Genomic DNA, 115,343 nt, shown 5'->3' on the forward strand with positions numbered 1-115,343 from the left:
TCGGCGAAATCCGCGACCAGCAAACCGCAGATATGGCGATCCAGGCGGCACTGACCGGACACCTGGTACTGTCAACCTTACACACTAATGACGCACCGTCTGCCATTACACGTCTCCTTGACTTGGGGGTGCCTGCTTACCTGATCCACTCCAGCGTGCTCGGCATCATGGCACAACGCCTGGTGCGCACATTGTGTCCGCATTGCAAAACCGAAGGTGAGATTTCTAATGCCGAATGGGCCAGCATCACGCGCCCGTTTAAAGCAGCCAAGCCAAATAAAATCATGAAAGCGGTCGGTTGCCAGGAATGTCGTCACACTGGCTATCGCGGGCGCACCGGGATTTATGAAATGCTCACGCTCACGCCAGCCATCCGCAAACTGATTACGCCAGAGACTGATTTATTACAACTGCGCCAGGCAGCGACACAGGCCGGGTTGCAGCCATTAATGTTGAACGGCGCTGAAAAGGTTGCCGCTGGCATGACCACGGTAGCTGAGGTTTTAAAAGTCGCACCGCCGATTGAAATGGATTAGGTGCTAATTGCCTTTACGCAATTTTCAACAAGGTTACTGGAAACGCAAAGCTTCTATAGAATTCTTAATTTTCTGCTTTTGTTTGATTTAAATGAGCATAACGGCCATGTATCATTTGTGACAATAAATGTTGACCTGATAATTTTGAAATGCAGAAAACAGCCAGTACATGCAAAGAAACCAGCGCCAACAGGCTGTAACTTAAGACAGTGTGTACTTGCACGGGCCAATCCTCCCCCCATAATGCATCCGTACGACTTAGCCATCCGGTGATTGCAAGTGCTGCAATCAAAAACCACATTAGATAGACTGCCCATTGCCCAAGCGGATTATGGCCTTTATGTGATTGCATCTGCCTCCACCGTATCTCTGTGAGATGCAAGCGGATAGCATCAATGCCTGGCCAATAAAACCTTGCCGGCTCAAATTGAGTGATGTTGCCTAGCAATATCCGCCCGAAAATAGCAACCACAATCGAATAGCCAAGTGAACGATGTATGAAGTCCGTTTCATACCAGAGGTAACTCATAAGCCATAAGGCAATAACACCGCTGGCCACCAGCCAATGACTAAGTCTTACCCACCACGGCCATATAATACTTGAGTCCATAGATGACCGGTTAGTCTTTCAAGCCGATTGCTTTGACGATCGCAAGCGTTTTCATATCGAAGTAGATTTCAACTTTCTTACCCTCTTTATTGCGCCCGTAAATTTCGTAACAATTGCCATCAACCTTGAATTTCTTGATGGTATACCCCTCTGCCTCCAGCGCTTCTTTCAAGCTATCTTCGGAAGCCCACTCTTCTTTTGAGTAGACTTTACAATCAGCGGCTGCAAATGCAGAAGTGGCAGTGAATAAACAGGCCACCATCGCCACATACAAGCTAAATTTTTTCATCGTTTTTTCCTATTTATTACTGATACAAATCAACCTGACGAATGTCGCTTAAATTGGATACACCAGTCAGCGCCATCGTCATTTCCAATTCATCTCTGATCCAGCGAATCACTTTTGCAACACCCATTGCGCCTTCAGTCGCAAGTCCCCACACATAAGGTCGGCCAATACATACTGCATCTGCGCCCATCGCCAGCGCTTTGAATACATCCTGACCACTGCGGATACCACTATCCACCAGAATTTTGCATTGCCCGCCAACTTCGCTCACAACCTCTGGCAACATTGCCGCGACAGTAGGCGTGTTGTCGAGCACACGCCCTCCGTGATTAGACACAACAATGCCGTCACAGCCCAAATCAACAGCGCGTCTTGCGTCGTCTACATGCATGAATCCTTTTACTAATAGAGGTACCGTCAGCTGTTTTCGTAACCACTCCACATCTTCCCAGGTAGGTGCCTGGGACATCCAGCCATCAAATACATTGCTTTGTCCGGCAGCGATTGGCCTTGGAGCTAATGCTTGCACGAGGTTGACTGCCGAAATCCCTTCAGGCAGATCCATCAATGACTGTTTTACCGGGGCATCTACCGTGAAGACTATTGCGCTTGCGCCACTGGCGATTACTTTTTGCAATAGCAGCAAGGTACGGTCGCGATCCCCTTGCCAGTAAAGCTGGAACCAGAGTGGTTGTTGTGCTTGTTGGATTATCTCTTCAACGGGCTGGCTGGCAAGGCTGCTTACCATCATTTGCCCTTGCTGGGCATTACAGGCGATTGCGGCGCCTATTTCCCCATCCGAATGAAATAGCTTTTGATAGGCCACGGGTGCCAGCAATAGCGGGTGTGCCCAACGCTCACCAAACATCTCGCAGACCGTATTGGCGTTTTGCAGTGCGCGCAAAGGCCGTGGTACTAGCTTGCGTGTCTGCCAAGCAACTTCGTTCGTATTCAGCTGATATCCATTGCCAGCATCAGATTGCAGATAATGCCAGATTGCCGCCGGCAGTTTGGCCTGCGCTTGTTGTGCATAATGGGATAAAAGTGGCAGTGATTGCATACAGGGCCGATAGGGATTGCTTTAAGAGATCATGTGAATTTTATCAGCAGGCTTTGTATTCAGTGGCTATATTTATGATGGGTTCGTCACCTATGGCGCTCAAGCCATCAGCTTTTATAATGCCCAATGCCTTAACAAATTATGGTAAATACCTGTTAATTGCACAACTTCTGAAGTTTCGCCATATTGTTGGCGTAATTTTACCAAAGCCATATCCATATCAAACAGCATGCGTCTATGTGACACATCCCGAACCATACTCTGTATAAACATAAAACTGGCAAGACGTTCTCCCCGTGTGACGGGTGTGACGGAATGTACAGAGCTGGATGGGTAAATCACAATGGAGCCAGCTTTGAGCTTGACGCGCTGCTCGCCAAATACATCCTGCACTACTAACTCGCCTCCATCATATTCATCAGGATCATTCAAGAACAAGGTTGCTGACACATCTGCCCGTACGCGCGCACTGCCATCTGGCATGCTGCGCATGGCATTATCCACATGTAAGCCATAGTGATTGGTTTCACCCGAATAACGATTTACAAATGGCGGCAAAATTTTATCTGGTAACACTGCAGAAAAAAATAAAGGATCGCGATGCAATGCTTGCAACACGATCCTGCGAATTTGAGCCAGCAACTGGTCTTGTTCCGCCAGTTGCTGGTTATTTTTAACGGTTGCTGCCTGGATACCGGCGGTTGTGCGTCCATCCACCCATTGTGCCTTTTTTAACAAAGCCTGTATGGATGTCACCTCACTATCCAGCAAAACATCCGGCAAACTTAGCAGCAAATCAACTCCTAGAATTTATATTCAGTCGTCACAATCGCCTGGCGACGGTTACCAGGGGTCACTAAACCACCATTATCGTACACTGCATCATAATACTCTTTATTGAGCAGGTTTTTAACGTTCAGCCGTACAGCCCATTTAGGTTGTTCATAGGCAGCCATTAAATCTACACGCGCATAGCCTGGTGCGGAGTTAGGATTAAAGTGACCGCCTACAAATGAACCACCAAGGTTGGCTGAACTTGGATTATATGCATAGCGCTCACCTTTAGCTTCTACACCGCCACCAATTTTCCATGCATCCGTTAATGCATAAGTAGTCCAGACGTTCAGGGTAGCAATGGGTGTATTTCGTGCACGTTGACCTTCGACACGTGGATCAGCATAAGAGTAAACATTACCTGCTGCCACGTTTTGAGCTGCTTTAATGACACGTGCATCCAAGAATGCAACACCGGCAAATACATCCCAGCGATCAGTGACTTTACCGGTAACTTCAAACTCAATGCCATTGGTACGACGCCTTCTGGTCAGAATTGCAGAAGTAGCCTCTAGGTCTGAGTTACGCTCCCAGTTCTTTGTTGTAGTAAACAACGCAGTTCTTACAGCCAAATCACCATCATTAAATAACCACTTTGAACCAATCTCCACAGTTTTACTACGCTCAGGATCCTGAGGCACTGCGGTCAACTGATACAAGTCAGCAGTCGGGCTGAAAGAGTCACTCCATGTAGCATAATAGTGCCTGTCTGGGGTCGGCTGCCACGACAAGCCACTACGGTAGCTGTACTCGCCATAGCTCAATTTTGGAGAAGTCACGCTTGTATATCTGGCATGCAATTCATCGCGACGAATACCCGCCAGTACTGTCCAGTTTGGCATGAACTCAACACTGTCCTGCGCATACACTGCATAGTTATCGGCATTAAATGCGTTTTGCAAGTTGCCTTTGGCATGCCGCTCATACAAAGCACCCGCTGTTGGATCTAAATCTACCAATTGGCGACGTACAGAATCTTCTTTTAACCACTCGATGCCTGTGACAACAGCATGTTTCATGCCGGCAAGATCAAACTTGGTACTAAAGTCCGACTGTAAATTAACAGTGTTATAGTTCAAGTATCGAGCCTGATTCTGCCCAATACTGCTATTAGCGGTTGGCAATGCAGGAGTTGCGGTATTGTTTGGTGGTAGTTTTGCCCAATAGGCGCGATTATAAGTACCACTACGTAACTGTGTTCTTAACTGTGTATCTTCGGTAAACTTGTGCGTAAAAATACCTGTAGTCACACGGGTATCGCTGTCATCAAAGTTGTTGCTAGCTCCCCAGAATGTACGGTCACTAGCGCCATTAGGCGTATCATTTTGAGGATGTGTTGCTATAAAACGAATACCAAAATCAGGCACGTCCCGTGTTTGGGTATAAATATGATTCAGGAAGAACTCGTTTTCAGTACCGATACCTGCACCAAAACTAACAGCAATACCTTTGCGGTCAAACTCAGGCCTGTCTCCAGTGGTGGGATTCTTACGATAAGTCTCATCGTGTCTATCCATCACATTAACGCGAATCGCTGCAGTTTCAGTTAATTGTTTATTGAAGTCGCCGGTAAATTGGTGATAATCGTATTCACCTCCACTACCTGTAATCGTGTTTTTATCACGCAACTCAGCCATCTTAGATACCTGGTTGATGACACCACCAGCCTGGCCACGACCAAACAGCATTGCGGCCGAACCACGCAGCACATCTACTTGTTCAAGATTGAATGTTTCGCGGTTGTATTGCGCGGTATCCCGCATATTATCAAGGTAAATATCGCCAAATGTGTAAAAACCACGCAAGTTAAAGTTGTCACCAGCGCGGCCACCTTCAGCGGCATTAAAAGACAAGCCAACTACGTTACGCAAGGCCTCGCGCAAAGAACCAACCTGCTGGTCATGTAAGAGTTCTTTGGTCAAGGTAGTAACTGCTTGCGGTACATCTTGAGGATCTTGATAGGTTTTACCTACACGTGTTTTCTTGGCTTGATAGCCTTTACTCTCAGTGTTGTAAGTTGTTTTATCTTTATCAGATTTAATTTGCACTTCACTCAATGTTTGTGCATTTTCTGTAATTTTTTCTTCTGCGATTGCAATTGCAGGCAAAGCCAGCATCAGCGCGACCGTCATTGCTTTTTGATTAAAGCCGGTTGGCATATTTCTTCCCGATTAATGTTTGGATTGAGTGGCTAATGGAAGATTAATCCCATCGGCATATCTGTTGATACAGAGGGCGTGAATGATAACAATTCTCATTGTTAAAAACAATCAAACTTAGCACATTAATTTATTGCATTCAATATATTTTAAGTTTGGCTATGGTTCTGATTGCTTGAATAGGCATTAACGTGACATGGAACGTATACGCTCAGATGCGAACACCTGCTCTTGTAAGATGAGTGAGGATACTTTGCGTGCCTTGCGCTTTTTCAGCCACAAGTACACACCGGTCACCGAAAGCATGGCGACCACCAGGCCCATTACAGAGATCAAGATACGGCCAGGAATACCTAAAATGCGACCTGAGTGTAAGGGAAACTGCGCCTGCACAATGACGTCTCCAGCAGTACCTTCCCAAGGAATACGTTTACCGACGTAATGTGCATCTAGCCCATCATAATACAATCGCTTATGACCAGCTCCGGCCACGCCATGATCGGCATCCGGACGATAAAAATCGACGTTAAATAACTGATAAGCAGCGCTGTATGAGATGCGTCCGGCAGGCTCTTGCCAGCCTTGCACTTTGGCGTCATTGATAGCCAATGCCAATACCTTTTCGTAATCGACTTGGGGCGGTTGTTGCTGCGCTGGCGGTAAACGCGGACGCAAGTCTGAAGGGGTAGGCGTTAATGTGAATGCAGACTTCATCACTGGCATAAATATTTCGCGACGCAGATTTAATGCAAGTGCAGAGAATGCCAGAATAATTAATAGAACCCAGGTCCATAAGCCAAATGCGCGATGCATATCGAAATAGCGTTTATGGGCACTGCTGTTCCATCGCATTTTCCATGCTGGCCACCAGCGCTTCCAGAACGAAGCCTGATTTGCAGAATGCGTCGCTTGCGCCTTATGCAGGCGCGTTTGAGGTTTTCTGCCGGATTTAGGCAATGTCAGGTAAAAGCCCACAAAACTATCTATCAGCCAAATGATCGCCACTCCACCCATCAGCCAGATCCCCCAGCGGTCTATTCCCCACATTTCAGGCAGGTGCAAACTGTAATGCAGTTTGTATAGGAAGGAAATCACATTGGTACGGTCTACCGGCCAAACCGCCCCCCATTCGCGCTTGCCCAATTCCTGGCCTGTCACCGGGTCAACGAACACCTGGTTAAATTTGACAGGTTCCAGGCCATTAGGCGGGTTAGGCAACGGCCTCACCCCCAAAGACAGTGTATGCCCAGGCTCCACCGTCAGCGGGATAGAACTCACTTGTACCTGCGGGTAGCGCTCTGCAACTTGTTTGGCCAACACTAAACTGGATTGATGCAAGCCGGTAGACTCGCTATGCATCCATGCCGGGTTCAGCAACTCATCAAGTTCGTGATCCCAGGAGATGATGGCACCTGTGAGGCCGGTGATCAGCAGAAACAGAGCGCTGGCTAGGCCCAGCCAGCGGTGAATCAACAGCAAAGACGAACGCAAATCAAATTACCTCATACTTAAAAATCAAGTTGTGCACTTACAGTGATAGTGCGCGGAGCGCCCATGACCAAGTATCCACTTCCTGGAGAGCCACCACTGGACGCCCAGTAATCACGGTCGGCAATATTGTCAATACGTCCACGGACAGTGAATAGTTTACCTTTAATATCGGTCACATAGCGAGCACCTACATCCAATCGTGTCCAGCCTGGAAGTTCGAGTGTATTCGCTGCATTGGCATACATACTATCAGTGGCGATCACGCGTGCATCGACTGTCAAACCAGCCACAGCTTTGATATCCCACTCCACCCCAAAGTTGGCTTGCTTATCTGGAACACCAATGGTTTGTTTACCTTCAGTAGCCGCATCCCGGGTATCTTTCTGTTTAGCATCCAGGAACGTGACGCCTCCTAGCACACGGAATCCCGGAACCAATTCACCATAGGTCATGAGCTCTATGCCCTGATGATCTTCGCTTCCTGCACTGGCAAATATCAGTGTAGTTGGGTCTGTTACCCCCCGCGGTTTCTCAGTAGTGAAATAAGCGGCTGACAAACGTACTTTCCCAAAATCAAATTTAGCACCCACCTCTTTTTGTTTTGAAACAAAAGGAGCAAGTGACTGGTTAGCATTGATCAAGGGCACGTTATTCAGCGAAGCAGGGGCAGTGTCACCTTGTGTAAGTGCTTCAATATAATTTGCATATAGTGAAACCTGCTCCAAGGGTTTGACGACCACACCATACACCGGACTTAATTTACTTTCATCGTAGTTAGTCGTAGTCACGCCTAAAGCGTTTTTGTTCAGGTACTTCAAATTCTGTTGCCGTGCGCCCAAAGTAACTAGTAAACGCTTGTCAAACATCGAAAGCGTATCACCCAGGGATACGCTTTGGAAGTTGGCTTCATAGCTAACAAAGTCATCCATAGGTGCAGCATTTGCCCCGGTGAATACGGGCTGGTTGTAGAAAGTAGGTGAGTATAGGTTGGTAGGAATGGCACCAGTAAATGCGAAGTCGATCTTGCGTATAGCAGAGTAAGTATTGGTGGACAATACCCAATCATGGCCGATAGAGGCAGTGTTAAAACTTCCTTTCAAACCAGCTTCAGCCGTCACGATGGAGTCCTGACGAATATTATCGAAACGTGAAGTTGTACCTGCTCCATTTGTAGAGTTGTTAACTGTAAGGTTACCAAGCGAGTTAGCTTCATGGGAGTGACGTGAACCGGCCGCACCATAAGCGGTGACATGCTTGTTGATATCCCATTCGGCGCGCACAGTGCCGAAAAGATCGCGCTCATTTGAATAAGACCAGGGTTGTGCCCAATTGTGGTCGCTGGAAGGTGCTTTGGGTACACGGGTCACTTGTGCACCAGTGAGCGTGACATTGGTACGTGTTTCTTTCAAGCGGTTTTCTTGGTAGCCAACATCGGCGGATAGCCTGACATCGTCTCCACGCCAATCAAATGCCAATGACACAAGATCAAGTTCCATTCCCTCTTTGTTTATGGCAGTCCCACCATCCCGACGTGAAACATTTAGTCTAAATCCTGCGCGGTCATCGGGGCCAAAACGCCTTGCCACGTCAGCAGCGATGTATTGCTGATTACCTGAGCTCCAGCCAGCAGTCACCAGATTTAAAGGATCGTTAGGTGCGCGTTTTGGTAGTAAAGAAATAGCGCCGCCAACGCCATCTCCGTTAGGGCTGGATCCATTTAAAAATGCACTTGCTCCACGTAACACTTCTACACGCTCAAACAGCTCTGCGGCAATATATTGCCGTGGCAATAGACCATACAATCCGTTGTAAGCAACGCTATCAGAGAAAACCAGATAACCACGAATAAAGTACGACTCCTGGAAGTTACCAAATCCACGCGCAACACGTACAGAAGGATCATTTAACAATACATCCCCAACACTCTTGGCCTGTTGATCTTGAATCAGTGTATTGGTATAAGCATTGATTGAGAATGGCGTATCCATAGCGTCCTGATTCCCCAATACACCGACACGCCCACCACGAGCCACTTGCCCACCTGCATAAGACTTCATGACCCCTTTTGCATTTGCGTCTGCCGAAGCGTTTACCTTAATCTCATCCAGGGTTTCCACTTGGGACACCTGCTTTTTAACCTCTTCCGCAACGGCCTGATTTAATGAAAAGGCAGATAGAATAACAAGCGATAGTTTTTTAAAAGTAAACTGCATAATGAATCCTGATAGGTGAAAACCAAGTGACATGAAGACATCACTTGCCCTGTTTAAACAATATGTTAGAACTTGTAATTGGCAGAAAGGACTGCATTTTGGCGCTCGCCATAACCGCAATCCTGGCCAATGCCACGACACCAGGAAACGAATTCCTTATCAGCTATGTTTCTAATCGTGGCTCGTATATCCCACGGGCCATATGAGTAACCCACCATTGCATCGAATAAGGTCACGGCATCCACAGTAGGTGCGCCACCGTTGCCAACATTGTTACCGATATAGCGTGTCCCTGCACCAATACGCCAGTGTTCATTGATTCGATATTGAGCCCAAGCTGACCCAAACTTTTCAGCGACAGCAGACAGGCGAATCTTTGTTGTGTCGTTGAAGGCGTTCATATGAGTGTAATTACCTAGTAATTCCAGATCACCGATACGATGCTTGGCTTCGAGCTCCCAGCCTCTGGTAAGGGAACCTGCCTGTTGTAAGCCACCTGGTGTGTTGCCTTGCACAACACGGTTCTGCTGCTCGATCTCAAACCAGGCAAACGCCATTGAGGTATTAATATCAGGAGATAAGTACTTCAACCCAGCTTCTCGCTGTTCTCCCTCTGTAGGCTTCAATACCCCACCTGAGCCGTCAGTGCCAAGGTTAGGTACAAACGCTTCGGAGTAATTCACGTAAGGCGAAATGCCGTTGTCAAAACGATACATCACACCTAAACGTCCTGTGGTTGCTGAGTTACGTGAATCGACATCTGCCTGTGCATTATTAAATCTCAACAAGGTATTGGTTGCATGGTCCCGGCGTAGGGCACCTGACACTATCCATGCCCCCCACTCCATGTATTCAGAGAGGTAAAACCCAGTTTGCACAATTTTGTTGTTGTCACGCTCTGCGCCCGTAAGTTTTGCATAATCTACATTGCCATATACCGGGTCATAGACGTTGATACCAAATGCCGAAGGAGTTGAAGCATAATTACTTTCGGTCCATAAGGCATCTTGATAATCCATTCCAAGAGAAATCAGATGCTTAGTTTGGCCAAGCACAAAATTGCCTTGAAGACGGGCATCACTTGAAAAAACATTAGTGCTGCGATCTGCTGAATGAATGGTACGGCCGATATTGCCAGCATTGTCTGGAGTAGCGCCTACTATCGTCCAGTGCTCACGTGTGATGCTATCGGTATTGGATTTTCTCAAGTTCGCTATCAGCTTGATATTGCTTGTAATTGCCTGATCAATAAACAGGGATACTTCATCCTTTTTGGTGTTGTAACGATCCCAGCCTGGTTCACCTACAAAAGTGCTGCTAGAAATTCTTCCCTGTGGACCCGGTAAAATCGTACCGCGTGAAGGAAGAAACTGAGCCGACACCGCACTATTAACTTCCTGGTGTACGTATTGCAGTGTAATGCTAGTTTTATCACTGGGTTGCCAGGTAACTGAAGGCATAAAAACCACAGAATCGTCATTGACGTGATCAACTTGTGTACCGCTGTCACGCTTGAGGGCTACCAGACGATATAACCATTCGCCATCGTCAGTAATGGGGCCAGTAAAATCAATGCCGATTTGTTTACGATCATACATGCCATACTGCACATTGACTTCACGAGATGCCTCTTTTTTAGGGCGTTTGGTAACTGCGTTGATAATGCCACCCAAATCTGACTGCCCAAACAATGATGAAGATGGCCCCTTAAGGACTTCAATACGCTCCAGAGTATAAATATCTGTACGCGCATTGTTATAGAAGCCATACAAGCTTCGTAGGCCATCCAGAAACATAGAGGGACTCAATCCGCGTACTGAAGCAGAATCAATACGTGTATCAAAACCAAAATTACCCGCATAAACGCCTGCGCTGTAGGTGAGAGCATCCTGAATATTCAGCGCTCCCATTTCCCGGGCCTGCTCTACATCAACCACTGTCACGGATTGCGGCATGTCCTGCACTGCTACTGGGCCTTTACCTACAGAGGTTGCTCTATCCTGAGTAATGAACTTATCCTTTTTGCTGTCTTTTTTAGCACTTACAGACACCTCGGGCATCGTCTCAGTACGTTCTACCTTGTTGGGCTCTTCTGCCAAAACAGAAGTGGCGGGAAAAGCTAACATTAAAGCGAATGAAATCGTATTAACACGGCAAAGATACATAAAAAACTCCAATAAATGATCGCTAGCTACTGGAGTCGTGACTCTTTGGCTTCCAAAAAATGTAATGATAACGATTATCGTTACAATCCTCAAGAAATGCTTAAACTAAGTAAATCGCTAAATGCACATCTAGGGGGTTTTATTAAATTCAATTTTCCGAAATGTTGTTGCCCGGAACTACAGCTGCCTGGGTAAATCATTAGCTTCGTAATCCTTAAATTACTATCGCCAAGTAATGAATACGGAGGGTCTAATATTGCCAGGTGACCGTCGCCAGCGCACTTGCCGGTGGCGCATAATAGGCTTGAGCGCCTTCTGCATACCTCAGGCTGGACAAGTACTTCTCATTGGTGACGTTGTATACATTGACGGCTGCATTCCAGTGCTTATCAATTGTGTAGTTAGCCATTAGATTTAACACGGCGTAGCTATCCTGTTGATAACGCACATCCCCAATATCTACATGCACATCACTTTGCCAGTTGATGCTTGCGCCAATCTTCAGATCTTCTATAAACGGCACTTTGTAGACAGTCGTCATGCGAACAAGATGCCTGGGGATGAAAGGATTCACATTTTGATCCTGGTCATCTTTTACGCTCATCAGACGCGTATAACCTGCATTGATATTCAATCTTTCGGTTAAGGCACCAGACACATCAAACTCGTAGCCTTTGGTTGTCGCTTTGATAGGCTCATACAGGGTCTGTGTAGGCGTTTGAGCGGCAAACTGTGCCTGATTCTCCTGCACGGTTTTGAAAATTGCAAACGAACTGTTTAATGTTTTATTAAACCACTCGCTTTTAATACCAGCCTCGTAGTTCTTACCTTTTAATGCGGGAAGCAAGCTATTACTGAGGTTTTTTTCCACTTGTGGCCTGTAAATACCGGCATAACTCGCATACAAGGAGTGTGTGTTATCCAGGTTATATACTGCACCCATGTAAGGTGTGAACCTGTTGTTATCCTTTGCTTCTTGTGGCGCCCCATAACTAATACCGCTTAACTTATAACTTAACAGGCTTCCGCCCACTGTCACTTTCAGATCATCAGCCAGATTGAGTTTAGCGGCGGTGTAAATATTGCTGTTTGTACTTTTATAATTTGACGACGTTGTTTTACTACCAAACGTTGGCAACGGGAAGTTACCTATATCATCAAAACTACTTGTAAAAGTATTGTTGAGTGCTTCAACGAAAAGCGTGTCTCCCTCACGTGAATACTCTTTCATATAAGTTCTGCTTAGCGTAGCACCCACAACCAGCTCATGTTTGCGACCTGCAAATTCAAATGGGCCATTGGCATATACATCAGCCACATGGTCTTTCGTTACAAAGTCGTAAATATAAGGAAAACTTTTGAATGTAATCAAACCAGTGCTGCGGTCTTCGTTACCTTCAATATAATGATGGCGTCCTTTTGAACTTACATCTTTATGGGTTAACTGCCCTTTCAGCTTCCAGTCATTATCAAACTCATGTGTTAGTTCGACAAAACTGATATTGGTACCTACGTTTCGATAACTCCAGTCAGGCGCGGTAGAAGCAGACACGTTGTAGTGACGCTTACTGCCATCGCTATAAAGCAGGGGTAAGCTGCCAAAGTTATTACCGCTAGCATTGTTCTGCTGGTACGTATGCCCAATAGCCAGGCTTGTGTTATCCGTTAAATCGGCTTCAATCACACCGTAAGCCACGTTCCTTTCGGTACTGTAGCGGTCCAGGTAAGAGTTCCTGTTCTGGTTCGCCACCACCAGACGCCCGCGGACACTGCTGTCCCCGTTCAATGCGCCAGACACATCGGCATCCAGGCGCCGGTTGTCCCAGGAGCCCACTGAAGCATTTGCTTTTGCCTGGAATTCCCTGGTAGGACGTTTGCGGATAAAGTTGATAGTGGCAGAAGTGTTACCGATGCCGGTTAGCAAGCCATTCGCACCGCGCAACACTTCAATGCGGTCATACAGGGCTACATCCAGATCGCCATAGTTGGTGCCGCTAAAACTGATTGGGGTAGTAAGCCCATCTATCTGGAAATTGGTAATGGTGAGTCCCCGCGCGGTATATTCGGTGCGGTCAGTCTCAAACTGTTCAACTTTAATACCCGTTGCAAAGGACAAAGCATCGTTCACACTGAACACGCGAAAATCATCCAATAGCTCGCGGGTGATCACTGAGATGGATTGTGGCGTCTCTCGGATGCTGGTATTTAAACGGGTAGCGGTGGAAGTAGATTTCACCGTGTATGACTTTGTTTTTTCTGAAGGCTGGTCTATTTCGGCCTTAGAAGTCACTTTGACTTCAGGCAAAGCATCAACTTTTTCGTTATTGACCTGCTCTTCTGCAAGCGCTGAAACTGATGGGAACGCTAACATTAATGCGAGTGAAATCGCATTGATACGATGAGAGTGCATAAAGGCTCCGATAAACATGTTTGCTGATACCTGGAGTGAAGCTCCATGGTGAGCAAATCTTGAAAGGTTGAGAATGATAACAATTATCATTCAATGACTCAAGAAGGTATTTAAGGGTGTCTGCTAAAGACTAAGCTATTGAATTAAAATGAGGCTGTATTAGCTCAAAATGATTTTTGCGCTTTACTGGGCGCGACGATGAATTCACCACTGTCACTGACAGCGCTGATCAGGCTGACTTCGTAAAGGGCTTCTAATAAGGGAATGGTTATCTGCTGGCTTGTATAGTCCCCCGTCATAGAGCCATCCTTAATGAATATCAGCCGCTCAAAGCCCTGCAATGCCTGGTTTATATCATGCAGAATCGCCAGAATGGCATGACCGCGTTGTGCGGCAAAGGTATAGATGGCATCCATTAAACTGAATTGCAGCCCGGGATCCAGTGCCGCGAGTGGTTCATCAACCAGCAACAGGCCTTTTTCAACATCCCACAGTTGCGCAAACACCCTTGCCATTTGCACGCGCGCTTTTTCTCCACCGGATAAAGTATCGAAGCGGCGTTCCAATAAATGTCCGGCACATGCCAGCTCCGCTGCCTGGCGCACGATGTTCGTGATGTCAGGATCAAAAGTCCTGGCAACGCGGCCCAGGCCGATAACAAGCTCAACGGGTAGCCCGAAAGCGACTTCGTGGGATTGCGGCAAAATGGCGCGGCGGTGGCTTAAGTCAGCCAGTGACCATTCTTTCAGGTGACGTTGGCAAAATGTGGCTTGACCATCGGCGGGGGTTAATTCCCGTGCCAGCAATTTGAGTAGGGTCGATTTGCCTGCGCCACTGGGGCCCAGCACCGCAATACGCTCACCTGCTTTAACCGATAATGTAAAGGGGCCGAAAGTCCGCTTGCCGAGATCAATAGTGACATTTTGCAGGGCAAGCAAAGTCTCGTGATGAGTTGGAGGAGACATGAATTACGTTCCCTTCCGGATACCGGCCAGCAACACCAGGAAGAACGGTGCACCAAGCAAGGCGGTAAAGATACCCACCGGGATTTCAGCCGGAATAGCCACGGTACGCGCAGCGGTATCGGCCACCAGGAGAATAATGGCACCGACCAGCATGGACAGTGGTGCAAGACGCCGCTGATCAGGTCCGATCACCAGCCGTACAATATGGGGAGCAACGAGGCCGATAAAGCCGATCATGCCGCACCAAGCAACAGCAAAGCCACACAACAAGGCGACCAGTGTAATGACCCGCGCACGCAAATGACGCACATTGACACCCACGTGTGCGGCGGTGGCTTCACCTAGTGCCAGGGCATTCATCTCGTTCACCAGGCGGCGTACATACCAGACGGCGGCTAACAGCAACGCCAGCAATGCCAGCATCAAGGGCCAGCTCGCACCAGCGAGTGAGCCTAAGGTCCAGAAGGTCAGGCTACGCAGTTGTTCATCGGTAGCAAGGTAAGTGCATAAGCCTATCACCGCCGTGGCCAGGGCATTCAACGCAATGCCTGTTAATAACAGCCCGGCAATTGAATCTGCAGTTAACCAGCGGGCGACAGTATCTAATAAAAAACATACACCAATCGCGCCTGCAAAAGCCGTGACCGGTAATATCCAGTAGCGGAGTGAGATGGGGATATGGATATCACTGTTGGCTAATAACACAATGGTTAAAGCCGCCGCGCAAGCCGCACCACTGGTAACGCCCAGCAAACCCGGGTCAGCCAAAGGATTACGGAATAAACCTTGAGTCAGCGCACCAGAAAGCCCTAATGCAGCCCCTATCAATGCAGCAAACAGGATACGCGGCAGGCGCAGATTCCACAGCACATAGGCGCCGCCGGTCAGCGGTTGGTCATCGCCTGCTTGCAGCAGTGCCAGCCAGTCGGCAGGCATTACATTCACTGCACCCGCCCACGCTGCTACCCAGATACAAATAATCAGGGTCACCCATAAAAACAAAGCTGGCCGATGAATCAGGCCAGCTGTTAAACGTGATGCGAAAGGCATCACGTTGGTTGAGGCACTCATCCGTTCATCGCTTTCAGCAGTGCGTTATCCAGTGCTGCGACGGCCTGCGGCAGGCGCGGACCAAAGCCCAGCATAAACATGGCTTCCAGCGAAGCGATACGACGCTTTTGCCCGGCAGGCGTTTGCGCCAGGCCAGGCAGTTTCAATGCGCCATCAATGCCGCCGACCACTTCAAGGCCTTGATCGGTAAACAACACGATATCCGGTTGCGCAGCGATCACGGATTCAGGCGTCAATGGTTTAAAGCCATTAAATCCCTGTACCGCATTTTGCGCGCCTACATAATGCATCATGGCTTCAGCACTGCTGCCTTTGCCGCCTACCATGATCTGGCTTGGGCTATGCGATAGCACAAACAGCACACGCGGTGCCGGAGTTTTACGCGCAATAATGGGCTCGCGCACTTTCTGCCAGTCCGTTTTCATTTTTTCCACCAGCTGGCTGGCTTGTGAAGGGCGGTCTATCAAGGCGCCGATTCGGGTAACCCGATCCAGCACGCCTTCAAATTTATCATTGGCGGGTAGCACTGTGACAGGCACACCCGCGGCATTGATTTGCCGCAAGACTGCTGGCGGCCCCGCATCTTCAGTCGCCAGCACGTGGTTGGGCGCCAGTGCCAGTATGCCTTCACTGGATAACGTTCTGGCATACCCAACACTAGGCAGTTTTGTCGCGGCTTCAGGGTAAAGCGAGGTGGTATCAACACCTACCAATTCGTTATGGGCACCCAGCGCATAAATGATTTCGGTCAGGCCACCTCCGATACTGACAATACGCCTTGCCGTTTTTTTCTGACTCTCAGCGGCCCAGACCCAAGTCTGCGGCAAACAAGCAGCAGCGGCCAACGCACCTACTTGCAGGAGGAATTTACGTCGGGTCGGTGAAGACTCTACATCATGCATATGTTTATTTAATTCAGACATGGTTCGTGATCCTTGAGCAGCGTTTCTACCAGCGCACGCCACTCGGCAAGTTCAGGTTTTCCGGGCTTGCGCTCACCAAAGAACATGGCAATCACATTACCCTCAGCATCAAAAAGCTCCAGCGCAGTGACCAAGCCATCCACCGTTGGCTTGCGCACGACCCAGGCACTCGCAATATGGTCTTCGCGCAAATGCAGGTTAAAGCCCGGGTCCAGGACATTTAGCCAGGGACCCATCACCGCCACTTTTTTAACAATGCCGGAATGAATCTGCACCATGCCAGGGTTAGCGACAAAGATCATCAAGGCAACGCCTTCAGTGGCCGCCGTTTCCAGCAACTCACGCGCGCTTTCCAGATTTGCCTGCCGCACATACTGCTTTTCGGCAAGTCGCATGCTTTGTAACCGTGAAACGCCATACCGCTTAAGTAAGCCAAAAAAGTCGTGCGTGTCTTGCAGAGCGCGCCACGCGGCCTGGAATCCTGCTACATGAATCTCGCTATCAGCTTTATCTACTGGCAGCGGCGGTGCAGGCACGGTGGTAATACCGGGTTTCTGGTTCTCATCTGCAAAGTGTTTGACGAAGGCTTTATAAGCCTCGACATCGCTTTGCGGTTTAATAAATACCTTGTGAATGGCAGCACCTTGCGCGTCAAAAAACTGCAGGCTTTGCTGAACACCATTGTCGACCGTCTCAGACACCGCAAAACCATGCGCCCAATGACTGTAAAACGCGCGCAAATCAATATCACCACCAAGCACCAGCCCGACATGCCCGGTATCGCTTACATTCTTGTAAACGCCAGTTTTTTCATGCACACACGAAATATTGCGCGTCAGCGCCATTACCTCGCCCAGAGGCTCAAGCGACTTCATCAATGCTGGCCAGTCTGCCTGCAGCCGGGTGGCTTGTAGTAACCAAGCCTTTTCTTGTGCACCGGCATGGGCAGCTATCAGCGCACCTTCGGATATTTGCAATTTCTCAGCAATATCGCGATGACGTTTACCCGCCTGGCGTTCGATGACAAATTGCTCACGTATGCTTGCGTGGCCAATGCTGATTGGAGATTCAGTCACCGTTATGCCAGCTCATCCAGTTTCTGCTGTGCAGATGCGTCTGGTGCAGCATGGCCCTGGTCATTACGATGTGTGATTTGTAACAAATCCTGGCCATTCAGGTGATAGGCTTTAGCAAAACCTGCAACGTAACTGCCATGCGTTGGCATTAGCTCAATCATATGGAAATCGGTCAACTTACCGATCGCATCCATGAAGTTGCCGAATTTTTCATAGAAAAGCGCCATCACTTCATCAAACTTGGCTGAACTACGTTCAACTTCCTGTGCTGTGCATTTGAACACCAGGCGTTTTCTGGCGAAAAGATGACCTGCATCTTTTTCACTTTCAACAAACATCGCGGAACACAGGCCGGTTTCGCGCAGGTTGGCACAATGTGTTGCCAGTTCACTCACATAGATATAAAACTTGTTATCGCGCTCAACATACGCGGCATAACTTGCCTCAGGCACCCCTTGCGCATTAGCGCTGGCCAGTTGCACTGTTTTAAACTGGCCTTTGAACGCAATGGCTTCTTTAGCCACTGACTGAAGTTTTTCCTGATCGGTCATCTTATTTCCTTAAAATACATTAATTACAGAGGCATCGATGTGGTGACAAAGGCTGCGGGAGTAATGTTTAGTGCGATAAAGCACGTTTGATCCAGACTAATTATGTTGCGTTAAAGCTCTAAAATCTGACATACAAGCCGTCACTAACGATGGATAGTAATAAATTCTGACAAAGCCTATTCTACATGAGAAGCATTCCCATTTTCAAGTAGAACACATTAAAACTGGGAGTGTCTTTGCCATTGCTAACATGAAGTATGCGCCAAAAATTCATGAACCATAGACGTAGCCGCTTGTGAAAATACAGATCGCATCTAACTGGATCTGCCCAGGTAATTTGAAGCTACACAATCCATCGACAAGTGATATATAAAAAAACTCCACTACCTTGGCAGATAGCGGAGCTTTCAATATTGGCTTTTGATGAGCTGAATAAATATTTAGATCAGTTTAAGCGTGCCCTTCATCAAGGCAGCATGGCCAGGGAATGAACAGAAGAATACATAGTTACCAGCAGCATCCAACTGGGAAGGGGCAAAAGAGGTACTTGCCGTCTCACCACCACCGATGACAGTCGTTGCAGCGACTACGCGTGGATCCTGTGGTTTCACATAGGATTGCGCCGCTCCTGCTTTACTACCATCTTGCAAAACGCCCTGTTCATCAGCCTGCTTGCTCACGACCAGGTTATGACCCATGATTGTTTTTTTCATGGCGCCAGCATGCTTCAGGTTAATAGTGAACGATTTACAGGCTTTGGGCACAGCAATTTCTTTCACGCTGAATGTCATCTGGTCAGTGGCATCTACACTCACATCACATTTGTCAGCCGCTTGCGCAGGTTGTTGCAGCAAACAGATTGCGCTACCAGCCACAGCCAGTAATTGTTGCCATTGTGTACGTTTCAAATTCATCATTTCTCCGTTTCATCCATAACAAAAAATTAGCTGGCTACCGAAGTTTCCACTTCCTGGCTGGCTCAGGTTTTAAAACTGCCCGAAGCATAATGTTTCAGGCAACATTAACTTTAAGATTTCTGTGCGCTAGCGCCTGGCTTGATCCAATAGTAATAAGCGGCACTCAGTATCGGCAATGCCACAGCCGCATCTGAAATCAACTCTCGTGCATCATCAACCAGCAACGCTGTTAATAAGCCGGTGAATGACACAATCGCAATCAGCGTAGGCCATAAAAAAATTTGTGTTAATGACTTATTCCGCATGAATACACGCTCCATCATGGTATTTGCTTGCTAGCATTCATTGATCAAAACCGATTAAGAGATGGCTTTATGTAATATCGGGCGCGTACTTGCCACTGGCAGGTATTGACGCCGTTTTTTCCACCAAAGTTTCAAACCGGTCCATAAAACGATAATACTCAGCACGTCTAACACTGCCCAAATCCACTTCAGGCTCATGCCGCCGTAATCCCCAAAGTGCAACGGTTGCGAAACAAGTAACGCGACCAGGTACCATGGCAAAGGACGGCTGTCGGTTAAGGTAGCGTTTTGGGCGTCGATCAATACCGGTTTAAATAAACGCTTGGTGAGCGGGCTGTCGCCGCGCATGAAGATGCCATAGTGATGCTGGCTGGTGTACGCCGTGCCGGGGAAAGCAATAAAGCCTAATTGCATGGCTGGTTCGGCTTTCTGGGCAACCTCAAGCGATTGCTGTAACGAAGCGAATTGTGTTGGCGGCGGCAAGTTTTTATAAGGCGCAATCATTTGCGACATCTGGTCAAATTGCCAGTATTTCACCAGCAAGTCTGACCAGGCATTAATCACACCCGTGGCGCCCACCACCAGAAACCAGCTGAGGGTGACAATGCCGAGCATATTATGGATATCCAGCCGCTTGAGTTTTTCACCACGCTGGTGGCGGATTTCACCGAACGCCAGTTTGCGCATGAACGGGGCATAAAGCACCACGCCGGAAATAATTGCAATCACCAGCAGAAAACCCATCAATCCTAAAAACAGCATGCCTGGCAAACCTGCAAACAGGTCGACATGCAGTTTGAAGACGATATACATAAAGCCTTCTTCTGCTGGTGGTTCACCCAGCACTTTTGCAGTGCGGGCATCCATCACTACATATTTAAAACCACTGGTGGCATCTGTAGTTTTGGCCATGCTGATAGTCCACTGTAAAGGCTCATCATCATCGCGGTACATGTATAAGGGCACAAATCCGGGATTCTGTTTCTTTGCTGTCGCCACCAGGCTGTCCATGCTGGCCATAGTCCCGTTATGCTGTATATCAGGGGTGACGATATGATCGCCCAGCCAATCGTGAATTTCATGGCTGAAAATCAGCGGCAATCCGGTCAGGCACAGCAATAACATGAATACTGTACAAACCAGGCTGGACCATTTGTGGGTCCAGGCCCAACGCCGGATGGATTGCTGCGTCATAGTCATCTATCCGTAATTTTATTTACTGCTGTGGCTGGCTGACAAAACCAACTTTTTTCATCCCTGCGGTTTGCGCTTGTGCCAATACTTCAGCCAGCACCTGGTACCGGGTATTTTTATCGGCACGTATCTGCAACTCCGGCTGCTCTTTTTTCACGCTTTCGTCTTTCATACGCGTCACCAGGGTAGCCTGATCAATTTCCGTATCGTTCCAGAACATCTTGCCATCGGCATCTACAGCCAGGTCTATCACTTCCGGCTTTTCTTCCAGCGGTTGTGAAGTCGCCTGCGGCAGGTCAATCTTTACTGCATGCGTCAGCAAAGGGGCAGTAATGATAAAAATCACCAGCAGCACCAGCATCACATCCACTAACGGCGTGGTGTTGATCTCGCTCATCGGCTGCGTGTGCTCGCCCGCGCTGAATGGATTATTACCGATCATGGATTGCCACCTTTATTCACTACTCTGGTGTGTAACTCGCGGACATTGGACTTACTGCCTGGCTTTATCATCAGCGGCGCCCCGGTCGTCAGCAAGGTATGCAGGTCCTGGGCAAAGCTTTCCAGCTCAGCCATAATGCCGCGGTTCGCTTTAATAAATGCGTTGTATGCCAATACTGCAGGGATAGCGACAGCCAAACCAATAGCCGTCATAATCAATGCTTCACCCACCGGGCCGGCCACTTTATCGATAGTGGCGACACCAGATTGACCAATGGCTGTCAGCGCGTGGTAAATACCCCACACAGTACCGAACAAACCTACAAATGGCGCCACGCTACCAACTGAAGCCAGTACGGAAAGGCCGCTCTCCAGTCCGGCCTGCTCTTGCGACAAGGTGCGACGTAATTGTCTGGCAATAAACTCATCCTGGCTGCATGCAGCACCTAATGATTGTGCCGCATATTGCTGGTGATGCTGGGTAGACTCTACGGCTGTCTGCGCCAGTTTATAAGCTGGAGAATGATGCTGTGTTTCCTGCATTGCTTCCTGCAATGTCGATTTACGCCAGAACTGACGCACATACTCAGAAACCTGGCGTTTGTGTTTGAATACCTGCCAGGATTTCACAACCACAAAATACCAACTTAATACTGACATCGTCAGTAAAATCAGCGCCACGATCACTGACACAACGCCACCTTCAGTGATAAAAGCCAATCCGCTCGTAGATTCCATTAAAAAATTCCTTTCCAATCAAACTTTTAATATTTAGTACAAACTTGATAATTAATTTAACGTAAACGCTAATGGCACAATGACATAAGCACTCAATGCTTTTCCACCTTTGCGCGCCGGTTCAAACCGCCATTGCTTCACTGCATTCAAGGCCGCGGTATCTAGGCGTTCAAACCCACTGCCTTTTGAAACCTCTACCGTTTCCGGACGACCTTCGGCTGACACCAGTACTTTTAACAATACACGCCCTTCTTCACCGGCGCGTTTGGCCAGCTTGGGATATTCGGGAGGAGGATTATTCAGGTAAGCCACGCCGAATTTAGGCGGCTCTTCTTTTTCTTCAACAACTTCTTGCTTGGGAGGAGCAGCTGGCGCTGGCGCTGGTTTGGCTGAAGCCGCGACTGGCGCTTCCATTGGTGGTGCTGCGGGCTGGGTACTGGCTTCAAACTTTGGCTGATCCGCTACAGGCTCGACAATCCGCTCAACCACGGGCGTTGGACGCTCTACTGGTTTAACCGGTGTTTCTTTGGGTTTGATGACAGGTTTTTCAACCGGTTTTTGCTTGATGATAGGGACTACTTCTGGCGCAGGCGCCTCTTCTTTTTTTGCTGGCAGGGTAATCAGGGAAACCGTGATTGGCTCTGGTTTAGGTGGCTTGATTGGCGTTTCGGCGTGTATAAACACCCACCAGACCAGGGCTGCATGCAGCAAAATGACGGTCAGCAAACCCAGAATAGACCAGCGTTGGCCTTTATCTTGTCTTAACCAGGCTTCAGTCGCCAGGCTTGGCCAGCTAAAAATGCCTGCCAATTGTGCAGGTTGACGATGATGCAAGCTCAGCTCAGGAACCTTGGGCACACGTTGCTGCGCAGGCCTTAGGGGCAACCCTGTTATCAATTCACGCTGAAACATCCACACCCATCCTCATACTTGTAGAAAAATAGCCAGAAGGCAAGTTAATGCGCATCATTATCATATCAATTTACTCAAAGAATGACATTGAGTTCGTTAAAAGTAAAATTATTCAGTGACTTTGCCCAACAACGTTATCTATGACTAGAGCAAGGTTAGTCATTCAGCAGCAACCTCTCGGCTACATTACCAAGACAACCAGGAATTAAATCAGATCACAAAACTTACAATTGATGAATACCAAGGCTGCCATCCAAAATTTCATGGTGGCATTTGGTTAACAATAATTTGTTTTGCTTGGTACGCGTAAGTTTATAGGTTTCATTGCCGTGCAAAATAACCACCCCGGAAGCATTACCCAGAAGTTGCACGGCATCGATCACAGCCAGAGGCGCGCCCGAAACCTGTACCAGCGAAGGGTTTTTGCCAGACAAAGGTTGCATTTGGCTATTCATTCCTATATGATTAGACCCCAAAAAAAAGCCGACTTACATGCAAAAGCACAGCGGCATCAGATTTCAAGGAACACCCTTACCAGGGGTAATTTGGCGCATAAAAAAACAACGCCTATTTGAGCAATGACATGTTGGGGTTAGGAGCATTGCTCAAACTCTTATTCGAGCAGCCTTCGGGCTGCTCGAAGCATTTCTTAAACGCGGTTAGCGTAATATTCAACAACCTGCTGAACATCCAGCGGGAATGGTACATCTTCAATCGAAGGCAAATGTCCAACTTTCACAGAAGCAGTTGTCGAATCAACAGACACCCACTCAGGAATTGCCAGGCTTGGTGTAGCTAACGCTTCAACCACCATCGGAATCTTGCGGCTTTTCTCTTTCAACGTCACCACATCACCCACTTTCAAGCGGATAGATGGAATATTTGCTGATTTACCGTTCAACAAAATATGACCATGGCTTACCAATTGGCGAGCTGCAATACCAGTTGGTGCGAAACCAGCCCTGAACACGACGTTATCCAAACGACGCTCCAGCAGGGACATCAATTTTTCACCAGTAGGCTCATTACCTTTACGGGCTTCCAGCATCAAACCACGCATTTGCTTCTCGCTCACACCGTAGTTAAAACGAATCTTTTGTTTTTCCACCAATTTCACAGCAAAATCTGAACGGCGACGACGCGCTGCCTGATTGCCATGCTGGCCCGGTGGATTTGGGCGGTTTTCAATAGACTTGCGTGACAAGCCAGGTAATTCAATACCCAACGCACGCATAATCTTTAATCTTGGTCCTGTGGTTCTCATTGTTTAAAGCCTTTCCTTTAAAATCTGAAATGAAGAAAATTAGTCGCTACTAATTAGTAAACCCTATATTGTAGCGTATTATTGTAAAGTTGAAGAGGGGGTGACAAAATCCGTGACTTCCTGCTGCAATGAAAATTCACGATGCGCCTGTAAAAGCGCCTGCCAATCCTGTAACAACTGCTTAGCCGCCGATTCAATCAAATGGCTTTCCGCATACTCTGGCGCGTTTAATGTCTGCGCCAAACTGCATCCCAACAATGCAAGGTCTTCGGAAGGATTGACCGCATAGCGGGTTGCTACACAACTCAACGATACAAGTACTGCGCTGGCTGTTGGCAGGTCAGGATCAAAAAGATCACTTGCTTCGACAGCTAATTCAGTTTGCATCGTTTGGTTAACTTTCTTCAATCAGTGGTTAAATGATAATGTTTCTCATTTAGGAAGTCAACAATTATTTGCAAACTCTTTGCAATTATCCACCCACTATTTCAAATCCATTATGTAAACCGCGATAATCTTGACCAAACTACCAAAGCAAGCTAATGTATAGGGTTCAACATTAATTAGCATAATAATCAAGATTTTATGGATTCTTCAGCCCACTCTGCGACCGACTCTCACACCAAATCCATGACTGGTGCTGATATCGTCATCAACTGCCTGAATGAAGAAAAAGTCAAATTCGTATTTGGCTACCCGGGTGGTGCTGTCTTGCATATATATGATGCACTCTACAAACAGAATGGCTTCAAGCACATTCTGGTGCGTCACGAGCAGGCTGCCGTACATGCCGCAGATGCATATTCACGTGCGACAGGTGATGTAGGTGTTGCCCTGGTAACCAGTGGTCCTGGTGCCACCAATGCCGTGACCGGTATTGCCACTGCTTACATGGATTCTATTCCTTTGGTTGTGATCAGTGGACAGGTACCGGTTCCGGCCATCGGCATGGATGCATTCCAGGAAGTGGACATGGTTGGTATCACCCGCCCCTGTGTAAAACATAACTTTCTGGTTAAACACGTTAAAGATATTGCGCCTACGATTAAAAAGGCGTTCTTTATCGCCAAAACCGGCCGTCCAGGCCCGGTAGTGGTAGATATTCCTAAAGATATTACTGCTCACATTGCCGACTTTATCTACCCGAAAACGGTAGAGATGCGCTCTTACAGCCCGATTTTGAAAGGCCACAGCGGCCAGATCAAGAAAGCAGTTAAATTGCTGCTGGGTGCCAAACGTCCGATGATTTACACCGGCGGCGGCCTGGTATTGGGTAATGGTTCAGCTGAACTGGTTAGATTAGCCAAAGCGCTCAACTTCCCGGTAACGAATACACTGATGGGTCTGGGTGGCTACCCTGCAACTGACAAACAATTTGTCGGCATGCTCGGTATGCACGGCAGTTACGAAGCCAACATGGCGATGCAGCACTGTGACGTGTTGCTGGCAGTTGGCGCGCGTTTCGATGACCGAGTGATCGGCAACCCGAAACACTTTTCAGGCCAGAAACGCACCATCATTCATATTGATGTAGACCCTTCGAGCATTTCTAAACGCGTAAAAGTGGATGTGCCTATCGTGGGTGACGTACAGTCTGTGCTCGCTGATATGGTAGAAATTCTGGCGCAGGAAGAAAACAAAACCACTGACACTGCTGACTGGTGGGACCAGATCAATGAATGGCGTGGCGTGCAATCGCTGGATTACACTTATTCAGACACCGTGATCAAGCCTCAGTATGTAGTACAGAAGTTGTGGGAAGTGACCAATGGCGAAGCATACGTGACTTCTGACGTGGGTCAGCACCAGATGTGGGCTGCGCAATACTATAAATTTGACAAGCCACGTCGCTGGATCAACTCAGGCGGCCTCGGCACCATGGGCGTTGGCTTGCCATACGCAATGGGCTGTCAGTTTGCTGACAAACATGCACAAGTGGCCTGTATTACCGGCGAGGGCAGTATCCAAATGAATATCCAGGAGCTCTCAACCTGTGCGCAATACGGATTACCGATCAAGGTGATCCTGTTGAATAACCGTTACCTGGGCATGGTGCGCCAGTGGCAGGAGTTCTTCTATGAGAACCGCTATTCAGAGTCTTACATGGATAGCCTGCCGGACTTCGTGAAACTGGCGGAATCCTATGGTCATATCGGTATGCAAATCACCAATCCGGCAGACGTGGAAGGCGCATTGAAAGAAGCGTTCGCCAGAAAAGATAAGTTTGTATTTATGGACTTTTTAACCGACCAAGCCGAGAACGTATTCCCTATGGTTGAGAACGGCAAAGGCTTGTCAGAAATGGTCTTAAGCCCATTGAGCGGTTCACGCCTGAAGGGAGAGCAATAATGCGCCACATTATCTCCCTGTTGATGGAAAACGAAGCGGGTGCCCTGTCACGTGTGGCAGGCCTGTTCTCCGCACGTGGTTACAATATTGAATCACTCACCGTGGCCGTGACCGAGGATCCAACCTTGTCCCGCATGACGATAGTCACCACCGGCTCCGATGACGTGATTGAACAAATTATCAAGCAACTCAACAAGTTGATTGACGTGGTCAAAGTGCTGGACCTCAACGATGGCAAGCACATTGAGCGCGAATTGATGCTGGTCAAGGTTAAAGCCACCGGCGTTTATAAAGACGAAATGAAGCGTATGTGCGACATTTTCCGCGGCCGTATTATCGATGTGGCCGACAATAGTTACACCATTGAGCTTACCGGCTCTTGCAGCAAACTGGATGCATTTATCGAAGCCATAGACCGCAGCGCGATTCTGGAAACCGTGCGTACCGGCGCGTCCGGCATTGGTCGTGGCGACCGCATCCTCAAAGTTTAAACATCCCTATTTCTTCATATATATACCAAAGCATTTGTATTGAAAGGCAAAAGCAGACATGAACGTTTATTACGACAAAGACGCCGACTTAAGCATCATTAAAGGCAAAAAAGTGACTATCGTGGGCTACGGTTCACAAGGTCACGCACACGCAGCAAACTTGCGCGACAGCGGTGTAGACGTCACTATCGGTTTGCGTAAAGGCGGCAGTTCATGGGCTAAAGCAGAAGGTGCTAAACACGCAACACTGGAAATCGCTGCTGCAGTGAAAGAAGCTGATGTAGTGATGGTATTGCTGCCGGATGAAACCATGGCAGAAATCTTCCACGCTGAAATCGCACCTAACCTGAAAAAAGGCGCTGCGCTGGCATTTGCCCACGGCTTCAACATCCATTACAACCAGATCGTGCCACGCGCTGACCTGGACGTGATCATGATCGCCCCTAAAGGCCCAGGCCACACTGTTCGTTCCGAGTACCTGAAAGGTGGCGGCGTACCTTCACTGATCGCGGTTTACCAGGACACTTCCGGCAAGGCCAAAGACATCGCATTGTCTTACGCTGCTGCTAACGGCGGCACCAAAGGTGGCGTGATCGAAACTGACTTCCGTGAAGAAACAGAAACTGACTTGTTCGGCGAACAGGCTGTTCTGTGTGGTGGTGCTGTTGAGCTGGTTAAAGCCGGTTTTGAAACACTGGTTGAAGCTGGTTACGCGCCAGAAATGGCTTACTTCGAGTGCTTGCACGAACTGAAACTGATCGTTGACCTGATGTACGAAGGCGGTATCGCCAACATGAACTACTCTATTTCCAACAATGCGGAATACGGCGAGTACGTGACTGGCCCACGCGTGATCAACAGCCAATCCAAAGATGCCATGCGTGAGTGCCTGGCTAACATCCAGAACGGTAACTACGCGAAACAGTTCATCCTGGAAGGCCGTACCAACTATCCTGAAATGACTGCACGCCGTCGTTTGAACGCTGCTCACCCAATCGAGCAAGTGGGTAACAAACTGCGCGGCATGATGCCTTGGATCGCGAAAAACAAACTGGTTGATCAAAGCAAGAACTAATATTCCTGGTGAATTGATCAAGCCTTATGGTTGAGTTTAAAACACATTAACCAGCCATAGGCAAAAAGCACAGGCCGATGTAATATCGCCTGTGCTTTTTTATTTAACATCGCACAAAAAATAAAAACTTCTTGTTCGGGATTGAAACCGTACAAGCCAATAAGGGAATGAAGTGAAACTCTCTATTCTGCTGCAATACATCGCACCCAAACAATTGCTGACTGCCGCTGCCGGCAAACTGGCGCATTGGCAGGCTGGCGCCCTGACTACGGCTTTTATCGGCTGGTTTGTGCGCAAGTACCACGTGAATATGGAAGAAGCGCTCAACGGTGATATTGCCAGTTACGCCTCATTCAACCTGTTTTTCACCCGTCCGCTGAGGCCAGGCGTCAGGCCATTGGAAAGCAATGCTTTTATCTGTCCGGTAGACGGTGCCATCAGCCAGTTCGGCGATATCAAGTCAGGCCAGATTTTCCAGGCCAAGGGTCATCACTACACAGCACAAGCTTTAGTTGGTGGCGATGCCACAGTAGCCGCCAAGTTTGACAACGGCAGCTTTGCCTGCCTGTATTTAAGCCCCAAGGATTACCACCGCATCCATATGCCGTGCGAGGGAAAACTGTTGCAGATGACTTATGTGCCAGGCGATTTATTTTCAGTGAATCCAGACACTGCCGCCAATGTACCCGGCCTGTTTGCGCGCAATGAACGTGTGGTATGTACGTTCGAATCCGCCGCGCACGGCAACTTTGTGTTGGTGTTGGTGGGAGCAACCATTGTCGGTAGCATGGCCACCGTTTGGCATGAGTCCAAAGACCGGATCATTAACCCGCCTCGTCCAGGCAAGGTTCTGCACTGGGATTACAGCGACCGAAACATCAGCCTGAAACAAGGTGAAGAAATGGGCCGCTTTCTGCTGGGTTCTACCGTGGTCATGCTGTTTGAAAAAGATGTATTGAAATTCAACGACAGCTGGCACGCGGGTAAACCGATCCGCCTAGGTGAAGCCATGGGGCGCTAAAACGAATATTTGCAGGGGTATAAAAAAGGAGGCGATTGCCTCCTTTTTTTATACCATCCATTGCTCACTAACCGTTAAGGCTCTTAGTTACAATCTCGAACACATCCCCGGACAAGTTTGGCGTTGCCAATATGGCTTCCAGGGCTGCTTTCATTTGTGCCTGCAATGCCGGTGTGTAACGTTTCCACTCACGTAATGGCGTCACCATGCGTGCGGCGATTTGCGGGTTAATTGTATTTAACTCGATAATCACATCGCGCAAGAAAGCATAACCTTTACCGCTAGGATCATGGAACTTCACCGGATTGTTAATTGCAAATGCGCTATACAGTGAGCGTACACGGTTAGGGTTTTTGATATTGAAATCTGCATGGTTGCGCAACATGGCGAGGTCATCAAAAATCTGTTCGCGGTTGGCAATTGCTTGCAGCGAGAACCACTTATCCACCACCAAAGGATAATTTTTGAAGCGGGCATAAAAATCGGCAAAGACTTCTGCGCGTTGTGGCTGGCTGCTATCTGACAAACAGGCCAACGCTGTCACGCGGTCAGTCATATTATCCGCCGCATCGTAATGCGCTTTTGAGCGTGCCGCGCAACCGGTGCCATTAGTCACAGTGAGAATATCCAGCACAGCATGTTGCAACGCACGGCGGCCCATCGCTTCCGGTGTAATGGAGAACGTGCCCGTATTGCGATTTGCATCATACAACGCAGCTAACGCATCTTTATGCGTACTTTTGATTTGCTTGAGAATCGCAGTGCGCGCTTCATCAATGGCTGCCGGATCCACCACAGCCTGATGCTGCGCAATCACACCTAGCAAAGGCAGGCTTAATGCGCGTGCCAGCAAGGCTTTATCACCCTGCCCCGCCAGGCCTTGCTCAACCAGGGTGCCGACATCGGCAACGAATTGCGAAATATCGGTCTCTGGTTTTTCCATCACGCGCTGAATAGTACGCAACGCCAATGTCTGTCCGGCTTCCCATTTGTTAAAACCATCGGTGTCATGCACTTGCAGTAAACGCAGGTCATCGTCGCTTAAATCGGTTTCCAGTTTCACTGGTGCTGAAAAGCCACGCAAAATGGAAGGCACAGGCCTACCAGGCAAGTCAGCGAAAGTGAATGTTTGCTCTCGCTCAGTCACTTCCAGCACGCGGGTTGGCAGAATCTCTTTACCATTGGCATCCAACAGACCAACCGCGACTGGAATATGTAACGCTTGCTTGTTGCTTTGCTCAGGTGTATCCGGCTGCGATTGCTTAAAGGTCAGCGTATAACTTTGCTGCGCTGCATCGTACTGACTGCTGACCTGCAAGGTTGGCGTTCCCGCCTGCTTGTACCAGCGGAAAAATTGCGACATATCACGACCAGACGCATCCGCCATACATTGCACAAAATCATCGCAAGTGACGGCATGACCATCATAGCGGTCAAAATACAGATCAGTGGCTTTGCGGAAAGTCTCGGCGCCGAGCAAGGTATGCTGCATGCGGATCAGCTCGGACCCTTTTTCATAGATCGTCTTGGTGTAGAAGTTGCTGATCTCGATAAACTGATCCGGCTGCACAGAGTGCGCCAGCGGGCTGCCATCTTCAGGAAACTGCAAGCGACGTAAGCCGTTCACATCGTCGATACGCTGCACTGCACGTGAATTCAGGTCAGCGCTGAATTCCTGGTCGCGGAATACGGTAAAGCCTTCTTTCAGCGACAGCTGGAACCAGTCACGGCAGGTGACGCGGTTACCGGTCCAGTTGTGGAAATACTCGTGCCCGATCACGCCTTCCACGCTCATAAAATCGCTATCGGTGGCGGTTTCCTGATGTGCCAGCACCAGCGCGGTGTTGAAAATATTCAGCGAGGTATTCTCCATCGCGCCCATATTAAAATCGCTCACCGCGACGATATTAAACAGGTCCAGCTGGTACTCGCGGCCATACACTTCCTCATCCCACTTCATGGATTTTTTCAGTGACTCCATGGCGTGGCCACACTGCTTTTCATCCCCTGCCCGCACATAAATATGCAAATCCACCTTGCGACCAGACATGGTGGTAAAGGTATCCGCCACCCGCACCAGATCGCCGGCCACCAGCGCAAACAAATAGCATGGTTTAGGGAAAGGGTCATGCCAGACAGTGTAATGACGGCCATCCGGCAAGCTGCCAGAATCCTGTAAATTACCGTTAGACAGCAGCACCGGATAAGCCTTGGCGTCCGCTTCAACACGCACGGTAAAAATACTCAGCACATCCGGCCGATCCTGGTAATAAGTGATGCGCCGGAAGCCTTCAGCCTCGCACTGGGTGCAATAGTTACCCTGTGATTGATACAAGCCTTCAAGCGCCGTGTTCGCCGCAGGGTCGATCTCGCTGATGATGGTTAACGTAAATTCATCGCCTGGATTCACTAAGGTCATTTGCCCATCGGCAACCGAATAGCTATCAAATCGCTGACCGTTCAACGCTACCGAAAGAATTTTCTGCTCTTCACCATCCAGCACCAGGTCATTCGAAACGCCCGCCGGATTTTTTACATATTTCACTTCAGAGGTGACGATAGTTTTGCCGAGCAACAGGTTAAAACTTAAATTGACCTGTTGCGCCAGGTAAGGCGCCGGTGTGTAGTCTTTAAGGTAAATGGTTTTTGGTGCAACAGCGTTTTCGGTTCGCATGGGATGACCTGATTAAAGTATTAATAAGGATTATATTTGAGAGTTGGCTTATGCGAATTGGTTTAATTCAACTGTAAACAAATGATTCGACATAATATGGTTAACATATGTTAATTTATAATTAAAATTTATCATTGACTAATTATTTTATGTAATTACAATAATATGAGATTCAGTTATTCTAAAAATAAAAATTTAACCAATTTACAAAAGCACGGCATTTCTCTCGCTGATGCCAAATTGCTTGATTGGAACTCGCTGCTATTTATCGAAGATGAACGCGAAGACTATGGTGAGGTACGTTTAATAGGATTTGCACCTATTGCTAACCGCTTGTATTGCGTCGTGTATACAGAACGTAGTGAAGCAATACATGTGATTAGCTTACGAAAAGCAAATACCAGGGAAGTGAACAGATATGTCAAATCACGCAAAAACATTGAAACCTAAAGTGTTGAAATTAGAGTTGCCGGATGCTGCGGAAGAAGCTCGCATCAATGCAGGAATAGCAGCCGACCCTGACACTTTTGAAGTTAGCGATGCACAATTCAAGAAAATGCGGGGTAGGCCTGTTGGTAGTAATAAAACACTGGTACATATCCGGCTAGATAATGAAGTTTTAGAAAAATTTAAGGCGACGGGTGCGGGCTGGCAGACGCGCATTAACGAGGTACTAAAAAAGGTAAATGTAGCCTAATAGAATCTGCCACTTAATTACATAATTAAGGCTTGGCCGGCTTCTCAGGCCGCTGGAATGTACCCACCAGCTCACCTTTGGCAATCACATGGCCTGCCATCGCTTTAAGCAAAGTATCGCGATTTGCACCCGGGGGAATTTGCAGCACGGTATCCAGTGCAAATACCTGCACATGATAATGGTGCGGTGGGTCACCTGCTGGTGGTTTGGGGCCAACATAGCCGATTTTCCCGGTGGTCGCCTGGCCTTGCATCAGGCCATCCATGCGTTCAGCTTTATCTTCCAGCCTGTCCTGCTTTTGCAGGCCCTCACGCAAAGTAGTGATTTCTTTGCCTATATTCCATGCCACCCAATGCACGACTGGAGTGATAGGTTTGGCATCCGGGTCTTCCATAATAAGGGCATAAGATTGCGTTGCCGATGGCCCCTTACTCCAGTTCAACTCAAAGCTGGCACCCTGATCATAGCTGGAATGACTATCCGGTATTTTTTCGCCATTGGTGAATGCAGGACTGCTCACAGTCAATTTGCTGGCTTGTTTTCCTGCAATCTCGGTTTCACTACGCAAAGTGGCAATCTGCACACCAGAACCTTGCGCTGCTTGCTGCTTCATACTATCCGCAGGAATGGCTGAAGGTGGATTCGCCGCTGCTTTTCCATCGCCTTTGTAGCTGACTTTATAAATCACACCGTTGACGTCATCACTGAAAAGCAGATTGCCCTGCTTATCAGTCACCAGTCCGAATGGTCGGCCGCTCTGGCCTTTATTGCTAACAAAGCCTGTCAGAAAAGGCGCGATGGAGACAGCTTTACCATTCTCAAAATGGATACGTACGATCTCATAGCCGGAAGGGGTCTGGCGGTTCCATGAACCGTGCATCGCGACAAAGGCATCATTACGGTATTCGGCGGGAAACTGGCCCGCATTGTAAAACGCCATCTGCATGGGGGCCGCATGGCCAGCATAGCCAAGCACCATAGGCACGCTGGTTTTCTTCCAGTCCGATTTTTCAAGCTTGCCTGAAGGAACCAGTCGTGGATTCTCTACATTGTTACCAAAAATATATGGCCAGCCATAACGCTTGCCCTGCTCGATTTTGTTGACTTCTTCAGGCGTCACATCGTCGCCCAGCCAGTCTATGCCATGATCCATGCCCCATAACTCACCGGTCTGCGGGTTCCAGTCGAAACCGATCGTGTTGCGCAAACCGGAAGCAAAAATGACGCGCTTTTTGCCGTCCAGCGTACTGCGCAACATGGTCGCATTTTCAATATTGGTTTCTATGCACTCATTACAGGTTGAGCCAACTGAAATATACAGCATGTCATCCGGACCAATCGCAATCGTTCGGTCATGGTGTTGTCCCGCATCCGGCAAATCGGTGATGATCATTTTCAACGGCCCGAAACGGCCATCCGCCAACACAGGTGCAGTAAACACTTCTTTCACTGTCACCATGTAAACCGTATCACCTCGGAAAGCGATGCCGTGCATACCGGAACGGCTAGCGACGCGCACCGGCTTGCCAAACGTATCACCCGTTTTTGGCAACATTAATACATCGCCCTGCTCACGCCTGGTCACGTAGAGATTGCCTTGCAGTGATATCGCCAGCACACGGGCATTGCCCAGGCTTTCCGCTACCTTGCTGACTGAAAAACCTTGCGGCACTTTAAGCTCACTGATGGCAGGAGGTGGCAACTCGGCAGGCTGCAAAATGTAACTTTGAATCGGCAGAGCCACTTTTGCAGCAACATTTGTTTCTGCCATGGCCACATGAGCAGTGAAAACCAGTTGCGATAGCAAAGCGGCTACACCCATTTTGCTGATTGCTGGTTTACGGATTAACGGCTTAAGGGATAAATGCAATGACATTAAAACGATCCTTAATGGGGTGACTTAAAGCTGAGACAGGCGGCTTAAATAGCCACACCATGGTTTCTTTTGATTTCAATCTCATCCACAACGCCGTCGTTAATCACAAATTCAGAAACAGGATGCCCGCCCTGATAAAGCAATGCGACATTAGCTTCAGTAGCGGGCACGGTAATGCGGGAATTGTTAATCATAAAAACGGTGAAGTACTTATTAGCGTTTTTATCGTAGTGTTCCCAAACAGAAAATACATCTTCAAGATACAAGCCAGCGATCTCCAACCCATCAAGGTGGAGATCTGTTTTATTAAAATTGTTCATTACATTCGATTCAGAAAGTTAACTTTGTAGCGGTTAAACCTGTTTGATAACTACGAAGTTACTTAGTTGCGAGAAATATCTTTAGTCCTGGTGTGTGACACTGCTTTTAATATGCCAATACCCGTGAGAATCACGGAAGCAATAATGATGTATGTATGCGGCACACCAGCTTCAACCAGTGCCCATGCAATGCCGCCGATCAGAATAGCGAAACCGATTAGATAGAGAACGAACGATGACATATAGCCTCCTCATTAATTAGATTTTTAGTAGTTAAATGATAGTTTTTAAGAAAGATAGTGGTATCAGACAGGTGCTGAAAACTGTGTAGGAAAAGTGGAAAATTTAATTAATCGATAACTTTTCTAAACCTTGATAATGAAGTGGAGCTACCGTCTCAATCATTTCCAAAAGATATTTCACATTATTTTGTGTTTCTGCCACGAGCGCAGGATCAAAACCTTTACCTGTATAGTGAGATAAGTCATTAGAGAATTTCAAAATTGCTGTTTTTTTGTGAGCATCAAATTGAACAGTTTCTAATTTCTGATAAAGGTTTTTGTTAGAGGGAGTATAGAAGTCAAGAAACGTTTCTAGCACCTTCCGAGCGACATACTTCACCTATAAAGCTATATCTCTACGCCCGATATTCAATAACAATCAAAACCAGATTCTACTAAGCCTTTTTCACGAACTCTGACTTCAACTTCATCGCACCAAAACCATCAATCTTGCAGTCGATATCGTGATCTCCATCGACCAAGCGAATATTTTTCACTTTAGTGCCTACCTTTACCACCGATGAAGATCCTTTTACTTTGAGGTCTTTAATCACGGTAATCGTGTCGCCGTCTTGAAGTACGTTGCCATTGGCATCGCGAATGACTTTAACCTCTTCTGAATCTGCCGCTGCTGTCTTGCTCCATTCATGCGCGCATTCCGGGCAAACGTAGTTGTCACCATCTTCATAGGTGTATTCAGATTGGCATTGCGGGCAGGCTGGGTAGGACATAAGAACTTTCGTGAGGCGATTAGCAAAACCTATATTTTACAGGGTTATTATTGAATAACTTTGTTATTGATCAAACTTGCCCAGGTGATTAGTAACCAACAAAGAAAAACCGCCTGCAGAAGGCGGTTTTGTAACTGACAGCGAACTACTAATCAACAATCATCGCCCTGCTTTTGGCAATGCCGCCTTTGCTTCTGCCAAGCGCATTTGTTTGGCAGCCTCTTCATCGCGAACGGCGTCAATCACGCGTACCACGCTTTTTAAATCTACCGGTGTGTTGTCTTGCTTGAATCTGCCGGTCAGCTCCGTTTCAAGGGTAAGGTCGCCATGCGCGTAGAATGCCCAGATTTCTTTGCCATATTCTGTGTTGAGTAACTCAGGCGCAAATTGGCCGAAGAAATCAGCCAGGTTGCGAACATCACGTTCGAGCATGCTCATGGCGTGGTTGTTGCCTGCGGCATCTACCGCTTGGGGTAAGTCGATGATCACCGGGCCGTTTTCACTCAGCAGAATGTTGAATTCAGAAAGGTCGCCATGCACGATACCGGCACACAGCATGCGCACGACTTCTTTGAGGAGTGTTTGATGATGCAGGCGAGCTTCTTTAGCGCTAAACACGATGTCGTTTAGCCTGGGCGCGGCATTACCTTCGGCGTCGGCGACTAAATCCATAATCAATACACCTTCGTAGAATTGATACGGGGTCGGTACGCGGACTCCGGCGGCGGCAAGCCGATACAGTGCATCCACTTCGGCGCTTTGCCAGGCTTCTTCTTGTGCCTGTTTGCCATATTTGGTGCCTTTAGCCATGGCACGGGCCTGACGGCTGCTTTTGACTTTGCGACCTTCGGTGTAATCGACACTCTGGCGGAAGCTGCGTTTGTTGGCTTCTTTGTAGACCTTGGCGCAGCGTGTGTCTTCACCACAGCGCACTACATAGACGGTGGCTTCTTTGCCGCTCATTAGCTGGCGGATGACATCGTCAATAATGCCGTCTTCGATGAGGGGTTCTAATCTTTGCGGGGTTTTCATAAGGCTAGCTAATAAGAGGTGTGGTCAGACTATCATTAAATGCAAAAAACGGGGCAAGTCTTGCAAATCAAGCGAACTTTTTGAATCGTATGTGCGTCATGTTAAGGTCATGAGCAATTTATCCATATAAAAATTATCTAGGTGAACGCATTTGTACGGCTGTTTCCTGATAATACGGCATGAGAGTAACTGGCGGGTTCAATACACTTGAATTCAAACTATGCGCAGTGTTTATCAAAGAAGGCTAGAATGAAACTGAATAAACCACATAAGGATTCACGCAATGTGGCTACGTACTGAATGTGACATCACATTTAATGTGATCATCCCTACCCCATTTATTTTGATGCTGCGTCCGCGTAGCGGTGTGCAGCAATGGGTCGCGCAACAGTCTTATACACTTAACCCGAGCGTGCCGGTGGTTGAGTATACCGATGTTTATGGCAACCTTTGCCAGCGGCTGATGGCACCTGTGGGCAAATTTAGTATTAGTACCTCTGCTGATATTTTAACCGCGGACGGGATAGATACCGCCCCCGGTGCACCGTTTAATGATGTGCAAAATCTGCCAGATGATGTGCTCACCTATCTATTGCCTTCGCGTTATTGCGAGTCAGACAAGTTGATTGATCTGGGCCAGCAGATAGTGGCGAATGCGCAGCCAGGCTATGACCAGGTGATGGCGATAGAGCAATGGATTCGGCAAAACATCAACTACAACACAGACTCTCCGCATTATCAACTCTCTGCAGTGGAGGTGAACCAGGCGCGTGAAGGTGTCTGTCGCGAACTGGCGCATCTGGGGATCGCCCTATGTCGTGGCTTGTGTATTCCGGCGCGGATGGTGGTGGGATTCTTGTATGAGCTGCAACCAATGGACTTCCATGCCTGGTTTGAGGCTTATGTGAATGGTCGATGGTATACCTTTGACCCTACACAACCTTCTCCTCGTGGCGGCCGTGTAACAGTTGCCTACGGGCACGATGCTGCGGATGTGGCTATTTTTACCCAGTTTGGTCCGGCATTGTATCCTGAAGAGATGTCAGTACGCATGACCCAACTTCCAGGTGCCCCTGGTTAACGTGACCTGATATAAATACCTTGAAACGTCTTAAAATCAAACATCTTACCGAGTATGTTTTTTCTTCTCCGGTGACGCTGCAACAACATCGCTTGCTGATACGTCCGCGGGAAGGACACGACTTGCGTATCGAATCTTCGATTCTTAACATATCGCCGGCTTATCAGATCCGATGGTCGCGGGATGTGTTTGATAATTCGTTGGCGACTGTCAACTTTTCACAGGCTAGTGACAAGCTGACTATCGCTAGCGAAGTGGTGATACAACATTATGAAGAGGCTCCGCTTGATTTCTGGATGGAGAGTTATGCCGTGAACTATCCATTTTCTTATGCGGAAGCCGAATGGGCAGATCTGGCAGCGTTTCAGCGTCCGGTGTTTGTACAAGACGAGGCTCAAGTTAATCAATGGCTGCAGCAACTTGGTTTGCTGAATGGACAGCGCAATACGTTTGAGTTGCTAACCACCTTGAATCAGGCGATTTATACGCAATTCCGTTATCAGGCTCGTGAGGCAGCAGGCGTACAAACGCCCGCTACCACCCTGCAATATGGCAGCGGCTCCTGTAGGGATTATGCAACCCTGTTTATCGAGGCTTGCCGAAAAATGGGGCTTGCCAGCCGCTTTGTCAGCGGTTATCTGCACGCGCCTGCCACTGAGGCAGGCAATGCCACAACACATGCCTGGGCAGAAGTTTATTTGCCGGGCACTGGCTGGAAAGGGTTTGACCCGACCTCTGGCCTTGTCACAGGGACGCACCATATCGCGGTAGCCGTGTCTCGCAACCCAGAAGCAGTTCCTCCAGTTGCGGGGAGTTTTATCGGCCCCAATGTGAAGCCCATACTGCGGGTGGATGTGCAGGTCAATTTACTCACCGCATAGAGATAAGTCATTACTTTGGGCTGATTCCATAGTATTAATATCTGCGCAGCTATCCATACAAATAAAAAAACCGCTTCCTAGGAAGCGGTTTTTTAAACTGCAAATCTGTTTAATTACAGTACAGATTTAACGGTGTTGACTACGTTTTCAACAGTGAAACCGAAGTGCTTCATCAGTGCGCCGCCAGGAGCAGACTCACCGAATGTGTCGATACCGACCACAGCACCCTCTAAACCTACATACTTACGCCAGAAGTCTGGGTGAGCAGCTTCAACCGCTACGCGAACAACGCCTGGAGTCAGAACGCTGTCTTTGTAAGCCTGGTCTTGGCGGTCGAATACGTTAGTAGATGGCATTGAAACCACACGTACTTTAGTACCGGCAGCGTTCAACTCGGCAGCAGCTTTCACAGCCAGATCCAGCTCGGAACCGTTAGCGATGATGATCACTTGTGCGCCAGCAACGTCGGAGAATACGTAGCCACCCTTGCGGATTGCATCGAAGTCTTTAGCTTCGTGTTTGATACCTGGCAGGTTTTGACGAGACAGAACCAAGCTTGTTGGGCCGTCTTTCTTCTCAACTGCAGCAACCCATGCAACGGTAGTTTCAGTCGCATCAGCTGGACGCCATACATCCATACGTGGGATGTAACGCAAGCCAGAAGTGTTCTCAACTGGTTGGTGAGTTGGGCCGTCTTCGCCTTGACCGATAGAGTCATGGGTCAGCACGTAGATCACACGTTGATGCATCAACGCAGACATACGCATACCGTTCTTCATGTAGTCAGAGAACATGTGGAATGTACCGCCGAATGGCAACAGGCCACCGTGCAGTGCAACACCGTTCATGATCGCAGCCATACCGAATTCACGTACACCGTAAGAGATGTAGTTACCCGGTTCTTTCGCGTTTACATGTACGAAGCTGCCAGTTGAAGTCAGGTTAGAACCAGTCAAGTCAGCTGAACCGCCCAGGAATTCTGGCAACAATGGCGCCAAGGCACCGATTGCATTTTGTGAAGCTTTACGTGAAGCAACACCTTCTGCTTTTTCGTTGATGGCAGCGATGATTTTGTCTGTTTCCGCTTTCCAGTTTGCTGGCAGCTCGTTGTTCATACGACGTTTGAACTCTGCAGCTTCAGCCGGGAATGCTTTTTCGTAAGCTGCGAATTTATCATTCCAGTCAGCTTCGCGCTTGGCACCCTTCACTTTTTGATCCCAGCCAGCGTAAACATCAGCAGGAATCACGAATGGCTCGTGTGCCCAGCCGATTTCAGCACGTGTTGCAGCAACTTCTGCGTCGCCCAGTGCAGAACCGTGGCAGTCGTGTGAACCGGATTTGTTTGGTGAACCTTTACCGATGATTGTTTTACAGCAGATCAATGAAGGCTTGTCAGTGACTTTTTTCGCTTCGTCGATTGCTTTTTGAATCGCGTCCTGGTCGTGACCATCAACAGACACAACGTGCCAGCCGTAAGCTTTGAAACGGCCTGCTGTGTCGTCTGTGTACCAGCCTTCAATGTGACCGTCGATAGAAATACCGTTGTCATCCCAGAAAGCAACCAGTTTGCCCAGGCCCCAGGTACCAGCCAGTGCACATGCTTCGTGAGAAACACCTTCCATCATACAACCGTCGCCCAGGAACACGTAAGTGTAGTGGTCAACGATGTCGTGGCCTGGCTTGTTGAACTGGTTAGCCAGCAGTTTTTCAGCCATTGCGAAACCAACAGCGTTAGCAATACCCTGGCCCAATGGACCGGTAGTGGTTTCAATGCCTGGTGCGTAGCCGAATTCCGGGTGACCAGCACAGCGTGAGTGCAATTGACGGAAAGTCTTGATATCTTCGATACCTAAATCGTAACCTGTCAGGTGCAACAATGAATAAATCAGCATTGAGCCATGGCCGTTTGACAACACGAAGCGGTCACGGTTAGCCCATTGTGGATTTGTAGGATTGTGGCTCAAATTGTGGTTCCAAACCACTTCAGCAATTTCCGCCATGCCCATAGGAGCGCCTGGGTGACCGGAGTTTGCTTTTTGTACAGCATCCATGCTCAAAGCACGAATAGCGTTGCACAAGTCGACACGTGTTGCCATTGTTTTCTCCCAAATGAAAATAAGAGCGGTCTTACACAAAAAGCTGCAAAACCTTGATTGAATTCTTTAAAAAAGGCGAGAAACCAGCCCTTTTACGGAAAGGGTAGATTATTCCTTAGAACCCGTTTTTCATCAAGGGTTAATGAGTATTTAATTATCGTGGCAAGCGGTAGCAGTGAAATCAAAAACCTGCTAATTCAATGTCTGCGATAGCCATGCCTGGCGTTTTCCCCTACCATGTAAAAAAACATTGATCACAAAGGAGTATGTAGATGTCTGACGATAGAATCATTATGCGTGTCGGTGAAGCCCTGGTTGCTGGCGGCCCGCCCGGAACGGCAGCAGAACCCGAAGTCGCGATTGGCGAGATGAACGGCCCTATGGGGACTGCATTTGCCAACTTATTGGGTGACCAGGTCAAAGGCCATACCCGTGTGCTGGCAATCATGAATACCGACATCATGGTGCGCCCGGCGACGTTGATGGTGAGCAAGGTGACGGTAAAAGACCCGCGTTACACCAATATTCTGATGGGCACGGTACAAGGCGCGATTGCCAACGGCGTACTGGATGCGGTCCGCAGCGGCGATATCCCCAAGGAAAAAGCCAACGACCTCGGCATTATTGTTTCTGTCTGGCTAAGCCCGGCAATCCTGGAACAAGACAAAATCGACCATAAAGCCTTGTTTGATATTCACCGTGAAGCAACTTTTAAGGCGATTCAAAAAGCCTTGCGCAATGAGCCCAGCATAGACTGGCTGCTGGAAAACCAGGAGAAAATTGTGCATAAATATTACCAGATGGGCCTGGACAATAAAATTTAGCCTCCCCATTCCGCAAAAAGAAAAAGGATGCCTGAGCATCCTTTTTTTTGTGTCCGCGCTTTTTATTTGGTCAATGCTGAAATCACCATTTCAATCGCCCTGCAATTGCCCTTGGCATCCGCAAACGTCAGCAACGGTGATTTGCCATTCAGCACACAGTCACCAAAATGCTCGATTTCGAGATTGAAGTGATTGGCTTTGGGCAATACGATGGTTTCTGACTTGCCGCCCGCTTCCCAGCTGATCACAGGATCATCCACTGGATAGCTCCACATATTGTGGCATCTGATCCAGCCTTTATCACCGATGATTTCATATTCAGCTTTGCGGCCACGCTCGAAGCTCACATCAAAGTGACCGTAACGCGCGCGGCCATGGGTATCGTGCCCAAAATCAAGAATGCCGCTCGCCACCACATCGGCGCCATGTTCATTCAACTTGCCATAGGCAACGACATTGACCGGCTCGGCAGGCTCGCCATTCCTCTCGAAACACCAGCGCAAGGCGTGAATGGCATAAGGCCCGATATCCCACATCGCACCACCCCCATGCGCCATATCACGCGTAATTCGGTACATGCGGGCGGGTGCCATCAGGAAAGAAAAACTGGCGCGGCAAGAGAGCACATCGCCAATCAATCCTGAGTCGATCAACGCTTTCACTTTGGCATGCTGCGGATGAAAGCGGTACATAAAGCCCTCCATCACTGTCACACCGTTGGCTTTAGCCGCTGCTTCAATGCTGATGATATCCGCCAGGCTGGTCGCCATCGGTTTTTCGATCAGGATATGCTTGCCAGCTTCAATCGCTTTCAACGCCCATTCGGCATGCTCTTCATTTGCCATCGGGCAATAAATCGCCTGCACATTGCGATCAGTGATCAGGCTTTGCATATCGTCGTAACAGGTCACGCCGTCAGTATTCGGCGCATATTTATCCAGGATAGCTTTTGCTGCGCCCGGACGGCGACTGCCAATGGCTACCAGTTGCGAATTTGAGGCTTCAACAATCGCCGGCAATAAGCGCTCATTGACGCGGGCGGCACCTAAAATGCCCCATTTGAGTTTTGTAGTCATAGGTATCTTTCCTGTCTGCTAATTTTGGCTGATTATACCCCGCAAAAAATGGCGGGATATTTAACGCTTATGAATGGAAGACAAAAGCCGGCTAGCGTTAGTGCCATTGCAATCTTAAATCAGACCCATTTTCTGCGCAGTGATAGCGGCTTCAGCCCTGGAGGATACATTTAACTTGCGGTAGATTTCTTTGACATAGCCGGCAATGGTGTTGCGCTTGAGGCCAAGCATACTGGCGGTTTCGGCCATGGTCATGCCTTTGGCAATAATCGACAGCACTTCCTTTTCACGTTCGGTGAGTGATTCTTGTGGCTGCAAACTATAGGGTTCATGAAAATGCCGCAGCAGCTTTCTGGCAATCGCGGGTGATAACGGCGGCTGCCCGGTCACAATGCCATTCAACGCCTGCACCAGCGCAGCTTGTGGCTGGTCTTTCAGCAAATAGCCATGCGCACCGGCGCGTAATGCCGGGAAAATATGTCTATCGTCGTCAAAAATGCTGGCAACTACGCAAATAGTATGGGGCGAATGCCGGTTGAACCATTCAATCACCGTGATCCCACTGCCATCTGGCAGACTTAAATCTATGAGTGCGATATCAATCGGCAGAGTGGTAGACACCAAAGCAATGGCTTGTGCGATATTATTTGCAGAACTAATCGCAATCCCCGGAAAGCTATTGTGTAATACTTCTGATAACCACAGTTGTGACTCCGGCGTATCTTCAAGTATGAAAGCAGTTTTCATTGGTGGTTAGTGCGTATGCGCTCAAAGTAATATGAGTGACTATATACGAATTTAAAAAGAATACACTCCCCGCAAACAGGGGTATCAAACACCACAAAAAGAATAATGAGTACTTCAAAGCACTATGACGGATCTTTTGCCCATTTCTAAGAGTCATCCGACCGCTTGGCTGATGCTACTGGCATCTTCATTCGCGGTAACCGATACGCCGGCTGGCGAGAATATTCCCACAGCATCCTATTTCGCGCTGGATACCATGGCACCCGAAAGTAGCTGGGCGATCCGCTTTGAGCAACGCAGCAGCCATTTCGATGAGCGTTATGATGACCGTGGCCACTTATCACCATTAGGCAGTAGCTTTAACAACCTGAACCTGGATGCCAGTATGTTTCCGGCGCTCGCGGCACTGGGACCAGGCGCCTCATTAGGCACCACGCGATTCGATCATAAAACCGATAACCGGATCAGCATTTTGACCATAGGCTATGGCCTGACACCCGACCTGACCGTGGGCGCAATTATTCCTTATGGCGTGACGCAATCACGGGTAAATTTCAACGTCGATGGCGGCAACGTAGGCTTTAACCCGGCGTTCAATGCCAACCAGCCGATAGGGGCTGGCAACTTCCCATTTGCGCCGGCAGGTGGGGGCATTCCGGCCATGGGAGCTGCGGGGGTGCAAAACATACTGACCAATCCGGCTTTCGGTTATCAATACAAAGCACTTAAAGATACACGCAACGAAGGGTTTAGTGATCCGACCTTAGGCGTATTGTGGCGTGCCATGAAATCGCCAGGCGAGAGCCTGATTCTCGGGCTTGGTTTGCGCATGGGCCTGGCAAAGAAACAAGATCCGGACAACTTGCTGGATACGCCATTGGGTGATGGCAGCACCGACATCCGCACGCGGGCCGAATACTTTTATGATCTCGGCGCTAACTTTGATTTGCGCTTGCTGGCCGATTACAACTGGCAGTTTTCAGACAAAGCCCGCATGCGGATTCCGGCGACTAGCCAGGGATTGGCGTTGGCCAGCTCCAAACAAAAACTGGAGCGTGACCTGGGTGATTATTACGAGGCGGATATTGAATTAGGCTATCGCTGGACCAACTGGCGCTTTGCTACGACCTGGCATCGCTTTGAGAAAAAATCGGATGACTACAGCTCCCGTTTTGGTACCGACACTTCAGCACTGGAGGTTTATACCGACAGGCGGGCAGATCAATATCGCATCAGCGCGACCTGGAGTGGCGTACAAGCCTGGCAACAGGGTAAACTGCCTTTGCCGGTGATCGTGAAACTGGAATTCCAGGATACCTATGGCGGCCGTAACTTTGTTGATGTGCAGGATATTTACCTGCAAGTGATCACCCTGTTTAAATGAAAAAGCGCACGCCATTTCAATCCTGGATATTCATACTTGGCTGGTTGCCAGGCTTTTTGCTTTGTGTAAATGCCGCTCTGGCTAATGTCGCAGCGGCGGATGCTCAAGGGATAGAAATAAGCCAGGGATCATTTGTACTCAGCGCCAGTGAAACACCGCCTTCAACCCAGTCGGCCTGGTCATCGACCAGCTTGCCGGATATCTGGAAGCTGACCCACCCTGATGCATTCGGCACTGGCTGGTACCGCTTTCAGTTTGATTACCCAGGCCTGAATGCACATGAAATTTACGCCTTGTACCTTTCACGCATGAGCCTGAATGCCGAGGCTTACCTGAATGGCAAGAAGATAGGCTCCGGTGGCTCATTCACCGAACCCATTTCGCGTAACTGGAACCGCCCGCTGTTATTCACCATTCCGCCCGACACCTTGAAAGCGACAGATAACACGCTGTATATCCGGGTGATTGCACCGGAGAACTCGCAGGGCATGCTCTACCCGCCAAAGATCAACCTGCTGCATACCTTGCAGCCGGAATATGAGAAAGCCCGGTTTATCCGCATCACGCTTAACCAGACCTCCAGCCTGCTGATTGTCGGCATCGGAATGTTGATGCTCAGCCTGTGGTGGCGCAGAAAACAGGACACGGCCTACGGCCTGTTTGGGCTTGCGGCGTTTGTCTGGGCACTGCAATCGCTTAATTTTTACATCATTACTGCACCGCTTCCCACTGCACTGTGGGAGATACTGGTCAATGCCAGCTTCCAGGCCATCGCCACCTTGTGGCTGATTTCGCTGCTCGACTTTGTCGGCATCCGCTTAAAACGGTTTAATCAGTTGCTATGGTGGATTTTGATTCTAGCACCGGTGACATTGCTACTGACGCCAGCAAATTACTTTATGCTGGCTACCGACTTCTGGCATTTGATTACCATGATAGTGGTGATTTTCGGGTTGGCCTTGCTGGCAAAAACCGGTTTTGTACACCGCAACAAAGATGCCAAATTATTGTTGCTGACGCTGAGCATTATCCTGCTGTTTGCGTTTCATGACTGGTTGATTCATACCAATGTCCCCGGCATCAATGCCTGGCTGATTACTGAAGAAGAATACCTGATGCAGTTTTCAGCACCGGTGCTTTTCCTGATTGTCGGCCTGATGATGACTTCACGGTACGTTGGTGCGCTCAACAACTATGAGCAACTGAACCAGGAACTGGAACAGCGCGTGGTTTCCAAACACCAGGAGCTCAACGATAACTTCCAGCAACTGCAAACTATTCTTAAAGAACAGGCCACACTGGAAGAACGTGAACGTATCTACCAGGATTTGCACGACGACCTGGGCGCCAAACTGTTGACGCTGGTCTACAGGGCGCAAAACCCGAATAATGCCGAGCTGGCACGTTCAGCGCTACAGGATTTACGCGATGTCGTGTCACGCGCGGGCGATGAAAGTAGCGCGCTGAATGACATCATGGCCGATTACCGCATCGAGTGCGAAAAGCGGCTGGGCGACGTGCAGATTCAACTGGTTTGGGATAACCAGATTGAAGACGACAGTTTGCAGCTAACGCAACCGCAGGCTCTGAACCTGGGCCGGATCATCCGTGAGGCGATCTCCAATGTGATCCGCCATGCGCAAGCCTCGAAGGTGGCCGTCACTTTAAAACCGATGAAACAGCATTTACTGCTACAAATTGAAGATAATGGCATGGGTTTACCCAAAAACACCGAAAAATCCATGGGTCGGGGATTGAGCAATATCCAGAAACGTGCAACCTTGCTCGGCGGAGAGGTGCATTTTGCAGAAAGCCTCTCTGGTGGCCTAAAACTTAGTCTGTATTTGCCTTGGCAATTAATTTCCGGCCAGTCAAATTCGGCCCGCTAAACTCACACACATCATCATTTTAACCAGCTACCCCCTGTTCAGGGGGTGCACGCTTTCCTATTCATACGCTAATCTGATCATACAATTCAGAAGGGCTGCTGGTTAGTTTTTGAGAGAGGAAAGTAATATGAATGTGATCAACCGTGCAAGCAGATCAGGTCGTGGAAAATACCCTTCAGCAAGGACTTTGTTAGGACTGAGCCTGCTCATTCCGCTCCCATCCCACGCCAGTGAAATCGCCACCAATATTCTTCTTTCATTCAACGAAACTGTAAATTTCAGCGAAGAAAACTTCCACCAAGGGATAGACAAACTGCTGACGCTGGATGCAGCAAAAGTAGATGCACGCTTGCTCACCAACCGGCTAGGTAAATTCAGTGGTGGCAACGCGATATTTACGCTGAATACTAGCCAGAGTGTATCAGTCAATGATTTTGGTGTCTCAACTGCACCGACTGAACCCCGCCAGTTCTTCAGAACCACCGGGAGTGCAACCGCGAGTGGCGGATTGCTTTCCGAACCTGTCTTGTTGAACGCAGGGCGAGGTTGGCATTGCCCTGCGGCTGTGTTGTCCTGCAACAGCGACGAGGCATTCAGTACGCCCAACAGCAGCACTCCAGCGATGCAGGTACCCGCAAATGCAGCTTCATTATCGAACCCAATCCAGGTCCAAGCTAGCCTGTCATCGTTTACACGCCTCTCTCCTGATTACACACTGAACTATGCCAAACTACATTTGTATGGTACATGGCAAGTCAATGCGCAGTTCACTGCAAAAACCACATCGCAATATGTGGCTGATGCACTCTCTGCTACAGCAGGCGTCATCGGCACAAACCGCTGGGCAGCAGCAAATAACGATATCAACGACCTGCGTAACACGAGCCTGACAGATGTATCCGTGGTCAATCATCTGCAAGCAGGCAAAAATGCTGAACTTTCAAAAGCCCATAGCATTCTGGCAGTAGCGAAAGATGGCGCCAGCTTATTGGCAGCAGGTAGCGTCACAGGAACCAGTTTCCAAACCTCATCCGAAGTGGCAAGACAATTGTGGAATGTTGCCGCAGGCGTTGACCCATCCCTGGGACGTGATAGGGCCGGCTTCAGCAGCGAGAGCGTTTCCAGTCTGGATGCCGCAACAGATTTGGCAGTCATACGCATGATGGTCAATGGCACTAATGATGCCAGTTTCGTGAGTGGCGTTGAGTTTGCTTTAAACAATCCATTCACTGTGGGTTCATTACCTGTATTTTCATTTGATGGTGCGCACCTTGGACTGACTGGCGCCACCATGTCGGTGTTTTATCTGGGCTCAAGCAGCGGTGAAGTCGAAATTGAACTAGGCGCTGCCAGCCGTTATGCACTCTGGCACTCCGGATCTGATTTTAACAACATTTCTTATATTGAAGGTGCAAGCGATAGCCTGATCGCAAGCAATCTCTACAACACGACAGAGATAGGGCGTGGATCTGGGTTTCAATATGTTGGAGAGTCTCCTTCTCCCGATAATCTGATGTTTTTAAGCGGTAACGGATCTGCTATAAAGCTGGGCCTGAACAACTTCAATAGCGATAAAGTATTGGTTGTTGCCAGCTGGGCTGTCACACCAGTACCCGAACCCGGTGCATTATCTATGCTGCTGTTCGGCCTGGTGCTGATTGGGCGCAATAAAAAATTCGTATAGAGGATATTAATAACAATAAATTATCTGCATCATCTCTCAGCAAGCTTTAAGTGGATGCCCATCTTACTTAAAGCTTGCACCTCTTTTTTGAAATCAGTGCTTTCCCACAAACCTCTCTCCCCATAATCAATCCTTTATTCTCCAGAGCTAAGTCCGCGACAGCATTTGGCACTTATGCCCCACCTGTAGTCCTCGTTAAAAAACTCTCAAAACAGCTTTCAGTTTGCGCCAACGCAAAACCACAATGTTAGGATCAGGTTATATTGAGCTAGCTGCTTTAGCTGCCAGAAAAAGTACCCCAATGCCTCTTATTCAAATTTCTCCGCCCAGCCGAAGAACACCACAAAAAGGATTCGCTTTATTTAACCTCGGGTTCAGGCCGTTTTTTATGCTGGCTTCTGGATTTGCATCAGTTTCCATGATGGTCTGGATGTGGAAATATTTTAGTTTCACCTTGCCACCTTTGTTTTATGTCACGGCCTCACAATGGCATGCGCACGAAATGCTGTATGGATTTGCATTCGCCGTGATTGCAGGCTTCTTGCTCACCGCAGTTAAAAACTGGACCGGGATACAGACTTTGCATGGTCGCTCATTATCAGGGCTGGTGGCTTGTTGGGCAGGCGCACGCGGAATAATGCTGCTGGTACCAGACTGGATACTGTTCGCCGCCATACTCGATTTAACTTTTAACCTGTGGCTGATTGCTGCCGTGGCACATCCTATCATCAAGGTGAAACAATGGCGGCAATTAGGCGTGTTATCCAAAGTGATCTTACTGACTTTGGGCAATATCGCTTTTTATGCGCAAGTATTGGGCTGGTCCATCAACGGTGCCCGCGCCGCATTATGGATAGGCTTGTTACTGAATGTCAGCCTGATCCTGGTGATCAGTCGCCGCATCTTGCCTGGTTTTATTGAACGCGGCGTACAGGAAAAAGTGTTCCTGAAAAACTCCCTGTTGCGTGACCGTATCATCATGCTGGCACTGGTGGCATTGCTATTGAATATTCTGACCATAGATGCCGCATTAGCCAACCTGGTGTTAGGGCTCACTATCGGGTTTATCAGCAGTATGCGGCTATCGTGCTGGCATACACCCGGAATCTGGCGCGTGCCTTTGCTGTGGAGTTTTTATTGCGGGTTATGGCTGATTAATGCTGGCTTTTTCCTGTATGCCGCAAGTTTTATCACAAGTAGCGTGTCAATGATCCTGGCGATTCATTGCTGGGCGATTGGCGGTATCGGTGTCATCACACTGGCGATGATGGCGCGTGTTTCGCTAGGACATACCGGCCGCAATATCCATCAGCCGCCAGCTAGCGTATTCTGGATATTCGGTCTGTGTATTGTCGCTACCTTATTCAGGGTGCTCATGCCGTTAGTGCTGCCTGAAGCTTACCGCATATCTCTCATGCTGGCAGCGGGTTGCTGGATAGCCTCGTTTAGCTGGTTTTGTATCGTGTATTGGCCGATACTCAGCAAACCACGTATTGATAGCACGCCAGGCTGAATGAGATTTTAAGCGGCGCTGAATATCATCAGAATGATGGTTACTCTTTCCACTTGATCGAGCAACCAATACTCTGCACTTGCTGCTTTGGCCCATGCCCGGTTTGACTGACCTGCTTCATTGCCCTGAATAAATCGCGTGTGCTTTCCGGTGCTGTCTCCTTGCGGCTTTCATCAAACCGTCCACGGTATTGCAGCTCAAAGTTTTTATTAAAGCCAAAGAAGTCCGGTGTGCAAACCGCATCATAATTTTTGGCAATCTGCTGTGTTTCATCCAAAAGATATGGAAACGGAAATGCCAGCTCTTCTGCAATTTTTTTCATGTTTTCAGGGCTGTCTTCCGGGTAATCGGAAGGATCGTTTGACATGATGGCGACCGTGTTGACACCCAGGGTTTTCAACTCTTCAAGATCTTTGATCAGGCGCGGCAGGATCGCTTTGACATAGGGGCAGTGATTGCAAATGAACATGACCAGCAGGCCTTTGGGGCCCATACTTTCCTGCAGGTTTACCAGCTTGCCGTTGACGTCCGGCAGGTTAAATTCAGGCGCTTTCCAGCCAAAATTGCATGCTGGGGGATTGATACTAGCCATGTGATTCCTTTCAAAAACTTTCTAGACTGTCACTATATAACTTTGTGCAATTCCGGCGAAGGCTAACTCGGTGAAACCGATGTTAAGCGAAGCGGCTTTCGCCAAAATCACAGCCAGGTAGGCTAATACTTGCCATCTTTATTCTCCGGTGTTTATACACAATTAAAGTCCTATGGTACGTGATTAAGGCTTGCAGGTGAATGCCAGTACTTAATGCGGAACACTGAAGTCAGCCTTCGGCATTTTGGTTACAATGCCTGACATGAGCAATTTAAGATTTTATAGCCCTAGCCAGCTGACCATCGGTGTGACCGCTGCACTGAGTGAAAATGCAGCGGCACATGCTACGCGTGTGATGCGTTTAAAAGTGGGGGATACACTCACTTTGTTTTGTGGCGACGGCGTTGATTACCAATGTGCGCTGGTGAGTGTGGAAAAGAAAACTGCCAGTGTAGAAGTACTCAGCCAGGAAAAAATCAACAATGAATCGCCACTCAATATGCGGCTGTTACAGGGGATTTCCAGCGGCGATCGTATGGACTACACCATCCAGAAGGCAGTTGAGCTTGGGGTGACTGAAATCTTCCCGTTAAGCACAGAACGTAGTGTCACCAAGCTGAGCGGCGACCGCGCCGAGAAACGGGTCGAGCATTGGCAAGGCGTGGCGATAGCTGCTTGCGAACAAAGCGGGCGCGCAGTGTTACCTAAAATTCATTTTCCGCTTACTCTGGCGCAATGGCTGAGCCAGCACGATACCCAGCAAAGCCTGAATTTGTTGCTCAACCCGGTTGCGGCAAAAACTTTGGCCCAATTAACAAAACCGGAAAACCGGATTCATCTCCTGATTGGTCCTGAAGGTGGCTTAAGCCCTGGCGAGATTGAGCTAGCCAACCACAATAACTTTCAATCGATAGTGCTGGGGCCAAGAATCTTGCGCACCGAAACTGCGGCCCTGACTGCAATTTCCAGCATGCAAACGCTTTGGGGTGACTTTTAGGACATGCTGGTGATAAGAAAGTGATTACCCATGTTTAACGTTATGCTGCAAATGGCTCTGTTGATTGTGGCCGGCATCGCCTGGCAGCGATTTGTGCCTGACCATATTTCCGCGACTTCCCATCGCAGAGCACTGACAGACCTGGTGTTTTATATCCTGCTGCCTGCTTTAGTCATCGATGTCCTGTGGCAGGCACCATTGGATGCCGACACATTCAGTATCCAGCTTACAGCCATCACCCGGTTAGCCACAGCAGCAGGTTTAATGTGGATAACCTTGCAAGTATTCAATCGCTTTAAACCTCTTTCGCGTGCGCAAGAAGGTGCACTGATGCTGGCAGCCACATTTCCTAATGCAACCTATCTAGGGTTACCAGTGACTAGCGAAGTATTGGGTGACTGGGCACAGGAAATGGTACTCAAATTTGACTTGTTCGCCTGCACACCGATTTTATTATCAGTAGGCATGTTGATGGCGCAAGCCTATGGCAAGGCAGAATCTCGCTCAAATCCACTCAGAGAACTGTTACGCGTACCGCCATTGTGGGCACTGCTGCTCGCCTGTATCCTCAACCTGGCGCAAGTACCGCAACCTGAAATGATAGGCCATGCCTTGCACACCCTGGCTGGTGGGGTGGTCCCCCTGATGCTGATTGCACTGGGCATGAGCATCCGTTGGGATACCTTCAAGTTTGCACTTATCCCTAAACTGTTACCGCTCTGCCTCATCGGCCTAGTGGTTGCGCCCCTCACCGCCATGCTTGTGGCAGAACGCCTGGGGCTTGGCGGGCATACGCTGACAGCCGTCACTTTATTAAGCGCCATGCCGACCATGGTATTTGGTGTGATCATCTGCGAGCGCTACCATTTAGATGGTGCGTTGTATGCAGCCGCGGTGTTCTTTACCACACTACTAAGTATGCTCACCCTGCCTGTGTGGTTTCAGCTTCTCTCCCATTAATGGTCATCTGCCGCAGTTAGAACAAATCGCACAATCCCTGGTCAATCTTGTTACGTTATATAACGAGTTTTCAGGCTTTCATCTACTGCTTAATATGTGCCTGAGTTCTTTGTGATTTTTATGCGTTTTGGAGGAGTTTTACCGCGATGCCAAAAACTACTTTTAATCATTTTATCGAACGCCCGCCCTCGCCGCCGGAGACTTTGGTCAGGTTACTGGATGAAACTGGCATTACGATCAATGGCAACGCCCCATGGGATGTGCAGGTTTATGATGAAACCGTCTATCGAGATGTGCTGACCCGCGGCACGCTAGGGTTTGGACAGGCGTATATTGAAGGCCGCTGGGATTGCCCCCGCCTGGATGAGTTTTTCACCCGTGTGATGCGCGCGGATATTGATGAAGAACTGGGCGGATGGGGCAAGCTGCAACTGCTGGGCGATATTCTGCGCCATACACTCTTCAACCTGCAGGCACCAAACCGCGCTTTCCAGGTCGCGCAACACCATTACGATATTGGCAACGATGTATTCGAAGCGATGCTGGATTCCAGCATGAGTTACTCGTGCGCCTATTGGGAACATGCGCAGACGCTGGAAGAAGCGCAGACGCACAAACTGGATATGATTTGCCGCAAACTGGACTTACAACCCGGAGAACGTGTACTTGAAATTGGCTGTGGCTGGGGCGGCCTTGCCAAACATATGGCACAGCACTACGGCGTAGAAGTGCTCGGCATTACCGTATCAGTAGAGCAGCAAACCATAGCCAAAGAACGCTGCGCAGGATTACCTGTCGAGATCCGCTTGCAGGATTACCGGGAGCTGGAAGGGCAATTCGACAAGATTGTTTCCGTAGGTATGTTTGAACACGTAGGCCCGAAAAATTACCCGGTTTATTTTGAAACCGTGCATCGTTTATTAAATGATAACGGGCTGTTTTTGCTGCACACTATTGGCAATCACAAAACTGCGCTGTATACCGATGCCTGGATAGATCGTTATATTTTCCCCAATGGAAAACTGCCTTCCGCCGTCGAAATAAGCAGCGCGATTGAGAAGAAATTCCTGATTGAAGACTGGCATAATTTCGGCCCCGACTATGACCGCACACTGATGGCCTGGTGGGATAAATTCAGCCGAGCCTGGCCTGAATTACAGTTTAAATATGACGAGAGTTTTTACCGCATGTGGAAATACTACCTGATGTGTTGCGCAGGTTATTTCCGTTCGCGGCAGGGTCAACTATGGCAACTGATATTGAGCAAGCGGCAAAGTAACCGTATTTACCGCTCGGTACGTCCCGGCACTACAAGTTGATGTAACCATGGTGCCTCCTCCTGACATATTTAACATGACGACCAGTAAGTAGCACCAGCCGAATTTTTATGTTTAATTTGCATAAAAATCTATATTGATTTATTGTTTTGCAAATTAATATAGAAAATTCAACAAATGCTCGGCTCAAACATCAGAAATTTGCGAAAATCGCAAAATCTAACATTGCAGCAACTGGCTTCCCGCATGGGTACTGATACCAGCAATCTGTCGCGGATAGAGCGCGGCGAAATCGGCATATCTGAAGCATTGTTACGTGCTGCTGCCCAGGCATTAAGCACGACGCCTGGCCGTTTATACGATGCCGATTTAACGCCGAGCAACCTGACCAATACGCCACCGGCTATCCTCTCCAGCGCCAACAGCAAAGACTTTGTACACTGGTTCCGCTCAGCAGCGCCGTATATCCATGCTTTTGGTGGCAGCACCTTTGTCATAGCGTTCGGCGGCGAAGTGGTCAGTGAACAACAGTTCGTTGCGCTATCCCATGATTTGAACCTACTGGCTAGCCTGGAAGTCAGGCTGGTGTTGGTGCATGGCGCACGGCCACAAATTGAGCATAGGTTAAAACGCGATCATCTCATCCCCAAAATGCACAACGGCTTACGTATTACCGACGACACCGCAATGGAAGCGGTGAAAGAAGCCAATGGCACGGTGCGGGTAGAGATCGAATCACTGCTGTCGATGGGCATCAGCAACTCACCCATGGCAGGTAGCGATATCCGCGTCGCCAGCGGTAACTTTGTCACCGCTAAACCATTGGGTGTGCGTGATGGCGTAGACCTGCAACATACCGGCGAAGTACGCAAGATAGATGCAATAGGTATCCAGAAACGGCTGGATGACGGTGAACTGGTGTTGCTTTCCCCTATGGGTTATTCGCCTACCGGAGAAATATTCAACCTGACGCTGGAAGATGTAGCAGTGAGCGCCGCTATCGCACTCGATGCGGAAAAACTGATTTTCCTGATGGGTTCTGAGGGCATACATAACTTGCGCGGCGAATTACTGCGCGAGATGACTTCGGCCAAAGCGAAGAACCTACTGCGCAATGTGCAGGAAAGCGATGAGCCGATCAATTTTTCCGAAGATGTAAATTATTACCTGCCTGCGGCAGTGCGTGCCTGTGAGCATGGTGTTGCCAGAACGCACCTGATTTCACGCCATATTGACGGTGCCATTATCCAGGAGCTGTTTACCCGCAAGGGCATAGGCACCATGATCACCGAGCTACCGCTGGAAACCATGCGTCAGGCCAATATTGATGATGTCGGTGGAATTTTAATGCTGATTGAGCCACTGGAAAATGAAGGCATTCTGGTACGGCGCGGGCGAGAACGGATTGAAATGGAAATCAACTATTTCTACGTAATGGAACACGATAACCGCGTAATTGGTTGTGCCGCCTTGTACCCTTTCCCCGCCGAGAAAATGGTCGAATTCGCCTGCCTGGCGATTGATCCCGCTTATCGCGGTGGTGGACGCGGTGACAAACTGTTTAACTATTGCCAGGAACAGGCAAAAGCCATGGGTAATACAGCGTTGTTTTGCCTGACGACACGCACAGAGCACTGGTTTCTGGAGCGTGGATTTACTGAACAAAGTGTCGATCAACTGCCGCAAGAAAAGCAGCAGCTTTATAATCTGCAGCGGAAATCCAAAGTATTTGTGAAAGTGCTGACCTAGCCGTTACTTTCAAGATAATCTAACTAAAAATGGCTGATGTACGCGTCAGCCATTTTTTTGCCTGCAAATAAACGCTTGCTGTCATTATTTATTACTGAAAAATCTGAACAAAGTCTGCAAAACCATTTCTTATTGAACATCTTCAGTAAAATTCACGCACAGTCATTCACTGTTTAACCCTCAGCAGATAGAATACACATATCCTTAATAGCTAATCCATATGATGAATATTTCAAAAGCCGCCCAAAAGGCGCAAACCCTGTCTGAAGCCCTGCCCTATATCAAACGTTTTTTCGATAAAACCATTGTCATCAAATACGGCGGCAATGCGATGACCGATGAACGCCTGAAAGAGTGTTTCGCGCAAGACGTGGTCTTGTTGAAACTGGTTGGCATGAACCCAGTCGTGGTACATGGCGGTGGTCCGCAGATCAACGAAATGCTGGATAAACTGGGCAAGAAAGGCGAATTTATCCAGGGCATGCGCGTGACTGATGAGGAAACCATGGATGTGGTGGAAATGGTATTGGGTGGCCAGGTCAACAAGGAAATCGTCAACCTGATTAACCGCCACGGCGGCAAAGCGGTAGGCCTGACCGGCCAGGATGGCAACTTTATCCATGCGCAAAAACTGCTGATGGAAGATCTGAAAGACCCGACCAAAATGATCGATGTGGGTCAGGTTGGCGAAATCACTGCAATTGACCCCAGCATTATCACCTTCCTGGATAGCGGTGACTTTATCCCTGTGGTAGCCCCGATTGGTGTTGGTCGGGAGGGTGAAACCTATAACATTAATGCCGATGTAGTGGCCGGCAAACTGGCAGAAATACTCAATGCCGAAAAATTGATTCTACTGACAAATACCCCAGGTGTACTGGACAAAGAAGGCCAATTGCTGACCGGACTGACACCTAGGCAGATTGATGACCTGGTTGCCGATGGCACGTTGAGTGGCGGCATGTTGCCAAAAATCAGCTCTGCGCTGGATGCTGCACGCAGTGGTGTGAAAACAGTGCATATTATTGATGGCCGCGTCGAACATGCCTTATTGCTGGAAGTACTTACAGATGAAGGCGTCGGCACTTTAATTAAAGCCAAATAAGTCCGCTCTCCAATTCATCGTTGATACTGCATTGACCGCTACGCTTTCTCATTGCCGTGCCATGTGCACTGTGTGCGTCAGTCAGTCGCTGCCGCATTGCCTTAAATTCGAACGGGAGCTGGAGTAATTGCCTCGGGTATGGATTTTCGATCTGGACGATACCCTGCATGACGCTTCCGCCCATATCTTCCCGGTAATGAATCAATCCATGACGCGTTACATCATGGATTTACTGACACTGGAAGAACCCGCAGCGCATTTGCTCCGCCAGCATTACTGGCGTATTTATGGCGCGACCTTGAAGGGACTGATGCGTCACCATGGCGTCAATCCCCACCATTTCCTGGCAGAAACACATGCATTTTTAACCGATGATATGGTGCAGGCAACCAAGCAATTACGCCAGTTGCTGCAGCGCCTGCCGGGACGTAAATGTGTATTCACCAATGCCCCGCGTGCCTATGCCATGCAGGTACTCAATGTATTAGGCATCAGTGATTGTTTTACGCTGGTCTTCAGTGTGGAATCTTCACGCTTCCACGCTAAACCTTCGATGCGCGGTTTTCGTATGCTGTTACGCCAGTTGCGTTGTTGTGCGGCTGATTGCACCTTGTTTGAAGATAGCCTGCCGGCCTTAATGACTGCTAAACGACTTGGGATGCGTACAGTATGGATCAGCCACAGATTACATAAACCAAACTTTGTGCAATATAGATTACCGCATGTGTTGGCACTCACTCACAGCGCGCTGAAAAAACAGCCATCATGCATTCCCGCCCTTGGCGAATCCGGTTAAAATAGCCTCAAAATAACAACACGCATGTCGGGACTTGGGAACACATCATGGCCACTATCAACAAAAAAGTAAGAGCAAACCGCAAACAACAAATCCTCGAAACATTGGCAAGCATGCTGCAAACGCCACGTGGTGAAAAAATCACGACTGCTGCACTGGCTGGCAAGCTGGAAGTTTCGGAAGCGGCCTTATACCGCCACTTTGCCAATAAAGCCAAAATGTTCGAAGGCCTGATTGAATTTATCGAAAGCGCGCTTTTTGGCGTGATTAATAAAATCACCAGCGATGAAACTGATGGCCTTAAACAAGTACAACTCATGCTCACGACCATGCTTAAATTTGCCGAACGTAACCCGGGCATGTCTCGCGTGCTGATTGGTGATGCATTGGTCAATGAAGACGAAGTGCTGCAGGCGCGCATCAATCAGTTGATGGATCGCCTGGAGGCCAGTATCAAACAATCGCTGCGTATTGCAGAAGCACAAGGCAACAAAATCACTGACGCCAGCATGGCGGCAAATACCATGATCAGCTTTGTGGTTGGCCGCTGGCACAGTTTTGCGAAGAGCGGTTTTAAACGTAAGCCAAGCGACCAGATTGAACAACATTTGTCACTGCTTATTACTGGCAGTTTGCAATAAGTAGTCCATATGTCCCTCAACGGCAGAATGACCCCCTTGTGTCTCCCGACCATGGGCCCAACATAAGGTTGTAGAAAGCTATCCCATTTATTTCAGGACCATGACTACGATATGCTAGCGCACATCTGAAATCTCTACGCAGGCAACAAGTATTTTTATCACCCGGCGCACTGGTGCGTCACCTAAAGCAGGAAACACAATGGAAGCCACCATTTTTGGCATGAATGAAGCCCAGATCACAGAACTGGGCATGACCTACGGTGTTGGCGGACTCATGCTGCTGATGCTGCTGATTGTAGGCAACCTGGCACGCAAATCCAAGGCAGGCAAAACCGGCACCTTTGCACTATTTCTGGCACTCACCCTTGGCCTGGTGGGCTTTATCGCCAAATATGTCATCCAGTATTATTTGAATATCCGCTAAACCTGTTTGGACACTGCTTGCGTGTTACATAGCCATCGGCACTAGCGCTACCTGTCATGCCAAACTATGCATTGAGTGCGTGAATATGTGTCACACCTTTGTGTCATCCAGTTACAAATGTGTTACATTTTAATTTAAGCAATTGCACAAGCAACGCCCGCTGCGACGCAGATTGATTGATGTTCGAGAATGCGCCATTAGCGGAACATGAAACATGACATGGGGGCAGGGTTATGAGCAGAAGCAGAGTAATAGAAGCCGGCAATGTGGGTGTGCAGGTCAGGGTTAAAAAAAACTTACATCCAGCAATGGTGATCGACTGGTTGCATGCAGGGGTAGAAGATACCCACTTGGGAGGATGGGCAAGCTTGTTTTATGGTCTTGCCTTCACCATCACCGGTATACTGATCCATGCTTTTTTTGCTGAAAACTACTGGCTGTTAGCCGGCCTCACCACTGGATTTTTTCTCATTGGCCCGTTTCTGGCGACTGGTCTTTATGACATCAGCCGCCGTATTGCGTTGGGCCAGACACCTTCACTCTTGCCAAGCCTGACCGCCTGGCGCCCCAACCTGGTAAACATTGCCCTGTTCGCTGTTATTCTCCTGGCAGCACTGGTCGCCTGGACGCAATTGTCTTTTATCATTTTTGCCTATTACTTTAACCACCAGTTGCCTACTTTTATCGATATTGTATTTAACGTCCTTTCCTTCAAACAACCGATTTTCACTCTGGTATACTTTTCTGTCGGGGGGATATTTGCAGCGCTGACGTTTGCTATCAGCGTGATTGCCATCCCATTGATGCTGGATAGCAACACCAGTGCCGGAGCTGCCGCATGGGCTAGTTTCCGCGTTTGCTTGCGTAACCCTGGTGTCATGTCTCTTTGGGCATTGTGCATTGTGGTACTGATAGGCGTAGGCTTTGCAACCAGCTTTCTTGGACTGATCGTGACCATGCCGGTAGCAGGCCATGCCAGCTGGCATGTATATCGTGATGTGATCGAGATTCAACCATAATCCATCCCTAAAGCGCCGTAAGTGATGATGGTAGCCATGCACTTTTGTGCATGTCGCTATAACTCCTCTTCCCGCTACCAGCTAGAGAGCCTTCACTGGCAAATCAGGTTAACGCTTTCTTACCTGAATGACATTGCCGGGCTATTGCGAAGTGCATGCCAGTTAGGTACCCTGCATTACATGCAGTGATAAAGATTTTCGCAATGACGACCACTACACCCATTCCCGATAGCGACAGCACCATTTACAAAACCCTGCTGGAATCCACTAAAGCCATTCCCTGGAAGATCGACTGGGCCAGCAAACAGTTTGCCTACATAGGCCCGCAGATTGAGCAGTTGCTTGGCTGGTCGCAGGATAGCTGGAAAACAGTGGAAGACTGGGCCACCCGCATTCATGAAGATGAGCGGGAGCGTATCGTTAATTTTTGCGTGGAACGTTCATTACAGGGTCAGGACCATGAGGCCGATTACCGCGCGCTGACCAAACATGGCGACTATGTCTGGATCAGGGATGTAGTGCATGTGGTACGCACGCCAACAGGTGAACCCGAAGCACTGATAGGTTTTATGTTTGATATCAGCGAGCGTAAAAAAACCGAACAGCAATTGTTGGAACTGCAAAAACAGCTCGAAGAGTACTCATACAAAGACGGCCTGACCGAAGTGGCTAACCGCCGCATGTTTGATACGTTACTGGAACAGGAATGGCTGGAAGCAAAGCGTCATCAGCAGCCCTTGTCACTGATAATGATCGATATTGATTTCTTCAAACAGTACAATGATGTGTACGGTCATCTGCAAGGCGATGAAGTGTTAAAGCGCGTTGCCCGGACGTTGAATAGTGCCGGATTACGTACCAAGGACTTTTTCGCAAGGTTTGGTGGGGAGGAGTTTGCATTGATTCTGCCGGAAACTAACGCAGCCTCGGCAATCAAGATTGCCGAGCGCTGCCGCAACCTGATTTTCAAGGAGCAAATCCCGCATGCCGGTTCAAAAATCAGCCAGATTCTGACAATTAGCCTGGGTGTTTCCAGCACCGTGCCGGTAAGCAACCTTGAACCAAAAGCGTTTGTGGAGTTTGTAGATAGCCTTTTATATCAGGCCAAGAATGCGGGGCGCAACCGCATTCAGCAAGGTAGCAAATAAACTTTACAAAACAGGCTTGCGACTCAGCGCCAGCATCGCTTCAATGGCTTGCGTTCTGGCATCTGCCACGGCTTGTTTAATTTCCGTTGGGGTAGCATAGTTTTTGGCAATGGCACCTGCATCGACCAATAGCGCTGCCTGCAATGCCTTGCGCAGATGCTCGGCATCATCCAGCGGACAATTTTCCAGCCCTAGCCTTCCGCGACTGTCGCACTCGCACGCCAGCAGAAAATCATCGAAGCGCGTGCGCTGACGAAAAGCATCCAGCTCCTCCAAGAAATTCAGCAAAGTGCTGGCTTTCATTTCGCGGGCAGCGTGCAATTTGCCATGGTATTTCGCCACTACCAGCGCCAGGTCCTTGCAATCGTTAGGCACTTTGAGGCGTGCAACTACATCGCGAATCTGGTCCACACTGCGTAACTCGTGGCCGATATGCCGCGGTAATACATCTGCCGGTGTCGTGCCTTTACCCAGATCATGCACTAGCGCAGCAAAACGCACCGGCAAGCTTAAACCTTGCTTGGCGGCATAATCAATCACCATCATGACATGCACGCCGGTATCAACCTCAGGGTGATAAATAGCTGTTTGCGGCACGCCCCACAAGCGAGCCAGTTCGGGAAAAATCACCTGCAAGGCGCCGCAATCAAGCAGCATTTCAAACATTCGGCTGGGCTTTTTTTCCATCAGGCCCTTAGCGATTTCCTGCCATACCCGTTCCGGTACCAGTGCATCTACTTCACCGTCTGCCACCATCTCACGCATCAACGCCATGGTTTCCGGCGCGACGCTAAATTCGGTGAAACGTGCGAGAAAGCGGCCTGCGCGAAGAATACGTACCGGGTCTTCGCTGAACGCTTCAGTGACATGCCTTAAGCGTTTTTCCTGAATATCCTGCTGCCCGTGAAAAGGGTCAACCAGGCGGCCGTCTTCGGCCTGGGCGATGGCATTCATCGTAAAGTCACGTCGTGCGAGATCTTCCTCGAGCGTCACTTCCGGGGCGGCGTAGACACTAAAACCCTTATAGCCCTTGCCTGTTTTACGTTCCGTGCGTGCCAACGCATGTTCCTGATGCGTTTCAGGGTGAAGAAATACCGGGAAATCCTTGCCAACTGCACGATAGCCTGCCGCCAGCATTTGTTCTGGCGTGGCACCTACAACCACATAATCCCTGTCTTTGACCGGAAGACCTAGCAGGCCGTCGCGGACAGCGCCGCCTACCTGATAGATTTGCATATGCAATTATCCATAGAAAAACACGAAGAAATGACGCTGTTAACGCCTGGCGTTAATCACGCGACCTGCCGCTGCACGAAAATCATCATAAGCACCACGCGGATTATTTTCCACCAGGTAGCCGGAGATCACAGCGAACATATCGGTAGGCACTACGCATAGCTCATTCGCCATCGGTTGTTGACAGACATTGTCGACCTGCATGGATTTCACATTGTCGCGCGATAACAACTTGATTGGCAGCAACTGCATAAAACTGCCTTGTAATAGCGACATTTTTGGGCCCAACCCAATAATCCGCCGTTGCACACCGATCGTTTTCATCACAGCTTCCATCACCTGTTGCAAGGTCATGATCGCCGGGCCACCAAGCTCATAAATCCTGCCATAAGTCGCTGACTCATCTAAAGCCGTCACGAAAGCGGTCGCCACATCTTCAACCCAGATCGGCTGAAACTTGGCTTGTGGCATTGCCAGCACCAGTACTGGCACATACTGGATCAGCTTGGCGAATAAATTAATAAAGCTGTCACGCGCGCCAAATATTACTGATGGGCGGAATATGGTCACATGCAATTTTTTGCTGGATTCCATCACAGCCTCATCGCCAGCCGCTTTACTACGCAAATATTCGCTAGGCGCGCTCACTGAAGCCTGCAATGCGCTCATGTGCAGCAATCTGGGGATGCCTAATTCAACACAAAGTTGCGCCACACGACGCGGCAACTGGTGATGCATTTTTTCAAAGCCGTTATCACTGGTCTGGTGCAGAATACCGATCAGGTTGATCACAGCGTGACTACCTGCCAGCTGCGCTTTCAGTGCGGCATGGTCGTTGATATCGCCCTCAACCACTTGCACATAGGGTAACAAAATCAGGTGTTTGGCTTTTTCCCTGCGGCGTGTCAACACCTTGACCTGGTACCCTGCCTGGTCCAAGCCGGCTACCACACTGCTCCCTACAAAACCGCTACCGCCCAATACTGTGACTGTCTTCATATCGCTTGTTCCTGATGCATGTTCGTATTAAAGAAAGCTTTGATTAAACTAAATTTAGTCACCAAACTTTTTGCTCAAACAAGGGTGCGCGTAAAATCTAATTATCGCGCCTGACCTCACTTACCTGGTTACTTGCAAGCCGCACTTCATAAAGCTTGCTTAAAGATATTGTACAGAAAAAAGTGTGCCTACTCTTGATCTGTAATTGTGATGGTCGTGATCACGCTTTCAGCATCAGCCACGGCACCACTATTACGCGCCGGAATAGTGCCCAAACGCTTTTTAAGCGTGATGACCGGCAACCCCAGCCTGGGTGCATACATGTGGGCGTTTGCCAGTACTTTTTTTACATAATTGCGTGTTTCGCTGAAGGGAATGGTTTCGGCATAAATCGCGCCCTCCAGTGGCACGTTCGCTGCCCAGCGCCGGGCGCGGCTGGGGCCGGCATTGTAGGCGGCAGTCGCCATCGCTTCCTGGCCGTTGAAGGTATCCAGGGTGTAGCGCATGTAATAGGTACCAAGGTTCACATTGGTATCTATATCGTGCAGCATGGCATCACTATAGCTACTCCAGCCCAGTTTTTTGGCTATCCACTTGGCGGTTGCAGGCATGACCTGCATCAACCCGCCGGCACCGACCGAGGATTTGGCATAGTGCATAAAACGGCTTTCCTGCCGGATAATGCCATATACCCAGGCCTCGTCAATTGCACGCGCTTTTGAAGCTTTTTGCAGGTAATCACGGTAAGGCGTAGGGTAGCGCAATTCAAAATTATGGGTGCGACTGGTTTTATCGGCCGCCAATACCGTCAAATCGTACCAGCCTTTCAGCAAGGCATATTGCGCCGCCACGATACGGGAGGAATCATCCAATCCTTCAAGCAAATACATCCACTCCAGCCTGGCCTCATAGCGTGCATCGGCATCAAACAACGCTTCTATGCGCTTGATGCTGGCCAGGCGTGCAAACTGGCGGACTTCGTCATCGGCAGGCTGGTAGGTTGCCAACGGTTCACCTGCGACCGGCCCCAGCTCTTCAGCCGACAGCCAGCCGTAAAAATGACGTTCCTGGGAAAGTTTTGCCAATAACAAATTAGCTTCCGGTGCCTGGCCCTTGGTTTTCAGCGCACGTGCTTTCCAGTAGCGCCAGGTCTGCTCTTCAGATAAGGCGTTCGGCATGCTATTAATAATCTTCAGCAAGGTATTCCAATCCTGCTCCCGCAATGCGCTACGGGCATACCATTCCCATTGCTCATTATTCAGGATTGCAGGTTCGACTTTGGCAAATGCCCTCACTGCTTCAGGCTCATGTTTTCTGGCGGATTCCAGCGCGATATAAGCTTGTATCAGTTGCCGCTCTTCATTGGACAAAAGCCCGCTGTATTTCTGGTAGCTGGTTTGTGCCAATGCAATATCTGCCTTGGCCTGGCGATGGATGGCGAAGAGATAAAGCGCACGGCCATAAGCTGATTTATCCTGAACATTATTCTTTTTCAAAACCAGGGCAGGGTTTTGTGCCACTTCATCGATCTGCTTCAGCAAAGTAGCATCGGTTTTCCGGCTACGCTTTGCCAATACTTTAGCCAAACCCGGTTTATTGGCAAACAAGGCATTTCGATAGACAGTGAGCAGTAAGTTCTCATCCAGCACACCCACTTGCTGCAAGGCTTCCAGCATCCCCTGGCAGTCGGGAGGTAACTCTTTACCGGACAGCAATAAGGTTTTGCCATCTTCGTAAGCGATCGGGTCATCCAGCGCGATTCCAGCCTGCACCTGGAAGCACTGGTTGCCTGTGTCATTCAAGCTGTAATAGTTGGGAATCTGAGCGCGGATTTCGACAAACTGGTCCCAGAACTGGACGCGTCCCAGGCGTTTTAGCCAAAGTTCGCGCACGCGTTGGGATAACAATGATTCGTTATTTTCCTGTAAAAAAGCCTGCACCTGGTAATAGGATAATTGATCCATGGTAAGGATCATCTGCCAGTATTGCAAATATGGTGCGAGCGGTGACTTGCGTTGCTTAAGGGTCTCCAGCGACTCGGTCAGCAGCGGCAGGTTTTTAGTCTGGTAAGCCTGTTTGGCTTGCAGATAAGTTTCAGTATCGCCAGCGTATGCCGGCGTGGCAAACACAAGCAGGCACGGTACCAACACACAGGCAGCAATCGAAAGGAGATGACGGAATTTAGTCTTCATGAGTCAATAATCACAGGGTCTTACTATGCTCACGTGAGCACTCGCAAGTGCACCTGACTCATCACGTGGATTTAGGGGGTCACAATCAAATTCTGGCCAGGCGACTCAGAAAGAAAAACAGCAACAGGAGTAGCACTACAACGAAGCCGGCTTTCCATACTTTTTTAAGCCATTGCCAGTAGCGCGAGTTACCGGTTTGCCAGCCTAGCAGTGCCAGCACCATAGTACTTAGCACCAGCACTGCAAATAATATCCGTATCCACCACATAGTCTCGTCTATTCTTGTTAGTTAGGCTTGCTAATCAGGCAGCTGGTAAAAATGGTGCCGGACTAAAGTAGTCACGTTGACGCACAAAACCGACCGGGGCTTGGCTATCTTCAAAGGTACAGTATTCCCAGGCAGTGTCGTCTTTCAACAAGGCACGTAGCAGCTGGTTATTCAAGGCATGCCCGGACTTGAAAGCAGAAAACTGGCCGACGATGGGATAACCCAGGATATACAGATCACCAATGGCATCCAGTACTTTGTGTTTGGCGAACTCGTCGTCGTAGCGCAAACCACCGCCATTCAGTACCTTGTATTCATCGAGCACAATCGCGTTATCGAGACTGCCGCCTTTGGCCAGACCATTCGCGCGCAGGTACTCCACTTCGTGCATAAAACCAAAGGTACGCGCACGACTGATTTCGTCTACATAACTTTGGCTATCGTAATCAATATTCACCGTTTTACCTGAGAATTCAAACACAGGGTGTGCGAAATCAATCGTAAATTCGGCTTTGAAACCATGATGCGGTGTAAATTTTGCCCATTTATCACCATCTTGTACTTCTACCGGTTTCAGGATGCGCACAAATTTCTTCGGCGCTTCCAGTTCGGCTAAGCCGGCCATTTGCAATAAGTAGATAAACGGCCCCGAGCTGCCATCCATGATGGGCACTTCGGCTGCCGTTAACTCTATCAATACATTATCCACCCCCAGACCGGCGAGGGCGGACATCAAATGCTCCACAGTGGCAACGCGCGCACCTGAAAACTCTAGGGCTGAGCTCAGGCGGGTGTCGTTAACTGCCGTCGGGGTGACCCGCATGGCAGGCGTATCGGGCAAATCGATGCGCTTGAACACTACACCATGATCAGCAGGTGCCGGTTTAAGCGTCAGGGTGACTTTCTCACCGCTGTGCAGCCCTACGCCGGTCGCGCTAATCTGTTGTTTAAGCGTGCGTTGCTTTAACATGGTTTTCTCTTTTATCAGTGATTGACCCTATTATAAGCCAATCCCACTTCCAAACCGACAAGCAATCACTGCCTGAAGGTTAATCAGCCTGCTTACGCAGGAAAGCCGGAATATCATATTCTTCAATACCGGAATTCTTCATGGCTTCAACCTGTGCACGACGGCTGTTGCTGGTAAATACTGCCGGCTCATCTTCCTCAACTGTATTCTGGAAAATAGGCTGGTTAGTAGTACCGTCACGCAGTGTAGTCGTCGTCATGACTTTTAACTCAGGTTTCGCCTGACGCTTGCCGATGGAGCCGTTCAAGCCGGTGGCAACCATGGTCACACGCAGGTTATCAGCCATTTCTTCGTCAATCACGTTACCGATAATCACGGTCGCATCTTCTGCCGTGAATTCTTTGATAGTGTTCATCACATCATAGTATTCACGCATTTTGAAGCTGCTGCTGGCGGTAATATTGACCAATACACCACGTGCATTGGCCAGGTTAACATCTTCCAGCAACGGGCTGGCTACTGCTTGTTCAGCCGCGATACGGGCACGGTTAGGGCCAGTTGCTTCAGCGGAACCCATCATTGCCATACCCATTTCAGACATCACGGTGCGTACGTCAGCAAAGTCAACGTTCACGGTACCCGGGCAGTTGATGATTTCGGCAATACCGGACACCGCATTTTGCAACACGTCATTAGCTGCACGATACGCTTCCATCACGGTTACATCTTCACCCAACACATCCATCAGCTTTTCGTTAGGGATAACAATCAGAGAGTCAACGTACTGGGAAAGTTCTTCCAAACCCTCTTGTGCAACTTTTGCACGCTTGCCTTCGAAAGCAAACGGCTTGGTCACCACAGCAACGGTCAGGATGCCCATTTCACGTGCGACTTCCGCGATGATAGGGGCCGCGCCGGTACCGGTACCGCCACCCATCCCTGCAGTGATAAACAGCATGTCGGCACCATCAATAGTTTCCGCGATGCTGTCACGGTCTTCCAGTGCGGCTTCACGTCCGATTTCCGGCTTGGCACCAGCACCTAGACCCTTGGTGATATCGGCACCAATTTGCAGTACCACTTTGGCATTGCTCTTTTTCAAAGCCTGCATATCCGTATTAGCGCAAATAAACTCTACGCCCGGCACCATCTTGGTCATCATGTGCTCAACGGCGTTACCACCGCAACCACCCACACCAATTACCTTGATTACTGCACCTTCGTTCTCTTTGTCAAAAATTTCAATCATCATTCACTCTCCATTTGCCTAACTTTTGAGGATTGGGTTGCCCCGCACACTCGCCCTAAACACAGTTAAAAATTACCCAAAAACTAGAAATTACCTGTAAACCAACTTTTCATTCTCTCAAGCAACCTGCCCACCGAGCCAGACTGCAGATTCCCCACCATTTGCTTTTCCACCTGCTGCTTAGCCATCAGCAACAGGCCAATACCGGTGGCATAGCGAGGATTACCCACCACCTCAGATAAACCTTCCACATAGCGCGGGATACCGAGGCGCACCGGTGTGTGGAAAATCTCTTCGCCCAGCTCCACCATGCCGCGCATTTGTGCAGCGCCACCGGTAATCACAATCCCGGAAGCGATCATGGATTCCATACCACTGCGGCGCAGTTCCTGCTGTACAAACTCGTAAATCTCTTCGACGCGGTCTTCAATCACCTCAGTCAATGCCTGGCATGACAATTGACGCGGCTCACGGCCATCAACCGCCTGTACTTCAACCACTTCACGCGGGTCCGCCAATTGACGCAAGGCACAGCCATGTTTGACCTTGATTTCTTCCGCTGACTGCGTGGGAGTACGCAAGGCCACCGCGATGTCATTGGTAATCTGGTCACCGGCAATCGGTATCACCGCGGTATGGCGGATGGCGCCATTTTTAAACACGGCGATGTCAGTCGTGCCGCCACCGATATCTACCAGGCAAACCCCTAATTCTTTTTCATCTTCGGTCAGTACAGATTCGCTGGAAGCCAGTGGTTGCAGAATCAGGTCGCTCACTTCCAGGCCGCAGCGCTTGATACACTTGACGATATTCTGTGCCGCCGCAATCGCGCCGGTCACGATATGCACACGCACTTCTAGGCGGATGCCGCTCATACCCAATGGCTCGCGCACGTCTTCCTGGCCATCGATAATAAATTCCTGGGTCAGGATATGCAGGATCTGCTGATCCGCTGGCAAGGCAATCGCACGGGCAGTATCGACCACGCGGTCAATATCGCTTTGCGAAACTTCGCTTTCCTTGATTTTCACCATGCCGTGTGAGTTCAGGCTTTTGATATGGCTGCCGGCAATCCCTGAATACACGGTGTTGATTTTGCAGTCAGCCATCAGCTCGACTTCTTCAATTGCGCGCTGAATCGCTTGCATGGTGGAGTCGATATTCACCACCACGCCTTTTTTCAGGCCGCGTGAAGCATGCTGACCAACGCCAATCACCTTCAAGGTGCCTTCTGGCAAAATCTCGGCCGCGATGGCCACGATCTTGGAGGTGCCGATATCCAGGCCCACGATTAAATTTTTATCTTCTCTTGCTCTACTCATTTCATTTCCTTGCACATCTTGCTTCAGGCAATTTCTTATCAGGCTCCGTTGCGTGGCATACGCAACGCAAAGCCATTTGGATAGCGTAAATCTGCATACCGCCAGTCACTTTCAGCGATCGCCGGCTGCTGGGTGTAGGCTGCTACAAATTGTTGTAACCGTTGTTTAGCTGCTTCACGTCCCAGCATCATTTGCCGTTTATCAGCGGTCTTGATCTCCCAGGCGCGTCGTGACGACAAGCTCAATTGCTGAATCTGCAATGAGGTCACTGACAATGTCTGCGCAAAACTGGCATAACCTTGCGCGAGTTCTTTCACCGCATCACCCGGGCCATAGAACACCGGCAATTGCTCATCAGAGGCTGCCTGGAATAATTCACCATGGCGGTTCACCAATGCCACCCCACCCCAGCGGCCAATGGCCTGATGCTCTTCAATCTGAACCACAATGGTGTCAGGCCATTGGCGACGGACACTGACCTTGCGCGCCCATGGCAGCTTCTCGAACGCGGTGCGGGTGCGTTGCAGATCCAGTGTGTAAAAATTACCTTTTAAATATTTGCTGACAATCAGTTGAATCTGCTCGTGATTGACATGATCCAGATTGCCTTCAACCTGCACATGCTTGACCGGGAAGATAGGCAGATGCAACACCACAAACAATAAGGCGTATAGCATCAGCACCACTGCCAGTGAAAACAGCAGATTGGCAGTCCAGTTCAGCAATGTCGGTCTATGCCACATCGTCTATGCGTTCCCGTTTGAGGCCTTCAATGTTTGCTGCAAAATGTTTATGACCAGTGCATCAAAATCCAGCCCAGCCGCTTTGGCTGCCATCGGCACCAGGCTGTGGTCTGTCATGCCCGGGCTGGTATTTACTTCCAGGAAATAATGTTTTCCCGCCTCATCCATCAAAAAGTCCACGCGGCCCCAGCCACTGCAACCAAGCACCCTGAACGCCTGCAAAGCTTCTGCCTGGATCTGCGCTTCCTGTGCAGCAGACAAGCCACTCGGGCAACGGTATTCGGTATCGTCACGCAGGTACTTGGCTTCGTAATCGTAGTATTCGTTTTTCGGCACAATCCTTATCACCGGCAACGCGGTATCGCCGAGAATGCCAACGGTGTACTCACCACCACCAACAAACTGTTCGGCAATCACCAGGGGATCAGAGGCTTTAGCCAGGGTATAAGCCGCAGCCAGTTCGGCAGCCTGCTTGACCTTGCTCACGCCTATGCTTGAACCTTCGTTGGCAGGTTTCACAAAGACGGGCAATCCCAGCGTCGCGACGACTTCCTCGGTAGTTGTGGATTCATCCATCAGCACAAAATCAGGGGTTACTACACCAGCAGCTGTCCACAGCAATTTGGTACGCCATTTATCCATACCGAGCGCAGATGCCATGACGCCGCTGCCGGTATAAGGGATATCCATCAGTTCCAATGCACCCTGTATGGTGCCGTCTTCACCAAAGCGGCCGTGCAAGGCGATAAAGGCGCGGTCATACCCTTTCAAGGCAGACAATTCTTGCGTGGCCGGATCGAATGCATGCGCATCGACACCCTGACGCTGTAAGGCGGCCAACACCGCAGAGCCGCTTTTCAGCGACACTTCACGCTCGCCAGAACGTCCACCGAATAACACGGCTACCTTGCCAAATTTTTGCTGTGCTGCACTCATGCTTTTAAAACGCTTTCCCCAATGACTTTCACTTCCTGTATCAATTCCACGCCCTGCTTTTCATGCACGGTGGTTTTGACACGCTCTATCAATGCTTCAATATCTGCTGCGCTCGCATTGCCCAAATTCACGATGAAATTGGCATGCTTTTCTGAAACCTGTGCACCACCAATGATGGCGCCTTTCAAGCCAGATACTTCAATCAAGCGTGCCGCAAAATCGCCTTCCGGATTGCGGAAAGTGGATCCTGCGCTCGGCATGTTCAGCGGCTGGCTCGCCAGACGTTTTGCCAGCAACTGTTTGATCTGTTCGGCAGAAGTTTTGCCATCACCTTGCGGGATAGCAAACCAGCCGCCCAGAAACCATTCATCTGCCACGGGGTGTGTTACGTGGCGATAGGCAGGCGCATAGTCAGCACGATTTCGCACTTGTACCGCGCCACTGCGATGTATGGTTTTTACCTGATCTACCCATTGCCAGGTTTCGCCACCATAACAACCGGCGTTCATCGCAAGCGCACCGCCTACCGTTCCGGGGATACCCGCCATAAATTCGGCACCAGCGCGATTGTGGCTGGCAGCAAAACGTGCCAGCTTGGCGCAGGTAACACCGGCATCGGCATATACCCGTTCGCCTTGCATTTCAAGTTGCTGCAAGGCCTGATGCATGACCACTACCGTGCCACGCACACCACCGTCCCGTACCAGCAGGTTGCTGCCCAAGCCAATAAAGGTCAGCGGCTCATCCGCCGGCAACTTTTGCAGGAATTGCTGCAGGTGCTCGACATTATCGGCCAGCACCAGCTGGTCAGCCTCGCCACCCACGCGCCAGCTGGTGTAGCGAGTGAGCGGTTCGTGCTGCAGCACTTTTAACCCTGTTGCGCTCATCGCGTCGCCAGCTCCCGCGTTTTGGCCGCGACGTTACCGATATTGCCGGCGCCCATCACGACCACCACATCTCCCGCCTGCACGCTATCCAGTATGGTCGCCGGCAACTCATCTGTGGTTTCCACAAATCTTGGTTCTACCTTGCCGTTCACACGGATGGCACGGATCAGGCTGCGGGTGTCAGCCGCGACAATCGGCGCTTCGCCAGCCGAATACACTTCTGTCAGCAACAACGCATCAACAGTTGACAATACCTTGACGAAATCCTCGAAGCAGTCGCGGGTGCGGGTATAGCGATGCGGCTGGAAAGCCAGCACCAGGCGACGCTCCGGAAACGCACCACGTGCGGCAGCTATTACAGCCTGCATTTCAACCGGGTGGTGACCGTAATCATCAATCAGAGTCACATGACCATCGGCAACCGGGATTTCGCCATAGCGCTCAAACCTGCGACCTACGCCCCTGAACTCGGCCAGTGCTTTCAGGATGGCCGCATCCGGCACATTCAATTCTGTCGCAATCGCAATCGCCGCCAGTGCATTCAACACATAGTGATGCCCTGGCAGATTGAGGGTGACTTCATTGCGTACCGTCGTGCCGTTTTTGCGGATCAGCGTGAAATGCATTTTGCCGCCATCAGCGACGATGTTTTCAGCACGGATACTGGCATCTTCATGGGTGCCATAAGTAGTCACCGGACGTGTGACGCGCGGCAGGATTTCACGCACATTGGCATCGTCAATGCACATCACGGCCATGCCCCAGAATGGGATTTGCTGCAAAAATTCAACAAACGCCGTTTTCAACTTGTCGAAGCTATGCTCATAGGTATCCATGTGGTCCTGGTCAATATTGGTGACCACAGCAAGCACCGGATTCAGGTGCAGGAAGGACGCATCAGATTCATCTGCCTCAACCACTATCCATTCACCCGTACCCAGTTTGGCGTTGGCACTGGCTGCTTCCAGCTTGCCACCAATGACAAAGGTCGGGTCCATGTCTGCTTCAGCCAGAATGCTGGCAATCAGGCTTGTGGTCGTGGTTTTGCCATGCGTACCTGCTACGGCAATGCCCTGCTTGAAGCGCATCAGTTCGGCAAGCATCAGTGCACGTGGAATCACCGCGACCTTGCGTGCGCGGGCCGCGATAATTTCCGGGTTCTCTTCGTTAATTGCACTGGACACCACCACTACATCGGCATCACCCAAGTGTTCGGTCGCATGCCCCTGGTACACCTTGGCACCAAAGCCTTGCAAGCGTTTGGTAGTCGCATTGCTGGCCAGGTCTGAGCCGCTGATCTCAAAGCCAAGGTTGAGCAATACCTCGGCAATCCCGCTCATGCCAGAACCGCCTATGCCGACAAAATGAATTTTTTTGACTTTATGTTTCATGCTGCTCGTTGTTTCTCATTTGTATTTGCTGTTGCCAGCTGCTGGCAAATTTCTGCCACTTGTTGTGTGGCTTGTGGCCGTGCCAGGGCACGTGCCTTTTGCGCCATCACCAGACAGATATTACGGTCCAGCGCTTGCAAGGTATTCGCCAGCTGACTTACATCCAGGTCTCTTTGCTGGATCAGTAACGCGGCGCCTGCCTGTTGCAGATAGGCTGCATTGGTGGTTTGGTGGTCATCCACCGCAAACGGGAATGGCACCAGAATGCTGGCAGCCCCTACATTCGCCAGCTCGGCAATCGTTAATGCCCCGGCACGGCAAATTACCAGGTCAGCCCAGGCATACACCTCAGCCATATCCTGGATAAATGCGCGGCAATCAGCTGCAACGCCGGCTTCTGCATAGGCTTTTTTCAGTGCTTCAATATGTTTTTCACCCGCCTGATGAATAATCTGTGGCCGCATATTGTGCGGCAATTGGGCAAAGGCTTTTGGCAACAACGTATTCAATGCCGCGGCCCCCAGACTGCCACCCACAACCAGTACGCGTAACACACCATGATGATCTGCAAAACGCAATTCCGGCACCTGCAAGGTGGTAATCTCTTCACGCACAGGATTACCAACCGTTTCGCCTTTTTTACCCAGTGCATTGGGAAACCCGGTCAACACCCGGTTTGCAATGCTGGCTAATACCTTGTTGGTCAATCCGGCGACAGAATTTTGCTCATGAATCACCAGCGGAATGCCTGCCATTTTCGCCATCACGCCGCCAGGGAATGCCGCAAAACCACCCATGCCCAACACCACATCGGGTTGATGCTGGCTTATCGCGCTTTTAGCCTGTGCAAATGCGCGTGACAACTTCACCGGTAAAGTCAGCCAGCCTTGCAGACCTTTGCCACGCACCCCTTGCATGGTCATCATGGCTTTTTCATAAGGCTTGCCGGCAATCAGACGATTTTCCATACCGCCTTCAGTCGCCAGCCATACGATCTTCCAGCCTTGCGCGTGCAAAGCATCAGCCACTGCAATTGCAGGATAGACATGCCCCCCAGTGCCACCAGCCATCACCATCAATGTGTAATTGCGGCTCATGTTTGCAGCCCTTTCTGCAAACGTCTGTTCTCAAAATCGATGCGTAACAGCACAGATAAGGCAATGCAGTTAGCCAGGATGCCGCTACCGCCATAAGAAAGTAGTGGCAGCGTCAAGCCTTTAGTTGGCAGTAAACCCATGTTCACGCCCATATTGATAAAACCTTGCACACCCATCCAGACGCCGATCCCCTGTGCCAGCAATGCAGCGTAATAACGCTCATTTGCTACCGCTTCCTTGGCGATACTGAATGCGCGGATCACCAGCCATGCAAATAGCAGCACGACCACCATCACACCGACATAACCGAGCTCTTCCGCCACCACTGCCAGCAGGAAATCGGTATGTGCTTCCGGCAGGTACAATAATTTTTCAACACTGCCGCCCAGGCCTACCCCCCAGAATTCACCCCGGCCAAAAGCAATCAACGCGTGCGACAGCTGGTAACCGGTATCAAACGGGTCATCAAAAGGATTCAGGAAACCTTTCATACGCTCCAGGCGGTAAGGTTCCATCACGACCAATCCCACCACCGCCAGCGGCAGTGCGCCTAGCATGGCAAGAAATATTTTGATATGCACGCCACCCAGCCACATGATGGAAAACGCAATCGAAGCGGTCACCGCAAATGCGCCAAAATCCGGTTCGCGTAACAGCAGCACGCCGACGAATACCATCACACCCAGCATAGGCAAAAAGCCTTTGGTAAAGCTGTGCATATTGCTGGCCTTGCGGATCGCATAATCAGAGGCATACATGGCAATAAACAGCTTCATTAATTCCGAAGGTTGCAGGTTCATGACCAGCAATGAGATCCAGCGGCGGCTGCCGTTGACCACTTTGCCGATGCCGGGAATCAACACCAGCACCAGCAACACGATGCCGAACACGAACAGATAAGGCGACATTTTCTGCCACCAGGCCATAGGCACCTGGAATACAACGACGGCGGCTACTAGCCCAACAGCCACATACAAGGCCTGGCGCATCAGGAAATAAGTGCTGTTGTGCCCAAACATCTTGCTTGCATCGGCGTAGGCGATTGAGGCGGAATAGACCATCACCATACCGAATGCCAGTAATGACAGCACTACCCAAACCAGCGACAAGTCGTAACTGGGCGAGTTGTAGCGCGTCATCATTAGCGGACTAAGCATGCGTCCTCCATGGCTTTGACCGCCTCAACAAATACCTGCGCTCTATGCTCATAATTCCTGAACATATCAAAACTGGCGCAGGCAGGTGACAGCAATACCGCGTCACCAGGTTCCGCCAGCGTTTTTGCGATATGCACGGCAGCGGTCAGGTCGACTGCATCCACTACCGGCACTTGAATATCTTGCAAGACCTGCTGAATTTTTGGCCCGTCACGCCCGATCAGTACGACTGCCCTGGCATGCTGGATAACGGCATCCCGCAACGGGCTGAAATCCTGGCCTTTGCCATCGCCACCCGCGATTAGCACCACTTTTTGTGGTTTACCCTGTTTGAGCATGCCGCTGATGGCCGCCGTAGTCGCACCCACGTTAGTGCCTTTGGAGTCATCGTAAAAATCGACGTCTTCAATACTGGCAATCCATTCCACACGGTGTGGCAAACCTGTGAATGACTGCACGGTATGCAGGATGGATACTTTATCTATACCTATCGCCTGCGTTAATGCAATCGCTGCAAGCGCATTGGCAATATTGTGCTTGCCACGGATATGCAGGCTATCAGCCTCAATGTAATGCCGATGACCGGCGCACAACCAGCCCAGATCATTCAAGCCATAATCATTGATGGTTGGTGCAGGGTTCACCCCGAATGAAACCTGTGGCAACTGACCAGCCAATGCTGCACTAGCAGGATCATCACGGTTCACAATCGCGATACGGGCATGCTGGTAAATGCGCGCCTTGGATTGTGCGTAATCTTCCATGCCGGAATATCTATCCATATGATCTTCGGACAGGTTCAAAATGGTCGCTGCGTCTATCTGTAATTGTTGTGTCGCTTCCAGCTGAAAACTGGAAAGTTCAAGCACATACACATCCGGCGCTGTCATTTGCAACGTATCCAGCACTGGCACACCGATGTTGCCGGCCACAATGGTGTTCAGGCCTGCCTGTTTGCAGATTTCACCGACCAGGGTAGTCACCGTGGTTTTACCGTTAGACCCTGTGATGCCAATCACCTTGGCGTACGGGGCTCGGAAACGCGCAAACAACTCAATATCGCCAATCACGTTCTTGCCTTGCGCAATCAGCTGTTGCAACACGGGCTCTTTCAGTGAAACGCCCGGGCTGGTTACTATGGTATCCATGCCGGATAACAGGGCAGCATTAAAAGGCCCCAGATGGCATTCAACATCAGGAAATTCTTCCAGCAAACGGTCCTGTCCGGGTGGATGTAAACGTGAGTCGAACATCACCACTTCTGCACCCATTTGACGCAGCCAGCGCAAAGCAGAGAAGCCGGTGTCACCCAGTCCTATTACCCCTACCCGCTGTTGTTCAAATTGTTTTTTCATTGTCTCTACGCTCGACAGAATTTCCGCTTTATCTTGTTATCTCAGTTTCAGGGTGGACAAGCCCACCAGTACCAGCATCATGGTAATGATCCAGAAACGGACCACCACTTGTGTCTCTTTCCAGCCTTTTTGCTCATAATGATGGTGCAACGGCGCCATCAGGAAAATACGCTTGCCGGTCCCGGTCATTTTCTTGGTGTACTTGAAATACAGTACCTGTGCCGCGACCGAGAAAGTCTCGATCACGAACACGCCACCCATAATGAACAGCACAATTTCCTGGCGTACCACCACGGCCACCACACCCAACGCCGCACCGAGTGCCAGCGCACCGACGTCGCCCATAAACACTTCTGCCGGATAGGCGTTAAACCACAGGAACCCCAAACCGGCGCCTGCCATCGCCGCACAGAACACCATCAGCTCACTGGCGCCTTCAACATAGGGAATACCGAGATATTTGGCGAATACGATGTGGCCAGCCACATATGAGAACAGCGCCAGTGCAGCCGCGACCATCACGGTAGGCAAAATGGCCAGGCCATCCAGGCCATCGGTCAGGTTGACGGCATTGCTGCTGCCGACGATGACAAGGTAAGTTAATACGATGAAACCCACCGCACCTAACGGCAGTGCCAGGTGTTTGAAAAACGGTACGATCAGGGTGGTTTCAACCGGCGTGGTGGAAGTTGCGTATAAAAACGCTGCCACGCCAAAGCCGATCAGGCTTTGCCAGAAATATTTCTCTTTGGCAGACAAGCCTTTAGGATTTTTGTAAACCACTTTGCGATAGTCATCCACCCAGCCAACAGCGCCGAAACCCAATGTGGTAATTAACACCACCCAGATAAACCGGTTATGCAGATTGCCCCATAACAGTGTGGAAATCGCGATCGCCACCAGGATCAACGCGCCCCCCATGGTCGGTGTGCCGGCTTTCACAAGGTGTGTTTGCGGACCATCGTCACGTACGGACTGGCCGACTTTGTATTCAGTCAGTTTGCGGATCATGGCCGGCCCAACCAGGAACGAGATGGCCAGTGCCGTCAGTGTTGCCAGCACGGCGCGCAGCGTGATGTAATCAAATACGTGGAAACCACGTACATCCGACGACAACCACTTTGCCAATTCCAATAACATAAGCTTCCCTATTTCCCCACCAGTTCGGCGGCTTGTGTTTCCACCAATGCATTGACTACCCGCTCCATTTGCATAAAGCGCGAGCCTTTCACCAGTACGATGTCTTCTGCGGATGTGTTTGCCTGTAATGCAGCAATTAATTTTTCTATTGAATCGAAATGCTGGCCTTGCTCGCCAAAGGCTTTAATGGCTGCCTGGGTGTGATTACCCAAGGCATACATCACATCGATACCATTATTTTTTGCGTAACTGCCAACCGTGGCATGCATGGCTTCGGCGTCATCGCCCAGTTCACCCATATCGCCCATCACAAATACGGTACGTAGTTTGTAGTTACGCAACACATCGAGTGCGGCTTTCATCGAATCAGGATTGGCGTTGTAAGTGTCATCAATCACTTTGGCGCCGTTAGCGGCAGTTTTTTGTTGCAAGCGGCCTTTGACGCCACCAAACCCTTGCAGGCCTTGTGCCACTTCTTGCAGACTGGCGCCAGCAGCTATGCTGGCAGCAGCGGCAGCTAAAGCGTTCATGATGTTGTGTGTACCGGGCACGGCCAATGTCACAACAATCCCTTCATTCTGATAATGCACACTGAATGAAGATGATTCACCTGCTACCATTTCGCCGTGAACTTCAGCTTCAGGACTCATACCGAAAGTCATCACACGTCGTTGTTGATTCAAACCGCGCCAGTAAGTGAAAAACTCGCTATCCGCATTGATCACTGCAATACCATCTTCAGCCAGTCCGGCAAAAATCTCGCCTTTGGCGTTGGCAATATTTTCACGCGAACCCAGTTCGCCGATATGGGCGGTGCCGGCATTGTTAATCGCAGCCACATTCGGGCGGGCGATGCGGGTCAGGTAATCAATTTCACCCAGATGGTTCATACCCATCTCGATCACCGCAATACGGTGAAAAGGACGCAGGCGCAGCAGCGTCAAAGGCATGCCGATATCATTGTTAAAGTTTCCGGCAGTCGCCAATACCTTGTCAGCACCGCCAACATGTACTTGCATAATGGCGGCAATCATTTCTTTGGTAGTGGTTTTGCCATTGCTGCCGGTGACCGCAATCATGGGCGTGCCAAGATGCTGGCGCCAATATTCCGCCAGCTGGCCCATCGCCACGCGTGTATCTTTTACTTCTATTGTTGGCAACTCGGTTTTGACTGGATGTGTGACCAATGCAGCCGCTGCACCTAATGCGGTTACCTGTGGCAAATAATCATGTCCATCAAACTTTTCACCAGGCAAAGCCACAAACAACTGGCCTGGCTGTACGCGGCGGCTATCGCTATCTACAGAGGTCACTGTAATCTCGGCATTTTGCCCGTGCAGCGTATGTAATGTGCCATGCAATACGTTGGCGATGGTTTGCAAGGTCATCATGATTGCGCCCTCTTTTTCAGCGCACTCAGCACCCACTCGGCATCGCTAAATGGATAGCGTATGCCTTGTATTTCCTGGTAATCCTCATGACCTTTGCCTGCCACCAACACTACATCGCCCTTGTTTGCACGCATGACTGCCATTGCAATTGCTTTGGCACGGTCGGTTTCCATGCTGAATTCGCGGGTCAGGCCTTCGGAAATGGCAGCAATAATTGCATAAGGATTTTCGCTGCGCGGATTGTCATTGGTAACGACCACGCTATCAGCCAATGCACCGGCAATACGGCCCATTTCAGTGCGTTTGCCGGCATCGCGGTCACCACCGCAACCAAATACGCAGCTCAGTTTTCCGCGTGCCTGAATACGCAAAGTCTGCAAGGCTTTTTCCAGCGCGTCCGGCGTATGTGCATAATCCACCACAACCAGTGGCAGGTCACCACCACCGAACATCTGCATGCGACCAGCGACCGGCACCAGACCAGAAACCGCCTGCAAAGCCGCTGGCAGGGCCACGTCATTGGCCAGCAAACACCCAAGCACAGCCAATACGTTATAAACATTAAATTGACCCAAGGCATGCAGTTGCACCAAACCATTACCTTGAGGTGTGCGCACCTGGATTTCAAAACCAGTCGCATGCATGGTGACGGCTGTTGCGCATATATCCGCCTCTTGCATGCCATAACTCAACACCTGCTTGCCCTGTTTACGCAGGCGGTCAATCAGTTCGACTCCGAACGCATCATCTGCATTAATCACAGCCGCAGATAACGTCTGCCAGTCAAACAATTTTTGCTTGGCCGACTGATACGCTTCCATGGTGACGTGGTAATCAAGATGATCACGCGTGACATTGGTGAATACAGCAACATCGAACGACACGCCATTGACACGGCCCTGATCAAGGCCATGGGATGAAACTTCCATGGCGACCATCTGCACATCTTCCAGCAAGAAATTGGCTAGTATTTTCTGTAACTCGACCGGGCCTGGTGTAGTGTTTTGCGTAGGTTGCAAATCATCCAGCGTACCGTTGCCCAAAGTACCAATCACTGCCGATTTACGTTGCAGGAAACGGTAAGCCTGTGCCAGCCAGTGGGTAACAGTGGTTTTGCCATTGGTACCGGTGACGCCAATGCACCATAATTGCTCGGTCGGGTCTTTATAGAATTGGCTCGCAATATGGCCCACCTGCGACTTCAGGTCTGGAATCGCGATATTGTGTACAGTCCACTCCGGATTCCAGTCGAAACCCAGGCTATCCCAGATAATCGTATTGGCACCTTTGGCAATCGCATCCGGAATGTAGTCGCGGCCATCGCCGTGCTGCCCCGGGTATGCCAGGAATAAGCCATGCTTCTCTACCTGGCGGCTATCAGCCGTGATCCCGTGTACCGGCGCTGGAATAATGTACTTACTCACATGGCCTCCGGTACCGCTGCGGCTTCTGCAGGTGTGGCCAAAGGCAAAGCATTACCATCCTGAGGAACCGCCAGCATACGTAATACATCATTCATGACAGCACTGAATACCGGCGCAGCTACGCTGCCGCCGTAATATTCGCCATTGTTTGGCTCGTCTATCATCACCGCCATGATCAGGCGCGGGTTAGAAGCGGGCACCATACCGACGAAAGAACCTACATATTTGTCATGCTCATAGCCATGAGCGCCCAGTTTGTGCGCAGTACCGGTTTTACCGCCGACGCGATAACCGGTCACTTGTGCTTTCAATGCGGTGCCGCCTGGCTGCACCACCAGTTCCAGCATATCTTTGACTGCATTTGCTACCTTGGCAGAAAATACCTGACGGCCTACTGGTGGCTCAGATAGTTTGGTTAGCGTTACAGGCAGCAATTCGCCTTCATTGGCGAACACAGTGTAGGCACGAGCCAATTGCAATAAAGTCACGCTGATACCGTGCCCATAAGACATGGTGGCCTGCTCGATAGGACGCCAGGTTTTGTAATCGCGTACCTTGCCAGAAGCCTCGCCCGGAAAACCGATTTTTGTCGGCGAGCCAAATCCGAGCTGAATGTAGGTATTCCATAACTGTTCGCGGTTGAGCTCCAGCGCCATTTTGGCCGAGCCGACGTTGGAAGATTTCTGGATGATCTGCGACACGCTGAGCATCTGGTTAGGGTGCGCATCGTGAATGGTGGCTGTGCCTACGCGTAAATAGCCAGGTGCGGTCTGGATTTTGGTATCCGGCTGGTAAGGCCCGAATTCCATGGCAGCGGCTGCGGTGACCGGCTTCATGGTAGAGCCAGGTTCAAAAATATTGACGATGGCTGAGTTACGCAGTTTACTGGCGACATTGCCCGGATTATTCGGGTTGTAGGTGGGAATATTTACCAGCGCCAGCACTTCGCCGGTTTTGGCATCCAGTACCACTGCGGCACCTGCTTTGGCTTTATGTTTCTCAACCGCGCGCAACAACTCTCGGTGCACTACATATTGCACGGTGCGGTCTATGCTCAACACCAGATCCTGGCCATCATGTGGCAGTTTAATCGCGACCAGGTCTTCAACCACATGGCCTTTGCGGTCTCGCACAAAATCGCGCTTGCCGGAAGTGCCGGACAAGACGCTGTTACGATAGAGCTCCATGCCCTCAACACCAGTGTCATCCACCCCTGTGAAACCGACGATATGTGCCGCCACTTCTGCCGCAGGGTAGAAGCGTTTGTATTCTTTCTGACTGAATACGCCGGGCACTTTCATCGCCATCACCAGTTTTGCCACATCGGGCGCTACTCTCCGTTTGATATATACAAATTCTTTTTTCTTTTGCTGCACTTTTTGCTGCAACTCTTTTGGCCGCATTTCCAGCAACTTGGCCATTTGCTTCAACTGCGCCGCCGAGATATTGACATCGGTCGGGTTCATCCATAACGACTCCACCGGCAGGCTGATTGCCAATGGCTTGAAGTTACGGTCATAAATCTTGCCGCGGTGAGGCATCAATTCCACTTTACGCCGTGAAAAGGCTTCACCTTTTTTAATCAGATAATCCTTGTGCAGGGTTTGCAGGTAAAACCCGCGACCCAGCAACAATACAAAACCCAACAACAACAGCACCAGCAGCGTTCTTCTACGCCAGGCCGGCAATTTCACCAGCTTATGTTGACTCTCTTTAAGCAGCATGACCGTTCACTAATTCACACTACTTAGTCGCTGCCGGCACAACAATAGGCGCCGTCGGCACATCCACTACAATGACCTGCGTTTGCTGCATGCTAGGGCTGTGCATATGCAAACGTGCGGTGGCAAACTCTTCCAGCCGCGAATGCATGGCCCAGGTACTTTGCTCAATCTGCAACTGGTCATACTCAGTCATATATTGCTTGGTCAGCATTTCCTGTCGGTCAAGCTCAAAATACAACTTGCGTGCCTTGTATTGCGCGGTGACCACCCCTAGTGCCATGGCAATCGTCAATACAAATAAAATCAGGTTCAGGCGTATCATTCAAAACCGTTACTGAACACTTGTGCGCTCTGCCACGCGCAACACCGCACTGCGTGAACGCACATTTGCAGACACTTCAGCCTGGCTTGGCTTAGTGGCCTTACCTACTGAAATCAGACGCGGCTGTGGTATATCCTTCGCACGCACCGGCAAACCCGCCGGCAAATTATCCCTGTCCATTTCAGACTGGATAAAACGCTTGACGATACGGTCTTCCAGCGAGTGAAAGCTGATCACTGCCAGACGGCCACGCTCACGCAGCAAGCGCAAACAGTCAGGCAACACTAGCGAGAGTTCCTCAAGCTCTTGATTGACGAAAATCCGTAAAGCCTGAAATGTGCGCGTTGCAGGGTTCTGGCCCGGCTCAACCTTGTGGATGGCGCCTGCCACGATCTTGGCAAGTTGTCCCGTAGTGGTGATGGCATGCCCATCTTCGCGCTCCTTAACAATCGCCCTTGCAACCTGCTTAGCAAACCGTTCTTCACCATAGTCCCTTATCACCTCAACCAATTGCTTCTCTGAAATTGTCGCTAACCACTCGGCGGCGGTTTTGCCACGACTCTGATCCATACGCATATCCAGCGGCCCGTCAAAACGGAAACTGAATCCACGCTCACCTTCATCAATCTGCGGGGAAGAAATCCCCAAATCGAGCAAAATGCCATCCACCGCTTCCACGCCCAACTCCGCCAGCACCTCTGTCATGCCGGAAAAATGGGCATGCGCGATGTTAAAACGCGTATCGGAGATGCTTTTTGCATGGGCAATAGCCGCCAGATCGCGATCAAGCGCAATCAGGCGACCTTGTGAACCTAACCTGGAAAGTATCAGGCGACTATGCCCGCCGCGCCCGAATGTGCCATCCACATAAACGCCATCGGCACGCACATTAAGCGCATCGACTGCCTCATGCAAAAGCACCGTGATGTGGCTGGCGGCTGGCGACACAGACGTTTCCGTCGAAGACGCGGGCGCTGACTTCGCGCCCGCCATCATAGTGAGAATCCCTCTAGTTCTTGAGGAATCTGTAATTGATCGGTAGACATGAGCTTTTCCAACTGCTGATCCCAGGCAGCTACATCCCACAACTCGAAATGGCTACCCTGGCCAACCATCATCACATCTTTATCAAGCCCGGCAAATTTGCGCAGCACCGCATTCACCAACAAACGGCCGGCAGAATCCAGATGCATGACATCCGCCTGGCCGACAATCATGCGCTGGATACCACTGATTTGAGGATTGAAACTGGACAAACTGGTCAGCTTGGTTTCAATAGGCTCCCAAGCCGCTTGCGGATATAAAATCAGGCAGCGATGCGGATGCGCAGTCAACACAACTTCGCTTTGACCGCCTGCGGTCAGGGCGTCACGGTGCTTGGCCGGCACACTGAGCCGCCCTTTAGCATCCAAACTTAACTGTACTGCCCCGCGAAACATGGTTAACTGATCACCTTTTTTGTACGTTTATGAGAAAATTTCCCACAATTCAACACAAAATCACCCTTTTGCACACTATAGATAAATTAAAAGTGCTTGGCAAGCACTTTCATGGAAAATTTTCTTTAAAGACAAAGACTTACGACATTTTAACAAACCAATTCAAATCAACATATTGCAGCAATGAATACACAATGTTGTTTAATAAAAATAGCTATCCCATTGAAAATATTGAATAATTAAAAAATATAAATATTTGAGTTATTTTTTGCATTAAATACCGTGACAATTGGTCGAATAACCAGCATTTAAATACACACATTTATCCAACATATATATGTCGCGAAAACTGAAGTTTTTCTTGATAGGCACAGCTATTTTGTTAGCCATGGAATGGCGTTCTTTACTTTATTACTTATCGCCGCCACCAGATTTTGGCAAGGGCAAAGTCACCCTTTACGCAACTGACTGGTGCCCTTATTGTGCAAAAACGCGCGCATTGCTTGAGCAATTGCATGTGCCATATAAGGAATACAATATTGAAACGTCAGAAGAAGGTAGAGATCAATATCAGCGCCTGGCCGGTAAAGGTGTGCCGGTGTTATTGATTGATGGAGAAGTGGTGCGCGGATTTAATGAAAAGACTATTGTTGCTGCGCTAGCGCAATGGTAAGGCAGCCATGTTCAAAACAAACTGAAAACAAAACAGGAAGAGTAAAGCCAACCGGTAAGCCGGGTTCTGTAACTACTTGCGTAGCTGACAGTCATTCCTCTAGGCGTGCAATTACTCACACGCTCAAGCTATCTACCCGCTGGCAGCGCGAGCCACGCCTTATTACTTGCGTAAAATGCCAGCCTATTTGATATTGCTGCAGATGGAGGTTACCGCGTTTCACCCGTTTCGACGCAAGCTCGCAACAAGTTGCTCCCAGGTCGAACCGACTCGTCTCTGTGGCCCTATTCCTCACCTTATACTGTTTCCAGCTTTCAGCGTACGGCCGTTAGCCGTCATCCCGCTCTGTGCAGCCCGGACTTTCCTCCCCCTAGCAAATGCCAAGCGGCGACTGTCTGGTTGGCTTCATGGTCATTTTAACATGCCACAAGCTAGCGACACTCGTCAGATGCAAGAGCGTCGTATAATTTCACAACCAACTCTTTTAAATACAACACAATATGTCCCAAGAAAAAACCGGCCAACTCGATCCTTCATGGCAAGCCAAGATAGGCGAAGAACTTGATAAGCCTTACATGCAGTCTCTCAAGGCTTTTTTGCAGCAGGAGAAAGCTGCGGGTAAAACGATTTACCCGCCCGGGCCGCTAATTTTCAATGCATTTAATCACACCCCGTTTGACCAGGTACGTGTGGTGATTATCGGGCAGGATCCTTACCACGGGCCGGGGCAGGCGCATGGCTTGAGTTTTTCGGTACAGGCGGGCGTGGCTTTACCGCCATCACTGATGAATATCTTTAAGGAAATCGAATCAGACATTGGCATTCGCATGAGTGGCAGTGGTGATTTAACACCTTGGGCAGACCAGGGCGTTCTATTACTGAATGCCACGCTGACTGTGCAGATGGCAACTGCCGGTTCGCACCAGAACCGCGGCTGGGAGCAATTTACCAATGCGGCGATTACCGCCCTGAATGCTTACAGGGAAGGACTGGTGTTTGTGCTGTGGGGAAGTTATGCGCAAAAGAAAGGAGCCATGATAGACCCCAACAAACATTTGATTTTAAAGTCTGTGCACCCGTCGCCACTATCGGCGCATCGCGGTTTTTTTGGTAACCGCCAATTTTCCCAAATCAACGATTACCTGGTTTCGCGTGGACAATCGCCAATTTCATGGCAGCTTTAGGATAGTTACCGTGCTGCAGGCAGGTTGAACCTGGCCTATGCAGACTCATGTATACCGCAAGTCACTATCAACCTTTTTACACCAGTTTCCATGCGATAGTCTGCCCGGCACGCAACGGCACTAACACATCATCGGCGAAGGGGATTGACTCCGGCACCAGCCACTCCTCTTTACGTAAGGTGATTTTGTCAGTGTTGCGTGGCAGATGGTAAAAATCCGGCCCATAAAAACTGGCAAACCCTTCCAGCTTGTCCAGCGCGCCCGCTGCTTCAAAGGCTTCCGCATAGAGCTCAATGGCTGCATGTGCGGTGTACATGCCGGCACATCCGCAACTTGCCTCTTTCGCCGATTTTGGATGCGGCGCACTGTCGGTGCCGAGAAAGAATTTTGGCGAGCCTGAGATCGCCGCTTTGACTAAAGCCTGCCTGTGCGTTTCACGCTTAAGCACTGGCAAGCAGTAGTGATGCGGGCGAATGCCACCGGTAAACATGGCATTGCGGTTCATTAGCAAGTGATGCGCAGTGATAGTCGCTGCCAGATTATCCGAACCTTGCGCCACAAACTCAGCAGCATCTTTGGTAGTGATATGTTCGAATACAACTTTCAGGCCAGGGAAGTCTTTCAGTAAAGGCTGCAAGTGTCGCTCAATAAACACTTTTTCGCGGTCAAACACATCAATCTCGGCATCAGTCACCTCGCCATGTATCAACAATGGCATGCCAGATTTTTCCATTTCAGCTAACACAGCGGCACATTTTGCCAGGCTGGTGACGCCGGAATCACTATTGGTAGTAGCACCCGCCGGATACAACTTCACCGCCTTGACTACGCCATCCTGATGCGCACGCGAAATTTCTTCAGCCGCCATATTGTCGGTCAGATAGAGCGTCATCAGTGGCTCAAAAATCAGCGCCGCAGGCAATGCCTGCCTGATGCGATCATAATAAGCACGTGCGGCATCAGCGGTTGATACTGGTGGGCGCAAGTTTGGCATCACGATGGCGCGGGCAAATTGTTTCGCCGTATCCGGCAATACTGCTTTTAAAGTCTCGCCATCGCGCAGGTGTAAGTGCCAGTCATCGGGGCGGGTAATCGTCAGTTGGGTTGTCATCTTGAATAATATATTGAAAGTTTAAACGGCGTCTTTTAATGCCAGCGCCGCCTCATAGAGTTCGTTTTTCTTGTAGCCGGTAATATCTGTCGCCAGCGCAACGGCCTGTTTCAAAGGCAGCTCTTGCAACAAGCGCTTGAGAATACGCTGGGTTTCATCATCCAGCCCTTCCGCTTTGACTTCAGGCGCAGGATGAACCAGCAACACAAATTCGCCGCGCTGCTGATTACTGTCTGCTTCTAACCAGTTTACAGCCTCTGTCAAGCTACTGACATGTATGGTTTCAAAGGTCTTGGTCAGCTCGCGTGCAATGGTTAGCAAACGCGCCCCGCCAAATACTGTTTGCAGATCTTTTACGCACTCGATAATCCTGTGTGGCGCCTCATATAACACCAATGTGGAAGGATAAGCTTTTAACAGCTCCAGCCGCTTGCGACGCTGCGAGCCACTGGCGGGTAAAAACCCTTCGAAACAGAACCCTGTTTGCACAATGCCTGAGGCAGATAAGGCCGCAATCACGGCACTGGCACCGGGGATGGGCACTACTTTCAAGCCCGCCTCCAGCACTGCATGCACGACTACTGCTCCGGGGTCACTAACGGCTGGGGTACCGGCATCTGTCACCAGCGCAATGGATTCACCAGCCTGCAATCGCCTTAGCAAAGCTTCCGCAGAATGTTGTTCGTTGTGTTCATGCACTGCAATCAGGGGCTTGCTAATTCCGAAATGCCGTAAGAGACCAACGCTGTGCCGGGTATCTTCAGCCGCAATCGCATCGACCAGTTTCAACGTCTCCAGCGCACGCAGGGTGATATCACCCAAATTGCCGATCGGTGTCGCCACCACATATAATGTACCCAACTCACTCATGCCGCCATTTTAAGGCATCGCGACCTTTTCGCTAAGCACTATAGTTTTCCCAGGCATTTAAAAAGATGATCATTACCCGCAAACTATGAAACTTAACCTCAATAATAAAGGCATTGCTGCTGAGGCAGCGGCGGCCAGGTTTCTTAAGCAACAGGGCCTGGTATTGGTTGCGCAAAACTACAGTTGCCGGTTTGGCGAGATCGATCTGATCATGCAGGAAAAGAGCACACTGGTATTTGTTGAAGTCCGACTTCGCAGTAATCAGAAGTTTACCAGTGCCGCGGACAGCATTCACCACCATAAACAGCAAAAATTGATTCGCGCTGCGCAGTATTATCTGCAAAGCCAGGACATTAATCGCCCCTGTCGTTTCGATGCTGTGCTGTTTAACGAGCCTAGTTTTGAATCCCCAAACTGGATTCGTAATGCAATCGAAACATAAAGAGCGTAGAATTTTATTTAACGTCTGCTGTCCATTATTTATCCATAACCAATCTTCTTAGTTTTTCTCGCAAACCTTAGTGTTGTAAATCAAGGAAACTTCATGAATAAAAAAATCTCCGCCATTGCCCTGTTATTAATCAGCACACAACTGAGTGGCTGTTTTCCCGCTATTGTAGGTGGTGCCGCAGCGGGTGGCGCGATGGCTGCAGATCGTCGATCTTCAGGTATTTATGTTGAAGATGAAAATATCGAGCTAAAAACACTGAAACGCATTTCGCAATACATGGATAAAGAATCCCATATTAATGTGACCAGCTATAACCGCATTGTGTTGCTGACTGGCGAAGTGCCAAACAATGGGCAGCAGACACAGGCTGAAACATTGACACGTGAAGTGTCCAATGTGCGTGATATCCACAATGCGATTACTGTCGGCCCGGCTTCGTCAATTGGTGATCGCAGCAACGATACTTATATTACTACCAAAGTCAAAACGCGCTTCCTTAGTGAAAACCTGTTCCCATCCAATGTGGTAAAAGTAGTGACAGAAGCCAGCGTTGTCTACCTGATGGGTATCGTGTCTGAAAAAGAAGCTGAAGATGCGGTAGAAATCGCCCGAACTACCGAAGGCGTGACTAAAGTAGTCAAAGTTTTTGAGTACACCAAATAATTTTTTATATAAAGCTTTAAGGAAACTGAATGGAAGACCAGGAAATTATCATTCAAGGGATTACGCTTGCCGGAAAACCCTTTCGCCCCAGCGATTGGGTAGACCGCATGTGTAGCACCTTCGCCAGTTTTGGTGTTGATAAAAAATTACGCTACTCGCCTTATTTAAAACCCAAGCTGGTAAATAATGTGCGCAGTCTCTCGGTGGATATGAAATTGAAGCAGGTCAACCCTGAAGGGTTTGAACAGCTGATCCAGTTTGCTACAGAAAATCAGCTCAGCATTATCAATGCGGCGGGTGAAGCGGTCACTATCGACTCTTAGCACTTACATTATTAATACCGCTGGACTCAGCTCAAGATGCGGCCTCTTTTAGCAATTGCTCCAACCAGCGCTTGCTAACAGGACCGCGTTTCACTTTATACAATTGCCCATCAGGCTTATAGATATAGGTAGTAGGTAATACTTCGGGCTCCGGCACTGGTTTCTTTTGCGTACTGCCCAAGATAATGGGATACGAAATCAGCATATCTTCCGCAAAGTCAGTCACAGACTTTTCAGTTTTGTATTGCACCGCCACACCCAGCACCATGACATTTTTCAGCCGTTGCTCATCATAAAATGCGACCAGTTCAGGCATTTCTTCCAGGCAGGGTGGGCACCAGGGTGCCCAGTAATTGACCACCACCCATTGACCCCGGTAGCCAGATAATTTATGCGTTTTACCTGCCGTATCCTGCATGACCCATGTCTGGAGCGGGTCAGCTTGCAGGCTGATCATCCAAAGCATGCCAAGTAATCCTATGCATAAGTTAAAACGGTTACCGCCCATAATTACCTTTAACTCGAACTTTCTGCTATTGAAAACCACACAATAGAACACATATAAGGCTATGTTTGAAAAAAACTTGATTCTGCTGGAAATCTGTTGCTATACTTGCTGCAAACACTTTTAGTAATTTCATATTTTCAGCAAATTACTAATTCAAACTATTTTAGCCAAACAATATTTAGCGCCAACATCAGAATTTTTCTGTGCAATTCCACTCTATCAATTCTTCACCCATTCTTACGAGGCAATAATGAGCGACAACATTACCCATTTAAGCGATGCCAGCTTTGAACAGGAAGTTTTACAATCTACGGTTCCGGTACTGGTTGATTACTGGGCTGAATGGTGTGGCCCTTGTAAAATGATTGCACCTATCCTGGATGATATCAGCAAAGAATACGCTGGCCGCCTGAAAGTTGCCAAACTGAATATCGATGATAACCAGAATACGCCACCTAAGTATGGCATTCGTGGGATCCCTACTTTAATGCTGTTTAAAAACGGCAATGTAGAGGCCACAAAAGTAGGCGCACTCTCCAAGTCTCAACTCAGCGCGTTTATCGACAGCAATATTTAATCCATTCACCCGGTTTCAAATAACTTCGAAACCGGGTTTTCTCTTCTTATTCTCCGACGTCTCAATCTAGCGAGTCACTCATGCACTTATCCGACTTAAAACATCTCCCCGTTACCGAACTGGTAGAAATGGCCACCAGTAACGAAATCGAAAATGCTAGCCGCATGCGCAAGCAAGACCTGATTTTTGCCATTTTGAAAAACAAAGCAAAAAAAGGCGACAGCATTTTTGGAGATGGGACGTTGGAAGTGCTGCCAGACGGTTTTGGCTTTTTGCGCTCACCTGATACTTCTTACCTGGCCGGTCCGGATGATATTTATGTGTCTCCCTCGCAAATCCGCCGTTTCAACCTGCATACAGGGGACAGCATTCAGGGTGAGATTCGCACCCCAAAAGATGGCGAGCGTTATTTTGCGTTAGTTAAAGTAGACAGCGTTAATGGCGAAGCGCCAGAGAATACCAAGCACAAGATACTGTTTGAGAACTTAACACCATTATTCCCAACCATTCCGCTCACACTTGAGCGTGATATTCGCGGTGAAGAGAACATCACCAGCCGCATGATCGATATCATTGCACCAATCGGCAGAGGCCAGCGTGCCTTGCTGGTGGCCAGCCCGAAAAGCGGTAAAACGGTCATGCTGCAAAATGTGGCACATGCCATTACAGCCAACCATCCTGACTGTGTGATGATTGTATTGCTGATTGATGAGCGTCCGGAAGAAGTGACAGAAATGACCCGCTCGGTACGCGGTGAAGTGGTCGCTTCAACCTTTGACGAGCCGGCAACACGTCACGTACAGGTCGCAGAAATGGTGCTCGAAAAAGCCAAGCGCCTGGTCGAACACAAAAAAGATGTAGTCATTCTTTTAGACTCCATTACCCGCCTGGCCCGTGCATACAACACAGTCATTCCATCATCCGGCAAAGTATTAACCGGTGGTGTGGATGCAAATGCCTTGCAAAAACCAAAACGTTTCTTCGGTGCGGCACGTAATGTGGAGGAAGGTGGCTCACTCACCATCATCGCCACTGCACTGGTAGACACTGGCTCTCGTATGGATGATGTCATTTACGAAGAGTTTAAAGGTACCGGCAACATGGAAATCCACCTGGATAGACGCATGGCCGAGAAACGTATTTATCCAGCCATTAACGTTAATAAATCCGGTACCCGCCGTGAAGAGTTGTTGCTGGATAAAGATATACTGCAAAAAATCTGGGTATTGCGCAAATTGCTCTACCCTATGGATGACCTTGAAGCGATGGAATTCTTGCTGGATAAAATCAAGGCCACTAAAACCAATAACGACTTTTTTGACAGCATGCGCCGCGGTTAATGTTAGATAGCGTTGAATTATTACGAGAAATCTATTGATTAATAGAATGAATTGGGTGATAATCGCGCGCTTACCGCAACTGCTTAAAGATAGAGAGAAAGCATGAAAGCCGACATTCACCCAACATACCCAGAAATTAACGTCACCTGTAGCTGTGGCAATAAATTCAAAACCCGTTCTACCAGCGGCAAAGATCTGAGCATCGAAGTATGTTCACAATGCCACCCTTTCTACACTGGCAAACAGAAGATTGTGGATACCGCTGGTCGCGTTGAGAAATTCCGCCAAAAATACGGCATGTAATTGGGTGGAATGTATTCTAAAAAGGCAGCATGGCTGCCTTTTTTGTTTTTAACGCATGCTACTTTATCTTGTTTACCCCTGATGGTTTACACTAGATAGCAGCATAGGCACATAACTTGAGCACACAGCAGACACATGCAGTTTTTTATTGATCACGATTGGCAGGAAAATATGGCCACTCCGCGCGCCAAGGTGGGGGAACGGGCCAAAACACACCTGCTGATTCTGCTATGTACCATCTGGTTATGCGTAGGCTTAATCGGTCACTCACCATGGAAACCTTTCGAATCGCAATCGGCCAGCATTATCCAAAGCCTGATTGACCACCCCTTTTTATCAGCACAAAGCTGGACCGATGGTCACTGGATTGCGCCGGTGTCTGCAGGGCACCCAGCACTTGAAACCCCTCCGCTGTTTTACTGGGTTGCTACCGCATTTTCACAAACCCTCTCCCCTTTATTACCGATTCATGATGCGGCACGCTTAAGCGTGGGTATCTGGATGCTGGTCACGCTGCTGATGATGGGATTGAGTGGCCGTGAATTATGGAACTTGGGTGCAGGACGACAGACCAACTTTATATTTATCGGCTGTCTGGGGCTAGTGGTCAGCGCACATACCATCATGCCAGAAGTAGCTGCGCTCAGCGGCATCAGCATGGCCTTTTATGCATTGACGCTGGTGATACGCAAACCGGTAAGGGCAATGTGGTTGCTTGCTGGCGGATTACTGATTGCCTTTTTATCAGCAGGATTATTACCCGCTGCCATGGTTGCGGGGACTACTGCAGGGGTGATTTTCTTGCCTGTGATACGGCAGCGTATGGAGGCCAAACGTGCTTTACTGCTTGGCATCACACTGGCATTACCCGGCATTATACTGTGGTGCCTGTTATGTCAGCAGTGGGCAAATGGCTTGTGGGCGGCCTGGTGGGCAACGCAGGTGACTGTACAAATACCAAGTAACCATGTGTATTTTATGCGGACGCTTGCTTGGTACGCATGGCCGGCCTTGCCGCTTGCATTATGGGGAATCTGGCGCTTCAGGCATGCAGTGCTGAACACTTACCGCTTTCAGCTCAGCCTGATTTTTTTTGTATGGGCATTCGTGCTAATCGGTTTTTTCAGTGATCGCAGCGAAGTAAATGCCTTGCCGCTGCTGATACCGCTAACGGCTTTGGCGGCTGGTAGCATAGAAACCCTTAAGCGCGGCGCAGCGGGCGCATTAAACTGGTTTGGCCTGATTTTATTCGGCTTGCTGATCGCGATTGCCTGGTTAGGGTGGTGGGCGATGCTAACGGGTCATCCGATCAGACTTTACCAGCGTCTGGCTTACTTGTCTGGCCTGCAAACCATCCAGCTTAGTGTGCTTTACGGTGCCATTGCAGTGGCGGTGACATTGATCTGGTTATCCGGCGTGATACGTTCCAAGCACTCCAACCGCTCCAGTGCGACTAACTGGGCTATCGGCATGACCTGTGCATGGACTGTATTTATGAGTTTATGGTTACCGATGATAGAAGCGGCCCGTACTTACCAGCCTATTTTTGAAGATATGCGTAATCATTTGCCTGCACACTACCGCTGTATCAGCAGCCGCAATATTGGTTCTTCACAAGCAGACTTGCTGCATTACCACGCCGGCATTCGTCTAACAGCAGAATCAGCAGGGTGTGACTTGCTGCTAATTGAGGATCAGCCAGGTAAGCGCCACACCTCACCAGGCACGGAGTGGTCGTTAATTTGGGAGGGTGAGCAAAGCCGCCAGAGTAAAGAGTCTTACAGGCTGCTTCAGCATCGTTAATCTATAGACGTTAACGCAGAATGATTCAAGCTTGAATATGTTGCTGAATGGCAGCCAAAACCTTGGGGTGCAAGCCCGCGCCCTGCTGTTGTTGCACATGCGCCACCAGCGATTTAATCATCACCGAGTTCCAGAATTTTTTCAAATGACTGGCAATTTCCAGCTTGGCATCTTCCACATCCGGATTTGCCTCAAAAAAATCGCCAATCTGGTTGGCCATTTTGATTAATTTATCGACTTCCATCGCTTGCTCTTTTCAAATCAACAATCAGTTAACTGTTCAATCACAGATATCAACACCGAATAAGCAGAATTATCTTTTCTTCGATTCGATTTAAATCTAGCCTGTTAATTCGCCATGGTAAACCACGCACTGTGCTGGCCTGGCAAACCCTACCAGCAAAAAATCCTGTTCTTGTGCCAGATTCACCGCTAATGCTGTCGGGGCAGAGATAGCTACTAATGCCCGGCCACCGGCCATAGAAACTTTTTGTACCATTTCATAACTGGCGCGGCTGGTTGTCAGCACCCAGTGCTTGCTCCATAACTCGCCAAACTTAAGATTCTGCCGCAACAATAATCCAATGAGTTTATCCAGCGCATTATGCCTGCCGACATCCTCACGCACATGCAATACGTCGCCCTGGTCATTGACGATTGCACACGCATGGGTTGCTCCGGTGATTTGCTGTAGCGGTTGCTGCGATTTGAGTTGCGCTATGGCAGTATCAATCGCTTGCAGTGAAAGGTTGGGCCTAGATGTTGTTGGCAGTGAAGGAATCTTGAAAACCTGGTCCAGGCTTTCCGCACCACATAAACCGCAGCCGGTACGGCCAGTCAGGTTACGCCGTTGCTCTTTGAGCGCCGCAAACTGTGCCGTGGCTAACTCGATATGCAATTCAATGCCCTTCAACAGACCATTAGCATGATGGATGGCTTTTGCGTCGATTCCGTAAATTTGCGCGCGCTCGCTAATAATGCCTTCGGTAAATGAAAACCCGTAGGCAAAGTCTTCCAGGTCAGCTGGCGTTGCAAGCATCACCACGTGCGAAATGCCGTTATACACCAGCGCGACCGGTACTTCTTGTGCAAGCGTATCCACCACGCTTTGTGGTTGCCCATTACGCCAGCGGGTTACCTCAAATTCGTGGCCTGCTTGATAAGCAGTGAGTGGCTGCCAATCGTTGCTTGTGTCCGCGATTGGGCAGTCATCATATTCAATTGCTGGTTGAGCCATCAGGAAACAACCGTTTGCGGATCCATCCCCGACAATTCGATTTGCGTATCGCTGAAGGTGCGGTAGTCTTTCTGCCACTCTGACAACTGGTTCACCTTGGTTACCTGCACCGCTGTCACTTTATATTCCGGGCAATTGGTGGCCCAGTCGGAGTTATCGGTAGTGATCACATTGGCGCCAGATTCAGGGTGGTGGAAAGTAGTGTACACCACGCCCGGCTGCACGCGCTCGGTGATCTTGGCGCGCAACACCGTTTGGCCGGCACGGCTGCTTATACCTACCCAGTCACCTTCCAGAATGCCGCGGTCTTCAGCATCATGTGGATGGATCTCAATCTTGTCTTCCGTATGCCAGACTACATTTTCAGTACGGCGCGTTTGCGCACCAACGTTATATTGCGACAGGATGCGGCCGGTCGTCAGGATCAACGGGAATTTTCCGTTGACGCGTTCAGTCGTAGGCACATATTGCGTGACGAAGAATTTACCTTTGCCGCGTACAAACTCTTCGACGTGCATGGTCGGCGTACCAGTCGGCGCTTCATCATTACAAGGCCACTGGATACTACCCAGTTCATCCAGTTTTTTGAAACTCACCCCTTTAAAAGTAGGTGTCAGCGCTGCAATTTCATCCATGATGTCGCTGGCATGGTTGTAATGCATAGGGTAACCCAATGCCTCTGAGAACTTGGCTGTAATCTCCCAGTCCTCCAAACCAGCTTCGTGCTTGCCATCTTCCCTGAGACCATTTTTTGGCGTCATCACCTTACGCACCGGCGAGATACGACGCTCGGCATTAGTAAAGGTACCATTTTTCTCGAGGAAAGAAGCACCGGGGAAAAATACGTGCGCAAACTTCGCTGTTTCGTTCAGGAACAAGTCCTGCACAATCACGCATTCCATATTCTCCAGCGCATGCGTCACGTGCTGGGTATCCGGATCAGATTGCGCGATATCTTCACCAACGCAATAAACAGCTTTAAAGCTGCCTTCAGCCGCCAGGTCCAGCATGTTAGGGATACGCAATCCTGGGTCTGCGCTCAAAGGAACCCCCCAGGCTGCTTCAAACAATGCGCGCGTTTCGTCATCTGACACATGGCGATAACCGGGGAACTCATGCGGCATGGAGCCCATATCACAAGAACCTTGAACGTTATTCTGTCCACGCAACGGGTTGACGCCTACGCCTTCGCGGCCAATATTACCGGTCGCCATCGCCAGGTTGGCGATACCCATCACGGTGGTTGAGCCCTGGCTATGTTCAGTCACGCCCAGGCCATAATAAATAGCAGCATTACCTCCCGTCGCAAACAGGCGCGCGGCTTCGCGTACTTTTTGCGGATCCAGTCCTAAATCTTTGGCCAGCGCCTCAGGTGAATTTTCCGGTTTGGCAACAAAGTCACGCCAGGCCACGAAAGAATCCCATTCGCAACGCTCTTTGACAAAGTCCTCTTTAACCAAACCTTCGGTGACTACGACATGTGCCAATGCACTGATCAGTGCGACATTGGTACCTGGGCGCAAATTGAGGTGATAGTCCGCACGAATATGAGGTGAATTTTCTACCAGGTCAATCGCACGCGGGTCGGCTACGATAAGTTTGGCGCCTTCACGCAGGCGGCGTTTCATCAATGAGCCGAAGACTGGATGACCGTCGGTTGGATTGGCGCCCATGACAAAAATCACATCCGACTTCATCACGGAATCAAAGGTCTGTGTACCGGCAGATTCCCCCAGTGTTTGTTTTAAACCATAACCAGTCGGGCTGTGGCAAACGCGCGCGCAGGTATCTACGTTATTACTGCCGAATACAGCGCGAATCAGCTTCTGCGTCACGTAGACTTCTTCGTTAGTACAACGGCTGGAAGTAATGCCACCGACTGCATCTTTACCATATTGAGCCTGGATACGTTGAATTTCACTGGCAGCATAGTTAATCGCCTCATCCCAGCCCACTTTTTGCCATGGATCATGAATGCTCTTGCGTATCATCGGGGTGGTGATACGGTCAGCATGGGTTGCATAGCCCCAGGCAAAACGGCCTTTAACGCAACTATGTCCATGGTTGGCGCCACCTTCTTTGGTCGGCGTCATACGTACCACTTCTTCGCCCTTCATTTCGGCATCAAAGCTGCAACCGACACCGCAATAAGCACACGTGGTGGTCACGCTATGTTCTGGCGTACCTGCTGCTATCACGGTTTTTTCCATCAGGGTAGCAGTAGGACAAGCCTGTACGCAGGCACCACAGGACACACATTCTGAATCGAGGAAATCCTGGTTACCAGCAGACACTTTGCTATCAAAGCCGCGGCCCTGTATGGTCAAGGCAAAGGTGCCTTGTGTTTCTTCGCAGGCACGCACACAGCGGGAACAGACGATGCATTTTGACGCATCAAACGTAAAGTAAGGGTTGGATTCGTCTTTAGCCTGACCAAGGTGATTCTCACCTTCATAGCCATAGCGGACCTCGCGCAGGCCTACTGCACCTGCCATATCCTGCAATTCGCAATCACCGTTGGCGGCACAGGTCAAACAATCCAGTGGATGGTCGGAAATATATAATTCCATCACCCCACGGCGCACATCGGCCAGTTTTGGTGTTTGCGTTTTGACTTTAATGCCTGAAGCGACAGGCGTCGTGCACGAAGCCGGGTAACCGCGACGACCTTCAATTTCCACCAGGCACAGTCGGCAGGAGCCGAAAGCTTCCAGCGAATCGGTCGCACACAGTTTAGGTACGGTTACGCCACCCAATTGTGCCGCATGCATAATTGAAGTACCTTCAGGCACAGTCACGTCGACGCCGTCGATATTCAGCGTCACCATGACATCGCTGTCAGATTTTGGTGTGCCGTAATCTTTGTTCGCGTCGTACTTCAATACTGAATGTTGGGAAGGGGTATATTTGATGTCATCCATAATGTCACCTTTACTGCCTAGGCAGCAGCTTCTTTATTACTCAGACCAAAATCTTCGGGGAAATGATTCAGCGCACTTAGTACCGGGTAAGGCGTCATCCCACCCAGTGCGCATAAAGAACCATTCAGCATGGTGTCCGACAAGTCCCGCAGCAACTGCACATTCTGCGGATGATTTTTACCGGCCACAATTTTATCCATCACTTCGACGCCACGGGTAGAACCAATCCTGCACGGCGTGCATTTACCGCAGCTTTCAATGGCGCAGAATTCGAACGCGTAACGTGCCATTTTGGCCATATCCGCCGTCTCATCAAACGCCACGATGCCGCCATGACCGAGTACCGCCCAGATTTTGCCAAATTCTTCATAATCCAGCGGTGTATCAAACTGGCTTTCCGGCAGGTAAGCGCCTAATGGGCCACCAACCTGCACTGCGCGGATAGGTTTACCGGAGGCCGAGCCACCGCCATAGTCATACAACAGCTCGCGCAAGGTGGCACCAAATGCCAGTTCAACCAATCCGGTTTGCTTCAGGTTACCCGCTAGCTGGATAGGTAGGGTGCCGCGTGACCTGCCCATGCCGTAATCGGCATAATATTGTGCGCCTTTATCCAGAATGATAGGCACGGTTGCCAGCGAAATTACGTTATTAACAATTGTCGGCTTGCCAAACAAACCTTCAATCGCAGGCAATGGTGGTTTGAAACGCACCAGGCCGCGTTTGCCTTCCAGGCTTTCCAGCAGCGATGTCTCTTCACCGCAGACATAGGCGCCGGCGGCACGCCGTACTTCCAGATGAAAGGTTTTACCGGAACCCTGAATATTTTCACCCAGGTAGCCAGCTATATTTGCCCGGCGGATAGCTTCATTCAAGGTTTTGAGCGCATGCGGGTATTCGCTACGCAGATAGATATATCCCTGGGTAGCACCGACAGCGATACCGGCAATCGTCATCCCTTCGATCAGGACAAACGGATCGTCTTCCATGATCATGCGGTCAGAATAAGTGCCGGAGTCCCCTTCATCGGCATTGCAGACCACATACTTCTGCTCTGCCGGTGCATTCAGCACCGTATTCCATTTAATGCCGGTCGGGAAAGCTGCACCACCGCGGCCACGCAAACCGGAATCCGTGACTGCTTTCACAATGTCAGCCCCGCTCAATGCCAGTGCATTTTTCAGGCCTTTGTAGCCATCATGGGCCAGATAATCTTCCAGCGATACCGGATCGGTAATCCCTACGCGGGTAAATGTCAGGCGTTGCTGTGTTTTCAACCAGGCAAGCTCTTCGGTTAATCCCAGATATAAAGGATGCCCTTTTGCAGAATCTGACAGTGCATTAATAAAATTTGCATCAAACAGACTGGCAACATCTTTAGGTTGCACCGGGCCAAAAGCGACGCGACCTTCGGCAAGCTCCACTTCCACCAATGGCTCCAGCCAGAACAGTCCGCGTGAACCGTTACGGATCAGCTGTATATCAATACCTCTTGCTTGCGCTTCTGCCACTATGGCTTTGGCAGTGCGTTCGGCGCCTAGTGACAAGGCGGTCGAGTCAATCGGCACATATACCTTAACCATGGCAAACCTCGGCAATCAGCTCAGAAACCTTTTCACTATTCATGCGTCCATACACTTCATCATTCAGCATCACCGCCGGTGAGCAGCCACAGTTACCCAGGCAATACACGGGTAGCAATGTGACCTTGCCGTCTTGGGTTGTTTGATGGTAATCCACGCCTAGTCTGGATTTGAGTTCAGTCTCAAGTTTTTCGGAACCCATAGCCTGGCAGGATTCCGCACGACAAATCTGCAACACATGCTTGCCAATCGGGTGTGTACGGAAATGGTGGTAAAAACTGACGACACCATGCACTTCAGCGACTGAAAGTGCTAATGCCTTGGATATATCGGGATAAATAATCTCAGGGACATAGCCGATATCATCCTGAATCGCATGTAAAAGAGGCATCAAACCACCCGGCACATGCTGATGTGCTTGGATATGTGCTTTTATGAGCGTCTGCTGCTCCTGGCTTAATAAATGATCCAAACTAACCTCGCAGTTACAATTTAGTTACATTCTATCACCCCGAAATCATACGCTTTATTCATCCCTTGTGAAACCATGAAAAGGGCATAGAATATTGATTACTTTAAAATTAATGGACGCAATGCAATTTTCGACTCACATTCCCTCGCAGCTTATCGACCAGTTTGGCCGGCATGTCGACTACATTCGCCTGTCAATCACAGACCGTTGTGATTTCCGTTGCCAGTATTGCATGGCTGAAGAAATGACATTTTTGCCTCGCGATGAAGTGCTGAGCCTTGAAGAATGTTCGCGACTGGTTAAATTGTTTGTCCGTATGGGCGTGACGAAAGTTCGTATTACCGGCGGCGAACCATTGGTGCGCAAAAATGCCATGTGGCTGTTTAAAGAGATAGGCCATTTGCCAGGCCTGCAGGAATGCCTGCTCACTACTAACGGTAGCCAGCTGGATAAACACAGCCTGACTTTAAAAGCCGCTGGTGTTAACCGTATCAATATTTCTCTAGATAGCCTGGATGAAGAACGCTTCCGCAAGATCACCCGTGTCGGTGAACTGCCAAAAGTGCTGTCCGGCATTGAGCATGCCATTCAAGCCGGATTCAGCAATATCAAACTTAACACTGTGCTGATGCGTGGCATTAATGATGATGAAGCCTTCGACCTGGTGAACTTTGCTATCCAGAAACATATTGATATTAGCTTTATTGAAGAAATGCCATTAGGTGAAGTTAACCATGACCGTGAAAGCAGTTGCATCAGTAATAACGAAACGCTGGCACAATTAAAAAATAAGTTTTCACTCACCCCGAGCATGCATAAAACCGGTGGCCCTGCGCGTTACTGGCAAGTGAATGGAGAAAAAACAAGAATCGGGTTTATCTCCCCGCATAGCCATAACTTTTGCGAAAGCTGCAATCGTGTGCGCATCACCTGTAAAGGTGAATTATTCTTATGCCTGGGACAAGAACATAAAATTGACCTGATGCCACTTTTGCGCACTCACCCTAAAGACGATATGCCCCTGGTTGAAGCTATCTTGCAAGGCATGCGCATCAAACCCAAAGGACATGACTTTGATTTACAGCGCGCAGCGCCAGCCGTAATTCGATTTATGTCGCATACAGGCGGTTAAATGCAGGTTACCGCAGTTATCCTGGCCGGCGGGCGTGGTATGCGTATGGGTGGCATTGATAAGGGGCTAGTCGATTATCAAGGCAAAACGATGGTGGCACATGTGCTTGACCGCATACAGCCACAAGTGGCGCAAGTCATGATTAATGCAAACCGTAACCTCGAGACCTATCACCAGTTCGGTGTACCCGTAGTCACAGATGCTAATACGCAGTTCGACGGTCCGTTATCAGGTTTTCAGGCAGGTTTAAAACATACCCAAACTGACTGGCTACTGACAGTGCCATGCGACTCACCCCTGTTGCCGCTGGATTTAAGCCAGCGAATGTCGCGAGCGATTAACCACTCAAATGCTTTGATAGCAATTGCACGTAGTAGCAGCGGAGACCATCCGGTGTTTTGCCTGCTTCATCGCAGTTTAAGCAACGATCTTGATGCATTTCTGCAAGAGGGGCAGCGCCGCGTCAGTGCCTGGCAAGCACGGCATACACCGGTGTTTGTTGATTTTGAAGATGAGCTAGCCTTTACTAACATTAATCATGCACTTTAGCTGTATCCACAAGTAGATATAAATAGCCCTACCGTCTGGACTGCGAACAACCTTGGATCAGACTTGATTTTTAACATGGTGGCTGACGCCACAGCCTGTAAAATAATGATTTTGCAATTGGTGAATATTTGTCATGCAATCTTCTGATTTAGAACTATCCGATTTAGCGTCAAAGGCCTCGTGCGTGGATGACTATGACCCGAACGCGATGTCAGTGACACAGGCACGTCACTACATCCAGCAGTTCTTAAGCCCGGTCAGCGAAACTGAAACAGTAACACTCAAAGACAGTTTGGGACGTTTTTTAGCCAAACCAGTGATTTCCGGCATGAATGTGCCTGGCCATAATAATTCGGCTATGGATGGTTTTGCCTTCAGGCATGCAGAAGGGGGGAATCCACTCAACGTGATCGGTACTGCATTTGCGGGCGCTCCGTTTACTTCAGAAATTCCGGCCGGCTGCTGCATCAAAATCATGACTGGAGCGGTCATCCCACCTACCGTTGATACGGTCATCATGCAGGAACAAACCTCAACTGAAGGCGAGTTGGTTACCCTGGTAAAATTGCCGGCTTTGGGCGCCAATATCCGCCTGACCGGAGAAGATGTAGCGATAGGCCAAACGGTGTTGACGCCTGGTCATCGCATTGAACCTGCAGATATGGGTCTGCTGGCCTCTTTGGGGATTGGTGAAATTGAGGTCTATCGTCGATTAAAAGTGGCTTTTTTTAGCACTGGTGATGAGTTGGTAAGCGTCGGCAAACCTTTGCAACAAGGGCAGATTTATGACAGTAACCGCTACAGTTTATGGGGTGTGTTAGAAGCAATTGGTGTGTCAGTCACTGACCTTGGCAATGTGGCCGATGACCCGACTGCCTTGGAAAAAACTTTGCTGGAAGCCGCCTCTGGGTACGATGTAGTAATTACCAGTGGTGGCGTCTCGGTCGGCGAAGCAGACTTTATGAAACAACTGCTAGCCAAACATGGACAGGTTTTGTTCTGGAAAATCAACATGAAGCCAGGCCGGCCGCTGGCTTACGGCAAAATCGGCACTGCGCATTATTTTGGACTGCCTGGTAACCCGGTGTCTGCGATGGTGACTTTCTACCAGTTTGTTCAGGAAGCGCTCAAAACTTTGATGGGAGCAGCTCACCTGGCAACACCCTCTTTTCAAGTCGAATGTGTCAACGCCATCAAAAAGGCTACTGGCCGTACTGAATTTCAGCGGGGCATATTGTTTAAAGAAGGTGAAACCTGGAAAGTGAAAACCACTGGCGAACAAGGCTCTGGTATTTTAAGTAGCATGAGCCGGGCCAATTGCTTTATTGTGCTTAATGAGCAAACCGGCGCACTGGAAGCTGGGACTTTGGTAGAAGTGCAACCTTTCCATGGCGTGTGCTAGATAACAAACCTTCAGGCACTGGCAGGAATGCTAAAAAATAGCTTATAGTGTCGGGTCGTATAGGGCTTTAAGGTTAGGGTTTAGGCGTGCAAGCCGTTCTACAAGAATCAAAAACACAGTTCAAACATGTATTGGAGTGGTGCCTGATTGGCTCGCTGCTGGTACATGCATTGATCATGCTTTATATTCCCAAACCTACTTACGAAAAGCCCCCGGTCCAGAAACAGGAAATTCAAATCGAGCTCGTGAAAGAGACACCACCAGCAGCGGTTTCGCCTCCAGCCGAGCCTGAGCCAACGCCACCTACACCTGAACCACCCAAGCCTGAACCGGTAAAACCACCACCTAAGCCGGTAGAGCCTAAGCCTGCGGAACAAAAACCAACCCTGCCGCAAAAGGCATCGCCTCTGCCGGAACCACCGGTAGAGCCTACCCGGACAGTTACAGAAGCGCCGGCGCCTTCAGTGATTACGGCGAAACCAACCGCTAGCGAGAGTAAAGCTGAAGTGGTCCCGCCGCCAGCACCGCCAGCACCGCCTGCACCACCCCCTGAGCCTCCCAAAGCGACGGGGCCTAGTGAAGGTGATATTGAAGCTGCGCGCAATGCGTTTAGAAACGCAGCACACAGGGAGCTAAAGAAAAACCAGCGCTACCCCAGAATTGCGCAAGACAGGGGCATTGAAGGTGATGTCAAACTGAGCATTAACATTGATGACCATGGCAACATCACAGGGATCGAAGTGCTTGAGTCCAGTGGCAATAAAGCGATTGATGAGGCGGCACTGGCAGCCGCACAGAAATCGCAGTTAAAACCGCATTTTAACGAGATTCTGCGCGGTAAAATCAGCAATATTGTAGTGACTGTCAGCTTCAGATTGTCCAGCTAGCACATGGCACTTTCCCACGGAAAATTTAAAAAAGCGTTTACGCAACGGGCGTATGGCAAGTCTCTTCGACACTTATTGCTGTTTCATGACCTGTACTTTATTGCCCTGATTATTCTGGCCGTGGCCAGTGGTGGCTACGGCATTTATCTATGGGATAAAGCCTCCAAACAATCCCAGCGTATCAATATCGTTATCCAGGAAATTTATCTGGTCAGGGGCGATTTATATCGCCAGGTAAAGGAGTTATTCGATGCTTTTTTTCTGCAGGAAGAAAATGCGCTCAACGAATACAACCACTACACGGCATCCATTTTGTTGCACCTGGAGCGCTTGCAAAAGATTGCGATTGATGAAGAAGAAAGAACTGCGCTTAGCGAAATTGAAAGTAAATACCGCAAGCTTGTAAATGAAGCACCGACCTTGTTCTACCGCTATCAGAACAACCCGAACAAACAGGCGCAGAAGTCTATTTACCAGGATATTGAAACCGGTATTTTTACGCATTACGAAGAAGTATCCAAACGCGCTGAGCACCTGCTGATGATCAAGCAAAGCGAGATCAAAAATCGCCTGGAAGATGCCAGAAGCAGCTCAATTGCAGTGTTGTCATTGCCACTATTGCTGGCCTGTGTACTGATTATTTATTCAAGGCGCATTTTAAAGCGGTCCATCGTCAAACCAATCAATGACATCATGATTGCTACCAATGCGATCAGTGCTGGCAACCTGAGCCACCAGGTGCCTGAAGCAGGTGCGGAAGAGCTGGCGGTGCTATCTAAAGAGATTAATAAAATGGCCGAGGATCTGGCCTTAAGCCGTGATGCCCTCGTTAAAAGTGAAAAACAGGCGGCACTCGGCCTGCTGGTGCCGATGCTGGCACATAACATCCGCAATCCGCTCGCCAGTATTCGCGCAACAGCCCAGGTGATTGATGCGCCGGACCGTGATACCCAGGAATCTGTGCAGGGGATCATACACACTGTAGACCGCCTGGAAAGATGGACTGGCAGCCTGCTCTCATATTTGCACCCGATTAAACCGATGCTGAACCAGCTAATGCTGTCGTCAATTGTGCAAGGTGCGATCATGACGCTGCAGCCCAAACTTAATGAAAAAAACATCAAAATCATTGAAGACAGTGCCAATATAAAACGCCTGATATTGACTGATGAGCACCTGCTGGAACAAATGCTCTATAACTTATTGCTCAACGCTTCTGAAGCCTCTCCGAAAGGCTCTGAGATTCATATTCAGTGTATACTTTTAGACAATACGTTGACGCTGGTCATCATAGATCAGGGCCCCGGAATGCCGTTTAAGCCAGATCCGCATGCCATCACACCTGGACCAACCACCAAACGCTTTGGTACCGGCCTGGGTATTCCTTTTGCATTCAAAGTCTGCGAAGAGTTAGGCGGCGCCATGCAGTTTGACAGCCAGGCCGGCAATGGCACCCGCATCACTATTTCATTACCTCAATAACCTGGACCACACAAAAGCTTGATTGCGTTAGCGACTAATTTTCTTTTTCTGCTTGCTTAATTTTGGTTTTTTATCAACAATGTGGTTAAGCATTTGCCATGAATATTATGTTGAATTCACCTGCTCCCGCGTTATCCTTGCCAGCCACCTCCGGCCTTCAATTCAAAGTCAGCGACTATTTGGGGAAATACATTGTTTTGTATTTTTATCCCAAAGATGCGACGCCTGGCTGTACCACTCAAGGCATCCAGTTTCGAGATATGCATGCTGAGTTCACAGCCGCAAATGCCGTGATTTTCGGAATTTCGCGGGATACACTTAAATCTCACGAAAACTTCAAAGCCAAGTACCTGTTTCCGTTTGAGTTAATCTCCGATAGCGAAGAGCTTGCCTGTCAGGCGTTTGATGTGATTAAAATGAAAAACATGTACGGCAAGCAGGTACGTGGTATTGAGCGTAGTACGTTTTTAATTGATCCGAAAGGCACCATTGTCCACGAGTGGCGTGGTGTCAAGGTCGATGGCCATGCCGCAGAAGTGCTGGCCTGTATCCAATCTTTCCACTCATAAAGTGATTTTCTATGGCACGTGCTCCACAAACTAAGCTGTTCGTTCTGGATACCAATGTACTGATGCACGATCCTTCATCGCTGTTCAGGTTCGAAGAACACGATGTGTACTTACCGATGGTGACCTTGGAAGAGTTGGATAATGGCAAAAAAGGTCTTACGGAAGTTGCCCGAAATGCGCGCCAAGCCAGCCGTTTCCTGGAAGAAATCATGGGTAGCGCCGATACTGATAACTTGGAAGCTGGCTGTTCGCTAGCGATCAAGGGTAATCGCCACCTGCCGGGAAAACTGTTTTTCCAGACGGAACATGTGCCTACAGATTTGCCAGGATTGGCAGGGAGTAAAGCAGACAACCAGATTATCAGTGTAGTTCTGTCACTTAAGAAACAAACCCCTGACCGTAACGTCATCCTGGTCAGCAAGGATATTAATATCCGCATCAAGGCACGCGCAATGGGTGTGCCTTCTGAAGACTACTTCAACGACAAAGTGCTGGAAGACAGCGATATGCTGTATACCGGCTTGCGAGAGCTACCGGAAAACTTCTGGGAGGAACATAGCAAAGACATGCATTCCTGGCAGGAAGCAGGCCGGATGTTTTACAAAATCAGCGGACCGGTTGTGAAATCGCTCCTGATCAATGAATTTGTGTTTTATGAATACAACAAACCTTTTCATGCGATAGTGCGCAAACTTGAAGATAATTCTGCGGTGCTGGAAGTGGTGCATGACCATGCAAACCCCAAGCACAATGTATGGGGCATTACCGCGCGTAATCGCGAACAGAACTTTGCTTTAAATCTGTTGATGGATCCTGACATTGATTTCGTGACCTTGCTCGGCCAGGCAGGTACCGGTAAAACATTATTGACCCTGGCGGCCGCCCTGACGCAAACCCTTGATAAAAAACGCTATTCTGAAATCATCATGACCCGTGTCACCGTACCGGTGGGTGAAGATATCGGCTTTTTACCAGGCACTGAAGAAGAAAAAATGGCGCCTTGGATGGGCGCACTGGAAGATAACCTGGATGTGCTGAACAAGACTGATGAAGATGTCGGTGAATGGGGCCGTGCTGCAACACAGGATTTGATCCGTACGAGAATCAAGATCAAGTCGCTCAACTTTATGCGTGGCCGCACTTTCCTGAATAAATTCCTGATCATTGATGAAGCGCAAAACCTGACGCCGAAACAGATGAAAACGCTCATTACGCGCGCAGGCCCAGGCACCAAAGTTGTCTGTTTGGGCAATATTGCGCAAATTGATACACCTTATTTAACAGAAGGTAGCTCTGGCCTTACTTATGTGGTTGACCGCTTCAAGAACTGGCAGCATAACGGCCACATCACCCTGATTCGTGGCGAGCGTTCGCGCCTGGCTGATTTTGCGGCAGAGGTGTTGTAGACATTCGTCTGCCCTGCTGCCATGGTCAAAGGCTTTTATACCCTACTGATTGCCCAGTTTTTATCGGCAATTGCCGATAATGCACTCCTGTTTGCAGCCATTGCCCTGCTCGCGCAACTGAATGCCCCGACTTGGCACGAGCCTTTGTTGCGCGAGTTTTTCGTCATCTCCTATATCCTGCTAGCGCCGTTTGTAGGCCCCTTTGCTGACGCGTTACCCAAAGGCCGGGTCATGTTTTTAAGCAATGGCCTCAAGTTCGCAGGGTGTTTGCTGGCGCTCGCTGGTGTACCTCCACTATACGCCTATGCGGTGGTGGGTATTGGTGCAGCGGCGTACTCCCCGGCTAAATACGGCATCCTGACTGAAATGCTGCCTTCGCATCTACTGATCAAAGCCAATGCGTGGATGGAAGGCACGACAGTGACCGCCATTATTCTGGGACCAGTGTTTGGATCTACAATTGCTGCCGCGACCAGCCCTTATGTGGGTATTGCGTTTATTACGCTGCTTTATCTACTGGCGGCAGCGTTTAACTATTTCATCCCTAAAGTACCTATCGACCACAAGGTAGAGCAAAAGACGCTCAAGTACTTGTTGAAGGACTTTTGGCATGCATTTATTACCTTGTGGAAAGACCCGCAAGGCCAGGTTTCCCTGGCGGTAACAACACTGTTCTGGGGCGCCGGGGCGACTTTGCAGTTTGTGGTTCTGAAATGGGCAGACGTGAAGCTCGGCTTTACACAGCAGGAAGCGACTTACCTGATCGCGATTCTGGCTGTAGGCATTGCTGCCGGTTCAGTCATCGCCTCGCGCTATGTCCAGCTGGAGAATGCCGTTAAGGTATTACCAGCAGGCATTTATATGGGCATCCTGGTGATCAGTATGGTACTTATTACCAACCCGATTGTAGCTGCTGTTTTACTGTTTGTGATTGGCGTGTTGTCAGGCTATTTTTTAGTGCCGCTGAACTCTCTGCTACAGCATCGTGGCCATCATTTGCTGGGTGCCGGGCACTCGATCGCTGTGCAAAACTTTAACGAAAACATAGGCATACTACTGTTACTGGGTGCCTATACCTGGATGGTGGGTGCAAAGTTCGAAATCAATACCATTGTGGCAATATTTGGTGTGTTTATTATTGTCAGTATGTCGTTGATTACATTCGTTTACCGTAAACATATTCAACGTTAAGTAAACTAAACACTTTGGGGCTAAACAAAAAGGGCGCTTGCAGCGCCCTTTTTGTTTTTTGACATGCTGAGTGATTAGTGCAGTTTCACATGTGGTTCGGTACGTCTGGATATCAGGCGGCCGATGCTATGCACAATCACCGCCAGCACGCCATGCAATGCCATCAAATGCATTTTATACAGGCTACGGTACATCACACGGGCAAATAAGCCCTGAATATACATGCTGCCGCCAGCCACAGCACCCATCAAGCTACCGACAGTAGAGTATTTACCAAGGTTAACCAGTGAGCCATAATCGCGGTAATGAAACTCTGGCAGCGTTTCTTTGCCTGCCACGCGTGCTTTCACTGTTTTCACCAGTAATGATGCTTCCTGATGCGCAGCTTGCGCACGTGGCGGCACCGTCGTGTCGTGGCCCAGCCATGGACAGGCGGCACAATCACCAAAAGCAAAAATATTTTCGTCACGCGTGGTTTGCAGGTGCTGGTTAACGACTAGTTGATTAATTCTATTCGTCTCCAGGCCATCAATATCCTTTAGGAAATCCGGTGCCTTAATACCCGCTGCCCACACCACCAGTTCCGCAGGAATAAAACGACCACTATGTGTGGTAATCCCTTTAGGAGACACTTCAGTCACGCGCTCACCAGTAAAGACGTTCACACGCAGTTTACGCAACTCAACATCTACGGCGTAAGAAAGCTTATTCGGTAACGCCGGCAAAATGCGGTCGCTGGCTTCAATCAGTGAAATTTTGACATCACGATCCGGGTCAATCTTGTCCAATCCGTAGGCAGTTAATTCACGTGTGGTGTTATGCAGCTCAGCAGCGAGTTCAACACCGGTGGCACCCGCGCCTACGATAGCAACTTCCAGCTGACCAGGTTTCAATGCTTCAGATTGCGTCTGCGCCCGTAATAATGCGTTGTGCAGGTAACGGTGGAACCGTTGTGCCTGGGAGTGAGTGTCTAATGCCAGTGAGTATTCACGTGCTCCGTTGATGCCAAAGTCATTAGTCGTACTACCAACGGCAATAATCAGGGTGTCATATTTAAACGTACGCCGTGCAATCACTTCATTGCCATCTTCGTCCATAAATGGCGCCAGGCTCACTTCACGCGTAGCGCGATTTAAGCCATCCATACGCCCCAGGCGGAACTTGAAGTGATGCCAATGCGCTTGTGCAAGGTAATCCAGCTCGTGACGGTCTGGATCCATGCTACCGGCTGCGATTTCATGTAATAACGGTTTCCATACATGTGTTCTGGTGCTATCAATCAGCGTGATGAGAGCCTTGTTCTTTTTTCCAAGGGAATCTCCCAGCTTGGTTGCCAACTCCAGTCCACCTGCGCCACCACCTACGATGATGACATGGTGCAAATTATTTTCATCCGTCACACTATATCCTTCAATAAAAAAGCGCGCCTGCCGTACTGCCAAGCGCGCACAACAACTACATTATACCGCTATTCGTTACCTGTGATTTTGGCATGGCTACGAATAAAAGCGATCACTTTCAATACGTCATCTGGCTTCAAACCATCATCTGGTGCCATCAGACCAAAACCTTTTGCACCCATACCGCCATTTGTACCATGCCAGATAGTCTCAAACATGCCTTTGTTAGTGGCATTTTTGGCATACCGGAAGTTTTCACCAATCAGGCCAGGCCCAACCGCACCTTCGCCATGACCACCATGACAAGCTACGCAGGAAAACAAGTTAAATTTCTTTTTGCCTTCCTTGATTGCATCTTCTTTGCCGATATATGGATTTTTGCCTGTGCTTAAAAATTCTTTTGCGGCTGGTGTATCGAACATTTTTGCATCGATTTGCAACGGCTGTCCATCCTGGGTAGCTTCAAATTTGATTGCCTTAATATCCTCTGCAGCTGCCTCTGATCCGGCACCGGATTGACCACCATTACTACATGCCACCAATAACGTAGCAAGAACTGACGTTAACAACAAACTTCTCATGATTGCCCCCCATATGTTTACTTAGATATTCTTTGAAATTAAACAGTTTTTTATTGTTTTAATTATAGATAAAACCGACTGAATCATTGTGCCATAAAAACAAAAAACGGTCACCAAGGTGACCGTTTTAAGTTGGTATTAATTATTATTCGTTACCAGTAGCTTTAACAACGCTGTTGCTACGGATGAAAGCAATCACTTGCAGCACTTCATCTGGTTTCAAGCCATCATCTGGAGCCATCAGGCCATAGCCTTTAGCGCCCATACCACCATTAGTACCGTGCCAGATGGTTTCAAACATGCCTTTGTTAGTAGCATCTTTAGCGTAACGGAAGTTAGCACCGATCAAACCAGGACCAACTGCGCCTTCACCTTTACCACCGTGACAGGCTACACATGAATACAGGTTAAATTTCTTTTTACCTGCTTTGATGGCAGCTTCGTTGCCGATATATGGGTTTTTACCTGTCGCCAAAAACTCTTTGGCTGCATCGGTATCAAACATGGCTTTATCAATATTGATGGTAGATCCGTCTTGAGTAGCCGAAAAAGTTATATCAGCCACGGCGCCTGTTGCAAATGCCAACAGAGAAATCATTACAGCTGATTTAATTTTGTTGCCTAACATGTTGTCTCCTAATCCTAAACAAAATGAGCGGCGTTAATTAGATAACCAAATAATTAACGCATGCTCATTTAACGAATCGTTTCAGAAACGGTTGACGAATATTTCCGAATTATATTCAGAATCTTTCACGTGGCCATTTCAAAACAAGTGGTCGATTTTACTGGGTTTTTTTTCCATTGTCATTAATCGAGGCCTGTTTATAATATTTTTTCAATTCAGTGTTATTTTTTGTACACACTGTCACCTTCAACTACCGGTACGGTTGGAATCCCATAATCTTTCAGGATTGCATCAATCTTATCCTTGTTACGCTCAAGCGATTCATTGATCATCTTGATGCGGTCCTTGTCTTTCATTCTGACAGCAACAGAGATATTCCAGTATTCCTTACCTTTTAAATTAACTTTGTTGTACTCAGGAATCATGCGGATTTCCAAAGGCTCTTTAGATTGCTTTGCATAATAACCAGCAATCGGGCCCCACATAATGGCCACATCAATTTTGCCTGTTACCAAATCATCAATCATAAAGCTGGTTGGCAGGTTCAAATCGCGCTGCAAACGATATGGACGTGCATTGGTCATCAAGTTGTGATCATTTAAAGGAATAGTCGCAGGACTTTGGCCAACAATACCAATTATGCCTTTTTTAAGATCCGGGGAATCCCAATTGGTGATATCGTAGTTGCTGTTTTTACGCCATACGAAGACATGGCCGGAACGGTAATAAGGTTTGGATGTGCGCAGGCCATCAAAATCTGAAGTCATACCGATAATGACATCACATCGCATTGCATTAATCGTATTGCGCAAAAAGCCCTGACGGTTATAGGCATACTGGAAAGTCAGCTTTTTACCGAGATCGTCCGCCAACACTTTTGCAATTTTGTCTTCAAACCCTTCCAACTTGATATTGGAGTAAGGCATATTGTCAGGATCAGAACACACCTTAAACTCTGATTCATCAGCTACCCGGCGCACTTCTCCGATACGTCCTTCATCAGGGTTGATAGAAGGAATCTCTATTTCCTCAGCTAATACTGTTGCCTGTGTTGCCCATAACAATCCAATCGCACCCAATAACTTCCATGTCATTTTCATCTTGATTTCATCCTTGTTGTAATTTCACCTGTCGCCTTTGGAGTATTTTTTGAGCTCAAAAGTTCTGCTAACGTACGACAAGAGGCATCATCTTATCTTGAATAAGATTCTATTTGTAGCCAAAACGTACTTTAATTTCTTTTGTTATTACTAATCATGAATTTCATGAAAAAAAACACCCTGCCGAAGCAGGGTGTTTAAGGAGTCAACGTATTTCTTAAGTTAACTTGAAATAAATTTCAAATTACAGTGAGAATACATTCAATGCACCGCCACCAGGAGCAGCGTTGTATTTTGTCAACTCTTTGTAGCCACCAGCAGCACCCAGTGCGTCGGTGTCGTTAGTCATACCAAGGTTCATCGCAACACCAGCCCAACCGCCGATACCGGACAGTACGCCAACGTATTGTTTACCTTTATGACCGTAGGTGAATGCGTTACCGATTACACCTGAACCTACTTGGAATTTCCACAGTTCTTTACCGTTTTGAGCATCAACAGCTTTGAACCAACGATCCAAAGTACCGTAGAACACGATATTTGTAGATGTAGTCAGAGCACCGCCCCAAGCAGAGAACTTCTCTTTGTTGTACCAAACTTTTTTGTTGGTCATTGGATCATAAGCGCCGAAGCCACCCATTACGCCGTCAGGACCAGCAAACATAGTCAATGTAGCACCAACCCATGGTTGACCTGCAACATATTTAGACTCAACTGGCTCGTATGTCATACACACGTGGTTCAATGGTGTGTACATCAAGCCTGTTTTTGGAGAGTAAGCAGCTGGCTGTTGGTCTTTAGTACCTAAAGCAGCTGGGCAAACACCCTTAGCGTTGTAGTCTTGGTGAGTAGAAGCAGTAGCCAATTTGCTTGGTACGCCTGTTTTCAGGTCAACATCAGTAGCCCAGTTCACGAATGGGTGAACTTTTTCAGCAGCAACTAATGTACCGTTACCAGCTTGCCATGTGTACAGGAAACCGTTGCGGTCATGGTGCCATGCGTATGTTTTGCCACCTTTGTCGAACAGGATTACTTCGTTAATACCATCGTAGTCCCACTCATCGTGTGGAGTCATTTGCATACCCCATTTAGCCACACCAGTGTCTAAATCACGAGCAAAAATTGTCATGGACCATTTGTTGTCGCCTGGACGTACATCTGGGTTCCAAACTGAAGGGTTACCAGTACCGTAGTAAACCAGGTTTGTTTTTGGATCATATGGCCACCAGCCCCATACTGAACCACCACCATGTTGCCAGCCGTCTTTAACAGCCTGTGGTTTCAACCAAGTACGTGTACCCAGTTCTTTTTCGCCTGTTTTCAGTTGGTCGTTAGGAAGTTTTTTGAAAGAACCGCCTTCTTTGTTACCACCGTTAACATCTTGGTATACAGACAGAGCGCTGTATTGTGGGTTTTCTTTGTTGAAGTCAGCACCGATCAATGACTCAGCGTCAGGACCTGATGAGTAAGCTTTCCATGCCAAAGAACCGTCTTTGATGTTGTATGCAGCGATAAAGCAACGTACGCCGAATTCAGCACCTGAACAACCGGTCAATACTTTGTCTTTGTAAACGTGTGGAGCGTTAGTGTTAGTAGCACCTACTTTTGGATCGGTGTTTTTAACATCCCAAACTTTAGCACCTGTTTTTGCATCCAAAGCGATCAAAACGCCGTCGTTTTGTTGCAGGAAGATTTTACCGTCGCCGTAGCCCAGACCGCGAGAAACGTTGTCACAGCACAAAACTGCTTGAACGCTTGGGTCTTGTTTTGGGAAATAGGACCAAACGATTTTTTGGTTATCGTTCAAATCCAGAGCGTATACGTTGTTTGGGAAAGCTGTGTGAACATACATCATGTTACCAACAACTACTGGTGAACCTTCGTGACCACGGTTTACACCAGTTGCAAATGTCCAAGCTGCTTTCAGGTTTTTTACGTTACCTTTGTTAACTTGTGACAGGTTGCTGTAACCTTGATTAGAATAGTTACCGCGTGGGTGTGTCCAGTTGTTTGAATCTTTCATTGCAGCTTCTTGGTCTGCAGCGGCAAATGCGACCATTGGCAATGCTGCTACCAGGCCCAAAGCCAGTTTGATTTTGTTAACTTGCATATTGATCTCCAAAGTTGAAACTAAGGGTTTAATATAGGTACACGCTCAACTTGCATCCACTAGGATTGGCATACTAAATTGTTTGCATACTTTACACATTCTCGGCTAGGGAAAAATTCCCGACTTACTGTAGAAATTCACACTTTGCCGCATGTGAGGATTGCAATATAGAACAATTTGTTTTCAATTGCAACACTTTAGTTACAAATTGGTTACACTTTTTTCAGCTTTGATTTTGTTATTTTTTCCAACTAAAATCTCTGTGAAAAAATATTCGATAAATCATATAGTTAATTAAACAGTTGAGAAAACCAAGCAAGATGAATCTTTTAAGTCTTTACCCGGAATGCACCCCTTTCTACCATGAGCTTTTAAAAGTCAGCGATATACATTCTGTTTATGTTGAGCAATGCGGCAACCCGGACGGCGTCCCGGTTATTTTTTTGCATGGTGGACCAGGCAGCGGATGTAACCCGGCACAGCGAAGATTTTTTGACCCGGCTTATTACCGCATCATCTTATTTGATCAACGCGGTTGTGGCCGCAGCCAGCCTGCTGGCGAAACCGTAGAAAATACCACCCAGGCACTGGTTGCTGATATTGAAATCATTCGTAATCACTTGAATATCACGCAATGGCATGTATTTGGCGGTTCATGGGGAAGCACACTGGCGCTGGCTTATGCTATCAAGCACGCTGAAAATATTATCAGCCTGGTACTAAGAGGTATATTTTTAAGCAGACCAAAGGAAATCGAATGGTTTCTGGGCAATGTTGCGCTATTTTTTCCTGAAGCCTGGCAAACCCTGTTGCAAGACGTCCCTGGAGACCAGCAGGAAAATATCCTGGAATACTACGCAGGTCTGATATTTCACGCTGATACCTCCATTAGCATACCGGCAGCAATTCGCTGGAATGCTTTTGAAGCCAGCATTATGAGCCTGGTCCCTAAACAGGAAATTCCGAAACAACACAGTCCAACACCTGGGACCTCTATTGCAGACAGTTCAGAACAAACTGATTCAATTAAAGATAGTCTTAGTCAGGATAATCAGTCTGTAGATGGTGCAGTCGAGTTGGCACGCGCACGC

Annotated in this window: 110 protein-coding genes and 1 other RNA gene (2 of these 111 cut by a window edge); 42 read left to right on the forward strand and 69 right to left on the reverse strand. The window is 49.1% G+C overall.

Annotated features, from left to right (window positions below):
* On the forward strand, positions 1–536 hold the end of the coding sequence (locus ASG34_RS05980; protein WP_055828017.1) for a GspE/PulE family protein. It extends 1,255 nt beyond the left edge of the window; the window shows 536 of its 1,791 coding nt (coding positions 1,256–1,791); its start codon lies off the left edge, out of view; its stop codon occupies positions 534–536.
* A gap of 64 nt (positions 537–600) precedes the next feature.
* Here ASG34_RS05980 and ASG34_RS05985 read toward each other — a convergent pair whose 3' ends face one another.
* The 23 genes from ASG34_RS05985 to ASG34_RS06095 form a co-directional block, all read right to left on the reverse strand.
* Positions 601–1,146: a cytochrome b/b6 domain-containing protein gene (locus ASG34_RS05985; RefSeq protein ID WP_055828021.1), complete on the reverse strand. Its 546-nt coding sequence runs from the start codon at positions 1,144–1,146 to the stop codon at positions 601–603.
* Positions 1,147–1,156: 10 nt separating this feature from the next.
* Positions 1,157–1,435, reverse strand: a complete 279-nt coding sequence (locus ASG34_RS05990; RefSeq protein ID WP_055828024.1) for a PepSY domain-containing protein — start codon at positions 1,433–1,435, stop codon at positions 1,157–1,159.
* A gap of 16 nt (positions 1,436–1,451) precedes the next feature.
* Positions 1,452–2,495: an alpha-hydroxy acid oxidase gene (locus ASG34_RS05995; protein ID WP_055828027.1), complete on the reverse strand. Its 1,044-nt coding sequence runs from the start codon at positions 2,493–2,495 to the stop codon at positions 1,452–1,454.
* Positions 2,496–2,609: 114 nt separating this feature from the next.
* Entirely contained in the window at positions 2,610–3,290 is a 681-nt protein-coding gene (locus ASG34_RS06000) for a Fe2+-dependent dioxygenase (RefSeq protein WP_055828031.1), read from the reverse strand.
* Between the two features lie 8 nt (positions 3,291–3,298).
* Positions 3,299–5,488, reverse strand: coding sequence for a TonB-dependent receptor (locus tag ASG34_RS06005; protein ID WP_055828034.1), 2,190 nt, complete (start codon positions 5,486–5,488; stop codon positions 3,299–3,301).
* Positions 5,489–5,674: 186 nt separating this feature from the next.
* Positions 5,675–6,979, reverse strand: a complete 1,305-nt coding sequence (locus ASG34_RS06010; RefSeq protein WP_235559684.1) for a PepSY-associated TM helix domain-containing protein — start codon at positions 6,977–6,979, stop codon at positions 5,675–5,677.
* A gap of 17 nt (positions 6,980–6,996) precedes the next feature.
* Positions 6,997–9,192: a TonB-dependent receptor gene (locus ASG34_RS06015; protein WP_082504820.1), complete on the reverse strand. Its 2,196-nt coding sequence runs from the start codon at positions 9,190–9,192 to the stop codon at positions 6,997–6,999.
* Between the two features lie 65 nt (positions 9,193–9,257).
* Complete coding sequence (locus ASG34_RS06020) at positions 9,258–11,318, reverse strand: TonB-dependent siderophore receptor (RefSeq protein WP_157256768.1); 2,061 nt, start codon at positions 11,316–11,318, stop codon at positions 9,258–9,260.
* A 289-nt stretch (positions 11,319–11,607) separates the two neighbouring features.
* Positions 11,608–13,767, reverse strand: coding sequence for a TonB-dependent siderophore receptor (locus ASG34_RS06025; RefSeq protein WP_235559685.1), 2,160 nt, complete (start codon positions 13,765–13,767; stop codon positions 11,608–11,610).
* Between the two features lie 164 nt (positions 13,768–13,931).
* Positions 13,932–14,732, reverse strand: coding sequence for an ATP-binding cassette domain-containing protein (locus ASG34_RS06030; RefSeq protein ID WP_055828047.1), 801 nt, complete (start codon positions 14,730–14,732; stop codon positions 13,932–13,934).
* A 3-nt stretch (positions 14,733–14,735) separates the two neighbouring features.
* Positions 14,736–15,803 carry a FecCD family ABC transporter permease gene (locus ASG34_RS06035; RefSeq protein WP_082504821.1) on the reverse strand — a complete coding sequence of 356 codons (1,068 nt, stop codon included), beginning with the start codon at positions 15,801–15,803 and terminating at the stop codon, positions 14,736–14,738.
* Positions 15,800–16,726, reverse strand: coding sequence for a heme/hemin ABC transporter substrate-binding protein (locus tag ASG34_RS06040; protein WP_055828050.1), 927 nt, complete (start codon positions 16,724–16,726; stop codon positions 15,800–15,802). Before ASG34_RS06040 ends, ASG34_RS06035 begins: the two co-directional genes overlap by 4 nt.
* Positions 16,714–17,802, reverse strand: coding sequence for a hemin-degrading factor (locus tag ASG34_RS06045; RefSeq protein WP_055828053.1), 1,089 nt, complete (start codon positions 17,800–17,802; stop codon positions 16,714–16,716). Before ASG34_RS06045 ends, ASG34_RS06040 begins: the two co-directional genes overlap by 13 nt.
* Positions 17,803–17,804: 2 nt before the next feature.
* Entirely contained in the window at positions 17,805–18,353 is a 549-nt protein-coding gene (locus tag ASG34_RS06050) for a HugZ family pyridoxamine 5'-phosphate oxidase (RefSeq protein WP_055828056.1), read from the reverse strand.
* A gap of 440 nt (positions 18,354–18,793) precedes the next feature.
* Complete coding sequence (gene azu / locus ASG34_RS06055; protein ID WP_055828059.1) at positions 18,794–19,270, reverse strand: azurin; 477 nt, start codon at positions 19,268–19,270, stop codon at positions 18,794–18,796.
* Between the two features lie 110 nt (positions 19,271–19,380).
* The gene (locus ASG34_RS06060; protein ID WP_055828062.1) at positions 19,381–19,593 is read right to left on the reverse strand and encodes a hypothetical protein; all 213 of its coding nucleotides are present in this window, start codon (positions 19,591–19,593) and stop codon (positions 19,381–19,383) included.
* 36 nt (positions 19,594–19,629) lie between these two features.
* Complete coding sequence (locus ASG34_RS06065; protein ID WP_055828066.1) at positions 19,630–20,769, reverse strand: PepSY-associated TM helix domain-containing protein; 1,140 nt, start codon at positions 20,767–20,769, stop codon at positions 19,630–19,632.
* Positions 20,770–20,791: 22 nt separating this feature from the next.
* Complete coding sequence (locus ASG34_RS06070) at positions 20,792–21,211, reverse strand: ExbD/TolR family protein (RefSeq protein ID WP_055828069.1); 420 nt, start codon at positions 21,209–21,211, stop codon at positions 20,792–20,794.
* Positions 21,208–21,948, reverse strand: coding sequence for a MotA/TolQ/ExbB proton channel family protein (locus tag ASG34_RS06075; RefSeq protein WP_055828072.1), 741 nt, complete (start codon positions 21,946–21,948; stop codon positions 21,208–21,210). Before ASG34_RS06075 ends, ASG34_RS06070 begins: the two co-directional genes overlap by 4 nt.
* Positions 21,949–21,999: 51 nt before the next feature.
* Positions 22,000–22,860 carry an energy transducer TonB gene (locus tag ASG34_RS06080; RefSeq protein ID WP_055828074.1) on the reverse strand — a complete coding sequence of 287 codons (861 nt, stop codon included), beginning with the start codon at positions 22,858–22,860 and terminating at the stop codon, positions 22,000–22,002.
* A gap of 224 nt (positions 22,861–23,084) precedes the next feature.
* Positions 23,085–23,303 carry a hemin uptake protein HemP gene (gene hemP, locus ASG34_RS06085; protein WP_235559686.1) on the reverse strand — a complete coding sequence of 73 codons (219 nt, stop codon included), beginning with the start codon at positions 23,301–23,303 and terminating at the stop codon, positions 23,085–23,087.
* Between the two features lie 206 nt (positions 23,304–23,509).
* Entirely contained in the window at positions 23,510–24,124 is a 615-nt protein-coding gene (rpsD, locus tag ASG34_RS06090; protein ID WP_055828079.1) for a 30S ribosomal protein S4, read from the reverse strand.
* Between the two features lie 78 nt (positions 24,125–24,202).
* Positions 24,203–24,511: a hypothetical protein gene (locus ASG34_RS06095; RefSeq protein WP_088178537.1), complete on the reverse strand. Its 309-nt coding sequence runs from the start codon at positions 24,509–24,511 to the stop codon at positions 24,203–24,205.
* Positions 24,512–24,709: 198 nt separating this feature from the next.
* Here ASG34_RS06095 and ilvB point away from each other — a divergent pair, with 198 nt between their 5' ends.
* The 4 genes from ilvB to asd all read left to right on the forward strand — a co-directional run bounded on the left by ilvB (position 24,710) and on the right by asd (position 29,060).
* Positions 24,710–26,473, forward strand: a complete 1,764-nt coding sequence (ilvB, locus tag ASG34_RS06100; RefSeq protein WP_055828086.1) for a biosynthetic-type acetolactate synthase large subunit — start codon at positions 24,710–24,712, stop codon at positions 26,471–26,473.
* Complete coding sequence (gene ilvN / locus ASG34_RS06105; protein ID WP_055828089.1) at positions 26,473–26,964, forward strand: acetolactate synthase small subunit; 492 nt, start codon at positions 26,473–26,475, stop codon at positions 26,962–26,964. The genes ilvB and ilvN overlap by 1 nt, the downstream gene beginning before the upstream one ends.
* Before the next feature lie 58 nt (positions 26,965–27,022).
* Positions 27,023–28,039 (forward strand): ketol-acid reductoisomerase, encoded by a 1,017-nt coding sequence (gene ilvC, locus ASG34_RS06110; protein WP_055828091.1) that lies wholly within the window; start codon positions 27,023–27,025, stop codon positions 28,037–28,039.
* A 172-nt stretch (positions 28,040–28,211) separates the two neighbouring features.
* Positions 28,212–29,060 (forward strand): archaetidylserine decarboxylase, encoded by an 849-nt coding sequence (gene asd / locus ASG34_RS06115; protein WP_055828095.1) that lies wholly within the window; start codon positions 28,212–28,214, stop codon positions 29,058–29,060.
* 67 nt (positions 29,061–29,127) lie between these two features.
* Here the strand turns inward: asd and pepN are convergent, their stop codons facing one another.
* On the reverse strand, positions 29,128–31,734 hold the full coding sequence (pepN, locus tag ASG34_RS06120; protein WP_055828098.1) for an aminopeptidase N: 2,607 nt from the start codon (positions 31,732–31,734) through the stop codon (positions 29,128–29,130).
* Positions 31,735–31,899: 165 nt separating this feature from the next.
* On the opposite strand from pepN, the gene ASG34_RS06125 reads away from it, so the two are divergent.
* A complete protein-coding gene (locus ASG34_RS06125) occupies positions 31,900–32,184 on the forward strand; it encodes a BrnT family toxin (RefSeq protein ID WP_055828102.1) in 285 nt (94 codons plus the stop codon).
* Positions 32,153–32,431 (forward strand): BrnA antitoxin family protein, encoded by a 279-nt coding sequence (locus ASG34_RS06130; RefSeq protein WP_055828105.1) that lies wholly within the window; start codon positions 32,153–32,155, stop codon positions 32,429–32,431. The genes ASG34_RS06125 and ASG34_RS06130 overlap by 32 nt, the downstream gene beginning before the upstream one ends.
* 25 nt (positions 32,432–32,456) lie before the next feature.
* Here ASG34_RS06130 and ASG34_RS06135 read toward each other — a convergent pair whose 3' ends face one another.
* The 6 genes from ASG34_RS06135 to ASG34_RS06160 all read right to left on the reverse strand — a co-directional run bounded on the left by ASG34_RS06135 (position 32,457) and on the right by ASG34_RS06160 (position 36,671).
* The gene (locus ASG34_RS06135) at positions 32,457–34,307 is read right to left on the reverse strand and encodes a YbhB/YbcL family Raf kinase inhibitor-like protein (RefSeq protein WP_055828108.1); all 1,851 of its coding nucleotides are present in this window, start codon (positions 34,305–34,307) and stop codon (positions 32,457–32,459) included.
* Between the two features lie 44 nt (positions 34,308–34,351).
* Entirely contained in the window at positions 34,352–34,627 is a 276-nt protein-coding gene (locus ASG34_RS06140; RefSeq protein WP_055828110.1) for a hypothetical protein, read from the reverse strand.
* Positions 34,628–34,689: 62 nt separating this feature from the next.
* Complete coding sequence (locus ASG34_RS06145; protein WP_055828113.1) at positions 34,690–34,869, reverse strand: hypothetical protein; 180 nt, start codon at positions 34,867–34,869, stop codon at positions 34,690–34,692.
* A gap of 103 nt (positions 34,870–34,972) precedes the next feature.
* Entirely contained in the window at positions 34,973–35,227 is a 255-nt protein-coding gene (locus ASG34_RS06150) for a hypothetical protein (protein ID WP_200934461.1), read from the reverse strand.
* Positions 35,228–35,303: 76 nt separating this feature from the next.
* Complete coding sequence (locus ASG34_RS06155; RefSeq protein WP_055828119.1) at positions 35,304–35,639, reverse strand: zinc ribbon domain-containing protein YjdM; 336 nt, start codon at positions 35,637–35,639, stop codon at positions 35,304–35,306.
* Positions 35,640–35,798: 159 nt separating this feature from the next.
* Positions 35,799–36,671, reverse strand: a complete 873-nt coding sequence (locus ASG34_RS06160) for a PA4780 family RIO1-like protein kinase (protein WP_055828122.1) — start codon at positions 36,669–36,671, stop codon at positions 35,799–35,801.
* Positions 36,672–36,954: 283 nt separating this feature from the next.
* Between ASG34_RS06160 and ASG34_RS06165 the strand changes: the two genes are divergently transcribed.
* Positions 36,955–37,752: a transglutaminase domain-containing protein gene (locus ASG34_RS06165; RefSeq protein ID WP_055828126.1), complete on the forward strand. Its 798-nt coding sequence runs from the start codon at positions 36,955–36,957 to the stop codon at positions 37,750–37,752.
* Positions 37,753–37,772: 20 nt separating this feature from the next.
* Positions 37,773–38,633 (forward strand): transglutaminase family protein, encoded by an 861-nt coding sequence (locus ASG34_RS06170; RefSeq protein WP_055828129.1) that lies wholly within the window; start codon positions 37,773–37,775, stop codon positions 38,631–38,633.
* A 113-nt stretch (positions 38,634–38,746) separates the two neighbouring features.
* On the opposite strand, the gene tkt is transcribed toward ASG34_RS06170, so the two are convergent.
* Positions 38,747–40,729, reverse strand: coding sequence for a transketolase (tkt, locus tag ASG34_RS06175; protein ID WP_055828131.1), 1,983 nt, complete (start codon positions 40,727–40,729; stop codon positions 38,747–38,749).
* A gap of 272 nt (positions 40,730–41,001) precedes the next feature.
* Here tkt and fae point away from each other — a divergent pair, with 272 nt between their 5' ends.
* Positions 41,002–41,553, forward strand: a complete 552-nt coding sequence (gene fae, locus ASG34_RS06180) for a formaldehyde-activating enzyme (protein ID WP_055828134.1) — start codon at positions 41,002–41,004, stop codon at positions 41,551–41,553.
* A 62-nt stretch (positions 41,554–41,615) separates the two neighbouring features.
* Here fae and ASG34_RS06185 read toward each other — a convergent pair whose 3' ends face one another.
* Complete coding sequence (locus tag ASG34_RS06185) at positions 41,616–42,629, reverse strand: Gfo/Idh/MocA family protein (RefSeq protein WP_055828137.1); 1,014 nt, start codon at positions 42,627–42,629, stop codon at positions 41,616–41,618.
* A gap of 114 nt (positions 42,630–42,743) precedes the next feature.
* Positions 42,744–43,376 (reverse strand): response regulator, encoded by a 633-nt coding sequence (locus ASG34_RS06190; protein WP_055828140.1) that lies wholly within the window; start codon positions 43,374–43,376, stop codon positions 42,744–42,746.
* 124 nt (positions 43,377–43,500) lie between these two features.
* On the opposite strand from ASG34_RS06190, the gene ASG34_RS06195 reads away from it, so the two are divergent.
* The 4 genes from ASG34_RS06195 (at position 43,501) to ASG34_RS06210 (ending at position 49,846) form a co-directional block, all read left to right on the forward strand.
* Complete coding sequence (locus tag ASG34_RS06195; RefSeq protein ID WP_055828143.1) at positions 43,501–44,760, forward strand: transporter; 1,260 nt, start codon at positions 43,501–43,503, stop codon at positions 44,758–44,760.
* Positions 44,757–46,649 carry a sensor histidine kinase gene (locus ASG34_RS06200; protein WP_055828145.1) on the forward strand — a complete coding sequence of 631 codons (1,893 nt, stop codon included), beginning with the start codon at positions 44,757–44,759 and terminating at the stop codon, positions 46,647–46,649. The genes ASG34_RS06195 and ASG34_RS06200 overlap by 4 nt, the downstream gene beginning before the upstream one ends.
* Before the next feature lie 127 nt (positions 46,650–46,776).
* A complete protein-coding gene (locus ASG34_RS06205; protein ID WP_055828148.1) occupies positions 46,777–48,333 on the forward strand; it encodes a PEP-CTERM sorting domain-containing protein in 1,557 nt (518 codons plus the stop codon).
* Between the two features lie 301 nt (positions 48,334–48,634).
* On the forward strand, positions 48,635–49,846 hold the full coding sequence (locus ASG34_RS06210) for an NnrS family protein (RefSeq protein WP_055829104.1): 1,212 nt from the start codon (positions 48,635–48,637) through the stop codon (positions 49,844–49,846).
* Between the two features lie 40 nt (positions 49,847–49,886).
* Here ASG34_RS06210 and ASG34_RS06215 read toward each other — a convergent pair whose 3' ends face one another.
* Positions 49,887–50,438, reverse strand: a complete 552-nt coding sequence (locus ASG34_RS06215) for a thioredoxin family protein (protein WP_055828151.1) — start codon at positions 50,436–50,438, stop codon at positions 49,887–49,889.
* Between the two features lie 262 nt (positions 50,439–50,700).
* Between ASG34_RS06215 and ASG34_RS06220 the strand changes: the two genes are divergently transcribed.
* From ASG34_RS06220 to ASG34_RS06265, 10 genes are all read left to right on the forward strand, one after another.
* Positions 50,701–51,435, forward strand: coding sequence for a 16S rRNA (uracil(1498)-N(3))-methyltransferase (locus ASG34_RS06220; RefSeq protein WP_055829108.1), 735 nt, complete (start codon positions 50,701–50,703; stop codon positions 51,433–51,435).
* 30 nt (positions 51,436–51,465) lie between these two features.
* Positions 51,466–52,395 carry an AEC family transporter gene (locus ASG34_RS06225; protein WP_055828154.1) on the forward strand — a complete coding sequence of 310 codons (930 nt, stop codon included), beginning with the start codon at positions 51,466–51,468 and terminating at the stop codon, positions 52,393–52,395.
* A gap of 146 nt (positions 52,396–52,541) precedes the next feature.
* A complete protein-coding gene (gene cfa, locus ASG34_RS06230) occupies positions 52,542–53,714 on the forward strand; it encodes a cyclopropane fatty acyl phospholipid synthase (RefSeq protein WP_055828157.1) in 1,173 nt (390 codons plus the stop codon).
* A 135-nt stretch (positions 53,715–53,849) separates the two neighbouring features.
* A complete protein-coding gene (gene argA, locus ASG34_RS06235; RefSeq protein ID WP_055828159.1) occupies positions 53,850–55,421 on the forward strand; it encodes an amino-acid N-acetyltransferase in 1,572 nt (523 codons plus the stop codon).
* A gap of 220 nt (positions 55,422–55,641) precedes the next feature.
* Positions 55,642–56,526: an acetylglutamate kinase gene (gene argB, locus ASG34_RS06240; protein WP_055828162.1), complete on the forward strand. Its 885-nt coding sequence runs from the start codon at positions 55,642–55,644 to the stop codon at positions 56,524–56,526.
* A 127-nt stretch (positions 56,527–56,653) separates the two neighbouring features.
* On the forward strand, positions 56,654–57,322 hold the full coding sequence (locus ASG34_RS06245; protein ID WP_055828165.1) for a pyrimidine 5'-nucleotidase: 669 nt from the start codon (positions 56,654–56,656) through the stop codon (positions 57,320–57,322).
* Positions 57,323–57,369: 47 nt separating this feature from the next.
* Entirely contained in the window at positions 57,370–57,963 is a 594-nt protein-coding gene (slmA, locus tag ASG34_RS06250; protein ID WP_055828168.1) for a nucleoid occlusion factor SlmA, read from the forward strand.
* A gap of 199 nt (positions 57,964–58,162) precedes the next feature.
* Positions 58,163–58,387 (forward strand): DUF2788 domain-containing protein, encoded by a 225-nt coding sequence (locus ASG34_RS06255; RefSeq protein WP_055828171.1) that lies wholly within the window; start codon positions 58,163–58,165, stop codon positions 58,385–58,387.
* 233 nt (positions 58,388–58,620) lie between these two features.
* Positions 58,621–59,406: a DUF2189 domain-containing protein gene (locus ASG34_RS06260; RefSeq protein ID WP_055828174.1), complete on the forward strand. Its 786-nt coding sequence runs from the start codon at positions 58,621–58,623 to the stop codon at positions 59,404–59,406.
* A gap of 203 nt (positions 59,407–59,609) precedes the next feature.
* Positions 59,610–60,554: a sensor domain-containing diguanylate cyclase gene (locus ASG34_RS06265; protein ID WP_055828177.1), complete on the forward strand. Its 945-nt coding sequence runs from the start codon at positions 59,610–59,612 to the stop codon at positions 60,552–60,554.
* Between the two features lie 3 nt (positions 60,555–60,557).
* Here the strand turns inward: ASG34_RS06265 and ASG34_RS06270 are convergent, their stop codons facing one another.
* The 21 genes from ASG34_RS06270 to mraZ form a co-directional block, all read right to left on the reverse strand.
* Positions 60,558–61,790, reverse strand: a complete 1,233-nt coding sequence (locus ASG34_RS06270) for a multifunctional CCA addition/repair protein (RefSeq protein ID WP_055828180.1) — start codon at positions 61,788–61,790, stop codon at positions 60,558–60,560.
* A gap of 39 nt (positions 61,791–61,829) precedes the next feature.
* The gene (locus ASG34_RS06275; RefSeq protein WP_055828183.1) at positions 61,830–62,789 is read right to left on the reverse strand and encodes a complex I NDUFA9 subunit family protein; all 960 of its coding nucleotides are present in this window, start codon (positions 62,787–62,789) and stop codon (positions 61,830–61,832) included.
* A 188-nt stretch (positions 62,790–62,977) separates the two neighbouring features.
* The gene (locus ASG34_RS06280) at positions 62,978–64,981 is read right to left on the reverse strand and encodes a transglycosylase SLT domain-containing protein (RefSeq protein ID WP_082504822.1); all 2,004 of its coding nucleotides are present in this window, start codon (positions 64,979–64,981) and stop codon (positions 62,978–62,980) included.
* 85 nt (positions 64,982–65,066) lie between these two features.
* On the reverse strand, positions 65,067–65,249 hold the full coding sequence (locus ASG34_RS06285) for a hypothetical protein (protein ID WP_055828186.1): 183 nt from the start codon (positions 65,247–65,249) through the stop codon (positions 65,067–65,069).
* A gap of 34 nt (positions 65,250–65,283) precedes the next feature.
* The gene (lpxC, locus tag ASG34_RS06290) at positions 65,284–66,219 is read right to left on the reverse strand and encodes a UDP-3-O-acyl-N-acetylglucosamine deacetylase (protein WP_055828189.1); all 936 of its coding nucleotides are present in this window, start codon (positions 66,217–66,219) and stop codon (positions 65,284–65,286) included.
* 79 nt (positions 66,220–66,298) lie between these two features.
* Positions 66,299–67,468, reverse strand: coding sequence for a cell division protein FtsZ (gene ftsZ, locus ASG34_RS06295; protein WP_055829113.1), 1,170 nt, complete (start codon positions 67,466–67,468; stop codon positions 66,299–66,301).
* An 83-nt stretch (positions 67,469–67,551) separates the two neighbouring features.
* Positions 67,552–68,790, reverse strand: coding sequence for a cell division protein FtsA (gene ftsA, locus ASG34_RS06300; protein ID WP_055828192.1), 1,239 nt, complete (start codon positions 68,788–68,790; stop codon positions 67,552–67,554).
* Between the two features lie 38 nt (positions 68,791–68,828).
* A complete protein-coding gene (locus ASG34_RS06305; RefSeq protein ID WP_055828194.1) occupies positions 68,829–69,533 on the reverse strand; it encodes a cell division protein FtsQ/DivIB in 705 nt (234 codons plus the stop codon).
* 3 nt (positions 69,534–69,536) lie between these two features.
* Complete coding sequence (locus ASG34_RS06310; RefSeq protein ID WP_055828197.1) at positions 69,537–70,469, reverse strand: D-alanine--D-alanine ligase; 933 nt, start codon at positions 70,467–70,469, stop codon at positions 69,537–69,539.
* Entirely contained in the window at positions 70,466–71,356 is an 891-nt protein-coding gene (murB, locus tag ASG34_RS06315; protein WP_055828200.1) for a UDP-N-acetylmuramate dehydrogenase, read from the reverse strand. The genes ASG34_RS06310 and murB overlap by 4 nt, the downstream gene beginning before the upstream one ends.
* Positions 71,353–72,747: a UDP-N-acetylmuramate--L-alanine ligase gene (murC, locus tag ASG34_RS06320; protein WP_055828204.1), complete on the reverse strand. Its 1,395-nt coding sequence runs from the start codon at positions 72,745–72,747 to the stop codon at positions 71,353–71,355. The genes murB and murC overlap by 4 nt, the downstream gene beginning before the upstream one ends.
* Positions 72,744–73,844, reverse strand: a complete 1,101-nt coding sequence (murG, locus tag ASG34_RS06325) for an undecaprenyldiphospho-muramoylpentapeptide beta-N-acetylglucosaminyltransferase (protein ID WP_055828212.1) — start codon at positions 73,842–73,844, stop codon at positions 72,744–72,746. The genes murC and murG overlap by 4 nt, the downstream gene beginning before the upstream one ends.
* A complete protein-coding gene (ftsW, locus tag ASG34_RS06330) occupies positions 73,841–75,001 on the reverse strand; it encodes a putative lipid II flippase FtsW (RefSeq protein ID WP_055828215.1) in 1,161 nt (386 codons plus the stop codon). Before ftsW ends, murG begins: the two co-directional genes overlap by 4 nt.
* Entirely contained in the window at positions 74,986–76,356 is a 1,371-nt protein-coding gene (murD, locus tag ASG34_RS06335) for a UDP-N-acetylmuramoyl-L-alanine--D-glutamate ligase (protein WP_055828218.1), read from the reverse strand. Before murD ends, ftsW begins: the two co-directional genes overlap by 16 nt.
* Before the next feature lie 36 nt (positions 76,357–76,392).
* Positions 76,393–77,496, reverse strand: a complete 1,104-nt coding sequence (gene mraY / locus ASG34_RS06340; RefSeq protein ID WP_055828222.1) for a phospho-N-acetylmuramoyl-pentapeptide-transferase — start codon at positions 77,494–77,496, stop codon at positions 76,393–76,395.
* Between the two features lie 8 nt (positions 77,497–77,504).
* Positions 77,505–78,887: a UDP-N-acetylmuramoyl-tripeptide--D-alanyl-D-alanine ligase gene (locus tag ASG34_RS06345; RefSeq protein ID WP_055828224.1), complete on the reverse strand. Its 1,383-nt coding sequence runs from the start codon at positions 78,885–78,887 to the stop codon at positions 77,505–77,507.
* Positions 78,884–80,311 carry a UDP-N-acetylmuramoyl-L-alanyl-D-glutamate--2,6-diaminopimelate ligase gene (locus ASG34_RS06350; protein ID WP_055828226.1) on the reverse strand — a complete coding sequence of 476 codons (1,428 nt, stop codon included), beginning with the start codon at positions 80,309–80,311 and terminating at the stop codon, positions 78,884–78,886. The genes ASG34_RS06345 and ASG34_RS06350 overlap by 4 nt, the downstream gene beginning before the upstream one ends.
* A complete protein-coding gene (locus ASG34_RS06355; RefSeq protein WP_055828229.1) occupies positions 80,308–82,035 on the reverse strand; it encodes a peptidoglycan D,D-transpeptidase FtsI family protein in 1,728 nt (575 codons plus the stop codon). Before ASG34_RS06355 ends, ASG34_RS06350 begins: the two co-directional genes overlap by 4 nt.
* Before the next feature lie 19 nt (positions 82,036–82,054).
* Entirely contained in the window at positions 82,055–82,357 is a 303-nt protein-coding gene (ftsL, locus tag ASG34_RS06360; RefSeq protein ID WP_055828231.1) for a cell division protein FtsL, read from the reverse strand.
* A gap of 9 nt (positions 82,358–82,366) precedes the next feature.
* A complete protein-coding gene (rsmH, locus tag ASG34_RS06365) occupies positions 82,367–83,353 on the reverse strand; it encodes a 16S rRNA (cytosine(1402)-N(4))-methyltransferase RsmH (RefSeq protein WP_055828233.1) in 987 nt (328 codons plus the stop codon).
* Positions 83,350–83,796: a division/cell wall cluster transcriptional repressor MraZ gene (mraZ, locus tag ASG34_RS06370; protein WP_055828236.1), complete on the reverse strand. Its 447-nt coding sequence runs from the start codon at positions 83,794–83,796 to the stop codon at positions 83,350–83,352. The genes rsmH and mraZ overlap by 4 nt, the downstream gene beginning before the upstream one ends.
* 337 nt (positions 83,797–84,133) lie before the next feature.
* On the opposite strand from mraZ, the gene ASG34_RS06375 reads away from it, so the two are divergent.
* Positions 84,134–84,469 carry a glutaredoxin family protein gene (locus ASG34_RS06375; protein WP_235559687.1) on the forward strand — a complete coding sequence of 112 codons (336 nt, stop codon included), beginning with the start codon at positions 84,134–84,136 and terminating at the stop codon, positions 84,467–84,469.
* A 39-nt stretch (positions 84,470–84,508) separates the two neighbouring features.
* On the opposite strand, the gene rnpB is transcribed toward ASG34_RS06375, so the two are convergent.
* Positions 84,509–84,876, reverse strand: an RNA gene (rnpB, locus tag ASG34_RS07995) — RNase P RNA component class A.
* A 93-nt stretch (positions 84,877–84,969) separates the two neighbouring features.
* On the opposite strand from rnpB, the gene ung reads away from it, so the two are divergent.
* On the forward strand, positions 84,970–85,653 hold the full coding sequence (gene ung / locus ASG34_RS06380) for a uracil-DNA glycosylase (RefSeq protein ID WP_055828239.1): 684 nt from the start codon (positions 84,970–84,972) through the stop codon (positions 85,651–85,653).
* Positions 85,654–85,729: 76 nt separating this feature from the next.
* Here ung and pyrC read toward each other — a convergent pair whose 3' ends face one another.
* Together pyrC and rsmI are read right to left on the reverse strand one after the other, a co-directional pair.
* Positions 85,730–86,764, reverse strand: coding sequence for a dihydroorotase (gene pyrC / locus ASG34_RS06385; RefSeq protein WP_055828242.1), 1,035 nt, complete (start codon positions 86,762–86,764; stop codon positions 85,730–85,732).
* Positions 86,765–86,785: 21 nt separating this feature from the next.
* Positions 86,786–87,634 carry a 16S rRNA (cytidine(1402)-2'-O)-methyltransferase gene (gene rsmI / locus ASG34_RS06390; RefSeq protein WP_055828245.1) on the reverse strand — a complete coding sequence of 283 codons (849 nt, stop codon included), beginning with the start codon at positions 87,632–87,634 and terminating at the stop codon, positions 86,786–86,788.
* An 85-nt stretch (positions 87,635–87,719) separates the two neighbouring features.
* On the opposite strand from rsmI, the gene ASG34_RS06395 reads away from it, so the two are divergent.
* From ASG34_RS06395 to ASG34_RS06405, 3 genes are all read left to right on the forward strand, one after another.
* Positions 87,720–88,076 (forward strand): YraN family protein, encoded by a 357-nt coding sequence (locus ASG34_RS06395; RefSeq protein ID WP_055828248.1) that lies wholly within the window; start codon positions 87,720–87,722, stop codon positions 88,074–88,076.
* 102 nt (positions 88,077–88,178) lie between these two features.
* Positions 88,179–88,748, forward strand: a complete 570-nt coding sequence (locus ASG34_RS06400) for a BON domain-containing protein (protein ID WP_055828251.1) — start codon at positions 88,179–88,181, stop codon at positions 88,746–88,748.
* A 29-nt stretch (positions 88,749–88,777) separates the two neighbouring features.
* Positions 88,778–89,071: a DUF3579 domain-containing protein gene (locus ASG34_RS06405; RefSeq protein WP_055828253.1), complete on the forward strand. Its 294-nt coding sequence runs from the start codon at positions 88,778–88,780 to the stop codon at positions 89,069–89,071.
* A 31-nt stretch (positions 89,072–89,102) separates the two neighbouring features.
* Here ASG34_RS06405 and ASG34_RS06410 read toward each other — a convergent pair whose 3' ends face one another.
* Positions 89,103–89,537 (reverse strand): peroxiredoxin family protein, encoded by a 435-nt coding sequence (locus ASG34_RS06410; RefSeq protein ID WP_235559688.1) that lies wholly within the window; start codon positions 89,535–89,537, stop codon positions 89,103–89,105.
* Between the two features lie 292 nt (positions 89,538–89,829).
* Here ASG34_RS06410 and trxA point away from each other — a divergent pair, with 292 nt between their 5' ends.
* The 4 genes from trxA to ASG34_RS06430 all read left to right on the forward strand — a co-directional run bounded on the left by trxA (position 89,830) and on the right by ASG34_RS06430 (position 93,602).
* Positions 89,830–90,156 (forward strand): thioredoxin TrxA, encoded by a 327-nt coding sequence (gene trxA / locus ASG34_RS06415; protein WP_019883507.1) that lies wholly within the window; start codon positions 89,830–89,832, stop codon positions 90,154–90,156.
* Between the two features lie 80 nt (positions 90,157–90,236).
* On the forward strand, positions 90,237–91,496 hold the full coding sequence (gene rho, locus ASG34_RS06420; RefSeq protein ID WP_055828259.1) for a transcription termination factor Rho: 1,260 nt from the start codon (positions 90,237–90,239) through the stop codon (positions 91,494–91,496).
* 102 nt (positions 91,497–91,598) lie between these two features.
* Entirely contained in the window at positions 91,599–91,799 is a 201-nt protein-coding gene (gene rpmE, locus ASG34_RS06425; protein WP_055828263.1) for a 50S ribosomal protein L31, read from the forward strand.
* Positions 91,800–91,934: 135 nt separating this feature from the next.
* Positions 91,935–93,602, forward strand: coding sequence for an ArnT family glycosyltransferase (locus tag ASG34_RS06430; RefSeq protein WP_055828265.1), 1,668 nt, complete (start codon positions 91,935–91,937; stop codon positions 93,600–93,602).
* Positions 93,603–93,627: 25 nt separating this feature from the next.
* Here ASG34_RS06430 and ASG34_RS06435 read toward each other — a convergent pair whose 3' ends face one another.
* The 5 genes from ASG34_RS06435 to ASG34_RS06455 form a co-directional block, all read right to left on the reverse strand.
* Complete coding sequence (locus ASG34_RS06435) at positions 93,628–93,846, reverse strand: formate dehydrogenase subunit delta (RefSeq protein ID WP_055828268.1); 219 nt, start codon at positions 93,844–93,846, stop codon at positions 93,628–93,630.
* Positions 93,847–93,942: 96 nt separating this feature from the next.
* Entirely contained in the window at positions 93,943–94,839 is an 897-nt protein-coding gene (gene fdhD / locus ASG34_RS06440) for a formate dehydrogenase accessory sulfurtransferase FdhD (RefSeq protein WP_055828271.1), read from the reverse strand.
* Positions 94,839–97,760, reverse strand: coding sequence for a formate dehydrogenase subunit alpha (fdhF, locus tag ASG34_RS06445; RefSeq protein WP_055828274.1), 2,922 nt, complete (start codon positions 97,758–97,760; stop codon positions 94,839–94,841). The genes fdhD and fdhF overlap by 1 nt, the downstream gene beginning before the upstream one ends.
* A 17-nt stretch (positions 97,761–97,777) precedes the next feature.
* A complete protein-coding gene (locus tag ASG34_RS06450) occupies positions 97,778–99,343 on the reverse strand; it encodes a formate dehydrogenase beta subunit (protein WP_055828277.1) in 1,566 nt (521 codons plus the stop codon).
* Positions 99,336–99,815 (reverse strand): formate dehydrogenase subunit gamma, encoded by a 480-nt coding sequence (locus tag ASG34_RS06455; protein WP_055828279.1) that lies wholly within the window; start codon positions 99,813–99,815, stop codon positions 99,336–99,338. Before ASG34_RS06455 ends, ASG34_RS06450 begins: the two co-directional genes overlap by 8 nt.
* A gap of 121 nt (positions 99,816–99,936) precedes the next feature.
* Between ASG34_RS06455 and moaA the strand changes: the two genes are divergently transcribed.
* From moaA to lplT, 8 genes are all read left to right on the forward strand, one after another.
* Positions 99,937–100,947 carry a GTP 3',8-cyclase MoaA gene (gene moaA / locus ASG34_RS06460; RefSeq protein WP_055829120.1) on the forward strand — a complete coding sequence of 337 codons (1,011 nt, stop codon included), beginning with the start codon at positions 99,937–99,939 and terminating at the stop codon, positions 100,945–100,947.
* Positions 100,948–101,496 carry a molybdenum cofactor guanylyltransferase MobA gene (mobA, locus tag ASG34_RS06465; RefSeq protein WP_055828282.1) on the forward strand — a complete coding sequence of 183 codons (549 nt, stop codon included), beginning with the start codon at positions 100,948–100,950 and terminating at the stop codon, positions 101,494–101,496. It begins immediately after the preceding gene.
* Positions 101,497–101,629: 133 nt separating this feature from the next.
* On the forward strand, positions 101,630–102,898 hold the full coding sequence (gene moeA, locus ASG34_RS06470; RefSeq protein ID WP_055828285.1) for a molybdopterin molybdotransferase MoeA: 1,269 nt from the start codon (positions 101,630–101,632) through the stop codon (positions 102,896–102,898).
* 86 nt (positions 102,899–102,984) lie between these two features.
* Positions 102,985–103,785 carry an energy transducer TonB gene (locus tag ASG34_RS06475; RefSeq protein WP_055828288.1) on the forward strand — a complete coding sequence of 267 codons (801 nt, stop codon included), beginning with the start codon at positions 102,985–102,987 and terminating at the stop codon, positions 103,783–103,785.
* A gap of 3 nt (positions 103,786–103,788) precedes the next feature.
* Entirely contained in the window at positions 103,789–105,267 is a 1,479-nt protein-coding gene (locus ASG34_RS06480; protein ID WP_055828291.1) for a sensor histidine kinase, read from the forward strand.
* 107 nt (positions 105,268–105,374) lie between these two features.
* Positions 105,375–105,836 (forward strand): peroxiredoxin, encoded by a 462-nt coding sequence (locus tag ASG34_RS06485; RefSeq protein WP_055829123.1) that lies wholly within the window; start codon positions 105,375–105,377, stop codon positions 105,834–105,836.
* Positions 105,837–105,847: 11 nt separating this feature from the next.
* Entirely contained in the window at positions 105,848–107,242 is a 1,395-nt protein-coding gene (locus ASG34_RS06490; protein WP_055828294.1) for a PhoH family protein, read from the forward strand.
* A 21-nt stretch (positions 107,243–107,263) separates the two neighbouring features.
* Positions 107,264–108,433: a lysophospholipid transporter LplT gene (gene lplT / locus ASG34_RS06495; protein WP_055828297.1), complete on the forward strand. Its 1,170-nt coding sequence runs from the start codon at positions 107,264–107,266 to the stop codon at positions 108,431–108,433.
* 74 nt (positions 108,434–108,507) lie between these two features.
* Here the strand turns inward: lplT and ASG34_RS06500 are convergent, their stop codons facing one another.
* The 5 genes from ASG34_RS06500 to ASG34_RS06520 form a co-directional block, all read right to left on the reverse strand.
* On the reverse strand, positions 108,508–109,833 hold the full coding sequence (locus tag ASG34_RS06500) for an NAD(P)/FAD-dependent oxidoreductase (RefSeq protein WP_055828300.1): 1,326 nt from the start codon (positions 109,831–109,833) through the stop codon (positions 108,508–108,510).
* 68 nt (positions 109,834–109,901) lie between these two features.
* Complete coding sequence (locus tag ASG34_RS06505) at positions 109,902–110,414, reverse strand: c-type cytochrome (RefSeq protein ID WP_055828303.1); 513 nt, start codon at positions 110,412–110,414, stop codon at positions 109,902–109,904.
* 145 nt (positions 110,415–110,559) lie between these two features.
* The gene (locus tag ASG34_RS06510) at positions 110,560–111,042 is read right to left on the reverse strand and encodes a c-type cytochrome (RefSeq protein WP_055828306.1); all 483 of its coding nucleotides are present in this window, start codon (positions 111,040–111,042) and stop codon (positions 110,560–110,562) included.
* A gap of 221 nt (positions 111,043–111,263) precedes the next feature.
* Entirely contained in the window at positions 111,264–112,142 is an 879-nt protein-coding gene (locus tag ASG34_RS06515; protein WP_055828307.1) for a quinoprotein dehydrogenase-associated putative ABC transporter substrate-binding protein, read from the reverse strand.
* Between the two features lie 244 nt (positions 112,143–112,386).
* Positions 112,387–114,252: a PQQ-dependent dehydrogenase, methanol/ethanol family gene (locus ASG34_RS06520; RefSeq protein ID WP_055828310.1), complete on the reverse strand. Its 1,866-nt coding sequence runs from the start codon at positions 114,250–114,252 to the stop codon at positions 112,387–112,389.
* A 320-nt stretch (positions 114,253–114,572) separates the two neighbouring features.
* On the opposite strand from ASG34_RS06520, the gene pip reads away from it, so the two are divergent.
* Positions 114,573–115,343, forward strand: partial view of a prolyl aminopeptidase gene (pip, locus tag ASG34_RS06525; RefSeq protein WP_055828313.1) — the 5' portion only. The gene runs 273 nt beyond the window's last position; 771 of the gene's 1,044 nt are visible here — the first part of the coding sequence; its start codon is at positions 114,573–114,575; its stop codon lies beyond the right edge, outside the window.

Origin of the sequence: Methylophilus sp. Leaf416, from assembly GCF_001424665.1 — a bacterium.
In the GTDB taxonomy this organism is placed as follows: Bacteria; Pseudomonadota; Gammaproteobacteria; order Burkholderiales; family Methylophilaceae; genus Methylophilus.

Excerpts from the sequence above, each read along its gene's own strand:
- ASG34_RS06095 (WP_088178537.1), bottom strand. The coding sequence starts at position 24,511 with ATGCAAACTGAATTAGCTGTCGAAGCAAGTGATCTTTTTGATCCTGAC.
- ASG34_RS06410 (WP_235559688.1), bottom strand. The coding sequence starts at position 89,537 with ATGCTTTGGATGATCAGCCTGCAAGCTGACCCGCTCCAGACATGGGTC.
- ASG34_RS06135 (WP_055828108.1), bottom strand. The coding sequence starts at position 34,307 with ATGTCATTGCATTTATCCCTTAAGCCGTTAATCCGTAAACCAGCAATC.
- ftsA (WP_055828192.1), bottom strand. The coding sequence starts at position 68,790 with ATGAGTAGAGCAAGAGAAGATAAAAATTTAATCGTGGGCCTGGATATC.
- ASG34_RS06005 (WP_055828034.1), bottom strand. The coding sequence starts at position 5,488 with ATGCCAACCGGCTTTAATCAAAAAGCAATGACGGTCGCGCTGATGCTG.
- ASG34_RS06225 (WP_055828154.1), top strand. The coding sequence starts at position 51,466 with ATGTTTAACGTTATGCTGCAAATGGCTCTGTTGATTGTGGCCGGCATC.
- ASG34_RS06375 (WP_235559687.1), top strand. The coding sequence starts at position 84,134 with ATGTCGCGAAAACTGAAGTTTTTCTTGATAGGCACAGCTATTTTGTTA.
- ASG34_RS06075 (WP_055828072.1), bottom strand. The coding sequence starts at position 21,948 with ATGGAATCTACGAGCGGATTGGCTTTTATCACTGAAGGTGGCGTTGTG.
- ASG34_RS06450 (WP_055828277.1), bottom strand. The coding sequence starts at position 99,343 with ATGGTTAAGGTATATGTGCCGATTGACTCGACCGCCTTGTCACTAGGC.
- pyrC (WP_055828242.1), bottom strand. The coding sequence starts at position 86,764 with ATGACAACCCAACTGACGATTACCCGCCCCGATGACTGGCACTTACAC.
- ASG34_RS06070 (WP_055828069.1), bottom strand. The coding sequence starts at position 21,211 with ATGATCGGTAATAATCCATTCAGCGCGGGCGAGCACACGCAGCCGATG.
- azu (WP_055828059.1), bottom strand. The coding sequence starts at position 19,270 with ATGATGAATTTGAAACGTACACAATGGCAACAATTACTGGCTGTGGCT.
- murB (WP_055828200.1), bottom strand. The coding sequence starts at position 71,356 with ATGAGCGCAACAGGGTTAAAAGTGCTGCAGCACGAACCGCTCACTCGC.
- argA (WP_055828159.1), top strand. The coding sequence starts at position 53,850 with ATGCTCGGCTCAAACATCAGAAATTTGCGAAAATCGCAAAATCTAACA.
- ASG34_RS06505 (WP_055828303.1), bottom strand. The coding sequence starts at position 110,414 with ATGAGAAGTTTGTTGTTAACGTCAGTTCTTGCTACGTTATTGGTGGCA.
- ASG34_RS06035 (WP_082504821.1), bottom strand. The coding sequence starts at position 15,803 with ATGAGTGCCTCAACCAACGTGATGCCTTTCGCATCACGTTTAACAGCT.
- moeA (WP_055828285.1), top strand. The coding sequence starts at position 101,630 with ATGCAATCTTCTGATTTAGAACTATCCGATTTAGCGTCAAAGGCCTCG.
- ASG34_RS06275 (WP_055828183.1), bottom strand. The coding sequence starts at position 62,789 with ATGAAGACAGTCACAGTATTGGGCGGTAGCGGTTTTGTAGGGAGCAGT.
- slmA (WP_055828168.1), top strand. The coding sequence starts at position 57,370 with ATGGCCACTATCAACAAAAAAGTAAGAGCAAACCGCAAACAACAAATC.
- fdhD (WP_055828271.1), bottom strand. The coding sequence starts at position 94,839 with ATGGCTCAACCAGCAATTGAATATGATGACTGCCCAATCGCGGACACA.
- fae (WP_055828134.1), top strand. The coding sequence starts at position 41,002 with ATGTCTGACGATAGAATCATTATGCGTGTCGGTGAAGCCCTGGTTGCT.
- ilvN (WP_055828089.1), top strand. The coding sequence starts at position 26,473 with ATGCGCCACATTATCTCCCTGTTGATGGAAAACGAAGCGGGTGCCCTG.
- trxA (WP_019883507.1), top strand. The coding sequence starts at position 89,830 with ATGAGCGACAACATTACCCATTTAAGCGATGCCAGCTTTGAACAGGAA.
- ASG34_RS06205 (WP_055828148.1), top strand. The coding sequence starts at position 46,777 with ATGAATGTGATCAACCGTGCAAGCAGATCAGGTCGTGGAAAATACCCT.
- ASG34_RS05985 (WP_055828021.1), bottom strand. The coding sequence starts at position 1,146 with ATGGACTCAAGTATTATATGGCCGTGGTGGGTAAGACTTAGTCATTGG.
- cfa (WP_055828157.1), top strand. The coding sequence starts at position 52,542 with ATGCCAAAAACTACTTTTAATCATTTTATCGAACGCCCGCCCTCGCCG.
- rsmH (WP_055828233.1), bottom strand. The coding sequence starts at position 83,353 with ATGATGGCGGGCGCGAAGTCAGCGCCCGCGTCTTCGACGGAAACGTCT.
- moaA (WP_055829120.1), top strand. The coding sequence starts at position 99,937 with ATGCAATTTTCGACTCACATTCCCTCGCAGCTTATCGACCAGTTTGGC.
- ASG34_RS06490 (WP_055828294.1), top strand. The coding sequence starts at position 105,848 with ATGGCACGTGCTCCACAAACTAAGCTGTTCGTTCTGGATACCAATGTA.
- ilvB (WP_055828086.1), top strand. The coding sequence starts at position 24,710 with ATGGATTCTTCAGCCCACTCTGCGACCGACTCTCACACCAAATCCATG.
- ASG34_RS06260 (WP_055828174.1), top strand. The coding sequence starts at position 58,621 with ATGAGCAGAAGCAGAGTAATAGAAGCCGGCAATGTGGGTGTGCAGGTC.
- murG (WP_055828212.1), bottom strand. The coding sequence starts at position 73,844 with ATGAGCCGCAATTACACATTGATGGTGATGGCTGGTGGCACTGGGGGG.
- ASG34_RS06145 (WP_055828113.1), bottom strand. The coding sequence starts at position 34,869 with ATGTCATCGTTCGTTCTCTATCTAATCGGTTTCGCTATTCTGATCGGC.
- ASG34_RS06185 (WP_055828137.1), bottom strand. The coding sequence starts at position 42,629 with ATGACTACAAAACTCAAATGGGGCATTTTAGGTGCCGCCCGCGTCAAT.
- ASG34_RS06025 (WP_235559685.1), bottom strand. The coding sequence starts at position 13,767 with ATGCACTCTCATCGTATCAATGCGATTTCACTCGCATTAATGTTAGCG.
- tkt (WP_055828131.1), bottom strand. The coding sequence starts at position 40,729 with ATGGCAACACGTGTCGACTTGTGCAACGCTATTCGTGCTTTGAGCATG.
- ASG34_RS06430 (WP_055828265.1), top strand. The coding sequence starts at position 91,935 with ATGCAGTTTTTTATTGATCACGATTGGCAGGAAAATATGGCCACTCCG.
- pepN (WP_055828098.1), bottom strand. The coding sequence starts at position 31,734 with ATGCGAACCGAAAACGCTGTTGCACCAAAAACCATTTACCTTAAAGAC.
- ASG34_RS06405 (WP_055828253.1), top strand. The coding sequence starts at position 88,778 with ATGGAAGACCAGGAAATTATCATTCAAGGGATTACGCTTGCCGGAAAA.
- ASG34_RS06200 (WP_055828145.1), top strand. The coding sequence starts at position 44,757 with ATGAAAAAGCGCACGCCATTTCAATCCTGGATATTCATACTTGGCTGG.
- ASG34_RS06190 (WP_055828140.1), bottom strand. The coding sequence starts at position 43,376 with ATGAAAACTGCTTTCATACTTGAAGATACGCCGGAGTCACAACTGTGG.
- ASG34_RS06435 (WP_055828268.1), bottom strand. The coding sequence starts at position 93,846 with ATGGAAGTCGATAAATTAATCAAAATGGCCAACCAGATTGGCGATTTT.
- ASG34_RS06155 (WP_055828119.1), bottom strand. The coding sequence starts at position 35,639 with ATGTCCTACCCAGCCTGCCCGCAATGCCAATCTGAATACACCTATGAA.
- rsmI (WP_055828245.1), bottom strand. The coding sequence starts at position 87,634 with ATGAGTGAGTTGGGTACATTATATGTGGTGGCGACACCGATCGGCAAT.
- ASG34_RS06285 (WP_055828186.1), bottom strand. The coding sequence starts at position 65,249 with ATGTGGTGGATACGGATATTATTTGCAGTGCTGGTGCTAAGTACTATG.
- hemP (WP_235559686.1), bottom strand. The coding sequence starts at position 23,303 with ATGCAACCTTTGTCTGGCAAAAACCCTTCGCTGGTACAGGTTTCGGGC.
- ASG34_RS06485 (WP_055829123.1), top strand. The coding sequence starts at position 105,375 with ATGTTGAATTCACCTGCTCCCGCGTTATCCTTGCCAGCCACCTCCGGC.
- ASG34_RS06195 (WP_055828143.1), top strand. The coding sequence starts at position 43,501 with ATGACGGATCTTTTGCCCATTTCTAAGAGTCATCCGACCGCTTGGCTG.
- ASG34_RS06270 (WP_055828180.1), bottom strand. The coding sequence starts at position 61,790 with ATGCAAATCTATCAGGTAGGCGGCGCTGTCCGCGACGGCCTGCTAGGT.
- argB (WP_055828162.1), top strand. The coding sequence starts at position 55,642 with ATGATGAATATTTCAAAAGCCGCCCAAAAGGCGCAAACCCTGTCTGAA.
- rpsD (WP_055828079.1), bottom strand. The coding sequence starts at position 24,124 with ATGAGAACCACAGGACCAAGATTAAAGATTATGCGTGCGTTGGGTATT.
- ASG34_RS06030 (WP_055828047.1), bottom strand. The coding sequence starts at position 14,732 with ATGTCTCCTCCAACTCATCACGAGACTTTGCTTGCCCTGCAAAATGTC.
- ASG34_RS06305 (WP_055828194.1), bottom strand. The coding sequence starts at position 69,533 with ATGTGGCATAGACCGACATTGCTGAACTGGACTGCCAATCTGCTGTTT.
- lpxC (WP_055828189.1), bottom strand. The coding sequence starts at position 66,219 with ATGTTAAAGCAACGCACGCTTAAACAACAGATTAGCGCGACCGGCGTA.
- ASG34_RS06065 (WP_055828066.1), bottom strand. The coding sequence starts at position 20,769 with ATGACGCAGCAATCCATCCGGCGTTGGGCCTGGACCCACAAATGGTCC.
- ASG34_RS06265 (WP_055828177.1), top strand. The coding sequence starts at position 59,610 with ATGACGACCACTACACCCATTCCCGATAGCGACAGCACCATTTACAAA.
- rpmE (WP_055828263.1), top strand. The coding sequence starts at position 91,599 with ATGAAAGCCGACATTCACCCAACATACCCAGAAATTAACGTCACCTGT.
- ASG34_RS06020 (WP_157256768.1), bottom strand. The coding sequence starts at position 11,318 with ATGTTAGCTTTTCCCGCCACTTCTGTTTTGGCAGAAGAGCCCAACAAG.
- ASG34_RS06510 (WP_055828306.1), bottom strand. The coding sequence starts at position 111,042 with ATGTTAGGCAACAAAATTAAATCAGCTGTAATGATTTCTCTGTTGGCA.
- mraY (WP_055828222.1), bottom strand. The coding sequence starts at position 77,496 with ATGTTATTGGAATTGGCAAAGTGGTTGTCGTCGGATGTACGTGGTTTC.
- ftsW (WP_055828215.1), bottom strand. The coding sequence starts at position 75,001 with ATGCTTAGTCCGCTAATGATGACGCGCTACAACTCGCCCAGTTACGAC.
- ASG34_RS06125 (WP_055828102.1), top strand. The coding sequence starts at position 31,900 with ATGAGATTCAGTTATTCTAAAAATAAAAATTTAACCAATTTACAAAAG.
- ASG34_RS06080 (WP_055828074.1), bottom strand. The coding sequence starts at position 22,860 with ATGTTTCAGCGTGAATTGATAACAGGGTTGCCCCTAAGGCCTGCGCAG.
- ASG34_RS06395 (WP_055828248.1), top strand. The coding sequence starts at position 87,720 with ATGAAACTTAACCTCAATAATAAAGGCATTGCTGCTGAGGCAGCGGCG.
- murD (WP_055828218.1), bottom strand. The coding sequence starts at position 76,356 with ATGAAAAAACAATTTGAACAACAGCGGGTAGGGGTAATAGGACTGGGT.
- ASG34_RS06345 (WP_055828224.1), bottom strand. The coding sequence starts at position 78,887 with ATGATGACCTTGCAAACCATCGCCAACGTATTGCATGGCACATTACAT.
- ilvC (WP_055828091.1), top strand. The coding sequence starts at position 27,023 with ATGAACGTTTATTACGACAAAGACGCCGACTTAAGCATCATTAAAGGC.
- ASG34_RS06210 (WP_055829104.1), top strand. The coding sequence starts at position 48,635 with ATGCCTCTTATTCAAATTTCTCCGCCCAGCCGAAGAACACCACAAAAA.
- mobA (WP_055828282.1), top strand. The coding sequence starts at position 100,948 with ATGCAGGTTACCGCAGTTATCCTGGCCGGCGGGCGTGGTATGCGTATG.
- ASG34_RS06060 (WP_055828062.1), bottom strand. The coding sequence starts at position 19,593 with ATGATGGAGCGTGTATTCATGCGGAATAAGTCATTAACACAAATTTTT.
- murC (WP_055828204.1), bottom strand. The coding sequence starts at position 72,747 with ATGAAACATAAAGTCAAAAAAATTCATTTTGTCGGCATAGGCGGTTCT.
- lplT (WP_055828297.1), top strand. The coding sequence starts at position 107,264 with ATGGTCAAAGGCTTTTATACCCTACTGATTGCCCAGTTTTTATCGGCA.
- ASG34_RS05990 (WP_055828024.1), bottom strand. The coding sequence starts at position 1,435 with ATGAAAAAATTTAGCTTGTATGTGGCGATGGTGGCCTGTTTATTCACT.
- ASG34_RS06165 (WP_055828126.1), top strand. The coding sequence starts at position 36,955 with ATGTGGCTACGTACTGAATGTGACATCACATTTAATGTGATCATCCCT.
- ASG34_RS06355 (WP_055828229.1), bottom strand. The coding sequence starts at position 82,035 with ATGCTGCTTAAAGAGAGTCAACATAAGCTGGTGAAATTGCCGGCCTGG.
- ASG34_RS06215 (WP_055828151.1), bottom strand. The coding sequence starts at position 50,438 with ATGGCTAGTATCAATCCCCCAGCATGCAATTTTGGCTGGAAAGCGCCT.
- fdhF (WP_055828274.1), bottom strand. The coding sequence starts at position 97,760 with ATGGATGACATCAAATATACCCCTTCCCAACATTCAGTATTGAAGTAC.
- ASG34_RS06400 (WP_055828251.1), top strand. The coding sequence starts at position 88,179 with ATGAATAAAAAAATCTCCGCCATTGCCCTGTTATTAATCAGCACACAA.
- ftsZ (WP_055829113.1), bottom strand. The coding sequence starts at position 67,468 with ATGATTGAAATTTTTGACAAAGAGAACGAAGGTGCAGTAATCAAGGTA.
- ftsL (WP_055828231.1), bottom strand. The coding sequence starts at position 82,357 with ATGATACGCCTGAACCTGATTTTATTTGTATTGACGATTGCCATGGCA.
- ASG34_RS06515 (WP_055828307.1), bottom strand. The coding sequence starts at position 112,142 with ATGAAAATGACATGGAAGTTATTGGGTGCGATTGGATTGTTATGGGCA.
- ASG34_RS06050 (WP_055828056.1), bottom strand. The coding sequence starts at position 18,353 with ATGACCGATCAGGAAAAACTTCAGTCAGTGGCTAAAGAAGCCATTGCG.
- ASG34_RS06220 (WP_055829108.1), top strand. The coding sequence starts at position 50,701 with ATGAGCAATTTAAGATTTTATAGCCCTAGCCAGCTGACCATCGGTGTG.
- ung (WP_055828239.1), top strand. The coding sequence starts at position 84,970 with ATGTCCCAAGAAAAAACCGGCCAACTCGATCCTTCATGGCAAGCCAAG.
- ASG34_RS06255 (WP_055828171.1), top strand. The coding sequence starts at position 58,163 with ATGGAAGCCACCATTTTTGGCATGAATGAAGCCCAGATCACAGAACTG.
- ASG34_RS06130 (WP_055828105.1), top strand. The coding sequence starts at position 32,153 with ATGTCAAATCACGCAAAAACATTGAAACCTAAAGTGTTGAAATTAGAG.
- ASG34_RS06480 (WP_055828291.1), top strand. The coding sequence starts at position 103,789 with ATGGCACTTTCCCACGGAAAATTTAAAAAAGCGTTTACGCAACGGGCG.
- mraZ (WP_055828236.1), bottom strand. The coding sequence starts at position 83,796 with ATGTTTCGCGGGGCAGTACAGTTAAGTTTGGATGCTAAAGGGCGGCTC.
- ASG34_RS05995 (WP_055828027.1), bottom strand. The coding sequence starts at position 2,495 with ATGCAATCACTGCCACTTTTATCCCATTATGCACAACAAGCGCAGGCC.
- rho (WP_055828259.1), top strand. The coding sequence starts at position 90,237 with ATGCACTTATCCGACTTAAAACATCTCCCCGTTACCGAACTGGTAGAA.
- ASG34_RS06015 (WP_082504820.1), bottom strand. The coding sequence starts at position 9,192 with ATGCAGTTTACTTTTAAAAAACTATCGCTTGTTATTCTATCTGCCTTT.
- ASG34_RS06520 (WP_055828310.1), bottom strand. The coding sequence starts at position 114,252 with ATGCAAGTTAACAAAATCAAACTGGCTTTGGGCCTGGTAGCAGCATTG.
- ASG34_RS06140 (WP_055828110.1), bottom strand. The coding sequence starts at position 34,627 with ATGAACAATTTTAATAAAACAGATCTCCACCTTGATGGGTTGGAGATC.
- ASG34_RS06310 (WP_055828197.1), bottom strand. The coding sequence starts at position 70,469 with ATGAGTGCAGCACAGCAAAAATTTGGCAAGGTAGCCGTGTTATTCGGT.
- ASG34_RS06280 (WP_082504822.1), bottom strand. The coding sequence starts at position 64,981 with ATGAAGACTAAATTCCGTCATCTCCTTTCGATTGCTGCCTGTGTGTTG.
- ASG34_RS06040 (WP_055828050.1), bottom strand. The coding sequence starts at position 16,726 with ATGTCTGAATTAAATAAACATATGCATGATGTAGAGTCTTCACCGACC.
- ASG34_RS06160 (WP_055828122.1), bottom strand. The coding sequence starts at position 36,671 with ATGAAAACCCCGCAAAGATTAGAACCCCTCATCGAAGACGGCATTATT.